This window comes from Paraburkholderia caffeinilytica (assembly GCF_046030355.1).
Lineage (GTDB): Bacteria > Pseudomonadota > Gammaproteobacteria > Burkholderiales > Burkholderiaceae > Paraburkholderia > Paraburkholderia caffeinilytica_B.
The window spans coordinates 55,880-171,222 of the sequence record NZ_JAQQCQ010000004.1 but is presented as its reverse complement, the minus strand read 5'-3'; the positions used below and the strand labels follow the sequence as shown (position 1 = coordinate 171,222).

The following is a 115,343-nucleotide window of genomic DNA, read 5'->3' as shown; positions in this document are numbered from 1 at the left end:
GTTTGTCGGTTCAAGATCGCTCCCTGCGGCATAGGTTGCCACCCAGCGAAAAAAATCCTCTTGCAGTTGGTCCTCGTGAGGCAGTGAACCATCGTCGCGCTCGAAGAGGTAAGCGCCGGTTGGATCATTGCCCTTAGTTAATTCCAGGCGATTGAAAATGAAACGGACCAACCAGAGAAGCACTGTGTCGAAAAGGCGTGCCCCGTTCATGTTTGCGCTGTAGTCGGTGTGTCCTCGCGCCTCCTTGTTGCAGCGTTCAATGACATCGACTTCAGCGCCGGTCAGGTTGGCAAGTTGCAAAGACATGGCGTTCGCGACTACGCCGAAGAGGACAGTTCTCTGTTCCTCCGGGATGTTGGACCGGGCGATGATGGCGGCGAGCGAGGTCCGTTCGCTCGCCGCCTCAAAAGGGTTTTCCTGACGACCTGACTCCTCAACGAAAACATCAATCTTTGCAATCAGATCGCGCGCGTCCGTGGCCCATTCATGGGTTGCGTTTTGTTGTAGCCATGTGCGCACTTGATGCGCCTGTCCGGCCTGTGTGGCGAGACTTGCGTGTACTCGAGGTCTGACCATTGCTTCGACACCGCCGTGCTGATCTCGACGCAAGATCGATCGGCCTGCGCTGTACACAGACAGAAGCCCCACTTCAATGACAGCTGCCGGTTCCCACCAGCTAGGTTCGTCAAGTGAGTTGGCCAATCCCGCAACGGCACTGGCCAGCGCGCTCCAGCACGCCGCCTCGGCCTGTCTCGCCCCCAGCCACGGGGGGCCGGAGCCTCCGGACCAAGCGTGCAGTTCGAATGCGTGCTGCTGAACGCGGGCGCTCACGGTACCGAGCGATGCGCTTGCGGCACCGCTGTGGAAGCTGAGGAGCAAGTCAAGGCCATCGAGGTACAAGCTAGCTTCCGGGCGGTGCTCAGACGTTCCGGCGGACTCATCAAACCAGTCTCTGGCTTCCCGGAATGCGGGGGCTGCCGTATTGCTGTCCGCTCTGTCCATGGCTTCAGCAAGAGCCGCCATCCCCAACTCGAACGCTGCTTCTGATCGGACCGCTTCGAGTTGGGCGAGTTTACGCAGAACCTCGACCAGTTCTTTGTCGCGCCAGTGCGAAAAAGCGACGCCGACAATCTTGGCGGCCCGTCGCAGAAATTCCGCATCGTCACCTGGTGCAAGACCAAGGAAGAAGTCCAGTAAGCGAAGCTGCCAGCGCCTGTTGTTGCCGGCCCAGCGAAATGCGCCATCAAGTGCCGCGCTACGCGCCAGGCCAGACAGCGAATGGTCGCCGGTTGCTGCCTTTGCCAGGAAGAGCGTAAAGCAAAGCTCATCTCCATCGTCCGGCAGCGGCCGATGATGTTCGAGGATATCGACCGTCTCAAGGAGTATGAAATCAGTTGTCGCTTCCTCCAATAGATCATGCAGGACGCCTTTGTGTGCATCTCGATCAGCCGCGCTGGCATTGCTCCATCCCAACACAAGCGGCTGGAGCAATTCGGGCATCATGGGCGTACGGCCGAGCGATCGTGCTGCCGGCGCGAGCTTCGTGATTCCGCCAAGATCTTCCAAATGCCAGTTTCGCCCGCTCTTTACGACCTCTACGAGTTCAGCTTCGATCGGATGCATGTCAGTCACCATAGAGAGGCGTTGCCGGCAACCTCACGGCGATTCGCTTCCGGTATGTGATCGGTTATCGCCTTAGATGAGATACCGGCAACAAAAACCTGAAAATGCGGTAGCTTGGTGAAAACGGCCTGAAGCCCTGCAACAAGATGGTCCACGTCGACGGGCGACACCTCCTGGGCAGCGGGCGAATCGATCATGAGCAATCCCGGGTGCCGGCCGATACCCCGCGCTTCAGCAATTTCGATCATCGCGAGAACGGTAGCTACCTTCAATCGCAACTTCTCGCCCTCCGTTACCTTGCCGTAGCTTGTGGGTACTCCGCCTTTGATCAGCGACAGCGTTGCGTTTCCCTTCAGCGATGCTTCCGACAAGTTCTCCATTCCGAAGGCCTTGGCATACTCAACCAAGCGTGCAGAAACATCGGTGAGCAACCCATCACGCACCGCTTTAACCCGAGCCTCCGTTTCTGCCACGACAGCAGACAGAATCTTCAGTTCGCCGCTTCGGTCGTCAGCTTGCGAAGCTGGGCTGATCGAAGCTTCTTCCAGCCGGCCTTCCAGGACCGCCACGGCAACTGCAGCCGCCTGCCGCCGTACTGCGGAATCTAGCTCCTTGGAAGCGGACTCAAGGCGACCTTGTAGGAGATCAATCTTCCTCCTGAGGGCGGTCAATTCACTCTCTGCCTCTTCCTTCTTGGCCGAAGCACGTGTTACTGCAGCTTCGGATGCCGCAACACGTTCCTGCAGATCAACCTTGATCGCCTCGCCGTCTTCGGAGTTTGTGATCGACTCACCGCAAACAGAGCATGAGTGCGTGGAACTCTCAAGCGCCTTCTTCGCCTTGGAAATCGTGTGATCGCACCGAGGACAGCACTTCGGTTCCAGGCGACGGAACACTGCTGTCGCGGACACGGCATCCATGTGCGTCTGGAGGTCTCGCCGTTCCTCCTGGTAGACAGCGGTTAGGTCTCGAAGTGCTGCAACGGCACGTTCCGCATGTTCGGCCATGCCCCGTTCTTGGCGACGAACATCAGCGAGTTCTGTCGTATCAGCACTGATGGCGTTGCGCACTGCCTCATCGCTTGGAATCTTCGCTAGTTCAGCACGCTTTTCTGACAGTTGGGCGCTAATGTCTGCAATGCGCGCGTTAATTGCCTTTTGTCCCTGTTCATTTTTTCGCGCAGAAACTTGAGCAGCTTGCTCAACGAGTTGATGCGCAGTTTTCGCGGCAGCGAGTGTTGAAACCCATGGGACGCCGAGGTACATCTGCATTAGACGCGATGTGAGACCAGTGGCGACGGGCATGTCGCCAAGAAGTACGTCGTAGTTGGTGCCGATGAACATGGCGCCCGAGAAGGCCACCCAACTGTGTGTTACGGACTGCCCCTCGTCTTCTTTCCCCTGTCGCCAGCTCGATATTGGGTCCATCGCGAACGTGCGCATGAAGAAATCCGCCATGACTGCTTCGAACTCGCCATCGGTGGAAAAATCGGCAAGAACAGTTCTTTCGGGCTCGCCTTCGGTAGCAATGGGTGCACGGATACGGCACAGACTTCCGATAGGCTCTCCCTGAGTCTTGGCAACGATCTCGTATTGGTCTGAATCAAGGAGGAAACCCAGCCGCACGGCATGGACCCATCGCCGCACATCGTCTTGCAGGTTGTTTGACGGTCTTCCTCTTATCATCCATCGAACAATCTCGATGATGGATGATTTGCCCCGTAGGTTGTGCTCGGAGAGCATGGCCCACAGGCCGTGATCAAGGGCCGACCATGAAAACGTGAAAGCACCGGCGTTCGCGACGCCGTCCTTCTCACCAGAAAACTCGATCTCTCGCAGGACAAGCCTGCGCGGCTGGGCGAGTACAGGCGATGGTTGAATTCGGTGAGCGGAAAGGGCTCCCTCAACTGCAAAAATCTCCGCTTCTGCCCTCGTGGCGATCGCTTGTAGCCATTCTTCTTTGGGCTGCGCCATTATTTTCCCCATCGCTAGTTGGATTGCAGCTGCGTTAGGCGAAGTCGCACATCTTCGGTGATGGCCGGAATGATCCCGCCTAGCTTGGTCTCCGCGTAGCTCGCGCGCTGATACTGTTTTTGCTTCAAAGCGGTCCCGCCCATGGTGCCGGCAACCTTCGCTACCAACTCGGCCCTGTCCGCGTACCACTGAAGGATTGGTTCTTGCAACACCGCGGCAGAGCAAGTGTCATAGCCGGTCTTCGTGAGAACGAAGTCTGTCTCCAGGACCTTGTTGTTAGTCCCCTTGATGCCGGTGATGAGGATGAGATCGCGGGACCTTAGCAGCGATAAAGCATCGTCCAAGCGCTCGTAGGCGCCAAAGAAGTACCGCACCATGGGAACGCGGCGAAGGTCGGGTTCGTCGTTGTGCAATATTGCGTGCGCTGCGTCGTAGTAGCTCTTGTCCTTTGTATCTACGAACAAATCAAGCAACTCAGCCGCAAGATAGTCTGGGTTTCTCATCCAGAAGTCGAACGCTTGTAGGCGTGCTTCTCCTTTGAAGACGAGAGCATGCTCAGCCGTCGGCGGTTCGACAGGACTACCTCCTGCTCTCAAGACGAACAGAATGCGTAAGGCGTCGCGATGGGGTGACCGAACCGTCATGCCGTTTTGCCTTTTCTCGAAATCGGTGTTGTTGCCGGCCAAAGCCCATGAGCCCGCAGCAGACGTGCTGTGGTGATGCCATCCATGAAAACGATCTGGCAGGGGGCGACAAAACTGCGTGCGAGCGCAAACGCCTCTGCCTGCTTACGGACGGCAGCGCCGATAGCATGGCAATGCTGCACGACGTAGATATGAGCCGGAATGTTGAACAGGCGATAGAGTTGGTCGCCATTCTTTCCGAGATCGGTTGGCTTCATTGGGTGAAAGCGCGACGGTCCGTTGAGCAAGAATGCCCCTGTGTGGCGGCGGCCATCAACAATCAAGTTGGCCGATAGCACATCGCTTTCCTCTCCACCCCAATCGCTGGGCACCGAATGCTCGCGAAGCAGGCTACATATCAGTTCCTTTATAGCCTGTTCTGGGATCATGGTCATGCGCTTGAACTCGGCATCGGAGGGGAACCAGGCTTCATCCATTCCGGCGAACTGCTTGATTTCTTCAGGGCGCAGTTCGAGTGTTGGTACGAATGGAGAGGGCATCGCGTGACTGCTTGCGACCAGGTCCCCCACGACGTAAGGCACGGCGCGGATGGTGGTGTCGTCGATCTCGGCGATGTAGCCGAACGCGAACAGGCGCGTTGAGCCAGACATGCGGGTGTACGCAGTGTCATTCACCAGCCCGTTTTTGGAAAACTCAAACACCAGCTTCCGGCCGGAAAGCGGTTCATCGAGCTTTTCTGTGAGACTCAAAGCAGGGGTCTTGTTGGCAGCCGCGAAGCCCTTGCCGGTGACGTGGCCGTTATAGATGAACGAAACTCCTTCCTTCAATTTGCCTTCGAAGGCCAACTGCGGCAACGTCGTTACCCGACCTGCAGTGATCGTTTGTAGCAGATAGGAGCCGACAACATTCGAGAGGATTGCTGCCGACATCTGAATGTCGTGGCCCTGAAGCGCTGCCATTACATGCGCGGGAAGGTGCTGGGGGTTCATTAGCCCCAGCACGCGATCACGACTTAGGTAGAACGCCGTTAGCTTCGCTGCAATCGGTATCGTCTCCATTCCTTCTCGCGCCGCAATGTTGTTCATTTCTGGAGGGCTTTTGTTTCTACTGCGTGCGGGCAGTCACATGAAGGATGAGCCCTGCATGGCGCTGCAAATGGCTGATGACGGCGAACAAGTTGCGCGCCTGTGGGTTACCGGTCGGGCCGAACATGCGGATCAAGCTCTTGGGCGACGCCCCGGTCTCCGCGCCAAGCCGTTCGAAGCCTACCGTTGCCTTGATGTAGTCGCGCAAAATCGCCTTGCCGCTATCTACGTCGCCGGCCAGCATGGTCTCGATGCCTTCCTTGAGCAGTGCATCCCTGAACTTCGGATCGGCCTGGACACGCGCCAGAATCGTTTCCTTGAAATATCGCGTCAGTGCCATAGTGTTGCCGACTGGATCTGCATCAGAAATGTATTGCCATACTAGGTAGCATTTATGTTACCACCATGCGAATGAGGAATGGCTCAAGTCTGCGACTCAGCGCAATTTTCAATTCCCATCAGTGCCGTCAGCGCTGCTACGTCGCTTGGAATTCTGCATTTTCCGGGGCTGTCACTCAGTTGCTTCTTATTCTGGCGGTCAGCACAATAGATGGTGGAGGAACAAGCTAGGGCACTCCCAGCGAGAGGAAATCAGCGCAGCCTCCGGTACAGATGCGCCGAATTTCTCTGCGTGTTCAGACAATCCGGACGGCGCGAATTCGGTGAGGCAGACACATCGCATGCAAGATGCGTGTTACTCGCGGCCATGAACCGTCTGCACGGGGGGTGCTTTCAGTCGATTTGCTCAGAGACCATGAGAAGTCCCAGATCACGTATCGCGGTCCAGAGCTGGCAGCCCATTTCAATTACCATCGGCTCGGCTACGCATGCTCAAGTTCTAGCAGATATGACCGGTACGCATACTCAATCAAATCACGTATCAGTTCGAGCAGACCACTCCATGGTAGTCCGTCGAAGGGATCGCCGTGCGCAAGTGAATTGCGAAATCCGGCCAGTGTGATGGGTTTGGCCATGCCGTTCTTCTTTGCCGCGTTGCGCGAGGCTTTGCTTTCATAAAGCAGAGAAACAACGGAACCGCCATATAACTTCGTGAAGGCAAGCGACTCGTCCGTGAGTCCATCCTTTTCGACCATGTGTTCGAGCAATTTAGCAAGCGATGGGGCACGGTCGCCGTGGTTTTGCTTATTAGGTTTCCGCATGTCCTGCTGGGTGAAGAACCCTCCATAGCGATCCTTCAGCGCCAGCTCCAGCGCCGTCAGGGCAACCAGTTCCCCCGCTTTCACGAGGCCAGAGTCGATCCACGCGAGGAGATAGAGTTTTTGGGCGCGATGAAACTTACTCTCCACGATTTCCGGTATAGCGGGATGTAGCTGGCGCGCTTCGAGAAATGTCTGCCATTCGTCAAAATGGCAGAAAGGGAGGAGGGCGCCGGGGTTGCCCGGTACGGGCCAGGGCATGAGAAAAGCGTTATCCTGCCGATCGGCGTCGAACAGTGAGATGTTGAGCGAGGCTGATCTATCCATCGAAGTGGTGCAGCCTGATGGTTTTGGTTCGCATCTCGTTTCCCGAAGATCTAACGATATGAATCTCCAACTGGTACTTCATTGCCCTTGCTAGAGATCGCCCCACAACACCGTCAAAGCTCGCGGAGCATCCACGCCTAACGCGATGAGTCGATCATGTTTAGTGAGCCGCTCGCTCTCCGAACGGCAGGCGACATGCCAACGGGCGGCGGTAATGCTGGGGACATTCAGTAGTGTCTGGATGTAGGGGCGATCCACTTCGGACAAGGAGTGCCCCAGCACATGCACGGTTTCGATTGCGTTGAGCTGATCGAAAAAAGCTTGATGCTCGCAGATCAATTTCTCGGAAGGCTTGAACGTTTGGGCGAAGTAGTCGTCCAGGATGTCATGTGCCTCCATCAGCCGTGTGTCGATGTCCTCGATATCGGGCCGTTCATTGAGGGATCGGCGTTGTGCCGGATTCCACGCATGCCCGAGGATCAACTCGCTGTCCGACAGCTTGGCTTCGCCGTGAATGTGCAACACACGTATGTCGGGCACAGCGTAGAGGTCTTCAAGCGTTGATGTGTAGTTGAAGGTCAGGAAAGCCCCATTTGCGTCGATGCTTTTCAGGCGTTTTGATGCTGTGCTGGGCGTTGGGATCGTCAAGGTGCGTATCCACTCGCCGAACCGCGTTCTGAGCTCGATCGAAAGACGTTGCACGACCTGGTCGACCTCGTATTGGAAATCGTGGTGGCCGGAGTCACTCCAGTCCTCATCGCCATAGGACGACATGAAATGGCCAAGATCATCGATGATGCTGTCAACATCGATGTCGGCCAATGCGGATTCAAGATCGCTCCAGTCTTCATTGGCCGGAAGATAGCTGACAACGGCATCGAAAATATGTCGGTCGCGGCGTTTCACGTACTCCTTGAACTGCGAGTAGCTTGAAGGAATCCCGTGCCATAGGTCGAAGCCGTTGCCAATGACATAGAGTTTGGTCGGGTGCATTGGCTGGCTACTTCTTTTTGTTTTTTTTGCTCTTCTTGACGATTCGCTGGAACTGAATGGCAGCGAGCGCCGCGGACACTTTTAGCGAATCCTCATATTCCGGGAAGTTGGAAACCGTGTCGCAGAAGTAGTTGTGGTATGCGGCGAGCCACGAGAACTTGGAAAAGACCGCAGGGGCCGCGGCATAGGCGTTCAGTGCCGACTCAATCTGTTGCTTATGCACGCGAAGAGCGTCTGCATCAAGGTAGTCTTGATCGTCTCCTTCAATAATGCATTCCGTCAGATAATTCAGGAAATAGCGGCCGTCCGGGCCTTTCAAAACATCCCGGACTTGGGGAGCCGCTTCCCCGGAGTAGTAGCCGATGTGCATGTCCACCAGCTTCATGGTGTTGTCGCACAGCACGACGATGGGATTAACGGCGACTTTGCTTTCAAGGTCATGAGCCTTCAGCAACGCCATGCCATACACGCTGTTCTCATCCATGAACAACTGGTCAACTGCCAGTCCACCGCGGATGAAGAAGCCTTTCAGCGCCATCTGGAACTGGTATTCGTTGATGGACCAAAGGATGAATCCGAACTCGGATTCCATGTCGGTGCTGAACCGAGGGTGGGCCAGCACTACGTTATCGGTGAACGATTTGAAATAGAGCATCGACGCGTCGGTGCTCTCCTTGAGCTGCGCAATGCTCGCGGCGAGAATTTGATGAAAGCTCTCCAGCAGCGCGTCTGCGCTGCCGTCCTTGAAGCTTTCTCGAATCCGCTCCGAGAATCCTAGGACATCAAGAAAAGCGCAGTAAGACAAACGGTGTGCCGGCTTGCCCGCCGAGAAGTAGTCGGACTTCTCGGTCTGCTTATGAGTGGCTTTCGTCATCGAAAGAAAGAGTCTCTGTGAAGTTTGCGGATCGCTGCGAATTTATGTTGTCTTTTACCACGGAACTCCGGCATGGCTCTCGGCATGCCAGAGCATTTCTGCGGATAGGTGGCGGTCCGTGGATCTCAGGACGTCAACGCCACGCGCGCTCTTCCTGTAAAACGAGTTCTCGCATCGATGGCACATCGATTGACCTGGCCGACGAACGGCGCGCCGCCACTTTCTCGGGACTGCGCTGGGTCTGAATTATCGTGCTTGCATTGGCGTTGCACGCCAGTTGAAAATCGAGTTCGTTCGCCCGTGCAAACAACACCCCTTTTCGAGAGTCATCGATCAGCATAAAGCGTATGGGATTCAAGCGAAGAAGCTCACGCCAGCGTCTATCTATCGAAATGAAATGGGGAACGAAAAACGATCCCAAGCGGGACAAGGTCGCCGTTTGCTCCAACAACCGGAGATGCGTCATATCCCACGCCATTCCTTGAATATCCTGCAGCATCGTCTTGGCGCGGCCCGTGATCGGCCCAAAGAACGGTGCAACCACTTTGCTGTTGATGCCGCTCCAGATGAGGCTCAGCTCAGTGACGGGAAGGAAACCCAGGTGGGATAGGCTGAAATCAAGCAGTTCGCCAAGAATGCGCTGCGGAACGGGTTTGCGCTCATGCCATAGCGTGGCGAAGCGAAGCAGGAGTGCTTGGATGCCGAGGCTCTTTGCCTCGTGGTGCATCACTAATGCGTTGGTCATCGCCTCGGCAAGAAAGGCCTCGGCATCCGGGCGAAGATGCGCTTTAAGGGACTCTGCGGAACGGCCGAAGTCGAAGTGGTCCGGGTCTTCGCGGAAGGCGGCCCAGTTCAGATGATCAAGCATACGGAACGCGATCAACGTGTTCAGCGGCCGCCTGTTTTCCTCGTTGTCGCGGGCCAACCGAAGGTTTTCATGCAGAAAGGGCAGGACATCGAACTGCACCCTGGCATTGTTTGCCTTAAGCATGAGGACTTCAAGCACTCGGGCGCGGTCGATCGGCTGGATGCTCTCGCCACTGAGCGTCGCTCTTAGCTTTTCCGCGAAATTGGAGTCAAAGCTCAACGAGTAATCAAGTGGCACTGTCGTCTGACCGCCAGTCAGGCGTGCCTGAACGCTGACGTGTCGAGACATGAAAAATGCGCGGGGTCCCTCGAAGACCGGCGTGACATAGATGCTCGATGCCAGCCCGAGCCCAAGGTCGAGCGGCACGGCGCCGGGATGCTCCGTGCTGATGAGGGCGCGAAGATCCACGCATTCATGGGCACGGTGAGTCTGGATATCACGCAGGGCGTCCTGGTCGGCGGTAATCAGGGCTTGGAACAGTGCGTCGAGTACCGGTGGTGTGGTCATAGGGAGTCTTCGAGACGGTTCACGATAATCGCCACCAGCTCAGCGGCTTCGGGTGCGCGGATCGTATGGGGTGTATGAGAGCGAGGGCGAATGATGCCGGCCAGTTCATTCGGGCTGACGAAGGCGTAGCTATCCCTCGGGCGGTGGCCAATCAATTCCGAGATCTCTGTCTTCAGGCTCATCAGCGTGGAATTGCAGTGATTACAGATCTGGGGGGCGCCTGTCCAGGCGCCACGCCCGTGATTGGTGCTGATGTGAAAGCTGACCTTGCCCTCGTCGCCCATATAGAGAACTTCCTGCTTGGTGCGGCGGCACACCGGACATGTCCAATCGTCGGCGAGCTGCTCCCAGCGGCGGGCACGATCTTCGTCCGATAGCAGCATGGCAAGAAAGTTTGCCGGAAGTGGGCGACCCTGTTTGGGTTCAGTCGTGCGCCAGCGGGTGAGATTTCGCGGTGCCGCCTTTTGCTGCGGACCGAGTGCCTTGTATAGGGATTCGGTCGATATCCATCGCAAAATGGTGGTATCACCCGTTCGGTGTCCGTTACCGAGGGTGGGGACGGGCTGCATCTTGCGATCGTAGGGCTCGTACCAATGGTTGTCGGTGGCGGCGGCGCGCGCAACGGTACGAATCAGTTTCATACGCAGCTCATAGGCGGGCCTGGCTTCCTCCCATCGCTGGTGCGCTGCGCTGGCGTCAACATCGTGAGGACGATGCGCCGAGCTTTGGATGAACGAGCGGATCTGCCCGATCGAGAAGGAGAAGAATGACGGTGCTTCAACCAGCTTCTTGGCCTCCGTGTCGGCGTTGTTACAGTCTTCGCAGATCAGGACTTCCTCATAGGCAGCAAAAGCACTGCCGATACGTTCCACCAGTCGCTTGCCCTCGATCTGCGCATCCAGGGTGCCGGCTTCGGCAAAGGCTGCGTGGAAAGCCGCTTTGAGTGCTTCGCCCATGTGGTCATGGTGGACGACGAGCTTGGCCAGAATCTGGCTCTTCTTGCCCACCCGTGAGATATGGAATTTCGAGCGCCCACAGCATGGGCATATCCATGCCTGGGACGAGCCTATCCAATGCGCATTCATCTCGAAGTCGGTGAGTCGATGGTGCGCTTTGATGGCCGTTGACAATGGCGAATCGACGCCATCGATGCTGGTGATTTCGCCTTCGCTGACTGATTTGGCCAGCATGACGATGGCCTCTTCTCTCAACGTCAGCATCGTCTGATAGTCAATGGGTTCGTGCTGGGCGGACCATTGTGCGAATCCGCTCGAATAGAAGAATGAATCGTCACTCATGTTTTTTGTTTGCGTTAGTCAGCTATCGGCACCGGTTGTCGAACACTGCCGTGATCCGCGGCGATCGTCGAGCGGCGCCAAGTGGTTCGAGAGTATCCGACTATGGGCGATCTGTTCGGCTACTACAGCGGTCAGGCCTGAATGCGGGCCACGACCTGATCGCAGGTCAAGGCGAAGGCAATGGCATAGGCATGCAAGCTTATGGGGAGTACGAGGCCGTCAGAGCGAATTCGCGCCAGTGCGAAGACGAGGCCAAGCGCGAATAGCGCCAGGAAGGTGGTCATGAACTGATAGCTCGTGTGGTGTTGGTAGGAGAAGAAGGTTGCCGTAGCCACGACCGCAACTGCTGCCACCCACCGATTGCTCTTGAATGGAAGTATCGATAGCAGAAAGTGCCGGAAGGCAAGTTCTTCCACCACGGGCGGCAGAAGCAGCAGACAGGCGACCATGACGGCGATCTGTGTCGGCGTTTTGTGATCGTAGAGGGTCGCCATGGTGACTTCACGTGGTTGCCCGAGCCACAGCGTCGTGGCATAGGCAGCCAGATAGATCGCTGATACCGCGGCAATGCCTTGCACGACATGCTGGCGCCGGATGTCACCTATGAAGCGAATGTCCGGGAAACACCAGCGCCTATGTGCAGCGAATAAAGCAAGAAGCAATAAGGCAGACGGCCCGTAGAACACGGCAATCGTGTAGGACACCATGTCTTGAAGGCTGAACTGGCCGACGATCCAGGGCAGCGTCAACCTATAGATACGGAAGGCCAGCCATCCGAGCAGTAAGGCCAGGCTCCATCGAGTGGCAAAGGGTTGCCCCAGGCCAAAGATACTCCGGATTCGTTCTCCATCCAGTCGCATTTCCATTTCGTTTTCACGTCCTGATTTCCGTATGTCCGATCAAGAATAATCGAGTCGGACGTCTCCCGGCGGTGCCGGGCCGCGCTGTCGTACTTCGCATCGAGCCTCGCGCCGCGAGTCTCGCCCCTTCGGGCTTCCATCGCTGACGCCTACGGCCCGGATTCTCCGATCCGGGCCCGCGCGCTTCGCTTGCGTGCGGTCGGCACATCGAAGCGACCGTTGCCTGTCCAGCCATCTTCCCTGACTTCATCCCCTTGTCCGCGACTGTAGCTCACGACCGTGTGCCGTCAAGGCGCGCCGGGCCGTGTCCTCGGCTGCGCCTGCGGGCCGCACCAACCCTGCGCTTTTCTCCTTGACGCCCCCCGTCCGCACGCTCCTGAGCGTCGCGGGCGATGAACTCAGGAAAGACGGTGGCAACGAGGCCAACCGGGTTCTTCGTGCCGACCGCACCGAAAGTCCAAGGCGGGCTCCGAATCTTGGAATCCGGTTGCGGGTGAACAGCCAACCATTTCTTTGTCAGGAGAAGTGCCATGCAACTCGCCTCGCGTTTCGCTTCCCGTTCGCCGGTGCTGCGTTCTGCCTATCCGCTGTCGGATGACCAGATTCGCGCCGTTGCGCCGTCCATCTTCGCGGATGCCCCACACGAAAGCCGTTCCGAGCGGTACAGCTATATCCCCACTGCAACCGTGCTGCAGGAGCTGCGCGGCGAAGGCTTCGAGCCTTTTATGGTGTGCCAGACCCGTGTACGTCACGACGGCCGCCGCGACTACACCAAGCACATGATTCGGCTGCGTCACGCCAGCCAGATCAACGGACGCGAAGCCAACGAAATCATCCTGCTGAACTCGCATGACGGCACGAGCAGCTATCAGATGCTGGCCGGGATGTTCCGCTTCGTATGCAGCAATGGGCTTGTATGTGGCGATACCGTGGCGGACGTGCGCGTACCGCACAAGGGCAACGTAGCCGAGCAGGTCATCGAAGGCGCCTACGAAGTCCTGCACGGATTCGACCGGGCGCAGGCATCCCGCGATGCCATGCAGTCCATCGCGCTCGACAACGGCGAAGCCGAAGTGTTTGCCCGTGCTGCGCTGGCGTTGAAGTACGACGAGGACAAGCCTGCGCCCCTCACGGAATCGCAAATCCTGACGCCGCGCCGTCACGACGACGACCGCCGCGACCTGTGGAGCGTGTTCAACCGCACGCAGGAAAACCTCATCAAAGGCGGCCTGTCTGCCCGCACCGCGAACGGTCGCAACCAGACCACGCGCCCGGTGCAGGGCATCGACAACGGCATCCGCCTCAATCGCGCCCTATGGATGCTGGCCGATGGCCTGCGCCAGTTGAAAGCCTGATTCCCCACGCGGCAGGGGCGGGCAGCAGCCCTTGCCGCTTCTCTCGCGGCTGCATTCCCAATCGCAAGGAGTTGTCACCATGAACGCCATTACCAAAACCGAAGCCATCGCCCTCGAAACCGCCGCGCCGCTGGAAGTGGCCGACCCGAGCAAGAACCTCATCCTTGTTCCGCTGTCGCAGTTGCTGCCGCGCCGCTCCAGGCGAAACGTCCGCACGACGCCGCGTCAATCCATTCCCGAACTGGCCGCGAGCATCGCCCGCATCGGCCTGCTGCAAAACCTCGTTGTCATTGCCGCTGCCGATGGCGAGCATTACGAAGTTGTGGCGGGTGACCGCCGCCTGACCGCGTTGAAGTTGCTGGCGAAGAAAAAGCGCATCGCTGCCGATTACGATGTGCCGTGCCTGCTGGTGGCCGATGCGTCCGCCCGTACCGTGAGCCTGGCCGAAAACGTGCAACGCGAGGCCATGCACCCGGCTGACCAGTTCGCGGCGTTCGCCGCGCTGGTCAAGGAAGGCCGTCCGGTGGAAGACATTGCCGCCGATTTTGGCGTGTCCCCGTTGGTGGTGCAGCGCCGCTTGAAACTCGCCAATGTCTCGCCGCGTCTGATGGCCGACTACCGGGCCGGTGGCGTGACGCTCGAACAGTTGATGGCCTTGACCATCACCGACGACCACACTGCGCAGGAGGCCGCGTTCTATGCAGCGCCGGAATGGCAGCGTAGCGCGTCCGCGTTGCGCGACCGCCTGACCGAGCGTGAAATCACCGCTATGCATCCGCTGGTGCGTTTCGTCGGGCTGGACGCCTATGCCGAAGCAGGCGGCGGCATCCGCTGTGACTTGTTTGCCGAAGGCGATGCGGGCGTGTATCTGACCGACGCGGCGCTGCTGGAAAAGCTGGTACGCGGCAAGCTGCATGCGCTGGCCGAGAACGTGCGCACCGAGGGCTGGGCGTGGGTGGATGCCACGCCGCACATCAGTTCCGCCGACCGGCAGGTGTTCCGGAACGCGCCGCGTCAGCGCCGCGAACCGACTGCCCGCGAAGCTCGCCGTATCGCCTCGCTGCAAACCCGCCTCGACAAGATCGACGCCGAACTGGAAGATGCCTACGACGCCGAGAACGTGGACGAGAACAAGACCGGGGCGCTGGGATCGCGCCGCGAGCCGGTGGCCGAGGAACTGCAAGCCATCGAAGAAACCTTGCAGGGCTACGCGCCGGATATACGCGCTGTGGCCGGTGCCATCGTTACGCTCGACCGCGAAGGCGAAGCCGTGATTCATCGCGGGTTGCTGCGCGAGGCTGAAGCAAAGGCGCTGCGGACGCTGGAAAAGCTGCGGCATGGTTTCATCGCAGGGGAGGGCGCGAACGACGAGGCAGGCGACGAAGACACCGAAGCGCCCAAGATTACGAGCCTGTCTGATCGGCTGGCGCAGCGGCTGAGCGCCCACCGCACCGCCGCGCTGCAAATCGAAGTGGCCCGGCATCCTCAGGTGGCGCTCGCCGCGCTCGTGCATGGCATGGTGCAGACTGTCTTGCAGCCGCATAACTACGGCGATGGATTGCCGCTTATCGTGAGCCTGAAAGTGCGGGACCGGTTGGAAGCCATGGCTCCGGACGTGCCGGAATTTCCCGCCGCCGCCGCGCTGCGCGAATTGCAGGAAGCTGCGGGCGAAGCGTTGCCGCAGGACAGTGCCGAGCTGTTCGCTGCGTTGCAGGCAAAGTCGCAAGACGAGTTGGTGCACCTGCTGGCCGTGTGCGTGGCGTCAACGGTGGACGTGGTGACGCTTCGCGCGACTCAGCAGCAACCCGGCGCGGAACTGGCGCAGGCCGTGGGGCTGGACATGGCCGCATGGTGGAAGCCGACCGCAGAGGGCTATTTCCGCCACATCGCCAAGCCTGCGATTCTGGAAGCCGTGGGGCAGTACGCCCCGGCGCACTGCACCGGGGTTTTCTTTCATCCAGAACTGGGCGCGGCAGGTCTGCCGCGCCCAGCTTCAACGTCCACAGCAAAATCGCCACGTCGCCGCCTTCGGTCAGGCGGCGACGTGGCGAGCGCGCAAGTACCTTGCACGCGGTACGGCAATCGGTGCCCGCTGGCGCGAGCAAGATTTCGATCGCGCCCCGCCGCAATGGGCGGGGCTTGTGGGGCTACGCCCCGGCTTGCTGCGGCAGGTTGTGCCAAAGCGTGCCGTCCTCGACGCTGACGGTTCACCGTCACGAAGGATGGTTCACCGACACGCCGCCCGGCCTCTCTATGGAGCTTCCACGTCACACCTCAACCACGAATGTTGCCTGCGGGCGGCGAGGGACGTTCTTGCCTTGTCGCTGGCGGTTAGTCTTGCCCGCGTCAGGGCACGAGCCGGTACAGCCGTCATGCGGAGACACCGAGTTGGCCACGTCTCCTTTCGACAGACGGCGGCCAATGCGTCCTTGGCTTGTCGTGAATCCTGGCGGGGGTGCGGCTGCGCCTTGGGCTTCATGGCCGCAATCTTCTAGCGAAAACAATTTCCCCGCCGCTACGCGGCTTCCTCGCGGGACAAATTCTTTTCGCTTCCAGGTTCTCCACGCTGTTGCGACCGCTGCGCGATGCGACCCGCCCATCCCCCGCCGGCCGGTTCACAACAAGGACGCACTGGCGCGACCTTGGTTCACCGAAAGGAGAAAACATCATGGCTAACATCGGCACCTTCGCCGCAGAGAAAGACGGCTTTACCGGCACACTCCGCACCCTGACGCTCAACGTCAAGGTCAAGCTAGTTCCCAACGACAAGGGCGACAGCGAGAACGCCCCCGACTTCCGCGTGCAGGCGGCGGGCCACGACATCGGTGCGGCGTGGAATAAAGTCAGCAAGGCCGAACGGCCCTACGTGTCCGTGACCCTCGACGATCCTTCGTTCCCGGCAACGATCTATGCCCGCCTGATCGAGAACGAGAGCGGCACGCACGACCTGATTTGGTCGCGCAGCAAGCCACAGGCGGCGGACTGATGGCCGCCCACTGCGCCCCGCCCATCGAGGTGGGGCGCTTCTAAGACGCGGCTCCCGGCGACTTTGATTCGCCCTGAACGACCTCAACCGTCATGGACATTGAGATTTGTGCCACGCCTCCTGATGATGCGGGCGACTGAGTGTCGTGCGCGGGGAAGAAGGTCGCCACATCGCGATAGGTAGCATCAATCAGCCGGAACAGGGCAGGGAACGACATCGTGAGATCGCGAAGTTTCATGCCGTCACCGTCGTCTGCCAGCGCCACGAGAATCGGGCCATCGCCAGTTTGGCCAGCAGCGATTTGCGAATGCATGTGTTCCTGCTGTCTGCGAAATGCATTTAGGGACAGCCTTTCATCGTTCATTGTGAGAACGCATGCCGACGGCATTTCCCCCTTGTTTTCCAAGGCCCGGATGCACGCTACCGCCTTCTCAAGCGATGTGATGCAATCTTCCATTGCGAATGCGAAGTCGAACACGGGCAACAGTCGGCCTTTTGCCATTTCGGCAGAAGAACGCTTGCCTTCATTTATCTGCGCAAGGATTAACGACCGTGCTTCGTTGTAGTGGCGGGCCGTTTTTACAAGGCAATGCACCAACCAAGAGCGCCACTTTCTTTTTTCGGCCGAAACATCTGGCTCGGGAACGAAGATGCTCACAAGCATTGCATGCGAGCGAAGGCCTTCAATATTTAGATTGAGCGGCGGCATGCCGCAATGTGTCGGTATGGCCATTGGACGCTACCAGCAGCCAGCTAGGCCGCGATCATTAGTTCTCGATTTTCGATGCTGCAACTATTTCCTTCAGTTCCCGCTGGACTTGAGCCAGGAGCTGATCGGCATTGAGCGGGTTACGTCCTGCATATGCCAATGTCAATAGCGTAAGTGGATGCACTTCCATGACCTCGCACAGCTCGGTCAGCTTGTGCATGGTCGGGCTTTTCAGGTCGCGCTCCAGCAAACTCAAATAGGTACGGCTGGACACGTCGGAGAACGCTTCCTGGCTCAAGCCGCGCGCTTTCCTGACCGTCCGTATTGCTGTCGCCAATGACTCTTTCGCCGCCACCTATGATTTCCCTTAGAAAATCAAGATGACATCCGATTGCGCACTATAGGGCTACAAACTATAGTGCGCATTTGGCGTTGTTGATTTCCGTATTCGCGCCTTTACGGAAATCCGCATGGACGGATTTCACCAGAACCGGGGAGCCGCCTCCGTGTCTTTCCTGACCTGCACAATTCCGCTTTCGCATTTCCGTGCATGTACGGATTCGATGGTTTTCGCCTTCGTGCTTCCGCACGAAAGCGCGCATCCGCTTCGACGCTTCGGCGTCTTGGCGGCAAAGCGACTCCGTGCATCGTTGGTTTCGTGGGATTTCCGGCCATGACCCAGCCGCTCATCACCGTAGAACAGCGTGCGCAACTGCTCGCCATCGGCACGGCACTCGCCGCCGGCCACGGTATCGATCCTTTGCCGGTGGTGCGACTGTTCACGCCGGACGCGCACGCGACCTGGTTGCTGGCCGCGCTCGACCCTGCCGATGGCGATACCGCGTGGGGATTGATTGACCTCGGCATCGGGATGCCGGCGTTGGGGACGGTCAAGCTGTCCGACCTGGCCGGCATCGTCGGGCCGCAGCAACGGCCCGTCCTGCGCGACCTGTATTTCCATGCCGCGCGGCCGCTATCGGAGTATGTCAGGCTGGCGCAGCGTGATGGCTCCATTCCCGACTAAGCGGGACGCATTGTGTCTTTCTCGGTCTAACTCAAGACGGCTGCGGTCCGGATCGGCGTTCTTGCACCAGTCGGGTGCGACCCTGACCGAAAAAGACATGGTGCATGGCGCGGCTTGCGGCAGGGTGTCCGATGCTGCGCGGCGCTTCCGTGCTGCGCAGTCGTCGCACTCGGACAACCCATGTAAGGCTTTGGAGCGAATCGGTCTTGCCCCCCTCGTTACAGCTTGAGTTTATGCCATTCCCGATGGCGCTTTGATGTCGCTGATGCCGTAGCTCCCGCGTTCAATGCCCGTGGCGACGTTCCTGTTGAACAGGAGGTTGCGTCATGGCTGATCGAAGCACCGAAGCCTGGTATCCCACCGCCGCGTACCTGTACGTACTGCATCTGGATGGTCCCGCACTGGCCTGGGAGTACCTGCGCCGCCATCCCGACTACCGGCGCGACTGGCTGCGCCGTCGCCGCCAACCGGAGGTGGCGCAGGTCTGGGGTCTGCGCCTGTTGGAAGATCCGGAACTGGATGCGCGCGACGCGCATCCAGTCTGGTTTCCCGACCATGACGGCACGCTCCAGCTCTATCCGGACACTGACCCACCGCCGGATGCGGCGATATTCGAGTTCTGGCACATCCCCGGCCACAAACACTTGACCCACGACGGCAAGCGCCTGGTGCTGGCGTCGCGTTGGCCCGGCTGCTGCGTGCGGCTCGCACTGGCGCAGGGGCTGGTCGATGGCATGGCCTACCTCTACGCCGTCCGCGCGTGCGCTTCACCCTGCGCGAGCTACCACACGATCACCGCCGAGCTGGACAAGCTGGCGAGAGTGGGCGGCGCCACGCCTACGGCGACGGCCCGTTCCCGCCCCACGCCGGCCGCGCTGCTGGAACTGCACACCTTGCAGGCGCTCGACGCGACCCTCGCGGGCGCGTCCTTGCGTGAAACGGCCGAAGGGCTGTTCGGCACCGAGGCCGTGGCCGCCGGCTGGTACGCCGACAGCGGCTTGCGCTCGCGCGTGCGCCGCCTGGTGCGGCGAGGCCAATCGTTGATGCGCGGCGGTTACCGCCGCCTTGCACAGTTCGATTGACCTGCACAGGGTCGTTTTGTCTGCACTGCAAAACGACCCTCCGCGCAACGCATCGCTTTTTCGAGACTGCCTCCATCCGGCTGCGCTGGTGCTGCCGGCGTTTCTGACTGATGGAGGTTCATCCGATGCGTCCCGCTCCCTTGCGGCCTGCCGCTGCACCCGCCGCTACGCCTGCACAACCCCAACGCTATCTGACGAACGACGAAGCTGCCGAGTACCTGCGACTGTCGCCGCGCACGCTCGAAAAACAGCGTGTGATCGGCAACGGGCCGAAGTTTCGCAAATTCGGCCGCCGCGTCATGTACGCGGTAGCCGACCTCGATGCCTGGGCTGACCAGCGCAGCTACGAAACCACGTCCGATCCCGAGTATGCCGAGCATCACTCGGCCGACAGCCGTGCGCGCTGATTGGCGGCTCGCCGGTGGCCGTCGCCATGTCCAACCCATCGCGGGAGCGGGAACAGCTCGACCTGTTCCGCGCACTGCCGGGCGACATGGTGCCGCGCGACGCCCAGGACTTGATGGCGTACCCGTTCTTCTCACTGGCGAAATCGCGGCGCACCGTGCCGATCGACTTCCGCAGCGGCAACGTCACGATCCGCGTGGAAGGCACGCAAGAGCATGGCATAGCGACCATCTGGGACGCGGACGTGCTGATCTGGGCGGCCTCGCAGATCGTGGAAGCGCGCGACGCGGGCCTGCGCCCGTCGCGGCTCATGCACGCCACACCCTACGAGATCCTGCGCTTCATCGGGCGCGGCGTGTCGCTACGCGACTACCAGCGTCTCAAGGCCGCGCTCGACCGGCTGCAATCGACCACCGTGGCCACGTCCATCCGCGAGACGACCGGGCGGCGTCTGCATCGCTTCTCGTGGATCAACGAGTGGAAGGAGCTGGCCGACGCCCGTGGCACGCCGCTGGGCATCGAACTGATCCTGCCGGACTGGTTCTATGCCGGCGTACTCGACGCCGCCTTGGTGCTGACCATCGACCCGGCGTATTTCCGGTTGACCGGCGGCATCGAGCGGTGGCTGTACCGGCTGGTGCGCAAGCACGGCGGCAAACAGCCTGGCGGCTGGCAATTCGATTTCCGGCACCTGCACAAGAAATCAGGCAGCACGGCGAAGCCCTACGACTTCGCCTGCGACCTGCGCGCGCTGGTCGCGCGGCAGTCGCTGCCCGGCTACGTGCTCGGCATCGAGCGGATGCCGGACGACGGAACCGAATTGCTGACCTTCCGGCCCGTGCCGTTCACGGCACGGGGATAACTCGGGGACAACGTGTGGACGGCCTCGTGCTATCAGGCGTGCCGGGTATCGTGCTATCAGGCGTGGGACTATCGTGCTATCAGGCGTGCGAAATCGCCGGAAAGCCAATAACGGCGCGAGTTTCGGCGTCCTCTAACTTATCTAACTTAAAGACTCTAACTGGTAGTAAGAGCACGCCGCTTCGGTGGACAACCGCCCGACGGCACGCAGCGCAGCAGCGACAGCCTGGCTTTCCAACGCGGAGGGCCGCGCCATGATCGTTGCCTTCCTCAACCAGAAAGGCGGCGTCGGCAAGACCACGCTCGCCACGCATATCGCCGGCGAACTGGCGATGCGCGGGCAGTCGGTCATCCTGCTGGATGCCGACCCGCAAGGCTCGGCGCTGGACTGGACGCAGCGCCGAAGCCAGCAGGGCCTGCCACGGCTGTTTAGCGCCGTGGGCCTCGCCCGCGAGACGCTGCACCAGGAAGCGCCGGAGCTGGCCCGCCGCGCCGATCACATCGTCATCGACGGCCCGCCGCGCATCGCCGCCCTGGCACGCTCCGCGCTGCTGGCGGCCGAGCGCGTGCTGATTCCCGTACAGCCCAGCCCCTACGACTTGTGGGCTTCGTCGGAGATGGTCGCGCTGATCCGTGAGGCGCAGGTGTTTCGGCCTGCGCTGCGCGCGGCCTTCGTCGTCAACCGGCGCATCAGCACCACCATCATTGGCCGCGAGGCGCGCAGCGCACTCGCCGAGCAGCCGCTGCCGGCGCTGCGCTCGGAAGTGCATCAGCGCATCGTGTTCGCCGACAGCGTGGCCGCTGGCCGGCTTGCACGCGAGACGGCGCCCGACAGCGCCGCCGCGCGCGAGATCACTGCGCTCACCGACGAGTTGCTGCGGTGGCCGACATGACGACTGCGCGCGGCAAACGCATCGGCATCGGCGCACGTCCGCCGGCGAATCCGCATGCCGAGGCGTGGATTCGTCAGGGCGACGTCGATCCGCTCAACAAGGGCGACCTCTACACCGCGCGCCTGACTCTCGACATCACACCCGCGATGCGGGCGCGCATCAAGGTGTCGGCGTTCACGCAGGGCGTGACGGTGGCCGAACTGCTGCGCGCACTGCTCGAACGCGAGTTCCCGGAGAAGACCCCATGAACGCATCTGCTCTGGCGGCCACGACTGCGCCGCCGCCGTCGCTTGCGGCGCTCGCCGGCTATGCCGGCATCGCACCGCTGACCCGCGTTTCGCTCGCCTACATCGAGCAGCGCATCGACGTGTATCTGCGCTTCGGCGAGCCGGCGCGCATCATCCGGCTCGACCGCTGGCGGCGCGTCGCCGTGTTCTTGCCCGGCGCCATGTTCTGCCGCATCCGCTGGCACGCCAACGACTACGGCACGATCCGCTGGCAACTCATGGTGATGCAGGCTTGCACGCTGCTGGACGCGGCGCAGCGCATCCCCGGCGTACTGCCGGGCGCGCGCCTGCTGTTGCACGCCGAAGGCGAACCCGCCGTGCGCGCCGTGCTGGCGCAGCTCGACGCCATCGAAGCGCAAGGCATCGCGCCCGCCGACGTGTCGCCCGCGTACTGGCGCACACTCGGCAACCGGCTCGCTGTGCGCTTGCCGTTGCCGCTGTACACTGCCGAGCGGCACGCTGCCTGGTTGGCCGGGAAGGTGTTGCCATGACGACCATTTCCCCGTCCGGCATCGCGCCGCACCCTCGCTCGCGCCTGCGCGCTCGCCTCGTGCTGGCGGGCCTGTCCGCCTGCGGCTTCGCTGCGCTGGCCTGGGCGTCCTTCGTGTCGCCGCTGCCGCGTCTGACCTACAACCCGTCCGACAGCGTGGCGGTCGGCTGGTATCGCGTCGAACCGCTTGACCACCGGGCCGGCTCGCTGCCACGTCCGTTGTCCGTGGACAGCATCGTGCTCGTCCCGTTGCCCGCCGAGGCCGCCGCACTGGCGGCGCAGCGCGGCTACCTGCCGACGCGCGTGCCGCTGCTCAAGCGCGTGGGTGCGGTTGCGCCGCAGGTGGTGTGCATCGTAGGCGGCATCGTCCGCATCGACGGCGTGCCTTCGGCCGCCGTGCTGCCCGCTGATCGCATGGGCCGGCCGCTGCCATCGTGGCCGCAGTGTCGCCGCCTCGAACCGGGCGAGCTGTTCCTGTTGAGTACGACCAATCCGGCATCGTTCGACAGTCGCTATTTCGGCCCGGTCAGCACATCCACCGTGCTCGGTGTTGCGCATCCGGTCTGGCTGGAGACACGTCGATGATGGCCGCCGATTCGCTGTGCTTCATCGTGCCATCCGGCGTGTCGTTCTTCTGGCCGTCGCCGTGTCGTCGCGCGTGTCGTGCGAGCGCATCCGCGCCGCACGTCACGCAAAATTCGGGATCGCTTTCCCCCGTGCAGGCATCTTGCGTTGAACGCGCCCGGCCGATGGCCGTGGCCGCGTTCCCCGGCGCGCGGGCTGCAAGCAGCACCGCGCCGCCGGGCCGCCGATGCCCGGAGCGACAGCGCAGGGCAAAGGCGGAAGGCAAGATAAAAGGTCGCGGCACTTCGCCGCTTGAAAAACCTGTCTGCACATGTGGGTGGCGCGGCACGCGCCAGAGGGTGGCTGCGTGCTGCGAAGGTGCGCAATGCCGCACCGGCATTGGCGAAGCTGCGTGCTTCGTCCGCTGGACTGCGACTGTGCTGGATGGAGCCGCGCCATGAACCAGCGCGACGATGACCGATTCCGCGTCCGGCCTGGTGCGCCGAAGCGGCGCGGCGATGCCTACATCAACAAGGTGCTGCGGCAGGCCAACAAGGCTGGCGCGAAGCTCGGCAAGGCAGCCAGCAAGGTCGGCCAGCGGCCCGGTTCTCGGCTGGGTCGCGGCCATGTCGCGGCGCGCTTCGCTGGGCGGGGACTTGGGGCAAATACGCGGCGCGTGACGATCAAGGCCCGGCTGGTGAATCTGGCGCAGGCTGGGCCGCGTTCGACCGCCGCGCACCTTCGCTACATCGAGCGCGAAGGCGTCGATCGCCAGGGCGGGCCGGGCCATGCCTACGGGCCGACGACCGACGATGCCAACCTCGAAGCGTTCAAGGAACGCGGCGCCGACGATCGTCACCAGTTCCGGTTCATCGTCTCGCCGGAAGATGCCGAACAGTTCGATGACCTGCGCACCTATACGGGGCATTTGATGGCGCGCATGGAGGCCGACCTAGGCACGCGGCTGGAATGGGTGGCCGTCGATCACTGGAACACCGACAACCCGCACACGCACGTCATCCTGCGCGGCAAGGACGACACCGGCAAAGACCTCATCATTTCCCGCGACTATATCGCCGAGGGGATGCGCCACCGGGCATCTGAACTGGCGACGGAGTGGATGGGGCCGCGCACCGAGCTGGAGATGCAGCGCTCCACGCAGCGGGAAGTCGAGCAGGAGCGGTGGACGGGCTTGGATCGCACCCTGCAACGCGAGGCCGGCGACGATGGCCTGGTGCGTATCGAACGCTTCGCCGAACCCCGATTGCAACGCCAGCGGCAAATGCTGATCGGCCGCTTGCAACACTTGCAGCGCATGGGGCTGGCGACCGAACCGCAGCCGGGTACGTGGGCCGTCCATGCCGAGGCCGAGCCGACTCTGCGCGCGATGGGCGAGCGCGGCGACATCATCCGCACCATGCAACGCGCGATGAGCGGCAAGCAGCGTGAGCTGGCCGTGTTCCAACCCGGCGAGGATGGCCGCGTCGTCGGTCGCGTCGCTGGTAAGGGGCTGGCCGACGAGTTATACGACAAGGGCTATCTGATCGTCGATGGCACGGACGGCAAGGCGCACTACGTCGAGCTCCCGCCGCGCTCGGAGCTGGAGCAGTACCCGACCGGCGCCGTAGTGGAGGTGAAAGGCACGGCCGACGTGCGCGCCGCCGACCGGAACATCGCCGCGCTCGCCGTCGATGGCGTATACCGCACCGATCATCACCTGGCCGTCGCGCAAGGCCAGGCCACGCCCGACCGCGACCCGCGTGAGGTGGTGGCCGCACACGTGCGCCGACTCGAAGCCCTGCGCCGTGCCGGCATCGTGGAACGCGAGGCCGAAGGCGTCTGGCGCGTCCCCGACAACCTAGCCGAACGGGGCCGCCAGTATGACGCGCAGCGGCTTGGCGGCGGCGTGGTGGTGGAGCTGAAATCGCATCTACCCATCGAGCGACAGGCCCGCGTGATCGGCGCAACCTGGCTCGACCAGCAGTTGATCGTTGGCAGCAAGGGGCTGGGCGACCTAGGCTTTGGTGCCGAGGTCAAGGACGCGCTACGCGACCGTGTCGACTTCCTGGCCGAACAGGGACTAGCCGAGCAACGCGGGCAGCACATCGTCCTTGCGCGCAATCTGCTGGCGACGCTGCGCGAGCGTGAGCTGGTAAAGGCGGCGAAGGATATTGCTGCCGAAACCGGCCTGGCGCATCGGCCCGTGGCCGACGGGCAGCGCGTGGTCGGTATCTACCGGCGTTCCGTCATGCTCGCCAGCGGTCGCTACGCGATGCTCGATGACGGTATGGGCTTCTCGCTGGTGCCGTGGAAGCCTGTGATAGAGCAGCGGTTTGGGCAGCAGCTCGCCGCGAAGGTGCGCAATGGTAGCGTGTCTTGGGAGATTGGACGACAACGAGATCCAACAATTGGCTGACTGAACGCGGTAGATCGTTGATCTGCGATGTGCATTGCGTAGGTTTCGCATTGGACCTGAAGGCGAGACCTGTCCAATGCGTCATTCGACGGATTGCTCGCTTCCTTGTCTTACGGGCGTTTCCACGATCCCGTGGCGCACATTACTCAGTCGTTGCAAAATCAGCAAGCCGACAACGGTAAGGCCTCCGCCCGCCAGAAAATCCACGTTCATTCCCGCGTGATCCGCGATTACACCGCCGACCGCAGAACCTACGGCAATCGCCACCTGGATCACACTGACAAACATTGCCGAGCCTGCTTCGAGAAGGTCCGCGGTGGTGCGTTGAATCCACATACTGAACAAGAGCGGCAACGCACCAAGCGCAATGCCCCAAATTAACATCGCTACACTTTCACCAATCCGTGAGTGTTCGAAAAGCATCATCATTATGATCGCGCACAGCAATAGCGCGGACAGTCCCGCAATGGAAGCCGTGAGTCTTTTTGTTGCGACTACCGACAGAATCGCGTTCGAAAAAAATCCAATGACACCAAATGCAAGGAGCAGCAGCGTCATCTCATTGATCGTGAAGTCCTGAAGCAGGAGTGGTGCGATATAGGTGAACGTCACAAAATGTGCGCCGAAAATCAGGGCGATCATGAGCATAGACAACTGGATTTGCCGACGGCGCGCCAATGAAATGAAGTCGGTCACATTCACGGCCGCTACCGACGGCAGCGATGGCACAAGAAACGCCTGTGCGACCAGCGCGATTGCGACAAGCCCCCCGGTCGCCAAGAACGACGCTCGCCACGAAACAAGAGCTGCGACAAACGTGCCAAAAGGGACTCCCACTACCGTCGCGAAGGCGATTCCGGTGAGAATGATTGCGGTGGCTCTCGCAGAATCGCGCGGCTGAACGAGCCGCGCAGCGGCAGCAATGGCGAGCGTCCAGAAACCACCAAGCGCAGCGCCGAGCATCGCACGCCCGACGAGCATCGTCGCAAGATTTTGAGACGCAGCCGACACGGCGTTCGACGCGAGCAAAACGGCGGTGAGTAGCAGGAGCACGTTGCGTCGATCAACTCGACCGGCAAGGATCATCAGAGTGGGCGCAGAAAAGGCTGCCATTACGCCAGGCACCGTGACCATGAGGCCTGCCACGCCCGACTTGACACCCAGCGCGGCCGCGATCTGTGGGAGCAGGCCTACCGGTAGAACTTCCGCAGTTACGAAGGCAAAAGCGCTGATAGCGACCGCGATAGCGGAAAGCCACTGACGCAGACTTGTAGCGACCACGGCCTGTGGGGAGTGGTTAGATGGCATAAGAAGTTGTGCGGGGGAGGAGTTTCGCGTTAGATCGCCGTGATCGGCTTTCAGCAGTTCCGATAGCGTGATGGCTGGATCTGCAGATCAACCCGGCCGAGGCACGCCGACGGTAATAACGGAGACTAACTCATGCGGAAAATTCGTAGTAGCATGAAGAATTGAGTATATTAAATTCAATTTCTGAATGAACGACCGATTCTATTCCTTGCAGTTGTTTGCCCGCGTCGCGCGGACCGGCAGCTTTTCCATCGCCGGGCGCGAGCTGGGCATCTCCCAGCCGACCGCCTCGCGGATCGTGGCGGCACTCGAAAAGCAGGTCGGTGCAGCGCTGCTCGTGCGAACAACGCGTGCTGTCACCCTGACGGAGGCCGGGACAGACTATCTGGCGCGTGTGGAGGCGATTCTCGCCGCACTGGACGAGGCCGACCACGCGGCTCGCGGTACGGGGGAACTGCGCGGTGTACTTCGGATCGCGCTGTCCACGTCTTTAGCGCTTAGATGCGTACTGCCTCGGCTACCGCGCTTTACCGAGCAGCATCCTAATCTTCGAGTCGAGTTCCTTCTGAACGATGAAAAACAGGATCTCGTAAGCGATGCCGTTGATGTTGCACTGCGTGTCGGCAGTCTGGCCGACTCGTCGGCCGTCGCCAGAAAAGTTGGTGTCGTGCATAGAGTGCTGGCGGCTTCACCTGACTACCTCGCCAAGGCAGGCGTACCACGCACCCCCTCCGATCTGACTGACTTCTCGATCATTGTCGGGCCGGCTGGCCGAGGGATGGAGGGATGGGTTTTCAAGAAGAATGGTAAGACCACATCAGTCCGTGTAGATGGACGGTTCATCCTGAATGGCGGTGAAGGTGCAACCGCGGCGGCGGTTGCAGGTCTAGGCATTATTTCGGCGGGCGCTCTCGGTATGCTCAAAGAGCTGCGAAGCGGACTCCTGGTTCGAGTGCTCCCGGAATGGGAAATGGGTTCGGCCGACGTTCATGTGATCCTGCCAGCGGGACGAGCCGCCAAACCTTCTGCCAGAGCCTTCTCGGATTTCATCAGTGCGGAATTTGGGGAACTGGACGTGCTATGGAACGAACATCAAGCGTCATGCCGCGCGCGCGACATGGAATCGCAGCCCGCTTGATGCCGCGGTAGCAACGGCGAACGTTAGTCAAATATATTCATAAATTGAATATATGAAAGTCACCTTTCTCATCTACCGCGCATTGGCCGAATAAAAGATTATCTCCGTCGTGGGCAGGGAGTTTGCATTCCTGCATTCCGACAGGAGATACAACGTGACATTGCAAGCCAAGCTCGACGCATTCACCGATGACCTGATACGCAGCGGCAAAATTCCCACGCCGCTCGTCACTGCGCTGAAAGACGGTATCGCAGAACAAATTGCCAGTGGCCAGGCCGATCATGCGCTCAAGGCCGGCGATGACGCACCGTCGTTCGTGCTGCCGAACGAAAGCGGCACGTCGGTCAGCTCCGCCAAGCTGCTCGCCAAAGGGCCGCTGGTCGTCAGCTTCTATCGCGGCGTCTGGTGTCCCTACTGCAACATCGAACTTCAGGCGCTCGAAGAAGTCCGCGCCGAGATAGAGGCGCGCGGCGCATCACTCGTCGCGGTGTCGATGCAGAACGCTGCGAATAGCCGTAAGTCCGCGCGTGAGAACAAGCTCGGCTTTCCGATCCTGATCGACGCCGGCGGCAAGGTCGCCGACGCCTTCGGTCTTCGATACGCGCTCTCACCCAAGACAGTCGAACTCTACCGCACCCTCGGCAACGATCTGGAGGCGATCAACGGAGAAGCGAGCTGGTCGCTGCCGATGCCCGCTCGCTTCGTGATCGGCCAGGGCGGCGTCATTGCCTACGCCGAGATCAATCCCGACTACACGCGCCGTCCTGAACCCGATCACCTTTTTCCGATCCTCGATCAACTCGCCCGTGCCAAGGGCGGTTGATACGCCGGGAATGTCCCAACCTCAACTGAAAATGGATGGCTTTATGTCTGAATATCTTCTCGATCTCACCAAAGAGTTTGCCGGTCGTCGTGTCCTTGTCACGGGCGGAACGCGCGGCATCGGCGCGGCCACCGCGCAGCGCTTCATCGACGGCGGCGCGAAGGTCGTTGTCACCGCCCGGAACACACATGCCGAAACGCCGAAGAGCGCGACGTTCATCGCTGGCGACACGCGCACGCTGGAAGGCGCGCAAAAGGTTGCTAGGGAGGCAATCGCCGCGCTCGGCGGTCTCGACATTCTGATCAACAATGCCGGCGCCGCCCGACTCCATCTGCCGGCCTCGACTGCGATCTCGGACGAGGAATGGGTCGATAGCCTGAACATCAACTTCCTGGCCGCTCTACGCATCACCTACGCATCGCTGGACGAACTGGTTAAGACGAAGGGTTCGATCGTCAATGTCACTGCCGGCGGCCGCATTGCATTCGGTGGCCCGATGGCGCACTACGGCGCCGCCAAGGCCGCGCTGAACAACTGGTCGGAATCGCTCGCCAAGGAGGTGGCGCCGAAGGGTGTGCGCGTCAACATCGTGTCGCCCGGACCGATCATCACCCCCGGCGGTGACGAGGTTCGCAACACCATCACTCAGGCAATGGGTATCACCGACGCGCAGTTCTTCGCCACGGTGCCGCTCGAAGGCCGTGCCGGCAAGGCCCAAGATTTGGCGGAAGCCATCGTCTTCCTGGCGTCGCAGCGGGCCTCCTACATCACCGGCGATACGCTCTTTGTCGGTGGTGGTTGGGGCACCTTGGCCGGTATCTGACCACAGCGCCCGCCGCCGGATCTGCTGACACTCCGTATCAACACCGGGCGGCGGGCCTCCCGGCTTCCCAGCGAGAAAGCGAAATATGATCGACCTGCATTATTGGACCACGCCGAACGGCCACAAGATCACGATGTTGTTGGAAGAGACCGGGCTTCCCTACAACATCGTGCCCATCAACCTCGTCAAGAACGAACAGTTCGAGCCGAAATTTCTGGAAATCGCGCCCAATAACAAGATGCCCGCGATCATGGATCACGATCCAATCGGCGGCGGTGCTCCGATCAGCATCTTCGAGTCCGGCGCCATTCTTCAATATCTCGCCGAAAAGACCGGCAAGCTGATGCCACAGGACATCCGCGCCCGCGTCGAAGTCAATCAGTGGCTGTTCTGGCAAGTGGCTGGCCTCGGTCCGATGGCGGGGCAGCTCATTTTCTTTCTGCGTAGCTCGGAGAAGTATCCCTTCGGCATCGAGCGTTTCACGAAAGAAACTCAACGCCTCTATGGTGTGCTCAATAAGCGCCTCGAAGAACGGGACTGGCTCGCCGGCGATGCTTATTCGATCGCAGACATCGCCGTCTATACCTGGGCGGCACCCTACAGCCTGTTCGGTTTGGATCTCGATGAATATCCGGCCATCGAGCGCTGGCTCGAAGCGATCGCCTCGCGACCGGCGACCGAGCGCGCCTATGCCATCGCCAAAGACCTCAATCCGCTGGCGCCCCAGCCCGTCAGACGCGCGGAGCGCGAAGCGGCCAGGCTTGCGAGCTGACCCTCATCAACCATTGTCACTGACGAAATTGGAGAAAAGATTATGAGCAAAATTCTTGTCACGGGTGCGAGCGGCGATATCGGCCGGAAGACCATCCTGCATCTGCTGAAAAAGCGGCCCGCGAGCGATCTGATCGGGCTGGTCCGTGATCCGGCGAAGGCGAAGGATTTGGCGGCGCTCGGCGTCGAGCTTCGCCAGGGCGACTATCTGGATCGTGAATCCCTGAAGCGCGCTTTCGTCGGCGTCGAGAAGTTGATGTTGGTTTCGGCACACGCCTTCACCGATCGCAAGACGGCTCACGCCAACGTGATCGACGTAGCGGTCGAGGCGGGCGTCCGGTTCCTCGTCTACATGCCGATTTATCGTAAAGCTGGCTCGACCTTCGTCATGAAAGAAATCACCGAAGAGGATATCTTCACGGTCGAGAAGCTGCGGTCATCGGGTCTAACCTATACGCTTGTTCAGCACCCGCCGTTCATGGAGCCCGCCATCATGTATGCCGGGCCGAATGCTGTAGAGACGGGTGTTCGGGTGCCGGCGGGTAACGGCAAGTTCACTGCGGCGACTCGCGACGATCTGGCTGCGGCTCATGCGACAGTCTTGGCCGAACCGGGGCACGAAGGCAAAACCTACTACCTGTCGGGCTCACCGGCAGTCTCGTGGGCCGATATTGCCCGGATTCTGTCAGAGGTCCACGGCAAGGATGTGCCCTACATCGCGATCTCGGATGAGGAATACATCAAGTCGATGCAAGGGCTCGGCTTCCCCGATTTTGTCGCCCCGTTCATTCTGAAGTGGGTTCAGGGCATGAACCAGGGCGAGTGGGAGGAGGTCACCGACGATCTCGAAACGCTTATCGGCCACAAGCCCACGACGCCCGCCGAGTATTTGCGTTCGGTCGCGGAGGCGGCCAAAGCCCAAGGGAGCGCGTCATGAAGATAGGCTTCATCGGTGCGAGCACGGTCGCCCAAACGATCGCGAAGCATGTCCTACCTCTCGGGCATCAGGTCATGCTCAGCAACTCGCGCGGGCCGGATTCCCTCGCTGACGTGGTGAAGGAGCTTGGCGCCGGCGCGACGGCCGGAACACCCCAGCAAGTTGCGGAGCAGGATATTGTCGTGCTCGCGGTCAGGTGGTCCAGCGTGCAGCCGGCACTGTTCGGTGTTCCGGACTGGAAGGGGCGCATCCTCGTCGATGCCACGAACCGGGTCGCCAGCTACACGCCGCTGTCCCTGGGCGATATATCGGGGCGAACGTCCAGCGAGATCGTCGCGGACCTCGCTCCTGGAGCGAAGGTCGTCAAGGCGTTCAACTCCGTGCCGATGTCGTGGATTTCCGACTTCTCGGCCACGAAGCCGCGCACCGTCCTGTTCATTTCTGGGGACGCCGCCGATGCCAAGCAGCCGGTCAGCAGCCTCGTTGAGGAAGTCGGCTTTAGCTGCATCGATCTCGGCTCTCTCGCGGTCGGTGGGCGACTCCAACAGCTCGGCGGCCCGCTCGCGGGTGTCCGGCTCACTTTCGGCGAAAGGTTCGTGCTATGAAGGCTCTCGTTTATGAAAAGGCGCACAGCCTTGCTGACTTCGCGATCCATCTTGCGGATGTCGAAGAACCGGCGCTGCGTGACCAAGACGTATTGGTCGAGGTGCGAGCCATCGGCGTCAATCCCGGCGAAGCGGCCATCCGCAGCATGAAGAGCGCCGAACCTGGTGGCCGTGTTCTGCTGGGTTGGGAGTTCGCCGGTATCGTGGTGGGCGCAGGCCCCGCAGTCGAGCGCTTCAAGGTCGGTGATCGGGTTTTCGGCACCGGCGATATGACACGCGACGGGGCTTGGGCGGAGCGCGTGGCCGTCGATCATCGGATCGTCGCCCACGTACCTGACCAGCTCTCGTTCACCGATGCGGCAAGCTTGCCGATCGGCGCCGTGACGGCATGGGAGGCAGTTTTCCGCGACCAGGACGTGCTGCCGTCCGGCGTGGATCGCGTGCTCGTGCTGGGCGGCGCGGGCGCTGTCGGTTCACTTGCGACGCAACTTCTGAAGGCCAGGACCACGGCGTTCGTCATCAGTACCGGCTCACGTCCGGACTCGAAGAAGTGGTGCAAGCGGATGGGTGCCGATCTGGTGCTCGACCACAGCGCCGACATCGCCGAACAGCTTGGCGCGGCAGGCATCCCGCATGTCGATTGGGTACTCTCCACGGCGAAGTCTGCCGATAACATCGGCTGGATCGCGAACGTACTACGCCCTTTCGGCCATCTCTCCGTCGTGGATGGCGGCCCACCGCTCGATGTCCGCCCGCTCGCGCCGAAAGCAGCCTCGCTCCATCTGGAGATGGTATTCAGCAGGATCATCTACGGCAGCGAGCCGGAACGGCAGGGAAGAATCCTGGCAACCGTTGCCGCGCTCGTCGTCGAGGGTCGCGTGAAGCCGATTATGACGACGCTGCTGGAGGGCCTCACGGCCGAAACGATGAAAGCTGCCCACGAACTCGTCGCATCCGGCAGGACGGTCGGAAAGGTCGTGATCGCAATCTGACTAATAGTAACGAAGAGTATTTCGTCCGAACGAGGGCTTGAAAAAACGACTGCCTCTGATCGACGGCGCGACGGTGTGACTGGAAACTGGATGGAAATACGCCGTCTACACTGTTTCATTGCGGTCGCCGAGGAATTGCATTTCCCGCGCGGCGGAACGACTGCACATTGAGCAGTCGCCGCAGTCTCGGGCGATCTACTTAGATTCGAGGACGCCAATTCATTGCTGCGAGCATTTAAGTGGATATCCCCTACATCCCCGATGTTGCATCAGAGGGCGATCCGGTGAAGTCTCGCCAGTGCCCGCTAGGTAGGCTCACCGGCATCGCCGGACCGATAGCCTTTCTCATCAGCGACGGTGTCCGCTTCGCTACCGGCCGAGTACTCGTGGTCGATGGCAGTCTGGTGCGACTCTGATCGACAGCATCAACATATTCTGAGTTCGGCTTTGCCGGACGCTACTCAAGAGGAGTCTTCGATGGCAACCGTCTTGTGCGTACTTTACCCCGATCCGATCGACGGCTATCCGCCGCGCTATGTTCGGGACGCTATCCCGGTCATCACCCATTACGCCGACGGCCAGACCGCGCCGACGCCGAAAGAGCCTCTCGGGTTCAAGCCGGGCGAACTCGTTGGGTGCGTGTCCGGCGCGCTCGGGCTGCATCAGTACATGGAGGCGAGCGGGCATAGATTCATCGTGACGAGCGACAAGGATGGCCCTGACTCGGAATTCGAGAAATGGTTGCCCGAGGCCGATGTGGTGATCTCACAGCCGTTCTGGCCCGCCTACCTGAGCGCCGAGCGGATCGCGAAGGCGAAGAAGCTGAAGCTCGCGCTAACGGCTGGCATCGGCTCCGATCACGTTGATCTCGCGGCCGCCGCCCGTGCGAACATCGTCGTCGCCGAAGTAACCGGCTCGAACAGCATTGGCGTCGCCGAGCACGTCGTGATGAGCACGCTTGCGCTGGTCCGTAATTTCCTGCCGTCACATCGGTTCGCGGAGCAAGGCGGCTGGAACATCGCCGATTGCATATCGCGCAGCTATGACATCGAGGGGATGCATTTCGGCACGGTAGGCGCTGGCCGCATTGGCCTCGCGGTCCTACGCCGGCTGAAACCGTTTGGCCTAACCCTGCACTACACGCAGCGCCATCGCCTCGGCGCGGACGTCGAGCGAGAGCTGGATCTGATCTACCATCCGGACGCGGCATCGCTCGCAAGCGCCGTTGACATTGTTAACTTGCAGATTCCACTGTATCCGTCGACGGAAAACCTATTCGACGCGGCAATGCTCGCGCGCATGAGACGCGGCGCCTATCTAATCAACACTGCGCGCGCACAACTCGTCGATCGCGACGCGGTCGTGGACGCGGTCACGTCCGGTCATCTGGCAGGCTATGCGGGCGACGTGTGGTTTCCGGAACCGGCACCCGCCAACCATCCGTGGCGCACGATGCCGTTCAACGGGATGACGCCACACATTTCCGGTACGTCGCTATCTGGGCAGGCGCGCTATGCGGCCGGCACGCTGGAGATCCTGCAATGCTTTTTCGATGGCAAGCCGATCCGGCCAGAATATCTGATCGTCGATAACGGCACTTTGGCAGGTACGGGTGCAAAGTCCTACGAAATGAAGTGAACCCGGCTGCTATCGCTGACCTCGTTGCCTTCGGCGCCGGTACGGATGCGCGCTATGCGATAGGGCAGACGCTAAAGGTTGGCGGTGGCTCGATGCGATTGTGAAAAAGAAAAGCTGGCCGCTTAAACAACGCAATTCGCGACTTGGGCTGGCTGGGGCGAGCGATGACTTATGGAATTGCGCCACTTACGATGCTTTATTGCAGTCGCCGAAGAACTACATTTCGCTCGGGCAGCGGAGCGACTGCACATTGAACAGTCGCCGCTGTCGCGGGCGATCAAGGAACTGGAAGAAGATCTGGGCGCCCAACTCTTTGTGCGCACTACGCGCAGCACTCGCCTAACCCGCGCAGGAAAGCTGTTTCTTGAGTACGTGCCGCGTGTCTTTACGGCGTTGCAGCAGGCACGCGATAGCGTGAAGGCCGCTGCCAATGGCTTCCATAGCCAGTTGAGGGTCGCGCTCTCGGATGGCATCCCAACGGCGCGCTTCTCGACCTTTCTGGCGTTGTGCCGCGAAGAAGAACCGGAAATAGAAATACGTCTATTCGAGGTTCCGCTGGCGCAGCAGATCAAAGGGCTGCACGACGATTTGTACGACGTAGGGTTCTCGCGGTCGGATGAGGTCGGCGACGGCATCATAGCTGAGGCCGTTTGGAATGATCCCCTGGTGGTAGCGGTACCAGCTCGCCATCCTCTGCTAGCGCACAAACACATCCCTCTGGAAGAAGTGCTGCGCCATCCGCTGGTACTTGGTGATCCCCATACCTGCGAAGGTTATACCCGACAGCTCGAACGTGTGCTGCGCCGGGTCGATCAAGAACCTTTAATTGCCGAACGGGTGGCATCCATTGACCTGATGATGGCGTTGGTGGCGGCCGGTTTCGCCTTGGGTCTGGCTGGTGCTTCTCAGATCGCTGCCTGCCGCGAGCCGGGCGTGGTAGCTCGGCTGCTTGACGGACCGCCGGCCACGTTAACCACTTATTTGCTATATCTGGATAGCGAGCCTTCAGAGGCACTGGCTCGTTTCATTGAGAGAGCCAGTACGCTTGAATCATCCGCTACAAAGAAACCCGTCGCTTTATCTGACTCCACCGCTTCTGAGGACGTCGAGCCATGAACAAGATCACGTTGCTGATGCTCGTTTTGGCACTGACGGGCTGTGGCAAATCAGAACCCAATGATACGGTGGACTCGCTAATTTCTCATCCAGATCGACTCCGTGAAGTCGAAAGACAGTGTACGGACAGTGACGCCAAAATGCCTGCTGCTGAATGCAGCGCTGCATCTGAAGCAAGGCATCGGCTGTTCATCGGCAGGGGTCCGCAATACACGCCGTCTAAAGATGCTCCAAAGTTCTGATTCTTTGGTTGCGCAACACATTGGCTGACTTCGTTGGCGCTTGCGCTGTCACACGCAGAAATGTGCTGTGACGCGCAGCGCATTTTCCCAGCTAGAAATCTTGCATTTTCGATCTTTTTTATCGCCATAACGGTCTTTGACCAGCACTGACCCGGCACCGATGCTCCTGGCTATGCGGCACGTCTTCGCCGCATGACGCAGGTGGAAGTCGGAGGCCGGCATGAACGGGACCAGTGTGTTGTTCGGCCAGATGCTGACGGTGTTCGGCATCGTGGTGGCGGGAACTTGGGGTGCTACCCAATGGACCGCCGCACATCTGGGCTACCAGCTACGCCTTGGTTCGCCCTGGTTCGACTACCTTGGCATTCCGTTCTATCACCCGTGGCGGCTGTTCGAGTGGTGGTACTGGTATGACGCCTATGCGCCGCGCCTGTTCCTCACGGGCGGTGCTATCGCGGCGACCAGCGGAGTTGCCGCAGCCTTCGTCGCCATCGGCATGTCGGTGTGGCGCGCGCGGCAATCGCGCCTCGTCACCACCTACGGTTCGGCGCGATGGGCCGATGCCCGCGACATTCGCAAGGCTAGCCTGACGCAACCGGCAGGTGTCTTTCTCGGCCTGCATGACGGCCACTACCTGCGCCACGAAGGCCCGGAGCACGTCCTGACCTTCGCGCCGACACGATCGGGCAAAGGCGTGGGTTTGGTGATTCCCACGCTGTTGAGCTGGCCAGCATCCGCTGTCATCCATGACATCAAGGGTGAGAACTGGACCATCACCGCGGGCTGGCGCTCGCGCTTCTCGCATTGCCTGCTGTTTAACCCGACCGATGCGAAGTCGGCCGCGTATAACCCGCTGCTCGAAGTCCGGCGCGGCGCGCATGAAGTACGCGACGTGCAGAACATCGCCGACATCCTGGTCGACCCCGAGGGTGCGCTCGAACGCCGCAATCATTGGGAAAAGACTTCGCACGCGCTGCTGGTCGGAGCCATCCTGCACGTGCTCTATGCAGGCGAAGACAAGACGCTGCGCGGGGTCGCCAACTTCCTGTCCGATCCGGCATGCCCGTTCGAGCTGACGCTGCACCGGATGATGACGACGAAGCACCTCGGCGACACGCCGCATCCCGTCGTCGCGTCCGCTGCGCGCGAAGTGCTCAACAAGTCGGACAATGAGCGGTCGGGCGTGCTGTCCACGGCCATGTCGTTCCTCGGCCTGTACCGTGATCCCACGGTAGCCGAAGTCACCTCGCGCTGTGACTGGCGCATCGCCGACCTGATCGCGTCAGAGCATCCCGTCTCGCTGTATCTGGTTGTGCCGCCTTCGGACATCAGCCGCACGAAACCGCTGATACGTCTGATCCTCAACCAGATTGGCCGGCGTCTGACCGAATCGCTCGACGGTAGCGACGGTATCGCACGCCGCTACAAGCTGCTGCTGATGCTCGACGAATTTCCGGCACTCGGCAGGCTTGATTTCTTCGAGACGGCACTCGCGTTCATGGCCGGCTACGGCATTCGCAGCTTCCTCATCGCGCAATCGCTCAACCAGATTGATAAAGCCTACGGCCAAAATCACTCGATTCTCGATAACTGCCATGTGCGCGTGACGTTCGCCACGAATGACGAACGCACCGCCAAGCGCATTTCCGAAACGCTTGGCACGGCCACCGAACTGCGAGCGCAACGCAACTATGCCGGCCACCGGCTCGCGCCGTGGCTGGGTCATCTCATGGTGTCGCGGCAGGAGACCGCACGTCCGCTGTTGACGCCCGGCGAAGTAATGCAGCTCCCGCCCGACGAGGCCGTGGTGATGGTGTCCAGTGTCGCGCCGATCAGGGCGAAGAAGCTGCGCTACTACAGCGACGGCAATTTCAAACGCCGCGTGCTGCCGCCGCCCGTACTCGCCGTCGGGCACTACGCCGATGTGCCGACCGTTCGTCCCGACGACTGGAGCGGGTTGGCTATTCCCACTGTACCGGCTGCGCCGGTCGCCGCTGGCCTGGTCGACGAGGATGACGGCACCGCTGACGACGGTGGACTGCGCCGGCAACCGGAGCTATCGGAAATCTCCGAATACAGCCCCGAACAGCAGGCCGCCGACAGCGACCTCGCGCTGCTCGACGACGACCTGCCGCTGCCGCTCCCTCGCCAGTTCGACCCGGCCATGCAGCGCACGGCCCGGCTGGCATCCTTCGATCACGACGATGGACTCCAGCTATGAGCCAGTACCGCCTCAACCTGTTCATTCCGCCCGAGCACGCCAGGCGTCTCGACGAGCTGGCGACGAAGAAAGGCGTGTCGAAGTCGTCGATCGTTGCGGCGGCGCTCGCGTCCTGGCTCTCGCCCGACGCGGGCGACCAGCGCGAGGCGGCCATTGCCAAACGACTCGACCGACTCTCGCGCCAGTTCGAGAAGCTGGAGCGCGACCAGAACATCGAGATCGAGACGTTGGCGCTATTCGTCCGCTACTTCCTCACGGTCAGCACGCCCGTTCCCGAAGCTCATCAGGATGCCGCTCGTGCGCAGGGCAAAGCGCGTTTCGAGCAGTTCGTCGAACAGCTCGGCCGCCACCTGATGCGCGGGCGCAGCCTCGTGCGCGAGGTGGTGGAGGAGCTGAACCCCGACGCCGCACGGCTGAACGATGCGGCGGCGCAGGCCGAAGCGCAGGAGCGTGCCTCATGAGCGCGCAGCCCCAATCTTTCGCTACCACGTCGCTCGACCGGCGCATCCGCATGTTGCGCACGGCAATGGGGCCGCTGATCGCTGCCGCGCTCGAAGACCCGGACGTGGTGGAAATCATGCTCAATCCCGACCACACGCTCTGGGTCGATCGCCTGTCATCGGGCCGCGCGCCGATGGGTGCCGAGCTGTCCGAGGCGGACGGCGAGCGCATCATCCGTCTGGTTGCCGCGCACGTCGGCGCGGAAGTCCATCGCGGTCAGCCGCTGCTGACCGCCGAATTGCCCGAAACCGGCGAGCGCTTCGAGGGCATTTTGCCGCCCGCTGCGCCAGGGCCGGCCTTCGCACTGCGCAAGCGCGCGGTCGGTGTCATTCCGCTGGATCGGTACATCGCTGACGGCATGATAACCGCCGAGCAGGCTGCGTTCCTGCGCGACGCGGTGCGCGAGCGCCAGAACATCCTGATCGCCGGCGGCACCAGTACCGGCAAGACCACGCTCGCCAATGCTCTGCTCGCGGAAATCGCCGCCACCGGCGACCGCGTGCTGGTGCTCGAAGACACCATCGAACTGCAATGCACGGCACGCGACCACGTACCGCTGCGCACGCGCGCCGGCGTCGTGTCCATGACCGAGCTGGTGCGCGCCACGATGCGCCTGCGTCCCGACCGCGTGATCGTCGGCGAGGTACGCGGTGGCGAGGCGCTGGATCTCATCAAGGTGTGGGGCACCGGCCACCCAGGCGGCATTGCCACGATCCACGCCGGTTCCGCGCTGGGCGCGCTGCTGCGCCTCGAACAACTAATTCTCGAAGTTGCCGTGAATCCGCCGCGCGCGCTGATCGCCGAGGCGGTGAATGTCGTCATCCACATCGCTGGGCGTGGCCGTCGCCGCCGCATCGAACGCATCGCCCGTGTGACCGGCTTCGATGCCACTAGCTACCAGCTCTGCGACGCCATGCCGTCGCCATCCGATCCAGCCCCGTCTTCGCTTCCCACCGGAGAACTCTGATGAGCCATGTCCATGTTCTGCGCTTTTCCGTAAATCCGCTTCCACGTCTTCGTCGCCTGGTCCAGCCCGCACGGCAGGGTTTGATGCTGGCCGTCGTGATGCTCGCGCTGACCAGCACGGCGAAAGCCAGCGGCTCGAACATGCCGTGGGAAGCGCCGCTGCAATCCATCCTCGACTCGATCCAGGGGCCAGTTGCCAAGATCGTCGCCGTCATCATCATCATCGTGACGGGCCTCACGCTCGCGTTTGGCGACACCAGCGGCGGCTTCCGGCGCCTGATCCAGATCGTGTTCGGACTCTCGATCGCCTTCGCCGCATCGTCTTTCTTCTTGTCGTTCTTCAGTTTCTCCGGCGGCGCGGTGGTGGCATGAACGAGCCAGCCACCATCACCCTCGGCTTCGAGGTGCCGCTGCATCGGTCGCTCACCGAGCCGATCCTGATGGGCGGTGCGCCGCGCACCGTGGCGATCGCCAACGGCACGCTCGCCGCTGCCGTCGGGCTTGGCCTGCAACTGTGGATTCCAGGCATGGCGCTGTGGCTGATCGGCCATTCGCTCGCTGTGTGGGGCGCAAAAGTCGATCCGCAGTTCATGCAGGTCTTCGCGCGGCATCTGAAGCACAAATCGCTGCTGGACGTGTGAGGACGATGCCATGCTGCATCTTGCCGAATACCGCCAGCGTCCCGCATTGCTTGCCGACTGGTTGCCGTGGGCCGGACTCATCGCGCCCGGTGTGGCGCTCAACAAGGATGGTTCGTTCCAGCGCACCGCACGCTTTCGCGGGCCGGACCTCGACAGCGCCACGCAGGGCGAACTGATCGCCACGACCGCGCGCCTGAATAACGCATTGCGCCGCCTGGGATCGGGCTGGGCCTTGTTCATCGACGCCGATCGACGACCGGCCGCCGACTATCCGCGCTCGGATTTTCCCGAGGCGTTGTCGTGGCTGGTGGACGAAGAACGCCGCGCTGCATTCGAGCAAGCCGGTAGTCACTACGAAAGCGGCTATCACCTGACAATGGTGTACCTGCCGCCGGAGGAGTCGCGTGCACGCGCCGCGAAGCTCCTGTACGAGAACACGCCCACGTCCGGCGTGGATTGGCGCGAACGGCTCGCGGCCTTCGTCGCCGAAACCGACCGCGTATTCGACCTGCTCGACGGCGTGATGCCTGAAATTGCGTGGCTGGACAGCAGCGAAACGCTCACGTACCTGCACGCGACCATCTCGACGCGGCGCTACCGCATCGGTGTGCCGGAGGTGCCGTTTCATCTCGATGCGTTGTTGGCCGACTCGGCATTGATCGGTGGCCTCGCGCCCATGCTCGGCGACCAGCACCTGCGCGTCGTAACGGTGCGCGGCTTTCCGACCTCGACCTGGCCGGGCCTGCTCGATGACCTCAACCGGCTCGGTTTCGCCTATCGCTGGTCCACGCGCTTCCTCTGTCTGGACAAGGCCGAAGCCGAGAAGGAATTGACGCGGCTGCGCCGGCAGTGGTTCGCCAAGCGCAAGAACGTTATTGCGCTGCTGCGCGAAACGATCTTCCAGCAGGAATCACCGCTCGTCGATACCGACGCAAGCAACAAGGCAATGGATGCCGATGCCGCCCTGCAGGAACTCGGTGGCGATCAGGTGGCCTTCGGCTACGTGACCGCAACCGTCACGGTCATGGATGCGGACGCAGCGGCGGCCGATGAAAAACTGCGGAGGGTGGAGCGCACGATCCAGAGCCGGGGCTTCGTCACGATTCCCGAAACGCTCAATGCGGTCGAAGCGTGGTTGTCGTCGATTCCAGGGCACGCCTACGCGAACGTGCGTCAGCCGAGCATTTCGACACTGAATCTCGCGCACCTGATGCCGCTCTCGGCGGTATGGGCCGGACCGGAGAAGAACAAGCACCTCGAGGGCCCGCCGCTGATAGTCACGCGCACCGACGGAGACACGCTGTTTCGCCTCGTGACGCATATCGGTGACGTGGGCCATACGCTGGTGGTCGGTCCGACCGGCATGGGCAAGTCGGTATTGCTCGCCACGCTGGCGATGCAGTTCCGTCGGTATCGCGGCTCGCGCATCTTTGTGTTCGACATGGGCCGCTCGATGCGCGCCACGATCCTCGGCCTCGGTGGCGAGCACTACGACCTTGGCTCCGATGGCGCGATCGCGTTCCAGCCGCTCGCGCGCATCGACCGCGAAAGCTATCGCACTTGGGCCGCCGAATGGGTTGAAGGCCGCCTGCTGCACGAAGGTATTGCGATCGGCCCCGACGAAAAGGCCGCAGTGTGGTCGGCTCTCGGCAGCCTTGCCGGTGCGCCGGTCGAACAGCGCACGCTCACCGGCCTGTCGGTATTGCTCCAGTCCAATGCACTTCGTCAGGCGCTCGCGCCTTATGTGCTCGGCGGCGCGCACGGTCGGCTGCTCGATGCCGACCATGACCGGCTCGGTAGCGCCGGCGTGCAGGGCTTCGAGATGGAGGAACTGATGCCGAGCAAGGCGGCGGTGCTCGCCGTGCTCGGCTACCTGTTCGCGCGCTTCGACGAGCGGTTCGATGGGGCGCCGACGCTGCTGATCCTCGACGAGTCCTGGCTGTTCCTCGACGACCCGGTATTTGCCGCACGCATCCGCCAGTGGCTCAAGACGCTACGCAAGAAGAACGTCAGCGTGATCTTCGCCACGCAGTCGCTCGCCGACATCAAGGATTCGAGCATCGCGCCCGCGATCATCGAGAGCTGCGCAAGCCGCATCTTCCTGCCGAACCCGCAGGCCACCGAGCCACAGATTCGCACGATCTACGAAGGCTTTGGCCTCAACAGCCGGCAGATCGAGATCGTCGCTACCGCCGAACCCAAGCGCGACTACTACTACCAGTCGCGCCTCGGCAATCGCCTGTTCGACCTCGACCTGGGACCGGCCACCCTCGCATTCGTCGGCGCGTCCACGCCACAGGACCAGCGCGACATGGACCGCGTGTTGCTGAACGCCGGCACGCCCGGTTTCGCGGGTGCCTGGCTGCGTCATAGCGGCCTCGACTGGGCTGCCGACCTCATGCCTTCGTTCCTAACGTCACCGGAGATTCAGCCATGAAGAAGAAAGGGCTGGCCGTCGTCACGGCCGTGTTGCTGTCGGTGTCATCCACGAGCTTTGCACAGTGGGCGGTATTCGACGCGGCCAACTACTCGCAGAACCTGCTGGCCGCCGCGCGCGAGCTGCAACAGATCGACAACCAGATCCAGCAGTTGCAGAACGAGGCGACGATGCTGGTGAACCAGGGTCGCAATCTGACGAGCCTGAACTTCAACTCGCTGTCGCAGTTGTTGTCCACGCTGGCGACGACGAACCAGTTGATCTCACAGGCGCAGGGCTTGACCTTCAACGTCACGCAGTCGCAGGCAACGTTCAACCGGCTGTACCCGTCGTCCTACGGCGCCGCCACCAGCAACGCGCAGATGGTGCAGGACGCGCAGACGCGGTGGCAGACCTCGGTACAGGCATTGCAGACCTCGACGCAGATGCAGTCGCAGGCCGCGCAGAACCTGCTGTCCGACCAAGGCGTATTGAGCAGTCTGGTGACACAGAGCCAGGGCGCGGTCGGTGCCTTGCAGGCGAGCCAGGCGACGAACCAGTTGCTCGCGCTGATCGCACGTCAGGCGATTCAGTCGCAGCAACTCACCGTATCCCAGCAGCGCGCCACAGCACTGGACCAGGCGCGTGCTGCGGCCGATGAGGCGCAGGCCCAGCAGGTCCGTACCCGCTTCATTGGCAGCGGTCCGCAATACACGCCGCAGTCGGTGAGCTTCTACGGGAACTGACGGCCATGCGCCGCGCACTGGTCCTGCCCATCATCGCCATGCTGACCGCTTGCGGTCGGCATGAGCCGGCGTTGACGGCCGATGCACTCGCACATGATCCGCAGCGGCTTTACGCACTGCGCCATCGCTGTGCCGTTGCACACCCCCACATGGACAACGCCACATGCGGCCTGGTGGACGCGGCGTATGCGCGGCGTTTCTTCCTCGGACTGGGCGGCGCCAACGAATACCAGACGCTCGCCGAGTTGCCGCCGATTCCGGCGAGCTTCGAGGCGTCGCAAGGAGATCGGCCATGAATGATCTTTCCGTCATCGACCAGTTCCTGGCCGTCTTCTCGCAGTACATCGACTCAGGCTTTGGTCTGCTGCACGGCGAAGTCGCCTATCTCTCGGCCACGCTGATCGTGATCGACATGACGCTCGCCGGCCTGTTCTGGGCGATGGGTGGCGAGGAAGTGCTGGCGAAGCTGATCCGCAAGACGCTCTACGTCGGCGCGTTCGCCTACATCATCGGCAACTTCAACACGCTCGCGGGCATCGTCTTCCGCTCGTTCGTGGGCCTCGGCCTGCTCGCGTCCGGCTCGTCGATCAGCATCGGCAATTTCCTGCAACCCGGACGCCTGGGCGCGATTGGCGTCCAGGCCGGACAGCCGATTCTGCAACAGGTCGGCACGATGTCCAATGGCATCACCGCGGTCTTCAGCAACATCGACATGATCGTGATCCTGCTGCTCGCCTGGGTCGTCGTGGTCATCAGCTTCTTCATCCTGGCCGTGCAGCTTTTTGTGACGCTGATCGAGTTCAAGCTAACCACACTCGCGGGCTTCGTACTGGTCCCGTTCGCGCTCTGGAACAAGACCGCGTTTCTTGCCGAGAAGGTGCTGGGCAACGTGGTGTCGTCGGGCGTGAAGGTACTGGTGCTCGCCGTCATCGTCGGCATTGGCTCGACGATCTTCAGTCAGTTCCAGACGCCGGCCGGTGCCGATCCGTCGCTGAACCACGCGCTCGCCATCATGCTGGCCTCGCTGACGATGCTGGGACTTGGCATCTTCGGGCCGGGCATTGCGACCGGCCTGGTATCCGGTGCACCGCAGCTCGGCGCCGGAGCGGCCGCCGGTACGGCGCTAGGTGTCGCGGGCCTTGCCGTTGCCGGTGGTGCGGCCGTGGCGACGGGTGGCGCGGCAGTCGCCGCCGGCGCACGACTTGCGGCGCGCGGCGCAGTCGGCACCGCACGCGCGGCCAGCGGCGCCGCGTCGGCTTATCGCGCCGGTGCGACTGCATCGGGCGCGACTGGCGCGCGTGCTTTCGGTGCCGGTGTGGCCAACGTCGCGCACAGCGGCGCACAGGCCGCCGGCGGGCGGGTCGCAGCCGGTGCTCGCGCTGCGCGTGATCGCGCGGTATCGACCGTCGGCGCGAGCGCGCCATCTGCCTCGCACGGAAACGCCGGCGAAACATCCATACCATCGGCGACCACCGATAACGCATCGCAAGCATCCACCGACAAACCGCCCGACTGGGCGCAACGCGTGCAACGCCGCCAGCGCGCCGCGCATGGCGCTTCGACGGCCGCGCATGTCGTGCGCTCGGCCGACCACGGCGGCGGCGGGGCCGCGCCGGATCTCAACGATTCCTCGAACGAGTAAGGGAGGCAAGCCATGCGCTTCACACGACCCGGCGTGCGCTACAGCGAATCACCTGCGCCCGCCACGCCTTATCAGGCCGCCGCGCAGGTATGGGATGAACGCCTCGGCAGCGCGCGCGTGCAGGCGAAGAACTGGCGGTTGATGGCCTTCGGCTGCCTGGGCCTTGCGCTGCTGATGGCTGCGGGCCTTGTCTGGCAGTCCGGCCAGTCGCGCGTCACGCCCTACGTGGTCGAGGTCGATCACGCCGGGCAGGTCCGCGCGGTCGGGGCCGCTACGACACCGTACCGGCCAACCGATGCACAGATCGCGTACCACCTGGTGCGCTTCGTGACCGACGTGCGTTCGCTGTCGATCGACCCGGTGGTGGTACGGCAGAACTGGCTTGAAGCCTACGGCTACACCACCGACCGAGGCGCGGCGACGCTGAACGATTACGCGCGTGCCCACGATCCGTTCGCTCATGTTGGGCAGGACTCCATATCGGTGGAAGTGACGAGCGTGGTGCGCGTCAGCGACACCTCGTTCCAGGTGCGCTGGACCGAACAGCACTTCAACGACGGCACGCCGACCGGCACCGAGCAATGGACGGCGATGCTCACTCTCGTCATGCAGACGCCGCGCACCGAACAGCAGGTGCGCCGTAATCCCCTCGGTATCTATATCAACGGGCTGTCCTGGAGTCGTGACCTGGACGCGCCGGAAGGAGCGAAGAAGCCATGAAACCGTCGATCACTGCCATTGCCTTCCTCGTCTTGCTGGGCAGCGTTGCCGGCTGCGCCACGCAAGGCAAACCACCGCCGGCGATCTCGCTGGACGAATCGGTCAAGGCGCAGCCATTGCCTGAGCCGCCCAAGCCGGTTGCGGTCGTGGAAGTGCCGAAGCCCTTGCCATTGCCGGATCAGATGAAGCCGCTGCCTCCCGCAGATGCAAAGCCAGCCCCTGAGCCGGCCGATGCGAAAGCGCGCGTCGAGCAGGCCAATGCCGACGCGAGCGTGGTGCCGACCCGCGACGGTTACATCAACGCGATCCAGGTCTGGCCGTTCTCCGATGGCGCGTTGTATCAGGTCTATACCAGCCCCGGCCGCGTGACGGTCATCAGTTTGCAGTCGGGGGAAGAGCTGGTGACCGTCGCCGCCGGCGATACCGTGCAGTGGATCGTGGGCGATACCGCGAGTGGCAGCGGCACAAGCCGGCGTGTGGCTGTCATGGTCAAGCCGGTGCGCGCGGGGATCAGAACGAACCTCGTCATCACCACGAGCCGGCGCACCTATCTGCTCGAACTCACGTCCACCGAGAAGGCATGGATGGCGTCGGTATCGTGGGAGTATCCGAAGGACCAGATGCTGGCCTTGCAGGCCCAGGCACAGGCCGCCGATGCGGTCGCGCCTGCGGCCGATGGCCTGTCACTCGACCAGTTGCATTTCCGCTATGCGATCACGGGCGACAGTCCGCCGTGGAAGCCCGTGCGTGCGTTCGACGACGGGCAGCATGTCTATATCCAGTTTCCGACCGGCATCGCGCAGGGCGAATTGCCGCCGCTGTTCGTGGTCGGGCCGGATGGCAAGGGCGAGCTGGTGAATTACCGTTTCCATGCGCCTTACGACATCGTGGATCGGCTGTTCGGTGCGGCCGAGCTGCGCCTGGGCGGTAACAAGGCTGCCGTGGTGCGCATCGTGCGTACCGACGGTGTGGCTGCGGGAGCTGGTCATGGACACGACTGACCAAGCTCAGCCCGCTCCCAAGGTCGCCCCCGAAGGTGTTGCGCTGCGCGCCGCACCGCGCGCGGTAACGCGGCTCAACCGCCGCACGCTGGCCGTCTCCGCCACGCTGCTTGCGGTGGCCGTGGCCGGCGCGTCGATGTGGGCGCTGCAATCGAAGGGGCGGCGCGGTTCTGGCGATCAGACCAACCTCTACAACGTCGATCGGGTCGCCAAAGCCGACGACCTCGACCAGTTGCCATCTGACTACTCGAAGCTGCCGGCGGAACCCGCCTCGGCGGCGCCGGCTAGCGTGCCGCAGCTCGGGCCGCCGCTTCCCGGCGACTGGGGTGCGGCGTCGGCGATGCCACCGCTGCCGGGTGGCAACGTAAATGCGGGACCATCGGCCGAGAACATCGACCGGCAGCGCCAGGCTGACGAGATTGCCCGCTCTGCGGTGTTCTTCCACACCGGCAGCGATGTCGGCAAGCCTGATGCAACTGCCGCGTCTGCGGGCACCCTGTCGGGGGCCAATGCGGCGGCCAGCGCGTTCAATCCGATGGGTGCCGGGCCGGCGTCCTCGGCCGCGCAACCCAACGATCCGACGGCCATCCAGAACCGGCAGGACCAGAAGGAAGCGTTCATGGCGAAGGGCGGCGACGCTGCGACCAGTAACACCGGCAGCTTGCAAGCACCGGCCTCGCCGTACACGGTGATGGCGGGCACGATCATTCCGGCCGCGCTGGTGACGGGCATCAATTCCGACCTGCCGGGGCAGATCATTGCCGAGGTCACGCAGCCCGTGTACGACACCGCAACCGGGCACTATTTGCTGATTCCGCAGGGTTCGCGCCTGATCGGCCGCTACGACAGCCAGGTGGCGTTCGGACAGCAGCGCGTGCTGCTGGTATGGCTGCGCCTGGTGCTACCCGATACCTCGTCGATCGCCCTCGATAAGCTCCCCGGTATCGACCCGGCCGGCTATGCAGGCCTGGAGGATGGCGTGGACTGGCATTGGGGCCGCATTCTGGCGGGTGCTGTGCTGTCCACGATGCTTGGCGTCGGCTCCGAGCTGGCCGTCTCGAATCAGGGCAGTGCCAACGGCAATACGGTCATCGCGTTGCGGGATAGCTCGCAGGACACCGCCAATCAGGTCGGACAGGAAATCACGCGCCGCGACCTGAGCATCCAACCGACGCTGACCGTGCGGCCGGGGTTTCAGGTCAACGTGATGGTGAACAAGGATATGGTGCTGCGGCCGTATCAGCCGCTCTTTGTCCAGAGAGGACCGATTCAATGAGCACGACGCACAAACTGCGGCTGGGGCCGCTGCCTGATACACAGACAGTCAAACTGACTTTTACGTGCTCGGCCAGCCTCAGGGCTGACCTCGACCGTTACGCTGCGCTGCATGGACAAACCTACAGCGAAACGGTCGACGCCGTTACGTTGATTCCTCACATGCTGGAGGCATTCATGGCCGGAGACCGCGGTTTTCGGAGGGCGCCCAAATTGCCAGTTGCCAAAGCCCATACTAGGGATACGTGATAAAGATTCAACGTACCCGTTCGTTGTTCACCAGGTAGATCGACTTGAGGCAACGCCGATTCGACGTAAGGCCGACGGGCTCGCACGCTATCAAAGTCAAACGGCGACAGAGATAATCACTGCCATCACCGATGACCGCAGAAGCAGGCCGGGGTAGTACAATTTGTGCGCAGAAAAGATGGTGATTTGGCCGAATGTAAACTGATGCCCATTGGGCCTAACAATAGACGCGAAGCTCAGTGACCCTTCCCAACCTTGCCGACCGATTTGCGTTCCATCGCGCTACACCGCAGATTACGATCGACGAGTACGAGCGACGACGCGTTATCGAACTCGGCGAGTGGGTGGTGGCGCGGGATCGTATCTACCTCGATAAGTGCTTCTGGATTCACCTGCGTGCCGCACGCTCCCTCGCGCCGACTCCACCTGGCGCATCGGATTTGTTAGATGCGCTGGTAGCTGGAGTCTCTAGTGGGCAGCTAGTGTGTCCTATCAGCGACGTCCTGTTTCTTGAGCTAATGAAGCAGTCTGACCCGGCCACCCGGGGCGCAACAGCAGAATTGATTGATGAGTTGAGCTGCGGCATCACGCTTAGCTCTGAGCCCACACGCGTGGCGACGGAGGTGGCGCACTTCCTTCACGCGAACGCTGGGCACAGAGTTCATCCGCTGGAACACCTGGTCTGGACGAAAGTCCCATATATCCTGGGCGTCCAGCACCCGGTTGCCACGGCCTTCCCGGAACATGAGCAGGTCGTCATTCAGAAGGCGTTCTTTGACCACCTCTGGGAGATTCCTCTATCGACGATGGTCAGGACTATCGGAAATTCCTGGCCTCTACCTTCACAATTCGTCGATATTGCCGATCGGTTGAACCGCGACAACGCCGCACATGCCTCTGAGATGAAGAGCTTCTCGCAGGTCTATCGTGACGAGATCAATGGTGTCCTTGAACTCGCCGCGCCGATCGCCGCTGACGTGCTGCATGACATGGCTGTGAAGGCCCTTGGCCCTGACATTCAACCGTCAGAAGAGGAGAGGGAAGGTGTGAGGAGGCAGTGTCTCGGCCTGCTGCGCGCAGCGGTTCGGAAACCCGCAGGTCGGCGGGCTCTGCGCACGCTGCAAGTCGGGGCATTGCTGCATGCAGCGCTTCGCTGGAACCGAACACAGAAATTGAACGCTAACGACATGTTCGATTTCCATCATGCCGGAGCCGGGCTAGGCTACTGCGATGCGCTTCTGACGGACGGGCCCATGCACGCGCTTCTGATGCAGCGAAATCTGGCCGTCGAGCGCGATTTTCCGTGCCGGGTTATGTCTTCCGTTGAAGAGGCTGCCACTTGGGTTCAGCATCGCATCGCGTGAAGAGCCAGAAGCAAATGACCTAAGTCGAGCCGACCAGGGGGCGTATCGTGAATCATCATCTTTTGCAGGACGCCGCATGGCGGGGGCCTCTCATGCTCGCCATGCAGCGTGCCATAGTGGCTGAGTTCAATGCTACTGATTGGCACGAACTGGGGTACCTCACGGGATTTCATGACTATATCCAGGGGCACTCGCGGTTACTCAGAAGTCTTGGCTTCGGCGACGATGACTATGGCGCGTGTGTATTTCAGGTGCTCCAGTATTTTTCAAATCACGACACGCGGGCACTGGTAGCGGTCATCGAACATCAAAAGATCTATCCGCACCTACAGCAGGCGCTGGCCGACAAGCTTATTGAACTCGGTTACCAGGTAGGACAAGTGCCGGCGGTGCTCCCGTCGGCTTCCGCCTCTGATGTTGTGCATCGTGCGTTGATGGACGCGGACAACCTGCTCGCCACATCAGGGGCACCGAGTGCCATCGATCGGCTTCATACTGCCATGCACGGGTACCTGAAGTCGGCATGTCGAGATAGCGCGATTGCGATTGCGGGCGATGCAACCCTTACGCAGGCCTATAAGGCGCTTCGCACGCACCATCCTTCGTTGCAGTCGTTTGGTGCTCACGAAAGCGAGGTCGGAAAAATACTGACTTCTTTTGCCTCCGTTCTCGATGCGCTAAACACTCTTCGCAATCACGGCAGTGTGGCCCACCCCAACGATAACTTGGTCGAGATGGCTGAGGGGGCGTTGGTTGTTAACGCCGTCCGCACGATCTTTCACTACTTGAATCAGAAGCTCGCTATATAGGTGTCGATACGCAACGTTTTGACGGCAGGATGGATTGTGCTTGACCGTTTGAAATAGAGATGAAGCTGGCACGTGTCATCCCAATTGGACGTGCCCATGCTGGAAAGTGCTGATGCCAGTACCTCTTCCCTCAAGCAAGTGGGCTCAGGCATGCCAACTTTCATTCCATAGGCGCCAAGGACCTCATGTACTTCACGCAAATCAGGCTTAGAAACTTTGGGCCGTTTTCCGATGCGCAGTTCGATTTTGAGCCGAACGCGATAAATTGGGTCATCGGAAATAACGCTTCAGGCAAGACGCAGATGGCGGGGGCGATGCTGGCTGCCATTGTCGGGAAGCCTGCATTGTCGTTGACTGCGGGCGGCGTGGGACCTTCTACTGTGGCGCTCACCTTAGGGGAGGGGGATGCCAGAGAAACGGTCAGTCTTCAGGTCACAGAGTCCTCCCGGGGCAAGCCGGAGGTGTCGAAAACGACAGGAGCATTAGCACTCCAGACGCTGGCGGCGATGGCCGATTCCGAGGGCCAGCGCCTCATGATCGGCCATGTGCGCGAGACCGATCTTGAGACGCTTGATTTCGACGAAGTGGGGGCCTTACTTCCAAGAGAGCTTACGAGTCATCCAGGATGGGCAGAGCTGAAGCGGGGAGGGAGCGGTGCGAGCTACATCGGGTCTGGGGTTCAACGTTCGGCAGTGGAGCTGATCGGCCAGATCGTAGCGCGTCGACGTGCCCGCTTTAAGCTCCCCCTTATAGTTGACGAGGTGTTCTGGCGTTGGCCACAAGACGAACATCAGTTTCTTCTTAGGCTGCTTGGCGAGATTGCGCAAGATTCGCAAGTGTTCTTGCTTGGTCCGCATCGCGATGCCGCTGAGACGGGCCGAGGGTCCGTGCTGCAGATGTCCACGACACGGAGCGGTATGTCTCTCGCGGCATTCAATTCGTGGTACGAAACGCGAGAGCCAAACTTTCAGCGGTCTCGCCGGTTGAAATGGATCAGGGGAGCGCAATACCCGGCTCAGGAAAATCGAACCTGTGAATTTAAAGAGGTCAAGGGTGGCAATGCCGTTGGCGCGATCAAGGGAGTCGTGGATCAGTACGCCGTAGCCTTCCTGAATGCTGGGCTGCCTCAAGAGGGAGCGATTTTCTGGGGCATTCGTGATGCGGACCGAGCCATCGTCGGTGTTGAACTTCGCCCGCAGGAGTGCGATGAGCTTCGGCGTATTGTCACGGAGCGGCTGCACCAGATTGTTCCTCCCATTGCCCCGACCGCCTACCGGATCGATCTTCACCCAGTGAGTGACGGTTCCAACATGATAGATAATTTGTATGTCGTGGAGGTCCGCGTGCCGTCGATCAGGCGCACATTGCTTTTTGCCACGGGCGGGCAGGAGGTTTACGTCAAAACCGATGCGGGCAAGCGGAAGCTTTCTGCTTTGGAGCTGCAACAGGAACTGATTCAACGGTTAGGCGTAGATCCGGGTCTTTGAACCAGTATGCTGCTGAGGCGTGCATTGATCTGGTATGGAGAAGTTAATAGTGCTGTAACGAACGATGAAACAAGATCATTCTGATTTTTTGGGGCACGAAACTACCATTTGCGAAAATAATAATCACCATGATAGATCCGGAACTGATGAAGACCATTGACGACTATATGCAGGAGCAAGAGCCGGAGCTGATGAAGGCCGTTGACAACTATATGCATAAGCTCCAAAGCGATGCGGTGGAGAAGGCAAAATCACAGGAGGAGTTAAGAGCGTCAAAGGAATACCAAGATCAGTTGGAATTTCTTCATAAGACAATGCATGACTTTAGTGAGACGCTAACGGACTGCGCGTTCACGGCGTCTCGATGGGAGCAATATTACGGCGCCTTTTTGTTCCAGAGACATCTGGATGACATCCTCGAGGCCGCAAACATGGTTCAACTTGCGGTGGAATTGGGGTCACTAAACTCTGCACGACGCGAGCTTCGATTTATCTTGGAGGTCGCTGTCAATACTGCGTATGTTGATGAGGAAAGATCGGCAGACTCTTTCGAGGAGCGGGTTAAGTTCTATCGAGGGAAAAGTGTGAGCAAACAGAATGTCGACCAAGTAAAGAAAATCTCACTCGATTTTTTGGGGAACGGCAGGCAAAAATTTGCAGAGCATGTGGTTGAAGCGTGGGTCCAGGCGTCGAACTACGTCCACCTAACAAAGCGACAAGTTGATGAGAAGCTAGCACTTCGAGGGCAAGGCGTGGAAAAGGGATTCGAGACATTGGACATGCTGAAGAATGTTGTCGATGAAGTTCACGAGGTATGTTCGATTGTGATCGTTTTAGCCTTTAACAGCATCGGGCAGCGCGCGACAGGGAGTTTGCTGGTTGATCACCTCGACGACATCGATGATTGGGCATTTCATGCGAGCGGATATGTTGCCCTAGTTGATGCGTACTACGACCAAAAAAATGAAAGGCAGCATAAGCTCTTGCAGCACCAAGAAAGGCGCAAGTTGCGTGTTCGTTATCATGCAGTAGCGCTGAGTTGCTGAGCTTTGACGCTCGCGATCAAGAATTACTTCTCTTGCGGGCGGCAGACCACCCCGAAGCGAACGCGGTGCTCATCCCGTCGTTTACGGCGGTAATATGGGTTAGGCCAACGCACGGGTTGCACGATGGCTCTGTGCAGACAGACAGCGCGTGCACCGTCGCCCCGGTGGGTTGGGAATGGAGCCGATCATGAATGACAACGATACTGGCGCAGCGCCGATAGAAATCGACAAAGTTCGCGCATCCAAGGCGGGCCATGCCTTTCATGAAGCTTGGGCCGCGCGTACCGCGCTTGAGCTCCTGCCGCCGTCGACCGACCTGACCGCGATCACGCTTGAGGGGTTCGATGAACGAGACGAGCAGAGTTTGGGAACCGGTGCGGTCGAAATTGCCGATCTCGTTCGGTACCACGGTGCCACCGATGTTGCCCGAGCGCATCGAGTCACGGTCGTTCAGTTCAAGTACTCGATCGCAAGCGCCGACACTGCCGTTCGAGCGGCGGACCTGGCATCCACGCTTGCCAAGTTTGCCGCGACCGATGCCGAACTTCGGGCGACGTATGACGACGATCATGTTCTCGCCGTGGTGCGCTATGAATTTGCGACGAACAGGCCCATCCACGAGAATCTAGGGAAGGCGATCACCGCGGTTATCGCGGGCACGCGAGATGCCGGTGATGTAGCCCGTCAAGCCGGCCAGATCGCAGAAGCGCTGAAAGACTATCCCCATCCCTTTTCTGATCTGCTGCGGCGATTGGAATTGGTCGGCAACAAGGGGAGCTTGACCGAGGCAGAGCGAGCGATTTCAACCATTCTCGCCGCATGGAGCGAACCTGGGGATCCGGATGCGGAGAAACGCCTGCTCAAGTTGCGGAATCTCATCAGGATCAAGGCCGGTCCCGGTAGCGAGACGGACAAACGTATTGATCGCGTAGCGGTTTTGGCTGAGCTGGAGGTGGAGCACGAGGACCGCCTGTATCCCACGCCGGACGCGTTCCCCGAGGTTGAGGTCGTCATTCAGCGCGACGCGCTCGACAACCTTGCAATCCTCGCCCGTGAAGCGGGTTTTCCTCTTGTCGTCCACGCCGCAGGAGGCATGGGCAAGACCGTTTTGATGCAAGGCCTTGCGGATCGATTGCGAGCCGATGGACCTGTGGTGCTCTTCGATGGCTTCGGTGCCGGTCGCTGGCGGGATCCCGCCGACGGTCGGCACCTCCCGGAAAGGACACTTGTCCACCTTGCCAATCTCTTGGCCGGGCAAGGCCTGTGCGACATTCTGTTGCCTCTGGCGGATGTCACGGGCTTGCTGAGAGCGTTCCGCCGACGGCTCGTGCAGTCGGTGGAAACGGCTCGGCGAACTCGCGGCGATGCCTGTGTTTCACTGGTGCTCGATGCGATCGACCACGCCGGACTCGCCGCGCGGGAGACTGCGACATCATCGTTCGCACACCTGCTCATGCGCAGCCTCAGCGTCGATCCCATCGATGGCGTTCGCATCGTTGTGTCGTGCCGGACTGAACGGCTCGCGCTGGCGACCGGCGATGCCTCACACCGTTCTTTTACGGTTCCACTGTTCACTGACGCGGAAGTACGTTCCCTCGTTGAACGACGCGTGCCGGATGCGTCGGCCGACGAGATTGCCGCGCTGCTGACGCGGTCCGGTCGCAATCCACGCTGTCTCGACAACCTGGTTGCGACTGGACGGCCGTTTGATCCCGTGTCTTTCCCGGACGCCCCGGAAGAGCCGCACGATCTGCTCGACGCGTTGCTTCGCAAGCGTCTTGCCGACGCGCGCGAAACGGCACGCGCGCGGGGCGCTAGCGATGCGGACATTGACCTCCTGCTCACGGGCATCGCCTTGCTGGCGCCGCCCGTTCCCATTGAAGAGCTTGCTGCGGCTCACGGCTTGATCGCAGAGCAGGTGGAGAGCTTCGCGGCTGACCTCGCTCCCTTGCTTGAGCGAACGTCGCACGGCTTGATGTTCCGCGATGAACCGACCGAGACCCTGATCCGATCGACCTACGGCGCGAGTCAGATCGGTCGAGATCGAGTTATCGCCGCGCTCCAAGAACGTCAGCTCACCTCAAACTATGCCGCCAGGGCACTGCCCGCGTTGCTCACCTCGTTACGCGATGCCGACCAACTCATCCAACTGGCCTACGATCTGCGCGTTCCCCGAGGCGCTTCACAGGTAAGCGCACGCGACATCCGGCTATCGCGGATCACGGCCGCGATAGCCCTGGTGGGCGAGCTGAACCGGCGCGACGATCTTCTGCGACTGCTGCTGGAAGCGTCAATCGTTGCCGCAGGTCATGAGCGATCCGATCGCTTCCTATACGAGCATCCTGATCTCGCCGCCGTGGCTGGGGATCCCGAGGCCTTGCGACGGCTTTCCGCAACCACGGTCGGCTGGCCTGGGGGAAAACACGCTGCGCTAGCACTGGCCAACGCCTTCGCAGGCGACCGAGATGAGGCCCGTCGTCACGCTCGGCGCTCAATCGATTGGCACAATTGGGCCGCGCATACCAAACGCGGCGCGCGCTTTAGCGAATCGAGCACCTCAAGGCAGTGGGACGATATTGGCTTCGCCTATGTCGAAATGCTGGCGGGCAATGACGTGCGCGTTGCGGAGTTTTTCGCCCGTCGAGACGAAGGTGTGGCCTTCGCCAAGTTTCGGGACTTGTTCGAGCTTCTGGATCGACACCAGCGTTCGGCCCATCCGCCCCAAACGCGCATCGCAACGCGGCTTTTGCGCTGCCGACTGCCATCTCGCGCACTCTATGCCGCCGCGCTTCCATTTGTCGGCCGTGACCCAGCCCACGCCAGAGGACTCGTCGCAGCACTTGCTGTGGCATCTTCTGCCAATGGCAAAAGCGAAGGCTTGGCGATGGCCAGCGTGCTAGCATCGGCACGGGCGATAGAGCTCGGCATGGAGAGCGAGTCAGCAAGCATCCTCGCTGGAGCAGCACTTACGCCGCCTAGCGTTTACGACTATTCAAGTCAGTTTCCGAGCGACTACGCGATCCAGGTGACTGTACTGGCTGCCGGCGTTCGAGCCGCCTTGAGCCGGAAGCGCGCCGCCTTGATGGACATGGCGCCGGCGGAATTCATCGGGTTGGTGCCTGCCAGCGCGCGATCGCGGGGCGCAGCGACGTTCAGTCGGGTGCTTACGCAGAAGCTGGCGGCTCCTAAGTTCGATGGAACGCGGCGCCGACGCAAGAGGCGCGGCGACCTCGACGAGGACAGACGATCGGACTACGAGCGCGCGCTCAACGGCCGGATCCTGCCGATGCTGAACTATGCGCAGGATGTCGCCGACATCATTCGTCCGCCGAGTGGAAAGACACGGGACGAGATGGTGGCCGCCACCTTTGACCGACTGGTCCGTGATGTCGAGCAGGCATCCAACTATCCGTATCGGGATGAGAAGGCTTATCTCGCGCGAACCGGATTCCGGGTGATTTTTGACCTTACCGACGCGCTAGGTGCGATCAATGCCGAGCTTGCGAAGCGCATGGCCGAGTGGGCAGCGAATGCGCCGGGACTGTTCACGCCGGAACTTACCCACGCGGTTGCACGACTATCGTGTCTCCCCCCGTGCCATGATGCTGCGCTCCTCCTTGCTGACCAGATCGAGCGCAAGATCCAACTCGATACCGATGTCGGATCCCGAATTTCATCCTACGGTGATCTCGCTCGCGCAGCTTGGCGAGTGAGCACCGAAGAGGCGGCGGCCTATTTTCGCCGTGCGCTCGATCTTGCCGAGGCCATTGGATCGGATGACTTCGATCGTACCAATCACTTGCTGGAGCTGACCGGCCACTATTCGGGTCCCGAACTTTCGCCGGCGGCGGCGCACACTCTGGCACGTATCCTCGAACTGAATCAGAACGAGGACGGCAAATTCCCCTGGACGGAATACGCGGAATCGATGGTGCCGATTGCTGGTCGGGCGACATTGGCGACGCTGGCACGGCTGGACGATCGCGACGCGGCGCGCCTCGGACTGTCCCTGGGTCCCGCGTTAACAGTCCTCGTTCGCGATTCGAAGCTTTCTGTTGAAGCGGCCGTCGCCCTGTTTGGCTTGGCTGCTCCAATCGAAACGTGGACGTGGCGTATCGCGGGTTTCGCGTCGGAGGTCATAGATCGGTTACCTCAAGAGCGACGGGAATGGCTCTTCGATCTCCTTCTGGTCGAGATGGATCGCGAGGATCAACTGTCGCCCGCGCGGGAGACAATCGAAAGGCTACATAACCTCGCTGAGCGCAGCCTGCCTGCCGCCTCTCGTGCCCGAACGCGCATCGAGGGTCTGCTCGCTCGCCTTGGGCCCAAATCTGAATCGCGAGCGGTCATGTTTCCTTCCTCGGCGACAGAGCCACCTCCCGTCTTCCCGGTGGACCTGACGGACTCAGACAACATCGACCGTCAAATACTCGACCAGGAGATCGACCAGTCGGGGCGGCGCTGGCCAGTTCGGACACTGACCGACTTGGCCAAGCAAGCCAACTCCCCGGCCGAGCGTCTTGGATTCGTCCGTGCCGTCGTGGAAGCAACGGCTGCCACGCTTGCCGACAAGATCCACGCGTTGGACGACTACTTGGAGGAGTGGGGTAAGTCATCGGCGGCTATGCGTGATGCGCTGCCTGCCTTGGGACTGCGCCTGGCGACCAAGCATGCCGCCGAACTCGCCAGTTCAAGCACCGACGCGTGGGGCGGCTGGCGGGGGCTGGAGCAGCATTTTCATGCCGATCGCGCAACCCTTGTCGAGCACGTTGTCGCAGCGCTCCGGAGCACGGCGGATAGCTTTGGTGGTAATGCCTGGCTCGCCCTCGCCGCGAGACTGGCGCCTGACGTCAGTGCCAGCGCCCTGGCGGAAGGCCTCGAACGGTTTCTGGCCAATACCGGTGAGAAGCTGCCGTCCGAAGTTGGGGATGGACCGTGGGACGCGTGTTTTGTCGTTCCAGTTGACGAGGCGACATTCGTAGCGGGACTCGTGTGGGCGAGGCTTGGCCATCCCATCGCCGCCATGCGCTGGCGCGCAGCCCATGCGGTGAGGCGCCTGGTGGTGGCTGGACGCTCCGATGTGGTTGAGCGACTGATGCAGCGCTTTGGGTCTGCATCGAGCGTGCCGTTCGGCGATGCGAAGCTGCCTTTCTATGCGATGCACGCGCAGCTCTGGCTGCTGATTGCGCTCGCTCGCGTAGCGAAAGACGCTGCTCCCGCATTGGCCCCACATCGTGCCTTCTTCGAGCGAATCGCCTTTTCCGCGGAGTTTCCGCACGTCGTCATGCGTGCGTTCGCGGTAGACATATTACGCGAGCTTGCGCATGCATTGGCACCCGAGGAGCGCGAAGCGCTTATCGCCAAGCTCGGTCTCGCCAATCAGTCGCCCTTTCCGGTGGCCCCCCGAGCCGATTATCACGAGTTCCGGTATGCCTCCAGGCCAGACGCCTCGCCGCGACCAGAGGATGGCTTCCATCTCGACTACGACTTCAACAAATATCAGACCGAACGCTTGTGTCGCGTCTTCGCTTGTCCAGGGTGGGAGGTGGAAGACCGTATCAGCGCATGGGTGCGGCGGTGGGACACCACCGTTCGCGGAATGCACGATTGCCCACGTAGCGGGAGCCATGACGAGTCGTGGTCGTCGGGCTATGTTCCGGACCGAGATCGATATGGGGGATACCTCGGATGGCACGCGCTCATGCTGGTGGCGGGTGAGTTGCTCGCGACACGGGCGGTGGTCGGCGAGGATTGGAACGGCGATGCTTGGGCCGCGTTCCTGAGGGAATACACCCTGTCAAGAAACGATGGTCTCTGGCTGGCCGATCTCACCGATCCGTTTCCGCTCGACCTTACCCCGGAGGCGGACATGCCTATGCCGGAGAGCGGTGGGCGAAGCACCGTCCGCGAAGACAGTATGCTGCTCGCACCGTTGCTCGGCTTGCTGGACGGCAAGGCGGCGGATTGGCTTCCGGTCGCAGGACGTTGGTCGATCGGGCGAGACATAACGGTCACGCTGCAAAGCGTGTTGGCGAACCCCGGTGATGCGCGAGCGGCGACTATGGCCGTGCTGTCAGCGGAAGCCTTCTTTCGATGGTTGCCTGACGATGAAGATGAGATTGCTCGTCACTTCGGCGATGACGGTCACACGGTTCAGCCGTGGGTCGCAAAGACACCGAACACCGAGCGCCAACTCGATCGGTATGATCCTTATGGCGCTGCCACCGCACTCGATAGGCCTTTCCCAGCGGATTGGACGCGAGACCTATTAGGGACGATCGCAGATGATGAGGCGGTTCGCCGCTGGTCAGTCGACGGCAGAACCGCCTATCGTGCCGAAGCCTGGGGTGCGGAAGGCGGGCGGGGTGAGTACGCGTGGAGCGAGACTGGATACCGCTTGCTCGTTAGTCGTGGCACATTGTTTGCCCTGCTCAAGGGTTCCGAGCGTAGTCTTGTCGTCGCACTGACGCTCCAGAAATACCATCGAGGGAAGTCGAGCGGACGTGCCGGGGACACCAGCGGTTTTACCCATCGATCGCTGGTGATCGTCATCGATGAACGTGGCCAGGTTTGGTCGCCGCGAGGTCTCTCTCGACAAGCCAAGGAAGCGCTTGCGACGCTCGACTCCGATCGGCGGCGCGATTTCTATCCGCGGTTCCGCGCGATCGCTGGCCTGCCCGATGAATGGCTATCCCGGCGCAACGATGCACCGATGAGCGAGGAGCTGTATCGAATAGTCATCGAGAGTTTATCGTCGGAATGAAGCGGAGCTCACTCCTCACATGAGCTCGACCTTAACCTATTGGTCCAGGCGCTTTAGTGTGCGTCGGAGTTAGGTGATTACCTGAACCTTTCGAGTAGAACTATGCCGTTTGACTACCTGGCAGCATTTCCCATCCAGGCTCACGTCCTGCCACAACGACTGCGCAGCTTGTTGGAGCCTGTCGGCCTGTCGGCAGGCCAAGTGGTGGAGGTGGCCTCCATGTATGAATCTGATCCACATGGGGAGCAGGCTGAGCACTTACATTTGCTCATGGCGGTGGTTCCTGGCACGGACGACGGGGCCATCGAGGTTGTTTCTGAAGCCGGCGGTGGCGTGGTTGAGTATTCCGTACCTGCCGGTGACGAGCGCGGCTGCTCCGCCAATTTTTCTCCATCAATATCGGGGTACGACTATATTGTTGCGGCATGGGGTAATGGCTCGTTCTACACCTTCAATCTAGCCGAGAAAGTCTGGATGACGCTTGGGCTGACGCCTCGTTGTGTCGGGAACGATCAGCAGCGTTTGGTCTACGACGACTTGGGTCTCCCTGAAATTGGTGTGGCAGAGGGGGAGGTTTCCAGTGACTATCACTGGAACTTGAAGAGATCGGTTAGTTGGCGCATGTCGAACGAGTACCTCCGTCGCTACCTTTGGTTGCGCGGAGCCCGGGGCGTGCGCGTCTTCTATTACTCTGCCTTGCTACCAGATGACCCGGAAGTCCGCGCAATCATGGGAGGAGAGTCCCATGTCGTCCGTAAGCCTGCCGAGGGGGTTGCCTGGTATGAGTTGGACATTCGTGAGCATAAGGGCGGACTTCTGCTCCAGCTATGGGCTTCAGTCGAAGCGGTGATGCCCGATCTCTGTCCTGAGCAAACCGCTGAAGGAATTCGGTGGCCTGGTGATGCCGAACCTATGACTCACGCACGTGCGAACGCCTTGCTGGGGCATGATCCGGTCTATCTGGATGATCGATTCTTGGAGAAGTACGAACAGAGCGTTTTCTACGATTCGACGCCCGTTTATGTTTGGGGTAAATGGTCATGTAGCCCATCTTATAGGGGGCAGTGGAGTTTTACCGAGTGTCAGCGAGTCGGTAGAAATCTGATCAAGGTGCCGATGCGTGAGTTGTATAAGCCAAAGCCGGATCGCGAAATTGTGCACGCTAGAACATTTGCGATTGATCCGGCCGACTTGGCACACGTGGATCTAGAAGAAGAGCATGTGGTCGCCAAGATACAGCAGTTGCTTGAGGTACTTCTACGATTGGGTGATGGGCTTGCTGCACTGGGTGCAACCGTAGGATTGAACAAGTCGGCTGTCGAGCTGACCGGCTTCGATCGTGCAGAGGTGGCAGCCAATGGTTGGCTAGCCTATCCGGCGCTCAGACGGTTGGCTCAGGTTGCACCGTTGAATATGACTCAGCAGATGTTCCTCGCCCGCTGCAAAGGCTTGCACGAGGTGTGGCAGCGCATTCCAAACGGATACCTCAAGTTATTGTTGGAGCGGGCCGGATGTCCGAAGGGGGCCGTTAGGGACCTGGGAAGCCTTCGGTTATTACAAGCACTCTTGAACGTCCTCGAAGGGCTGAATGCTCAGGAGGAGGCAAGCGATGCCTTCGCCTCCGCCAGGGAGCCAGAGCGTTGGAGCGACCGCAATGAATCTATGGCCCCCTTGTTCTTGAATAACGATCTCAGAATCGCCGATGCGCACGAGGCCGTTGATCGTTGCTTGACGACCCTGCAGCAGCTTGGCTTCGACACAGCAAACGTCAATGCAGGCTATGGACGGGCACTCGATTTCGTCTTAGATGGCGTTATCAATGCTCTGGAGGTGGTGGTCGCAGCTATTGAGAAGCTGTTAAGGACAACGGAGGCGGTCTGATGGAAAGGGGGCGCAGGACAAGGTCAAGCTGTCTCCTGTATCCTCGTGAGGTGATCGACGATGTCGTCCGTAGCGTCGTCGCCCCTTAGATCTCACTATCTTCCGCGCCAGAGTGAGCTCCTGTCGGATGACGGTAAAAGCGACGGTAAAGGTTCATGTCGATCACTGCCAATCCCTTTAACTACGCGGGTTTAGGCGATCTGTTGATGATCGAGTGGGAGTGAAATCAGGTCCTTCGAGGACTATCGCCAGCTATCGAGAAATCGTCGTAACGTGTTGATTGATAAAAAATACGTCGCGGCATCTGTCGGTAGCTATCGCCGGCCAGCAAAACAGGTTGACGGTAGAACTAACGGTAAGAATCGAGTCCGAATTAAGACCCTCCCGTTCACTATTCAGCCTTTTACCGTCTTTGACGGTAAAAGGCTTCTCGGGAAAGCTTGTTTTATGCGGCTTTCCGGGCATCAACAGGTCTCCTGATCCCTGACGGTAAAAGCCGTCAAAAAACAGGAGGAAAACCTCGATGCTTACCGACGCTGCACTGCGTAATCTGAAGCCTAAGTCCAAGGTTTATAAGGCTTCTGATCGGGACGGGACGTACGTGAAGGTATCGCCCAGTGGTGAACGCGGGGCGCTGGCGACCGCGGTGCAGATTCGGGACATCGTGAAGCAGGTCTACGTCTACGCCATCGCCCACGGTGAAAAGGTGCACAACCCCGCTGGCCCCAGCATCACTTCACGCACGATGTCGCCGCTGTGGCCTGCCGTCGTGGCCGCCCAGCTCATCGCCTCGCGGTCGCAGCACGCCAGAGCGAACGTTACGCGCAGCGGCTCGCCAGACCAAAGGCAACATCACGACTGAACCCGGTTGCGGCGCTGGTGATGAGGACCGTCTTACTCACCTCGTTTCTCCCGACTGTGATGTCCTCACGCAACGATCTCGCCAGTTCGGATCGCTACCCGGACTGCCTGCGCAGTTGTTGTGACACCCAAACGCTTGCGTATGCGGCGCAGATGATTTTCGACCGTGCGTTCGGAGAGACCGAGCGTCGCGGCGATGTCGGCCTGCCGTCGACCAGCGGCTGTCCAGGCCAATACCTCGCGCTCCCGGTCAGAAAGCGCTCCGATCCCGTCACCCACGGGCGCCTCCAACAGCGTGCGCGCCGCGAGAAACGCCGCTTCGGCGATGAGTTTCAAAGCCAGCCGGGCCTGCGGAGATGCATCGATCCGTTCCCCGCCGAGGCTCATTGCGCCTTCCAGTCCCAACGGGCCGAACACAGGAACCTGGAGGCCGTGAATACCGTGGCCTTGGGGTACATGGACGACTCGGTAGAGTTCGCCTTCCGCTCCTGTTGTTTTGGTCCAGAAGAATGGCTCGTGCGTTTCCAGAATGTGGCGCGTCACCGGACAGTGCCGCACATAGGTCTCAGCATCAACCGGCTCACCTGTACTAAACCAGTCGCCTTCTAGCCAATAAATGCTCTCGACCACTTCGTCCCGAGCGGCAGATGCCGAAAACAGCACGAAGCGGTCGTAACCGAGCGGGGCACTGAACGCGCGAACCTCCTTTTCGATTGCGGCAACGGTTCTGGCACCCTCGATGACGATGGCGCTCCGGAATGCCGCTTCCACCGCGACCGAATTCGACATCAGGCCCTGACTTCCTTGAGCAACGTCTCGGCCGCAAGCTTGCCGAGTGCATTGCCGGCCAGTGGACTGTCTCCGGTGATCAGCTTGCGATCCCTGTGCACAGCGCCCGAGATGCCATGGTTGATGATCTCAAAGCCGAGAGCCGTCAGCTTCTCGCCAAATTTCCAGGTCAGGTGACCGGGCATGTAGCCGATATCGGGCGTCTTGGCGTCGAGCGCGTCGGGGAAGGCGCAAATTTTTTGACCGCGATAGATGTCGCTGTCGCCGACCGCGAGGAAGGCCGCAGGGCCATGGCACAGGGAGATGACGAATCTGTCGTTCGCCGCCGCCCATTCCAGGACTGCGCCGACATCCTTGCTCTCGGGAATGCCGATCAGCGCTCCATGGCCGCCGGGGATGAAGATCGCTGCATAGTCGTCGAGACCTTGCGCGATGACATCGGACAAGGTCAGCGGCTGCTTGAATTGCGGATGATATTTGGCGAAGAAGCCTTTCACTTCCTCGTCTTCGGAAGGCATAGCCCAATATTCGAATTTGACCGGATTTCCCGATACGGTCGCCACGTCGAATGCAAAACCCGCTTTATCGAGATGGTACATGGGCAACAGCGTCTCCACCGGGTGGTTGCCGGTCGAGAAAAAGCTGCCGTTGTCGGTCAGAAGGTAGCGCTCGTCGGCCCCGATCATCAGGATCTTTTTCCCGCCCTTATAAAGATTTGGGTAATCGGCACCGCTCAGATCGGACTTTGGCGAGGTGAACTGACTTAGGGAATAGCTTGAGGGAAAGAACGCATCCTTCTCTGCCGGATCAGGTTGCGGTTTCTTGTCGGAAGTATTTTGAGCGGACATATAAAGCCTCATTGGTTTTTCGTAGAGTGTCCAAAGATGCCGTGTCAATAGGCTTGGCGCAATGAGGGATTTCCGTCAACGAAATGACAGAGTTCGAGCTGCTTAGCCACGCTACCGCAAGCACGGTTTAAGTGAGCTGAGCTAAGCGTGGCGGCATCTCAAGCGGCCGCGATGGTCTTGCGGCGCGGTTCGTTACATACAGCATGCTTGTACCTGATTGATGGCGGTGTCGCTGGAGTCGCTTTCCAGCAAATCGCCCCATCTCCGGCGCCAGCAAAGGCCCTACGCGGTTGACGGTAAAAGCGATGGTAACGGCCTATTTCGATCACAGCCAAATCCTTTAACCACGCGGGTTTGGGCTGTCTGTTGATGATCGAGTGAAAGTGATCTAGGCGACGCTCTCACGTTGCAGAGAGCGTCGAGCAAGATCGGGTGATGAAGCGATGCAAAATCGCTTCACCACGGTCATCGCATAGCACCACGGCACCATGCCGTCTTCCAGGCGCCGACCCGCGCGAATCAGACCTCAAGGATACGGAAACGCCGCAACGTATCGATCTGAAACTGCAGGCAGCGCGCGCGGTACTCGCGGCAAAGGCGCTCGGCCGTGGCGCTGTCGCCGGCACGTATCGCTTCGACGATGGCCCGATGTCCGGCCGCCGGCATGTCGGCCAACGCTGTTAGCCTCAACGTAAGATCGCGTACGCGCCGAATTTGATCCCAGCATTCATTGACGATCTGAGCGAGCCGCGGATTGCCGCCGAGTTTCAGCAGGTGCGAGTGAAAGGCATCGTCGGCGGCGACCCAGGCATCCGGGTCGTTTTTCTCGCGCGCGCGATCCATTGCGTTGCACGCCTGGTTGAAGATCGTCAGGTCCTTTGCGCGCAGCTTCGCCGCTGCGACGATGCCGGCCGCAGTGGCCTCGAGACTGGTCTGCACCTGGTGGATTTCCTCGATATCGGCGAGCGACACCTGGCGCACACGGATGCCGTGACGCGGCACGATCTGCAGCAGATTTTCCTTTTGCAGACGGACCAGCGCCTCGCGCACGGGCGTGCGACTGACGCCGAACAGACTGACCAGATCGCGTTCGAGCAATTGCATGCCCGGGCGAAATTCATTGCTGAGGATTTTCGCGCGGAGTTGTTGATACACCGAATCGGTGGATTTTTCGCGCGGCGTGGTCATGGGGCGTTTCTGTCTCGCCGATGGAGTGGGCCGTTTGAGCCACAGGGTTGGGTCGATTGGGCTCTTATTATAGTGCGGACCCTGCCTCCTTCCTGTCCCCGCATCGTTTGGCAAATCCGCAAAAGAAAATGGCGCGAATGCTCGCGCCATTTTCTCCTTCCCCGAGGCCGGGGACTGCCGTCGTTATCCGCAGACGCTCACCGGTCCCAGACCTCGTCCGGCAACGGCAATCCCGCCAGATCATGCGCGGTGAGCGGCCGGTCAACCTGTATCCCTTCGCTTTCGAGCATCAACATGACCTGCCGCGTGTGCTGTGCACTGTGCCAGGCCGTGCGCTCGAGCACCTCATGCATGGGACGCCTTCCATAGTAGGTCGGTACGTCAAATGCAAGAGACGGGTCAGCCTCGCTGTCCCACCACGCCCGCAAGCGCGTCCTCACGGTTTCACCCCACGCCGCAATGTCCTCCGGCCCCCACTGCGCGGGCGGCACATCATCGAATCCCTCAAAGCGCAATTCGATCTGCTGCGCCGCCTCGATCCCCATTTCCGCGACACGAAACACATGAAACGTCAGCCCCGCAGGCGTGCGGTTGCGATTTCTGAACGGTTCACGAAACGCCGCGCCGCTGAATTGCCGCGTATATCTCGCATTCGATTCAAGTACCCGTTCGAGGCGGCTCACCAGTTCGGTTGGGGGCAGCGGTTCTATCGCCGTGGTTTTTAGATCCAGGAACTTGATCACGTCATTGATCGACTGACAAAACGTGTATTTGCCGCCAAGCGCGACCACCGGCACGCTACGTGCGCCCAATGCGGCCAGTTGCTCGCGCCCGGCGGGGTCGTTGTGCACGTCGATGGATTCGAACTCGATGCCGTGTTTCGTCAGAAATTCCTTGGTGCGCAGACAGGACGAACAGCCGGGTTGCCAGAACACCTTGATTTTTGCAGGGGCCGCGGTTTGCATCACTCACTCCTTTCGGGCGGGTCAACGTCAGGCACAGCCGCCTGGGACGCGACCGCCGGTTGCTACATTGTTGCCAGGTGGTGCGCGTGCGCAAAGCAATGCTTGAGCATGCCGTCATCGCGAACCACGATGACAACGAATGGCCGTGGGCTATTTAGGTACACTGGCCAGACCCGATGCCGGGTCCGCGGCGTATGCTTAAGCCCGTAGCCGGGCTGGGCGGCACTGGGCAAACCGGTCATTTCACTGCGGGACGTCATGTCGACACTCGATCCGCTTTCGCTCAGGCTGTTTGTCAGCGTCGCAGAAGCCGGCACCATCGCGGCCGCTGCGGAACGCGAACACATCGCGGCGGCGGCCGTCAGCAAACGAATCAGCGAAATCGAAGCGGTACTGGGCGTCACGCTTCTGCGGCGGACCAACAAAGGCGTCGCGCTAACCGCTGCGGGTGAGCGGCTCGTCGCGCTGGCGCATCGCGCATTGCATGAACTCGACGAGGTCGCGGTGCAGATGCGCGATTGCGCGGGTGGGGTCAGCGGTCTGATACGGATTGCGGCGAACGTTTCGTCGGTCGTGCAGTTTCTGCCGGGCGAAATTCAGGCATTCGCCGCGCAACATCCCCGGATTCAGATCCAGCTCGAGGAAAAGCCCAGCATCGGTGTGGTGAAGGCTGTCGCGGACAATGCGGTCGATATTGGCGTGTTTACGTCGGTGCCGCACGGCTATGACGTGCAGACATTCCCGTATCACCAGGACCGTCTGATACTTGTCATGCCGGCTGGCCACCCGCTGGCGCAGCGCAAGGCGGTCGCTTTCGCGGATACGCTCGCCTTCGAGTACGTCGGTCTGCCGTCTGATACGGCGATCAGTCAGCAACTCACGCGCGCGGCTCACGCGCATGCCCGGCCGGTCAACCTGCGCATTCAGGTAACGGGCTACGACGCGCAATGCCTGATGATCGCCGCGGGACTCGGCCTCGGTGTCATGCCCTGTGCCGTCGCCCGGCAGCAGGCGGCTAAACTCGGGCTGTCGCTGGTCGAGCTGACCGATGCCTGGGCTGAGCGCGATCTGCTGCTGGCGGTCCGCTCGCTGGACGCATTGCCGGTTGCCTGCCGCATGCTCGTCGCCCATCTGTGCGGCGTGTAAGCGAGCTTGCGGCGCGGCAATAAGCGTTTCCCTTCCTCCCGTCGCCCGGTTCCTGGTGCTAGCATCCAAGCGTCGGCGCATCGCGCCCGGTTTTGGCGCGACGGTGCGCTTGCCATGCCGGGTTGCCGCGTCCGCTGGGCGCCGCGAGGAGAGACGTCGTGCCAGAACGCAAATCGGCCAAGCCAGCGCAGCCAGTCAGGCGTGCCGCTCCCGACCATCAGGCTTCGCCACCGCTCAGCAAGGCACGCGCGGCACGTAGCGGGAAAACTCCGGTAGCCGAAACGCAGCAGGAATCCCGGCCCGTTGCGCAGCCAGGGCCGCGCAACGGTAACTCGTCGCAACACGCCTACGACCGCCTCAGGCAGATGATCATTGAAAGCGAGCTGACGCCAGGCTCCTATCTGCTTGAACAGGACCTCGCGCTTATGTTCGGCGTGAGCCGTACACCGATCCGCGAAGCCGCGATCCGGCTGCAGGGTGAGGGCCTCGTGGAGATCGTGCCGCGTCATGGCATCCGCATCGTGCCGACGTCGGTCTCCGACATCAGCTACATCTATCAGGTCTTGATCAGTCTCGAGTCGACCGCTGCGGCTTTGGTGGCAGCGCGCAGCGACGTCGATCTGAGTCCGCTCGAAAAGGCATGTCAGCAGATGACGGACGCCCTCGACGCGCAGGATATGCACGCGTGGGCCGCTGCCGACGAGGCCTTTCACGAAGCGCTAGTACATCTCGGCGGCAACGCACGGCTCGCGCAGGTCGTGATGAATTGTCGTGACCAGGTGCATCGGGTGCGCCGTTTTACGCAGCAACTCAGACCGCACCCGCAACCGAAAAAATCCATCGCCGAGCATTACGAAATTATCGAGGCCATGCGTCGCGGCGATGCAGCGCGCGCGACCCGTCTATACCGCGCGCATCGTGAGCGCGGCTGGCGCGAACAGACTGCGGTGCTGCAGCAATATGGCATCCATCAGGCCTGAAAGCGGATGAGCCGGCGTCGGCAGGACGGGTAAACCTAGCCGCGAAATACCGCATCCGTACTGTACTTTGCGCGATTTAATGCATACATTAACTTACACGGTGATGGGGTTTCGTCGACTGGATCGACCCTGTTGCTGACCGGCCGCCGGCGTCGGACGCGCGGCGGCATAACGAATATGACGGCCAGTCGACCGTCAATCGTGGAAGGAGACAAAGCACATGGATGCGGTTCGCAATGTCGTGCGGGGTATCTGTCTGAGCGCGGTGCTGGCGCTGGTGAGCGCCGGTTCCCACGCCAGTTCGTTGACGGTCACGCACTGGGGCGACGGCATGTATGGCGTGCCGTTCGCCGTCGCGCTTGATAAGGGTTTCTTCAAGGAAGAGAAAGTCGACGTAACCGGTTTCATCACGTCGGAAGGGGGCGGAACGAGTATCCGCAATGCGATGGCCTCCGATATTCCCTATGGTGAAGTCGCGTTGCCGGCAGCCATCGCCGCGGTGAAGCAGGGTGTCGATTTGACGATCGTGCACGGCGGCGTGCAAAGTCTCGGCGATCTGGTGTGGGTCGAAATGAAGAACGGTTCGATCACCGGCATCAAGCAGATGAAAGGCAAGACGATTGGCTACAGCAGCCCGAAATCGACGACCGACATGATTTCCACAATCGCGCTCGAGCGTGTTGGTCTTCTTGGCCAGGTGCAACGAAAACCGGTCGGCAGTTCGAGCGGGATGCTCACTTCGCTGCAGCAGGGTGCGGTCGATGTCGGCTATATGACCGAGCCGTCATATAGCGCGAAGAAAGAAGGATTGCGTATTGCGTTCCGCTCGAACGACGTGGTGCCGAATGAAACGCAGACCGTCGGCATTGTGCGCACCGACTATCTGAAGGCGCATCCCGACGTCATCCGCGGCATCATCGCCGCGCGCCGCAAGGCGGTCGTCTACATGGCGACGCATCGTGCGGAGGCTGCCCAGATACTCGCCAGGGAGTACAAGATGGATCCGGCGGTCGCGGCCTCGGCGATCAACAACGTGCTCGATAGCGACCCGAAGTACTGGAGCGAAGGCAGCTTCGACTACAAGGGTATGGACGAAGTATTGAAAGGCCTCGTGCTGGTCAAGGCCATTCCGGAAGGTCCGTTCGACTGGACGAAGATCGTCGATGAATCGATGTTGCCAGCCGATCTGCGCAGCAGGAAGTGAGGTCTCGATGAGCGCGCTATCCCGTCGCAACGCCAATATCTCGATGGTCGCCCCGAGCACGCTGTCCGCCGACGGCAAGAGCATCGAGGCCACCCTCACCGATGTCACCCGCATTTATCAGGGCAGCGACGGTAAGCCGCCGTTTCACGCACTTGGACCAGTAAGCCTCGAACTGCGCGCGGGCGAGTTCTTCTCCGTGGTCGGGCCGTCCGGCTGCGGCAAATCCACGCTGCTCGATGTGCTTGCAGGCTTGAATCCGCCGAGTGGCGGGGCGGTGACGTTCGAAGGCAAGCCGGTAGGCGCGCAAGTGCCAGACGGTGTGGCAGTCGTGTTTCAGGAAGACGCAAGCTTCCCCTGGCTCGACGTGTTCGACAACGCGGCATTCGCGGCGCGACAGGCCGGCGTCGCCGAGGCGGAAGTGCGCGCGCGAGTCGATCACGCGCTCGCGTTCATGGGACTCAGATCGTTCGCGCATGCCTACCCTGCGCAATTGTCGGGTGGCATGCGTCAGCGGGTCTGCATCGCGCGCGCGATGGTGGTCCGGCCGCGCCTGATGCTGCTCGACGAACCGTTCGGCGCGCTCGACCAGCAGACGCGCCTTCTGATGGGTGACGAAACGCTCAAGCTGTGGCGCGACACCGGCGCCACGGTGCTGTTGATTACTCATTCGATCGATGAGGCGGTGTTGCTCTCGGATCGCATTGGCGTGATGTCTGCATGTCCCGGCCGCTTCATCGCGACCATTGAAACCGGCTGGCCGCGCATGCGCGATAGCACGACTGCGCTCGATGCGCGCTTCGGCCAACTGACTGCGCAAGTGTGGGGCCTTCTGCGAGAAGAAGCGCTCAAAGCGCTCGGGAGCCAGCAATGAGCACCGCCGCGCGCTGGCGACTCGGACTGGTTGTCGGACTGATCGTGCTGCTGGAAATCGCGAGCCGCGCTGCGTGGATCAATCCGATCTCCTTTATTCCGCCATCGCGGATGATGGTCAGTGCGGTGCAGTTATTGCTATCCGGCCAGTACACCACGGACATTCTGCAAACGATCGGCAGCGCGTTGCTTGCGGTGGTATTCGCCGTGGTCGTCGGGTTCGCCGGCGGCGTATTGCTGTTCCGGTTGCCGCGTGTGCGCCGCGTGCTGGACCCGCTGCTGCTGTCGTACTACGCGGTGCCCATATTCGTGCTTTACCCGATCCTGATCGTCGTGCTCGGATTGAATCGCTGGCCGCTGGTGGGCATCGGCTTTCTGTTCGCGGTCGTGGCGATGGCGGTCAATACGCTCAACGGTCTTGAGCGCGTGCCTCGCGTGCTGATGCGTACGGCCCGCGTGTGCCGCCTGAATACCTTCGACGAAATCCGTCTGATCACGTTGCCGTCGAGTTTGCCGTTTGTGTTTACCGGCATCAAGCTGACCGTCGTCTACGCAATTATCGCGGTGGTGGCCGGCGAATTCGTGCTGTCGGGATCGGGATTCGGTTATCAGATCGCCTTCGCCTACAACAACTTCGACAATCCGACCATGTACGGCCTGATGGTGCTGATGCTGTTGTTCGTCGGTACGATCAACGCCTTGCTGCGTGCTGCCGAAGCGCGCCTTTACCGGCGCATTCGCCGGGAGGCCGTATGAGCACCACCGTCGTGGTACATGTCGCTAGGCCGCGTCATGCAAGGCGTTGGCTCGACAGCGTCGCGCTGGTCGTCGCGCTGGCGGTACTGTGGCAGTTACTCAGCGAATGGCTCGGCCCGGATGCGGTCACTACGCCCTGGCGCACGATAGCGCGGGCGGTTCATATCGTCAGCGATCCGGATTTTCCGGCGAGTCTCTCCGTGACGGCCTTTGCATTCGGTTCGGCCTTTCTTATCTCGGCAGCGGGCGGTGTCTGTCTGGGCATGGTGCTCGGTGCGCGCAAGCTTCCGGGCGACGTCATGGAGCCGCTCATGATGGGCTTCTATTCGATCCCCAAGGTCACGCTATATCCGGTCGTATTGCTCGCGTTCGGCCTCGGCTTATGGGCCAAGATCGTGTTCGGCGTGATGCACGGCATCGTGCCGATCACCATTTTCACCATGAATGCGGTGCGCAACCTGCCGCCCATCTATACACGGGCGGCGCGCACCTATCACATGAGTCCGTTCGCGTTCGCGCGCCACGTGTTGTTGCCCGCGTGCGTGCCCGAGGTGGTCGCCGGTTTGCGCATCGGTTTCTCCCTGACCTTGCTCGGCACGCTGATCGGCGAAATGTTCGCGTCGCAAAGCGGCATCGGCCACATGCTGATGATCGCGATGAACCGCAGCGAGACCAGCACGATCATGGCGCTCGCGCTGATGCTGTTCGTCTTTGCGACCCTCGTCAATCTGCTGTTGCTTGCGTGGCAGCGGCATCTCACCCATAGCAACTGAGCAGGAGCGGTCGATGAGCACGTCCCGGAAGCTGAAGGAGATTCTCAAGAGCGGACGCTTTGTCGTCGCGCCTGGTGTATTCGACATGTTTTCCGCGCGTGTCGCTGACCGGCTGCCGTTCGAGGCGCTGTACATGACAGGATATGGCGTATCCGGTTCGTATCTCGGCGTGGCGGATGCAGGCCTCGCCAGCTATGCGGACATGGTGGGGCGCGCCCGGCAGATTGCCGAGGGCATCGACAAGCCCTTGATCGCGGACGCCGATACGGGCTTCGGCGGCCTGATCAACGTGCGGCATACGGTGCGCGGCTACGAAGCCGCCGGGGTGCAGGCGATCCAGATGGAAGACCAGGTGATGCCGAAGAAATGCGGCCATACCCAGGGCCGCCAGGTTGTGCCGCTCAACGAGATGCTGAAGAAGATCGAAGTCGCGCTGGAAGCACGCCGCAGCGACGATATGCTGATCATTGCCCGCACCGATTCGCGTACCACGCTCGGTCTCGACGAAGCGATCCGGCGCGGCAAGGCTTTCGCTAGCGCGGGCGCGGACATCGTGTTCGTCGAATCGCCGGAAAGCGCGGAGGAGTTTCAGCGAATCGGTGGCGAACTGGGGGGAAGCGGCGCATGGCTGTTCGCCAACATGGTGCCCACCGGCCGTTCGCCGGTCGTGGCGAGCAGCACGCTCAAGGAGTGGGGCTTCAGTATTGCAATCTATCCGTCAATCGGCATGGCTGCGGCCACGGCGGCGCTGGATAGCGCGTACCGTCACCTGCTCGATCACGGCGACTCGCTCGATCTGCAGGTGCCTTCGTTCACGATGGACCAGTTGCACGAACTGGTAGGCTTCCCCGAGGTGTGGGAATTCGAGAAGCGTCACGCGCAAAACAGCGAGGCCACGTCATGAACGCGCCGCGCACGCTGTTCGACAAGTTGTGGGACAGCCACACCATTGCGCATTTGCCGGGCGGCGTCGATCTGTTGCAGGTGGATCGCAACCTGATGCATGAGTTGACCGGCGTCGAAGCGATGCGCGTACTCGAAGCCCGCAATCTGCCGGTGAGCAACCCCGAGCTGACCTTTGCCACGCTCGATCACGTCATCTCCACGCAACCCGGACGCCGCGCCGGGGATGCGGCCTGGAGCACGACGATGGTCGACGCGTTGCGCGGGCAGATGAAACAGCACGCTATCCCCTTGTTCGATATTGGCCCGGAAGGCAAACAGGGCATCGTCCACGTGATCGGACCGGAACTGGGTTTGTCGCTGCCCGGGACGCTGATCGTGTGCGCCGATAGCCATACCTGCACGCATGGGGCGTTGGGCGCGCTCGCGTTCGGCATCGGCTCGACTGAACTGGTGCATGTGCTGGCCACGCAGACCGTGCGCCAGAAGAAGCCGCACACGATGCGCATACGCTTCAAAGGGGCCGTTGCCGAAGGCGTCACGGCCAAGGACATGATCCTGTTCGTGATCGGTGCGCTGGGCGCGGGCGCCGGCACCGGCTACGCCGTGGAGTTCGCCGGCGAGGCAGTCGAAGCGCTGTCCATGGAGGCGCGTCTTACGCTGTGCAATCTGACGATCGAACTCGGCGCCAAGTTCGGCTTCGTCGCACCGGATGAGACGACCTTCGCCTACCTGCGTGGCCGTCCGTATGCGCCGCAGGGCGCGGATTTCGACGCGGCGCTGCAGGATTGGCGAAACTTGCCGACCGACCACGGCGCGCAATTCGACCGCGAAGTCGAGATCGACGCCGCGGCAATCCCGCTGCAAGTCACATGGGGCACGAGCCCCGAGCATGTCATCGCGATCGACGCAGCCGTTCCCGATCCGCGCAACGAATCCGATCCCGCGCGCCGCGATGCGCTGCAACGCGCACTCGACTACATGGGCTTGCAGGTCGGGCAGCATCTGGACGAGTTGGCGGTCAATCGCGTGTTCATCGGCTCGTGCACGAACAGCCGCCTCGAAGATCTGCAGGCGGCGGCGCGCGTAGTGGCGGGCCATCATATCGCCGATGGCGTGACCGCGTGGGTCGTACCCGGCTCGTTGAGCGTGGCGCGCGAGGCGGAAGCGCAAGGTCTTGCGCAGATCTTCCGCGCGGCGGGTTTCGATTGGCGCGAGCCTGGCTGCTCGATGTGCGTTGGTGCGAACGGCGATGTGGTAGGGCGCGGCGAGCGTTGCGTATCCACGTCGAATCGCAACTTTGTCGGCCGCCAGGGACCGGGTGCGCGCACGCATCTGGCGAGTCCGGCCGTGGCCGCGGCCAGCGCGCTGGCTGGTCACATTGCTGCACCAGCCAGCGTACAGACGGGAACTGCATCATGAAACCGTTCACGGTAGTCAAAGGTGCGGCTGCCCCGCTGCTGCGCAATAACGTCGATACCGATCTGATCATTCGTATCGAACGGATCTCGCAACTGGTGCGCGGACAACTCGGTCCATGGCTCTTCGAGACCTTGCGTTATCAGGAAGGCGGTCCGGAGCAGGGCGAGCGCGAGGCGTTCGTGCTCAATCAGCCCGCGTTCCGGCATACCGTCTTTCTGCTGGGTGGCGCGAACTTCGGTTGCGGCAGTTCACGCGAAATGGCTGTGTGGGCGCTTGAAGAATTCGGCATTCGCTGCGTGATCGCACCTTCGTTCGGCGACATCTTCTACAACAACTGTCTGCAAAACGGGCTGTTGCCAATCGTTCTGGATGCCACCGCGATCGAGCAACTTGCGGCGGCCGCCGCCGGCGGCGCGCCGCTCGAAGTCGATCTGCGCGCGCTGGAGATTCGCGCCAGCGGGCTCGTGCCGATGTCGTTCGAATTTGATGCCGCGCGCCAGCGGGTCCTGCTCGAAGGTCTCGACGAAGTCGATCAGACGCTGCGTCTGGCCGACGCGATCGACGCGTTTCGCAGCGCCGATCGCATCAAACGCAACTGGGCTTACATGCCGCGTTAATTTGCCCGCTTGCATTGACAGCAGCAGTTGCGCTGACGCAACCCGCAAGCATCGCTTGATCCGACCTTACCGGGAGAAGCACCGTGAGCCGCTCAGCACGTTTCAGGGAATTGTTGAGGTCACCGCCGTTCGTATGCCTCGGCGCGCATGATGCCGTGACCGCGAAGCTCGCCGAACAGGCGGGCGCCAAAGCGATCTATGTCAGCGGCTTCGCCGCGTCCGCGATCGTGGCCGGGCAGCCGGATGTGGGGCTGTTGACGCAGACGGAGATGTTCGATCATATCCGCCGTATTTGCCGGGTGACATCGCTGCCGGTCTTCGCCGATGCGGATACCGGTTACGGCGGCATCCTCGACGTGCAGCGCACCATCCGGCTCTGGGAAGAAGCGGGCGCGTCGGTCCTGCATCTGGAAGATCAGGCCGTACCGAAGAAATGCGGCCACTTTGCCGGCAAGCAGGTGATACCTACGGAAGAGATGCAGGCGAAGTTGCGGGCGATGCTGGCCGCGCGAACCGATCCTGATTTTTTCGTGGTCGCGCGAACCGATGCGATTGCCGTGACGGGATTGAACGATGCGATCGAGCGCCTCACGGCCTATGCCGAGGCGGGCGCCGATGGTCTGTACGCCGACGCGCCGGAAAGCATCGAACAGATGCAGGAGCTCGTGCGGCGGCTCAAACCGCTAGGCAAGCCGATCCTGTTCAACATGGCGCGCTCCGGCAAAAGCCCCTACCTGACGTTAGACCAGGTCTACACGCTTGGATTCGACTACGCGCTGTGTCCGATCGAGCCGATGTTTGCCATGCATAAGGCGGTCAAGGAGATGATGGAGATCTTTATGCGGGAAGGCTCGACCGATGCGGTCGCGGACCGCATGACCTCGTTCGAGGACTTCAATCGTTTTGTCGGTCTTGACGACGCGGTGGCCGAAGAAGCATCGTTTAACCTGGTGAGTGGCGAGCTCGAGCGTAAAGCCGGCGCGACCTGAAGCGCGCAGCATGCCAAGGTTTGCCTGCCAGCGCATTCTCCCGCAATTTGTTACTCTCGCTGCAAAAACCTAACCCGTCCTATACGGACGCAAGGAGTTTGCAGCATGAGTGATTCAGCCGATTACACGCCGCCGAAAGTCTGGACCTGGAACAAAGATAACGGTGGCCGATTCGCCAACATCAATCGCCCTATTGCAGGGGCTACGCACGACAAGGATCTGCCGGTCGGCATTCATCCGCTGCAACTGTATTCGCTCGCCACGCCCAATGGCGTGAAGGTCACCGTTATGCTCGAAGAGCTGCTCGCTCTCGGTCACGGTGGCGCGGAGTACGACGCCTGGCCGGTCAGGATCGGCGATGGCGAACAGTTCGGCAGTGGCTTCGTAGCGGCGAACCCGAACTCGAAAATTCCCGCGCTGGTGGATCGCAGCGGCACGAAGCCAATCAGAGTGTTCGAGTCCGGTGCGATTCTTCTTTATCTCGCGGAAAAATTCGGAGCGTTTCTGCCTGCCGCGCCCGATGCTCGCGCCGAGTGCCTGTCGTGGCTCTTCTGGCAAATGGGAAGCGCACCGTACCTCGGTGGTGGCTTCGGCCATTTCTACGCGTATGCGCCAACAAAAATCCAATATGCGATCGACCGCTTCTCCATGGAAGTGAAACGTCAGCTCGACGTACTCGACAAGCAACTCGCAGCCAACCAGTACGTCGCAGGCAGCGAGTACACCATCGCCGATATGGCTATCTGGCCCTGGTACGGCGGCCTTGTGGAAGGGCGGCTCTACGAGGCCGGCGAATTCCTGTCGGTGCAAGACTATCAGCACGTCCAGCGCTGGGCGAATTCGATTGGCGAGCGCCCCGCGGTGCAGCGGGGGCGCAAGGTCAACCGGCTCTTTGGCGAGCTCGCGGATCAACTCCATGAGCGGCATGCCGCGAGCGATTTCGAGTTCAATACGCAAGACAAGCTCACGCAAGACAAGCTCACTGAGCAGAAATAGCGGTGACCCGAAATAGGCGTACCGACTTATCTGCCATTGAAGGTAATCCGCATTGGCCGTTGCGCAAAACGCCAGTAATAGACGGTGTCCATGCCGGACGTAAATTATGGTAATAAAAAAATAGATTCGCTCCGGCAAGCTTGTTATGGCGTTTCCGGAGGCGCATCGGTGCGGGTGTTTAATCGAAAAACCACGTCGGATGCGGGCAGAAGCGTGTCCGGCGGGTTTGCGGACAGAGCCGGCGCGCGCTAGCGAGCGCATCGGCAGATACACGAAACCGCGCGAGGTGCTCTGCAAGTTTATTTCCGGTTGTGTACATTTTCGCTTCAGCCGTCTTTGGAACAAAGATCATGTGGCGTGTCATGCAGCAACACCTAGCCGGCAACGACGGTCGTGATATCGGCCCGGGCTTTCCACGAACCCCGTGGCCAGCCGATGCATTCCCGGGGCAGCTCACGTGCGATGGGTTGTCAGGAGACCCATCAACTCAACACCGAGTCCTGGAATTGCTATGCTTGCGCTAGTACGTATTGCCCTCCGGCGGCCCTACACGTTCGTTGTCCTCGCGATCCTTATCCTGATCATAGGGCCGCTATCCGCGCTCAAGACGCCGACCGACATCTTTCCCGACATTCGCATTCCCGTGATCAGTGTGGTCTGGCAATACACCGGCTTGCCGCCCGACCAGATGGTGGGACGCATCACGTCGCCATTCGAACGTTCGCTGACCACCACCGTCAACGACATTCAGCACATCGAGGCTGAGTCGGTGAACGGCTTTGGGATCATCAAGATTTTCTTCCAGCCAGGCGTGAACATCAGCAACGCGAACGCGCAGGTCACGGCGGTGGCGCAAACGCAGTTGCGGCAGTTGCCGCCAGGCACCACGCCGCCCCTGATCCTGAACTACAACGCGTCGACGGTGCCGATCATCCAGCTCGCGTTATCGGGCAAAGGGTTGTCCGAGCAGAACCTCGGCGACCTCGGGTTGAACCAGTTGCGCCCGGCGCTCGTCACCGTGGCCGGCGCGTCGATTCCTTATCCGTTCGGCGGCAAATCGCGTCAGGTACAGATCGACGTCAATCCGGCCGCGATGCAGGCGCGCGGGCTGTCGGCGCAGGACGTCGCGAACGCGCTAGCCAGTCAGAATCTGCTCACACCGATCGGTACGGAAAAGATCGGCGATCACGAATACACATTGCAACTGAACAACGCACCGTCCGCGCTCAAGGCGCTCGGCGATCTGCCGATCAAAGCGGTCAACGGCACCACCGTGTATATCCACGACGTTGCCAATGTGCGCGACGGCAGTCCGCCGCAAACGAATATCGTGCACGTGGACGGCAAGCGTTCCGTGCTGATGTCAGTGCTGAAGAACGGTTCGGTGTCGACGCTCGGCATTATCTCGGGCATCAAGCAGCACGTCATCGACGCGAAACCGTCGTTGCCCGACGCGCTGCAGATCGCGCCGATCGGCGACCAGTCGCTGTTCGTGCGCGCGGCGATCAGCGGCGTGGCGCGCGAAGGCGTCATCGCGGCCGCGCTGACCAGTCTGATGATCCTGCTGTTCCTAGGCAGCTGGCGCTCGACGGTCATCATCGCGACCTCGATTCCGCTCGCCATTCTCGGATCGATCGCGGCGTTATCGGCGCTCGGCGAAACGCTCAATATCATGACGCTCGGCGGCCTCGCGCTCGCGGTGGGGATTCTCGTCGACGATGCAACCGTCACGATCGAAAACATCAACTGGCATCTGGAGCAGGGCAAGCAGGTTGAAGAAGCCATTCTCGACGGCGGTGCGCAAATCGTCACGCCGGCGTTCGTCGCGCTGCTGTGTATCTGCATCGTGTTCGTGCCGATGTTTTTCCTCGAAGGCGTGGCGCGTTTTCTATTCGTGCCGATGGCCGAAGCCGTGATCTTCGCGATGATCTCGTCGTTCATCCTGTCCCGCACGCTCGTGCCGACGATGGCGAAGTACCTGCTGCATCCTCACAAGCTGGACGAAGCAGAGCATGAAAAGAAACGCCCCGGACCACTTGGACGCTTCCAGCAGGGCTTCGAACGGCGCTTCGAAAAGGTCCGCGCCGGCTATCACGGCATTCTCGAAGTGGCGCTGAATCATCGCGCGCCTTTCGTGATCTGTTTCCTCGCCTTCGTGCTCGTGTCGTTCGCGCTGGTGCCATTGCTCGGACGCAACTTTTTTCCTGCTGTGGACGCGGGTCAGATTCTGCTTCACGTTCGCGCGCCGGTGGGGGTGCGTGTCGAGAAAACCGCGCAGATCTTCTCCGACGTGGAGAACTCGATCCGCCAGATCATCCCGCCCGACGAACTCGGCACGATGGTGGACAACATCGGCTTGCCCGTCAGCGGTATCAATCTCGCGTACAACAACACGGGCACCATCGGCTCGCAGGACGGCGACATCCAGATCGCGCTGAACGAAGATCACCACCCCACGGCGGACTACGTGCGGCAAATGCGCGAGAAGCTGCCGCGGCTTTTCCCGGGTATCACCTTTTCGTTTCCACCCGCGGACATCATCAGCCAGATTCTGAACTTCGGCTCGCCAGCACCCGTCGATCTGCAGGTCCGCGGTAACAATCTGCCCGGCAATTTCGTCTATGCAAACCGTCTGTTGCGCGAGATCCGCCAGATCCCGGGCGTGGTCGACGCGCGCATCCAGCAGGCGCAAAATTCGCCGACCTTCAACGTCGACGTGGATCGCACCCGCGCGCAATTGCTCGGCATCAACGAGCGGGACGTAACGAACAGTCTGGTGGTGAACCTCGCCGGTTCGAGTCAGGTCGCGCCGACGTTCTGGCTGAACAATGCGAACGGTGTGTCGTATCCGATCGTGATGCAGACACCGCAATACAGTCTCGATTCACTCGCTTCGCTGCAGAATCTACCCATTACGTCCAGTTTGCAGAACAGCGGCCAGATTCTCGGCGGCCTCGCGACTGTCGAGCGGACCAACACGAACGCGGTCGTCAGCCAGTACAACATCCAGCCAATGGTCGAGATCTTCGCGACCACCCAGGACCGCGACCTCGGCGCGGTTGCGGCCGACATTCAGCGCGTGGTGCAGAACAACGCCGCCACGCTGCCGAAAGGCTCCACGGTTGCGCTGCTCGGTCAGGTCCAGACCATGAACAGCGCGTTCGCCGGCATGCTGTTCGGCCTGCTCGGCGCGGTCGTGCTGATCTATCTGGTCGTGGTCGTCAACTTCCAGTCCTGGGCCGATCCGTTCGTGATCGTGATGGCCTTGCCTGCGGCGCTTGCCGGCATCATCTGGATGTTGTTCGCCACGCACACCACGCTATCGGTTCCCGCGCTGACCGGGGCGATCATGTGCATGGGCGTGGCAACCGCCAATTCCATTCTGGTGGTCAGTTTTTGCCGCGAGCGGCTCGCCGAGCACGGCGATCCAATGAAGGCCGCGCTGGAAGCCGGCTTCACCCGTTTCCGTCCGGTGCTGATGACCGCTCTGTCGATGATCATCGGCATGGCGCCGATGGCGCTCGCGCTGGGCGAGGGCGGTGAGCAGAACGCACCGCTTGGCCGCGCCGTGATCGGCGGTCTGATTTTCGCCACCACCGCGTCGCTGCTTCTGGTCCCGGTGATTTTCTGCATCATCCACTCGCGCCCTGGCCGCGCCATTGCCCCGACACCTGCTACGGGAGGTCCCGCTCATGTCGTCTGAACCTGTTGTCGCCAACCAGCCGGTACCGCGGCGCCGGCTCGTCACCATCGGCGTGACCGGTATCGTCATCGCAGTCATCGTCGTCGTCGCCGGTGTGACATTGCGCGTCGTCGATGCCCGCAACCTGAAGTCGTGGACCAGCGCGCAAACGATCCCGACGGTCAATGTGATTCATCCGGTGAGCGCCGCGAACGGACCGACGCTCGATCTGCCTTCGCACCTTGAAGCGTATTCACGGGCGCCGATTTTCGCGCGCGTAAGCGGCTACCTGAAGTCGTGGAGCGCCGAGATCGGCACACCGGTGAAGGCCGGGCAATTGCTCGCGGTGATCGAGTCGCCCGAACTCGATCAGCAGTTGCTGCAGGCACGTGCCGACCTCGCGAGCGCGCAGGCTAATGCGGCGCTGGCGGGAACCACCGCGAAGCGCTGGCAGGCGTTGCTCGGCACCGACTCGGTCGCGCAGCAGGAAGTCGACGAACGCACGGGCGACTACACCGCCAAGAAAGCGGCCGTGGCGGCCGCGCAGGCCAACGTCGACCGTCTCGTCGCCACCAAAGGCTTCGAGCGCATCGTCGCGCCCTTCGATGGCGTCGTGACCGCCCGCGACACGGACGTGGGCGCGCTCATCAATGCGGGCAGCGGAGGCGTGGGCCAGGAACTCTTCGTGGTCTCCGATGTGAAACGCCTTCGCGTGTACGTGCAAGTGCCGCAGGCTTACGCGCCGGATGTGCGCAGCGGCACGACCGCGACGTTGACCGTACCGGAATATCGGGGGCAGCATTTCACCGCCCGTGTGGTCGCCGCGGCGGATTCGGTCAACGTGGCGTCAGGAACGACGCTCGTGCAGCTATTGGTCGATAACACGGATGGCAAGCTGCTGCCGGGTGGCTTTGCGAGTCTGCAATTCAGACTGCCGGTTCAGCAGAATGCGGTGCGGGTTCCGGCCAGCGCGCTCGTCTTCGATGCTCACGGCTTGCGGGTTGCGACGCTCGGCGCAAATGGCCAGGTCGTGTTCAAGACGGTGACGATCAACCGCGATTTCGGCGACTCGGTCGAAATCGGCTCGGGACTCGCCGCAACCGACCGCGTGATCGATACGCCGCCCGACGGCCTCGCCGAAGGTGATCGTGTGCAGGTTGCCACAGCGGCTCGAAGCCCCAGCGCCCCGAACAAGGAGGGCGCCAATGGCTAAGGCCGCAATGCTCAGGATTCCGGCGCTTCTTGCCGGCATCGGCACGCTTGCGGCGTGCTCGCTTGCCCCGGACTACCATGTGCCGCCGACGCCGGTCGCGGCGCAGTACCGCACGCTCGGCCCGTGGGTTAGCGCGCAGCCCGCGGATCGGCTGAGCCGCACCGGCTGGTGGAAGATTTATAACGACCCGCAACTCGACGACCTCGAACAACGGCTGCTCGCTAACAATACCGATCTTGCGGCGGCTTACGCGCATTACCAGCAGGCCAAGGCTTTCGTCGATCAGGTTTCGGCCGGGCTGTACCCGAAAGTCACTGCCAGCGCAGTCCCGCAGCGCGACCGTCAGTCGGATAACCGGCCGTTGCGCGCCGGTGGTCCGGACTATTACAACTCGGCCACGCTCGGGGGCGAGATCGATTACGACCTCGATCTGTGGGGGCGGGTGCGCGATTCCGTGGCGGCAGGCAAGGACGAAGCGCTGGCCACCCAGGCTGATCTGGCCTCCGTGCAGTTGAGCCTGCAGGTTCAGCTTGCCGACAGCTTCATGCGCCTGCGCGGACTCGATCAGCAGACCCAGCTATTGACCGACACCGTCGCGGCTTACGCACGTGCGCTGGAATTGACGCAGACGCTGCATGGCGGCGGGATCGTGTCCGGTCTCGACGTATCGCGCGCGAAGACGCAATTGTCTTCGGCGAAATCACAGTTATCGCAGAACCTCGCGCAGCGCGCCCTGATCGAGCATGCGATCGCCGAATTGACGGGCGCGTCCGCATCGGAGTTCAGTCTGCCGCAGAAAACCGCGGCGATTGCGTTGCCGGTCATTCCGGTCGACCTGCCGTCCACCCTGTTGCAGCGGCGTCCCGACATTGCAGCGGCCGAGCGTCGCGTCGCCGAAGCGAATGCGAAAATCGGCGTAGCACGTGCGGCCTTTTTCCCGTCGATCACGCTGAGCTTGCAAGGCGGCGTCCAGAGTTCGATGTATGCCGGGCTGGTCAGCGCGCCGAACATCTTCTGGGCGATCGGTCCGCAACTGGTTCAATACGTGTTTGACGGCGGCCTGCGCCGCGCACAACTCGATTCCGCAAAGGCGGCAACCGATGAAGCAGGCGCGCGCTATCGCGGCGTCGTATTGTCGGCGTTCCAGCAAATCGAAGACAATCTTTCGCTGCTGCAGGATCTCAGCACGGCGCTCGAACAGCAGCGTGACGCTGTCGATTCAGCGCAGCACTCCCTGGATCTGGCGCTGAACCGATACCGCCAGGGAGCGGTCGGCTATCTCGACGTGGTACAGGCTCAGACTGCGGCGCTCGATGCGCAGCGCGGCGCCCTTGATATTCAGACGCGCTTGCTGAGCGCGAATGTGGAACTCGTCAAGGCGCTTGGCGGCGGCTGGTCGAGCGAAGAACTGGCCACCGCCGCGCAGGCGCCGGCGCTAGTCGCTGTCAGCGGTGTCAAAGGGTGACGTTCGATGCCCGCGGCGGTACTCGTCCTGGCAGTGCGGCACATGGCTGAGACGCGATCCGTCAGCGGCTCACGATTGGCCGGTGGTGTCACATCACGGAAGCACAACAGTCGCTTCTCCACCGGCTCGGCGGCATGCCGAATTCTGCGCTGAACCAGCGCGAGAACGCGCTGATTTCCGAAAAGCCCACGAGATCAGCAACATCCGAAATCGAATAGTGACGATGGCTGAGGTAGCGCAGCGCGACTGAGGCGCGTACCTCGTTCACGAGCGAAGAGAAACTGCTGCCCGTTTGTTCGAGTTGGCGTTGCAGCGTTCGCGGCGCGAGCCCAAGCCGCCGGCTCACCGGCACGATCGTGCCTTGTCCATGGGGCAGGAGGATATGGAGCGCCCGCCGGACGTCGTCGGCGATCGATCCATGCCCGGGGCGCGGATGCAGGGCGAGCAGTTCCTGCGCGTAGCGCGCAAGACAGGAATCGGCGAGTGGGTTAGGGCGGTCGAGATCCTGCCTGCTCATCACGATGCCGTCGAAGCCGCTGTCGAAATCGACCTTCTGCCCGAAAAATCGTCGGTGCACCTGGAGACTATCCGGCGCCGAGTGGGCGAAATGGATGCCGCGCGGCTCATATTGCGAGCCGAGCATCGCACGCACGAGACTGAATAGCACGCTGACCGTGAGCTCAACGATTTCGCGGCCTGGATGCGGCCGTCCGGTGACGAGCACTACGTGCAGCACCACGACATCCTGCGATTCATCGACGCGGATGGCCACGGAATCGCTCAACAGATGCCGGTATCGCTCGATCTGCGCGATCACCTGGCGCAGCGTCGCCTGATGTTGCAGGAACAGGCTGACCGGACCGAAGTCGGACAGCCGCCAGACCTCCCCGATACGCACGCCGAGTGACCCGCATCTGGAGCGTTTCTCTGACGCTTCGAACACCCGGGCGAGGCTCGATTCGGGAATCCGAAGATCCGGGCTATGCAGGCAGGCAGGGTCGAGTCCGACCTCGCGCACCGTACGGATCGCATCGATGCCCGCGGCGCTGGCGATTTCAGAATACTTGGTGAGGGACGCGCTTCGAACGAGGATGGCCATGTCTTCACCGCAAAAAATCAATTTTTCGACGTTATCGTACCCACAACCGGGTGTCTGTGCGGAATAACCAGAATCTGGCCCTTGTCGCCAAGCGTCAGGTTCTGACGTGCATTGTCAAGCGCCCGGGCGGCGGCGCTCTCACAATCGTTTTCCTGGCGCGCCGTTGTCGAGGCCGTTCACTGGATTGTCCGCCGAAGTCGGTTTGCGCGACGAGGGAAGCGTTGCATGTTGCGCGCGTGGCCTCGATGAAGCGAACCAAATGGGAAAGCGATCCAGGCGAGCGTCCACGCAGGCCCGTCCACCAGAATTTCACTCTCAAAGGAGAATCGTGATGCGGGTCGAACGATTGACTTGTTCCATTGGCGCCGAGGTGTCGGGCGTCCACCTCGGCGACGCAGCGCGCGACGCGACGTTGTTCGACGAACTCAAGGCATTGCTGCTCGTGCACAAGGTTTTGTTCCTGCGTGACCAGAACATCACGCGCGCCGAACACGTCGCATTCGCGCGGCGGTTCGGCGAGCTGGAGGACCATCCGGTCGCGGGCAGCGATCCGGATCATCCGGGTCTCGTACAGATCTACCACCGTAGTGATTCCAAGCAAAGCTACGAGAACAACTACCACACTGACGGCTCATGGCGCCCGCGCCCGCCGATGGGCGCGGTGCTGCGTTGTATCGAATGCCCTGAAGTCGGGGGCGACACCATCTGGGTCAATATGGTCGCCGCTTACGACAACCTGCCCGAGGACATGAAGCAACGGATCGCGGGGTTACGTGCGAAGCACAGCATCGAGCATTCGTTCGGAGCCGGCATGACGCCGGAGGCGAGAGCGAAGCTCGCGGCGGACAACCCCATGGTCGAGCATCCGGTCGTGCGCACGCATCCCGAGACCGGGGAGAAGGCGCTTTACCTGAACAGCTTCTCGACCCATTTTGCGAACTACCACACGCCCGAGAATGTTCGCGTCGGGCAAGACAAGACGCCGGGGGCGAGCCTTCTGTTTAACTACCTGATCAGCCAGGCCTATATCCCCGAGTATCAGGTCCGCTTCCGCTGGAAGCCTGACAGCGTCGCGATCTGGGACAACCGCTCGACGCAGCACTACGCTGTGCACGACTACTGGCCCGCGCCGCGCCGCATGGAGCGGACTGCGATCATCGGCGACCGGCCGTTCTGATCATGTCAAACCTGAATTCCTCGCTGCCGCTCGCAGGCGTACGCGTACTCGATTTTTCCCGCGTGCTGGCGGGGCCATGGTGCGGCATGGTGCTGGGCGACCTCGGCGCAGAAGTCATCAAGGTCGAACATCCGAAGCGCGGCGACGACACGCGCGATTGGGGCTTGCGTGTGGGATCGACCGGGACGGCCTATTTCAATAGCGTCAACCGCAACAAGCGCTCCGTAAGTCTCGACCTGCAAACAGCAGAGGGTCGGCAGATCGCGCGCGATCTGGCTCAGAAGAGCGACGTGGTAATCCAGAACTTCAAATTCGGCGGCATGGAGAAGCTGGGTCTCGGATACGAGCAACTGAAGCAGGACCACGAGGACCTGATCTACTGCTCGATTTCCGGCTACGACCGAACCGGACCGGAAGCCGCGCGTCCCGGCTACGATCTGGTCGTTCAGGGCGAGGCCGGGTTGATGGCGCTTAACGGCGAGGCCAACCAGCCCCCGTTGAAGTTCGGGATCGCCGCAGTCGACATGTTTACCGGCATGTATTCGGCCCAGGCCATTCTGGCGGCACTCTTCGAGCGTCAACGAACCGGCAAGGGGCACCATGTCGAAATGGCGCTGTTCGATTGTGGACTGATGATCACCTCGTATTGCGGGATGGAAGCACTGATTTTAGGTAAGGACACGCCGCGTTACGGCAACGCGCATCCGTCAATCGTGCCTTACGGTGTGTTCGATGCCGCGGACGGGCCGCTTGTCATCACCGTCGGCAACAACAATCAGTTTGTGCGTTTCTGCCGCGAGGTGATCGAACGGTCCGATCTTGCCGAGGACGATCGCTTCCGGACCAATATCGGCCGCGCAGCGAACCGGGCGGCGCTGCTGCCCGAAATCGACCGCGAGATCGGTCGCAGAGCGCGCCGTCATCTGCTCGATCGTTTGACGCAGGCCGGCATTCCATGCGGTGAAGTCCTCGGGCTCCACGAAGCGATGACCTCAACGCGCGCGAGGGACGCCGGACTCGTGATGACGCATCCGCATCCGGAAGTTGGCAGCACGCAAGTCCTCGCGCCACCCTATCGCTTCGACGGTGCGCGCTTGCCGGTACGAAGCGCACCGCCTCGGCTGGGAGAAGGTACGGACGACGTGCTCCAGACGTTGCTCGGGATGTCCGGTGAGCAACTCTCCCGGCTGAAGACAGACGGGGTCATTTGACGTCGCGCCCGGACGCGGCGTCCTCCCTGGCTACGTGGTCCGATGCCGGGATCTCGTGGACCTCTCGTGGACCTTTCGCGGACCAGGCCTTGGGCCGCCATCATGCTGTCGCCACGTTTCAGCGTTGCATCGGATTTTCCCGAAATGTATTTCTTGTTTCCGGTATTTTTCCGTTGAATTTGTTTGCCTAGACTTCGTTTCCTGACGCATTGCTGGCCGCCATCAATGGCGACGCCTCTGCGCCGCACCTATCTGAATCCATAACAGGACGGAGGCAACATGGCTGAAAACAGCTACGAAACCGGTCGGCTCAATTTGCCGTTTGTGGGAATCTGCACGTTTGCGAAGTCTCCGCTGTGCCTTGACTGGGACAAGATCGACGCAGACGTCGCGGTGATGGGTGCTCCGTTCGACTGCGGCACACAGTGGCGGGCTGGCGCAAGGTTCGGCCCTCGCTCGATTCGTGATGCGTCGACACTATTCTCGTTCGGACACGGCGGTGCATACGATTTCGAAGACGACGTCGTTTATCTGCCGAGCGACGAAGTCCGCATTGTCGATATCGGCGACGCGGACATGGTTCACACCAACACGGAGAAGAGCCACGCCAACATCGAATACGGTGTGCGCAAGATCCTGGCGGCGGGCGCATTGCCGATAGTGATGGGGGGCGATCATTCGATCAACATTCCGTGCATCAATGCGTTCGAAGGTCAGGAACCGTTTCATATCGTCCATATCGACGCTCACCTTGATTTCGTCGACGAACGCCACGGCGTGCGTCATGGCCACGGCAATCCGCTACGGCGTGCGGCGGAAAAGAGCGTCGTGTCCGGCATGACGCAGATCGGTATCCGCAACGTGTCGTCTACCGCGCGCGAAGGTTACGCTCAGGCGCGCGAGATGGGCTCGGACATTATCTCCGTGCGCGATCTGCGGCGACTCGGTATTCAGGGTGTGCTGGATCGTATTCCGAAGGGCGTGCGCTACTACCTGACGATCGATATCGACGGCTTCGATCCGTCGATCGCGCCGGGCACCGGCACGCCAAGTCACGGCGGCCTGTTGTATTACGAAGGACTCGAACTGTTCGCCGGCCTGGCTGAACAGGGTGACGTGATCGGCATCGATCTGGTTGAAGTCGCGCCCGACTACGACCATTCGGGTTCGACGTCTATCCTGGCGGCGCAATTGCTGCTGAATACAATTGGCCGGGTGATGCATCAACGCAAAGTCAAACGAAACCTTCGCCGGTGAACGGGACGTCGTTGTTCCGCGTCCGGAGGCGCTATTTGCTGCTTCGCGTGGCGCGGCTCACCTGGCCGGCCGCTGCCCGTAGCTGATTGCAAAATACCTGTACGACCCGTGCCGGCTCGCCGGCTTTGCGCGTGATGATCTGAAAGTCCAGATGCGTCACGTAGTGCTCAGGATCGATACGGGCCAACAGACCGCTGTCTACCCAGGGCTGCGCGTAATGTGGCGGCAGAAAGCCGATGTAATTGCCCGACAGGATCAGCATGGCGCGGCCTTCGACGTTGTCGACCGAGGCCGCAGCCTGCGGCATGTGCAGGAGTTTGAGTTCCTTGCTGCCAAGATACGCGCGGGCGGCGAGCCGCTGTTTGCTGAGTACCGAAACCGGCACACGGCTGTTCGCCCGCTTGTATAGCGGATGCGTCGACGCGCAGTAGAGTCCCTGTTCCTCGCGATAGAGCGGCATATAGTCGAGACCGGGAATCTGCGCGGGGAATGGCCCGACCGCCAGATGCAGACGGCCGTCCAATACGTGCTGCTCCATGCTGCCCGGGGTTTCGATCTGCACATGCAACCGGACATCGGGCGCCATCTGGCCAAACTCACGGATGGCGGGCGGCAGCGGAGAGTATTTGTCGGTCAACGTTGCTTCGATCATGCCAAAGCGCAACACGCCGGAAAGCTCATTGCGCATGGCGCCGGCTTCCATCTGAAACGTGTCGACCGCACCGAGCAGCCGCTGGGCGGCGGCGTGCAGTTCGGTGCCTTCCTCCGTGAGCCGGAAGCCGGCGCGTCCGCGTTCACATAGCCGCAGTCCGAGTCGCGTTTCCAGTTGCGACATGTATTCGCTAATGCTCGATGCGCCGATGTTGAGAATGGGCTGCGCAGCGGCGAAGCCACCGCATCGCACGATGGTTTCGAAAATCCGCAATAGCTTGAGATCCGTGTCCTGAACTTGCATCGTGCCGCCTCTCGATTACTTCGGGAATTTCCGAAATGTATTTCATCAATGGTGCATTTTATTGGGGAATTTGGCTACGGAGAATTGCTGCCAACCCGACTGTCCAGACATTGGAAGAACCGTCGTGACGGAAGGGTCTGCGCGATGTTATCTATGCCCACACCGGTGAGATTGCCCCCGCGGCGACGACACGGTTTGGCGCATCACACGACGTGAGGAAAGCATGATGAAGAAGCCATACGCAGGTGCGGGCTGGTTGACGGCAGTCGCTTTGAGCATGATCTCCCTGAGCGCGACAGCGGGCGAGCAGGTCGTCAAGATCGGTTTGACGGGGCCCTTGACCGGCCCGCAGGCCGCCATTGGCAAGGACGACGAAAACGGTGTGAGACTGGCGATCGAGCGCCTGAATGCCAAAGGTCTCGTGATCGGTGGCCAGAAAACGAGCTTCGAACTGGTCTCTCAAGACGACGCCGGTGATCCGCGTACCGGCATGACGGTGGCACAAAGCCTGGTGGACGCGAACGTCAAGGTTATTTTCGGGCCTTTCAATTCCGGCGTCGCGATCCCGATCTCGAACCTCGTGAATGTGTCGGGCATCGTGATGGCGACCGTCGCATCGAACCCGTCGATCACGCAGCATGGCTACCCGTTCGTGTTTCGCATCTCCGCCAGTGATACGCAGCTTGGCAGCCGGATGGGGGAGTTTGCGGCCAGGGACCTGAAGGTCAAGCGTATTGCCGTGATCGACGATCGCACCGCGTACGGCCAGGGCGTCGCCGATGAGTTCATCAAGGCGGCCACCGCCAACGGCATCGACATTGTCGACCGCGAATATACGACCGACAAGGCAACCGACTTCGTCTCGATCCTGACGCACGTCAAGGGCGCTAACGCCGAAGGGATTTTCTACGGAGGGTACTACGCTCAGGCTGGCGCGCTGCGCAAGCAGATGAAGCGCCTCGCGATGAATGGCTATCTGCTGGGCGGCGACGCCATGTGCAATGCGGAACTGGCGAAACTTGGCGGCGATGCAGTCGATACGCACGTGTATTGTCCGCAAGGCGGCCCTGTTCTCGATCAGACGCCGCAAGGCCGTCAGTTCAAGGCGGACTACAGGCAACGCTTTAATACCGACCCGCTGACTTACAGCGCAGCGCTATATGATGGCGTGAATATCGTGGCGCAGGCAATGCAGAAAGCCAATTCGATCGAGCCGGCCCAGTATCGCGCCGCGCTCGCGAACATTGATTCTCACGGGGTGTCCGGCCACTACCGGTTCGACGGGAATCGCGACCTCACGGATTCTCCCATCACGATCTACAACTATCGAAATGGCGAGCCGACGCCGCTTGCGTCTGCACAACCCTAGGCTTACGCCCCATTCGTTGCTTGCGCGACCATACGGTAGCTTTCCATCAGGTCGATCATGAATACCTGCAGGATGGTTGGCGGTACAGCGGTCCGCCGTATGATCGCGCAAAACGGCCACTGTGAGCCGAACTGGTTCGGGCATATCTGATGCATTTCACCGCGTGCGACCCATCGGGCCGCGTAGTGAATCGGCAGGAATCCGATGTACGCTCCCGATAGAATGAGGATGGCCTGCGCTTCGATATTGTCGACGGTTGCGGCGGCTTTACTGACCTTGAGCATCTGAAGGTCGTGCTGCTGCAGATAGCCCCGCGCTACAACCCGGCTGGACGCGACGGCCTGTTCGAGCATAACCTCGGCGTCGGCGTCGGCGTCGGCGTCGGCGTGCGAGCTGCCGGCGAGTGGGTGACTCTTTCCGCAATAGAGGCCGTCGGGTTCGCAATAGAGATCGGTGTAGGTCAAACCCGGCACATGTAGCGGGAAATGCCCGACAGCAATGTGCAACCGGCCGTCCAGCACACGCTCCTCCAGTTCGGCAGGCGCGCCGACATAGACATCCAGATGCACGTCATGCCCTCTCGACACGAATGCCTGAAGTGCCTGTGGCAGCGGCGAGGCCGAGTCGGTTACCGTGTTGTCGATGATGCCGAGGTACAGCTTGCCCGAGATGTGCTTTTTTAGTGCATCGGTATCCACACAGAAGCTTTCTACGGCCACCTGCAGTCGCTGCGCAGCCTCGTAAGTCGCCACACCGTGTTCGGTGAGGCGAAATCCGCTGCGCCCGCGCTCGCAAAGCTTGAGCCCCAGGCGTGTTTCCAGCGTCGTCATCTGCTCGCTGATCGTCGACTGGCTGACGTTCAGCGTCGCCTGGGCCGCGGAAAATCCACCGCACCGCACCACCGTCATGAAGACCCTTAGTAGTTTGAGGTCCACGTCCTGCAACTGGATCACCGTCGTCGCTCCTCTTGTACCGTTTGCTTCGGTATTCCCGATATGAATATCTGATTCACGTGATTTTTACCTTCGGACAGGTCGTCCATAGTCTCTCTAAACGCCACGTTGCCACAAGCCACGTTTATATCGATGGCACTTCGATTTTTTGTGAGCGATCGACCCTTGCCACGATCCCGCGAGGTCTTCGCCATGGGTTGCAGGAAGAGGTGGACACGCGTGCGTGAAACGGGCCCCTGAGAGGCCGGGTAGCACTCAATCTGTAAATCAGGAGACAAAGATGGATACCGTCGTACAAAAGTATCTGGAGAGGTTCGGCGTTCAGGAAGAGACACGACGTTTTCTCGTTAAGCCTCAGAGAATGTTTATTGGCGGTGCCTGGGTGCCGCAAGGCGAACGCGAATCCTGTGCCGTGATCGAGCCGTCCACCACCGGCGTGATTACACACATTCCCTTGGGCACGCGCACCGATCTGGACCGCGCGGTTGAAGCCGCCCGCAAACAGTTTGACGGTGGAGCGTGGCGAAAGCTCAAGCCGCTTGAGCGTGAACGGCTGCTTCATCGGCTCGCTGATCTCATCGAGGCGAACGCAACCGAGCTTGCCGAGATCGAATCGATCGACGTAGGCAAGTCCGTCGCCAATGCACGTGACGTCGACGTTCAGGGCACGATCGACACCTTCCGTTATTTTGCCGGTTGGGCATCCAAGCTTCACGGCCGCACGGTTGAGCCCTCGCTGCCTGGCGAGTATGTTGCCTATACGCGCAAGGAACCCATTGGCGTGATCGGCGTCATTGTGCCGTGGAACTTCCCGTTACAAACCATGGCGTGGAAGGTGGCGGCAGCGCTTGCCGCCGGTTGCACCACCGTGATCAAACCCGCCGAACTGACTTCCCTGTCGACCCTGCGCTTCGCGGAGCTGGTGCAGGAGGCCGGGATTCCCGATGGCGTCGTCAATGTCATAACGGGGCGAGGGCGCGAAATTGGCGCGGCCATGGCTGCCCATCCAGGTATCGACAAGATCACGTTCACCGGTTCCACGGAGGTGGGGCGCACGGTCGGGCACACGGCTGTGGACGGTATCAAACGCATCACGCTTGAACTGGGTGGTAAATCGCCGGTGCTGGTGCTGGAAGACGCCGACATCGATGCGGCGGCCCAAGCCGTCGCAAACGGCATCTTCTTCAATTCCGGACAGGTTTGCGATGCGGGCACACGGGTTTACGTCCAGCGCGGCATTCACGACAAGTTCATCGACGCGCTAATCAAACACACGCGCACGATGAAGATTGCGCCCGGCCTCGATCGGGATTGTTTTATCAGCCCGCTTGTGTCCGCGCTCCAGAAGGAGCGTGTCGAATCCTATATTGAAGCCGGGCGGCGCGAAGGTGCGGAAGTTGTTCATGGCGGCCATGTCATGGATAGGCCAGGCTACTTCGTTGAGCCGACCATCTTTGCGAATTGCCGCAGCGAAATGAAAATAGTCCGCGAAGAAATCTTCGGTCCGGTACTGGTTACCGCGCCGTTTGACGATATAGACGATGCATTGTCACTCGCGAATGACTCGCCGTACGGTCTCGCCGCCGCGATTTACTCCAACGACCTGAATCGCGTGCATAAGCTGATTCCGCAATTGCGTGCCGGCACGGTCTATGTCAATGCCCATAGCACCATTGATCCGTCAATGCCGTTCGGCGGATTCAAGGAGTCCGGCTTCGGCAAGGATCTCGGCCCCGAACAACTTGATCATCTGATGGAGAGCAAGGCGGTTTGGATCACGCTGCGCTGAAGTACCGGTGCGCTGACGACGCCTGCAGCACAAACCTGAGCAGGGTGCCGCGTGACGAGCGGGTGTCGCGGCCGGCATGCCTGCCGGGTCCATTTCTATTCCATCAACCTCTCATTCCAGCCAGGGGTACATGATGCAAGCAACAGACGAAACAGTTAAACGCACGGTAGTCGGGGTCGAGCACGGCGTCATCGAAGGCCATTCGATTGATTTTATTCCGGATAGCGAACGAACGGACAGTCTGTCCAGACAGGGGCCATTCTGGTTTCTGGGTAATTTCACGTTCTTCACCATGACCATTGGTTTTGTCGGTCCCAGCATTGGTCTGAATGCGCTGTGGACGACGATAGCCGGCACGCTGGGGATCATGTTCGGCACCTTGTTCATGGCCTTTCACGGATCGCAAGGCCCGCATCTTGGCTTGCCGCAGATGATTCAGTCGAGAGCGCAATTCGGTTATCGCGGCGTCATTGTCGTCTTGCTGGCGACACTCTTCGTGTTCGCGGGATTCAACATCGTCAACCTGGTGTTGATGATGCAAGGCCTTAAAGCCTTGTTCAACTGGGACCCAATCAAGATCGCGCTGGCAGTCACCGTGCCGGCTTCGGTTCTGGCGATTCTCGGCCACGACTGGATGCACCGCAGTTTCAAATGGGCGTTGTATCTGTCGCTTCCGCTTTACGGCCTGGTAACCGTGGCCGTCCTGATGCACTGGGTGCATGATGTGCCGCTTTCCGCTGCCGCACCGGACGCGGCGACGACGCCAACGTCAGGCTTCAACTGGATTGCGTTCATTGCGCAATTCGCAGCTGCCGCCAGCTACAACATCGCGTACGCACCCTATGTATCCGACTATTCGCGCTATCTGCCGAAGAACACGCCGAGCGGCAAACTGATTGCGGCAGTGTTTCTGGGCGCCTCGCTGTCGGGCGCGTGGATGATCGCGATTGGAGGCTGGCTTGCGGACCATCTGCATGCAACCGATGTACTGGTCGCGTTGAATCAGGTGGGTAACGACCTGGCGCCGGGGTTGGGAAGCGTGGTGGTTGCGGTCACGATCCTGGCGTTTCTGCCGGTGATCGCGATGAACATCTATAGCGCCAAATTGACGACTATTACCGCAGTCGATTCATTCCGCAAAGTGCAGCCGACTTCCCGGACTCGCATTCTGGCCATTATCTTCGTGGTGATCCTTCAGCTCGGTGTGGCGCTGAGCATCTATACCTCGGGTAAGGGGCTCTCTGTCCTGAACATTTATCTCGTTGTCATGCTGTATTTTCTGGTGCCCTGGACCTCGGTTAATTTGACGGATTACTTTTTCGTCCGCAAGGGGCGCTATGCGATTCCGCACTTCTTCATGCCTGACAACAACCTCTACGGCAAATGGGGGGCGTGCGGTTTGCTGGCCTACGCGATCGGCTTTGTCTCGATGATCCCGTTCTTCTGCGTTCTCGACGGTTCAAACGAAGTGTATGTCGGTCCGTTTGCCCGTGCCATGGGCAGCGTCGATCTGGCCTGGCTGGTCGGTCTGCTCGTCTCGGGCATGGCCTATTACGTGTTGTCGCGCTCGCTCGATCTGAAATACGAAGCAAAGGTCATCGCCCAGATCGAGAAGACGTCGCCGCAATACACCACCGGCGACAAGGGTCGCTACTGATCCACAGACGAATTCGTCAAGATCCAGAAAACAGGCAAATATCATGGTTACCGAGCAATTCGATTACATCATAGTAGGTGCGGGATCGGCCGGATGTGTATTGGCCAACCGGCTTACCGAGGACCCGGCGGTCCGCGTTCTGGTGCTGGAATACGGCGGCAGCGATCGCAGTGTCATCATTCAGATGCCGAGCGCGTTTTCGATGCCGATGAATACGAGCAAATACAACTGGCGTTATCAGACCGCTCCCGAAGCCCACCTGAATGGCCGCCAGTTGCATTGCCCGCGCGGAAAGGTGCTGGGCGGATCATCGTCGATCAACGGCCTCGTCTATATTCGCGGCCACGCATGCGACTTCGACGAATGGGAGGAACTCGGTGCGCGAGGCTGGGGTTATCGCAACTGTTTGCCTTACTTCCGGCGCGCGGAGAGCTACAAGTTCGGCGGCGACGCGTACCGGGGCGCGGACGGGCCGCTGTCCACCAACAACGGCAATAACATGGCGAATCCGCTGTACGGTGCGTGGATCGAGGCGGGGGCAGAGGCCGGATACATCAAGACGGACGACTGCAATGGCCACATGCAGGAGGGCTTCGGCGCGATGCATATGACGGTCAAGGATGGTGTGCGATGGTCTACGGCAAACGCTTATTTGCGCCCTGCGATGAAGCGGCCCAACCTGACCGTCGTCACCAATGCGATGACACGTCACGTGATTTTCGAGGGCAAGCGCGCTGTCGGGGTGGCGTACGATCGAGGCGGGGTCACGTATACCGCGCGATGCCGTGCGGAAGTATTGATCGCCTCGGGCCCGATCGGCTCGCCCCGCTTGCTGCAACGCTCCGGCATCGGGCCTGCCGACGTATTGCGCCAGGCGGGGATCGAGGTTCGGCATGACCTGCCGGGCGTGGGCGAGAACCTGCAGGATCACGCGGAGATCTATATCCAGTACGCGTGCAAGGAACCCGTCACACTCAACGCGAAAATGGACCCATTCAGCAAGTTCATGATCGGCCTGCGCTGGCTTTTATTCAAGGATGGGCTCGGCGCCAGCAACCATTTCGAGGCGGGCGGATTTATCCGCTCGGAAGCCGGTTTGCGCTGGCCGGACATTCAATTTCATTTCTTGCCGGCCGCCATGCGCTATGACGGCGACAAGCCGTTTAAGGGACACGGTTTCATGGTGCTGACCGGACCGAACAAGCCGAAAAGTCGAGGTCACGTGCGAGCGGTCTCGGCCGATCCATATACGCACCCGGAGATCCGTTTCAACTACCTGGATCGCGAAGAAGACCGTGAAGGATTTCGACGTTGCGTACGCCTGACCCGGGAGATCGTCGGGCAGCCGGCAATGGACCGCTTCCGCGACGTCGAACTCGCTCCGGGCCCGGACGTTCAAACGGACGAACAGATCGATGCCTTTGTCAGAGCGAACCTGGAAAGCACGATGCATCCATGCGGGTCGTGCCGCATGGGTGAAGACGACATGGCTGTGGTCGATTCGGAGTTGCGGGTGCACGGCATTGCGGGTTTGCGGGTGATCGATTCATCGGTATTCCCGACCGAGCCCAATGGCAACCTGAACGCACCGACTATCATGCTCGCCGAGCGGGCATCGGACCTGATTCGCGCGGTTTCCATGTTGCCGTCGTCCGATGCGGACGTGGGCCTAGCCGAGGGATGGGAGACACGGCAGCGTACCCATGCGCCGAAGCGTAATCTGCCTGTCGGGTAGGTGATGGCCGGCGGGGTGGGGGTGCCGGGAATGCAGTGTGGACAAGTAACGACCAGGGAGCGCTGAATAGAAGACTGGCACAAAATGGTAAATCGCTGTCATGTATTGTCAAGCGAGGGAAACCCGTCGCCCCCACACTACGAAGAATGCTTGGCATACCGATGCAGGCTGGTAAAAACACCTCTGCCAGCTTGCGTGCTGCGAATTCCGCCGGCTAGGTTATCCCCGTGGCTGCGGGCGGTAATTCACAAATATCAGGAGACAGGCATGAACGTGATACCGGACAGTCCCGGGGCCGGCGACGACTACCTGACGAGCAGGCGGCAAGCGTGGTTTGCCTTTGCGATGACCTTCGCGCTCATGTTGTTCGATTTTATCGACCGGCAGGTGATCGTCTCGCTTTTTCCCCACATCAGGAGCGAATGGAATCTGAGCGACAAACAACTGGGTTCCCTGGTGTCGATCGTTTCCATCGTCGTAGGGGCGGGCGGACTACCGGTAGCGCTGGTGGCGGACCGCATGGGCCGGGTGAAGAGCATCGTTGTAATGGCTATCGCATGGAGCCTCGCCACTGTCTCGTGCATGTTCACGGCAAATTACAGTCAATTGTTCGTGGCGCGCGCGGTGGTCGGTGTGGGTGAAACCGGCTATGGATCGGTAGGCGCAGCGCTCATCTCGACACTGTTTCCCAAGCGCTTGCGGAGCGCCGTACTCGGCGCCTTTTTCGCCGCACCGTCGCTGGGTTCGGTGCTAGGTGTGATGTTGGGAGGCATGATCGCGGCGAGGTGGGGATGGAAGGCCGCCTTTGGCGTGGTCGGTGTGCCTGGGCTCGTGCTGGCATTGCTTTATCTGTTCGTGCGCGACTACAAGACTGTCGCCTTGACGCCAAATCTGAACCCGACGAACCCGTCTCTGGGTAGGACGTTCAAACACATCTTTGGCACGCTGGCGCGCACGCGCACGCTGCTGTGGGTCTGCGCCGGAGCGGCGACACAACTGATTACGGTGTCGGCCATCTGGTCGTGGCTGCCCAGCTATCTCAACCGTTTCCACGGCATGACCCCGGAGGCGGCAGCCAAAGCTGCAGCGGGGGTGGTCCTGGTCGGCGCCTTTAGCTGCACCTTCTGGGGCATCGTGGTGGGCCGTCTGGCGCTTCGCAAGCCGCGCAACAAGCTGCCCGCGTTGTCTGTGCTATGCCTGATCACATCGGCGATCTTCATGGTGGCGTTCGGCGGCACATACACGGGGGATGCCCAGTTCAAGCTGATCCTTCTCGGCAGTTTTTTCATGAACTGCACCGTGGGGGTGGTGGCCGGCGTTGCCATGGACGTCATTCACCCAGCCGTGCGTTCTACCGGCGCGGCGGTACTTTCCCTGTTTCAAAACCTGTTTGGCATGGCCGTGGGGCCGTTCCTGGCAGGTGTCCTATCCGATCAATGGGGTCTGCAGCGGGCACTGACCGTCATTCCCCTGTGCAGCATATTGGCCGCCGTGCTTTTTGTCATCGCAATGCGCAGTTACGACGCGGATGCGGCCCAGATCTCTGACGTGAAGCTGGATGTGACGCCAGCTCTCGCTGGCACCTTGAGCCCAGGCACCGCAGCCTGAGCGGGGCGTCGTGGGTCAAGTCGCGGCGCCGTATGTCAAGCGCCTTTAAATACGGCACCAGAAAATTCTCGTCACGCCTGGTCCCGCGCCGGACTCGCCAATTCCATCCGCCTGTTTCTTTCTTTGCTTCCAGCCTGTCTTTGGAGACATGACATGAACTTTCTCGACGGTTCGCTTTACCCCGAGAACCAGCAACCCCTGATCATCACGGCCGCACCCTATGCCCCGGGGTGGCTGCCTTCCGACTTTCCCGAGGATATTCCCGTCACGATGGAGCAGCAGATCCAGAAGGCCGTGGATTGCTACAACGCTGGTGCGACCGTGCTGCATCTGCACGTGCGCGAACTCGACGGCAAGGGCAGCAAGCGTCTGTCGAAGTTCAACGAGCTGATCGCCGGCGTGCGCAATGCGGTACCGGAGATGGTCATCCAGGTGGGCGGCTCGATCAGCTTCGCACCGGAAACCGAAGGGGCCGCGGCCAAGTGGCTATCCGACGACACGCGCCACATGCTGGCCGAACTCGATCCCAAACCCGACCAGGTCACGGTGACGATCAATACCTCGCAGATGAACGTTACCGAGCACGCGGAGCTAGCGGATTTCAAGGGCACTTCCAGGGAAATTCCCGCGATCTACAACGCCTACAAGGAGATGACGGTGCCGGCTCAACCCGGCTGGGCCGAGGAACACATCCGGCGCCTGAGCGAAGCGGGCATCCAGAGCGCCTTCCAGTGCTACAACATCAACAGCTTCGAATCGGTGGAGCGGCTGATCCGGCGCGGCGTCTACAAGGGTCCGCTGGTCATGAACTGGGTGGCGATCAGCGGCGGTATGGACGCACCGAATATCTACAACCTCGCCAACTTTGTGCGCGCCACGCCGGATGGCGCGGTGCTGACGGTGGAGAGTTCCGTGCGCAACGTGCTGCCAGTCAACATGATGGGCATTGCATTGGGGCTGCACGTGCGTTGTGGCACGGAGGACTGCCTCTGGAACCAGACGCGCACGAAGAAGATGAGTTCAGTCGAGCAGATCGAGCAACTGGTGCGCATCTCGCGCGAGTTCGGCCGGGAGGTGGCCACGGCCCAGCAGGCGCGCGCGATCAGCAAGATCGGGGTGTTCTACGACACGGTGGAAGAGACTTTGCTGGCCAACGGTTTCGCTCCCAACCGTAACGGTGGCAATCAGGGCTTTCTGCGCAAGGCCGTCTGACTTGTTGAATGCAAATTGGTCTGACGCCAATGCGCGCCCCAAACTACGAGTGCAGTCGCTGCGCGTCGTTGGCGTCAGTCTGGTGGCCGGACACGTTCCTCGCATCACGTGCACCGGCCAGCACCACCGCGAAATCATGCGCCGCCAGCGGAATGCGGTGGCTCATCGGCGCTTCCGCTATCAAACGCTCGTGCCAGTGCGTTCCAGTCCGCGTCACTCAAATAGCGCCGCGCGGCAGGCAACACGACCCCTTCCTTGCGCCCCATATTCTCCCAGGTGAATTGCGCGCACGCCCGCAGACTCTCTTCGAGCCGCAGGCCGGTCGCGGCGGATTCATCGTGGCGAGCGATCAGTGGGGTCAATTCATCGAGTATCTGGGTGGCACGTTGATGCCGTCGGCCCAGTTCATCAAGTTCCGCATCGACTGCGGAGGTGTGTGCGCGCAGTCGCGCAAAAAGGGCTTCTGTCATCGAATGATGCTTCGACCTCTGCAACTCACGCAGATGGCTCGCGATCTCCTGCAGCGATGCCGCTCCGCAATGCCGGTCCAGTCCATTGGCCATCCGCGCAGCGCGCAGCGCGGCATGCAGGTGCGCGGCGATAGTGCGTTGCCCGGCCAGCAGAATACCGATCGCCTGTATGACCGTCGGGCGGGAATCGACTGCGCACGTCAGCACCGCGATGTTGCCGCCGTCGATCGTTGTCGCGCCGTGCGCCGATGTTCCGTTCGACGACACCAGCCGCCGCGGGGCGACACAGATCAGATCGCAGCCGTGCGCCCGCGCGGTCGAGGCGACCGGAGTCGGCGCACCCACGTCGGGCAAGGCAAGCGAGCACGGTACGCCTTGCGCGCGTGCCGCTGCTTCGGCGCGGGCGAGCAGTTCCCACGTAACGTCGCCATCGGTCCGCTGCGCGAGTCCGTCGGCTTCTGCTTCCGGGCACGACGCATCGGGTCCGGCCGGCAGCGGGCAGAAGGTGATGCGCGCGCCAATCGATTGGGCGAATTCGACCGCCTGGCCGAGCGCTTCGACAGACGCATCAGTGCCGTCGACCGGGACGAGGAGATGGCAGTACATGAGATATATTGTTCACCGATAGGCTTTGCAGGTCAGGCGCATCGGCGTGTGAGAATTAAACCCTTTCCCATGCTGGATGCCCGTTGAACCATAGCGTAGTGCGTCGGCGCGCTGTGTGCCCCTCTCGCAGAGAGAGGGGCTTGACGCACGCAAACAATCCGCTTCATTCTGTAACCGTACTGTCGGCACAAGCATCCCGCACCTGCCGCCCCGGAACGCAATCTAACCTCGCCAGATGTCCTCCACTTCCTTCGGCAGTGAATCCGCTACGACAGAAGTCGCCCTGAAGACGATCGCGCCGCACGCACCGCTTCATCTGCTGACGCGTTCGCGCCTGAGTGCGGTGGGGCCGTCGTTTAATGGTCAGCCGATTGTGCTCGTGCAAGCGCCCGCCGGATACGGCAAGACCTCGCTGCTCACACAGTGGCGGCGCGAGCATCTGGCGGCCGGCGCCGCAGTTGCATGGCTGCTTGCCGACGAGCGCGACGACGCCGAACACATACTGCCCGGCCTCGTCCACGCAATGCGCACTGCTTGCGCGCGGCCCGCCTTCGGTCGTCTGCTGATCGAGAGCGCGACGGCTGTCGCGGGTGACCTGGATGGCGCCACCGCGTGGCTTGCCGAAGTGGCGCGGCTGTCACTCGAGGTCGTGCTATTCATCGACGACGCCGACCGGATGCCGGCAGACGGTGCCGAGGTGCTGGCGTACGTGTTGCACAATGCGCCGCCGAACCTGTGGGTCGTCGTTGCGGCGCGGGGCGGTCTCGAAGTGCCATTCCGCGATCTGCTCGCATATGGACAGGCGACGCTGGTGGGGCCTGAGGCGCTGCGTTTTCGCTTCGACGAGACAATTGCGCTGATCGGCGACCGCTTCGGCCCGCGCATCGACGCGGATGCCTGTGCGCGGCTTTTCGAAGCGACGGATGGCTGGCCGCTCGGCCTGCAACTCGCGCTCGCGGCGATGGCGCGCGCGGCCGACCCGCGCCAGACCGTCGAATCGCTGGCGACCGGTCCGGGCAGGGCGCGCGATCAGCTCGTGGGCACCTTGCTCGCCAGGCTATCGCCCGAAGACGAGGCCTTTCTTACGCGTATCAGTGTCGTCGACATGCTGCATCCCGACTTGTGCGTGGCATTGACCGGTGAGGCCGGCGCATCTGAGCGGCTGCTGAGTCTCGTGCGGCAAACCCCGGTGTTCATCACGTCCGAGGACGGTCCGTGGTGCCGGCTGCATATGCTCGTGCGCGACGTGCTGCGCGAACGACTGCTGGCGCTCGATGCCGACGCGCGGACCACGCTTCATACGCGAGCGATGACGTGGCTCGCCGGTCAGGGGATGTTGCAGGAGGCCGCACATCACGCGCTGGCGGCAGGACAGCACCAGACGGCCTACGAGCTGGCGGACCGTTGGCTGCACGATGCCGTTAAGCAGGGTCGTCTCGGCACCGTGCTCGACTGGCTCGACCGGCTGCCGGAATCGGAGCTGGAGCGGCGGCCGCGCTTGCGGCTTGCGGCGGCCTGGGCACTTGCGCTCGGACAGCGGCATGAGGAGGCGCGATGCCAGGTCGAGCGCGTTCTCGCGGCACCGGGTGTCGACACGGAATTGCGCTACGAATGCGCGCTGATTCTGAGCGCGGCCGCCTACTACGCAGATGAACCCGACCGCTTTGTCGAACTGTTCGAGCCGTGGGCGAATCATTCGCCCGACGGCGCGTCCTGGCTTGCGCAGATCCACGCAAATCGTCTGTCGGCTCGCTCGGTACTGTTCGGCGAACCGGCGCAGGCGAGACGTTTCCAGCAACGCGTGTCGCGTACAGAAGCGGGCAGCGGGCACGGCTACGTGGCGCGCTGGGGCGATCACATCGTTGGTTTGAGCTATTTGCGGGAAGGGCAGTTGCGCCTCGCCGAAGAGGTCGTGATGCCGGCGCTGACGAGCGCCGAAGCTGATCTGGGCCGGCGGCATCCGCTGACCTGCATGTTCGCGGTGGTCTGCGCGGCGCTAAGCTATGAGGCCGATCGGGTAGACGAAGCCGCGGCACTGCTGGCAAACCGGCTGGATGTGCTGGAACGCGGCGGGACACCCGAAACCGTCATGCTCGCCTATTGCACTGCCGCACGCATTGCCGGCGTGCGCGGCAGCGAGCATCGCGCGCTCGACCTGCTCGAGGCGCTGCACGCAATGGGCGTCGCCCGGCGGCTCCCGCGCCTGCGCATCGCGAGCATCGCCGAACAGGTGCGCATCCACGCGAGCCGTTATCGCGCGCAGACGTGCGATGCACTGGTACGCAACATCGACGAGATCATGGCTGACGAAGCGACACCGCAGGGACCGTTGTGGCAGAGCTCGGTCGCGCTGCTACCGGTGCTCGCGCGTGCGCGCGCCGATCTGGCGGCCCGGCGCGACGACAGCGCGTTGCGCACATTGGCTGACGCCGCTGAACTCGCGCAGGCGCAACGGTTCGGGGTGCCCCGGATCGAATTGATGGCGTTGCACGCGTTCGCTCTCGAGCAGACGGGCGGGAACGGCCGGCCGCTGTTGCGCGAGGCGATGAACCTCGCGCAGACTTACAACCTGACGCGTACGCTGGCTGATGCACATCCGGCATTGGCTGACTGGGCGAGACGCGTGAGCGCCGAGCAGGCCGATTCCGCCGACACGGCTCACGCGATAGCCGTGCCGCGCATTGCACGCCCGCCTACCTTGCGCGGCATCGGCAATCCACGCGCGGTGCCGAGCGTCGTGCTGACGCCAAAGGAGCGCGAAATCCTCGAACTGCTTGCGCGCAATCTGTCGAATAAGGAAATCGCCGTGGCCGCCACGGTCGGCGAGGGCACGGTGAAGTGGCACCTGAAGAACCTGTTCGGTAAGCTCGATGCCAGCTCGCGCAAGCATGCGGTGCGTCGCGCGCTCGTACTCGGGCTGCTCGAAGAAGGCTAGCAGGCGCTCATGCGGCGCATGATGCGCGTCAGGTCAGTGCGCCCCTGCCGCACCGCAGGGCTCTACCTGCAATAAGGCGATCCGCTATGTCGTGCGGAACACTATGAACGGGGTCCGGCTGCGATCAGTCGTCCGCGTCGGCAGCGATGCGGTTAATCGCATCGCGCACATGCCGAACGTGCGATATCCCTGCGCGCTCGGCATCCTTGCTGTTACCGTCGAGTATGGCCGCGGCGATTTTCGAATAGTCCGTGATCCGCATGCTGACCAGATTGGGCGTGCGATATTGAGCATGCACGATATTCATCTGCACAGTGGGAAAGAGCCGGTTCAGCTCACGATTGTCGGCGATGTCGAGGAGCGAGCGATAGAAGTTGCGCCGGATTTTGCCGAACGCCTCCTGGTCAGCCTGGAGGTCGAAAGCGGCTAGCTCGTCCACAACTTCGCGGAGTTTCGCGGTGTGCACCGAACGGTTCGCGTTGCGCGCCGCCGCCCGCGCAAGAAGGCCCGTCAGCAACTCAGCCACCTCCAGCACGTCTTGCGTCTCCTGCTGGGTAAACGAACGTATGGTGGCGCCCCGATGGCGGCTCAAATCGACGATTCCCTCCGCCGCGAGCCTTTGCAACGCTTCGCGCACCGAGTTTCTCCCCACCTGGAAAAAATCGGCCAGATCGGCCTCCACCAGCCGTTGTGCCGGCACGAAGGCGCGCCGCTCGAGCCCCCGGATGATGCCGTGGAACACGATGTTGGCCGCGCTGACGGGCGGCTCGGGCGCGTCTTTGCGCTTGTCGGCCGAGGCGGTCACCTGATTTTTTCTGGGCATGGGAAAGGGGCGGTTCGAAGGGGACGCGGCAAATGCCTGGTGGGCGGACGCCACGCCGAATAAGTCGTCGACGAACGATTGTAAACTATTGCAACCTGCAAAATTGTCCTACAATAAAATCCTACAATGGATATCGAGGAGACGTTTTTGGCCCTTTCATTCAATCTCGAAGGCAAGACGGCCCTGGTCACCGGCGCATCGAGCGGGCTCGGCGCTTTTTTTGCCCGGGTGCTCGGCGAAGCGGGCGCGCACGTCGTGCTCGCGGCGCGTCGGGCGGAGCCCCTGGAGGTCGTGGCGCAAGACATTCGCGCCGGCGGCGGCAAGGCGTCGACGGTGGTGCTCGACGTATGCGATACGGCGTCGCGTGAGCACGCGCTGGCAAGCTGCGGGCGTCTCGATGTTCTCGTCAACAATGCCGGCATCGTTCGTGAAGGCCCGGCTTCGACCCATGCCGAAGCGGACTGGGACGACGTGATCGATACCAACCTGCGTGGCGTCTTTTTCACCGCGCAAAGCGCCGCCAGATTGATGCGCGAGAACGGCGGCGGGTCGATCATCAATATCGCGTCGATTCTCGGTTTTCGCCAGGCGGGTGGCGTGCTGTCCTATGCGGTGTCGAAGGCCGGCGTCATTCAGATGACCCAATCGCTCGCGCTCGAATGGGCACGCTACGGAATCCGCGTGAACGCGCTCGCACCGGGTTACTTCGATACCGAACTGAACAGCGAATTCTGGCAATCCCGCGCGGGCGAAGCGATGATCGGCCGCATCCCGCAGCGCCGGCTCGGGCAGTTGCCGGAACTCGCCGGACCGCTGCTGCTGCTCGCGTCCGACGCATCGAGTTACATGACCGGCTCGACGCTCGTCGTCGACGGCGGTCATCTCGTCAGCACGCTCTAGCCGTGGGTTTCGTGAACCTGCAACCGGACTTACCTGTAAGGAGCCTGTCATGACAGGAATCACCCTCGTGAAAACCGCACGTAGCGCCGAAATCGCGGCCCGCGTCGAAGCCTTTGTGCGAAACGTCGTCGTTCCCTACGAGCGCGACCCGCGCCGCGATGCCCACGGGCCGACGGACGAACTCGTCGCTGAATTGCGGGCGAAGGCGCGTGAGGCGGGCGTATTGACACCGCACATCCTGCCCGACGGCAGCCATCTGACCCAGCTTGAAACCGCCGCTGTCTTGAAGCGCGCCGGGTTGTCACCGCTCGGGCCTGTCGCCGTCAATGTCGCGGCCCCGGACGAGGGCAACATGTACCTGCTCGGCGCGATCGGCACGCCGCCCCAGAAGGACCGCTTTCTTGCGCCGCTGGTCGCCGGCAAAGCGCGGTCAGCGTTCTTCATGACCGAGCCCGCGGCGGACAACGGCGCCGGCTCCGATCCGTCGATGCTTCAAACCACGGCGATTCGCGATGGCGACGACTGGGTCATCAACGGCAGAAAGGCGTTCATCACCGGCGCGGACGGTGCGTCGGTCGGCATCGTGATGGCGCGCACCGGCTTGCCCGATGCGGTCAAGTCGACGATGTTCCTGTTCGACCTGCCGAATCCGGCCGTGCGCATCGAGCGAGTGCTCGACACGATCGACAGTTCGATGCCGGGCGGCCATTCAATCGTGCGGATCGACGGCCTGCGCGTACCCGCCGGCCAGGTACTCGGTGAAGTCGACGAAGGTTTCCGTTATGCGCAGGTGCGTCTTTCGCCGGCTCGGCTTTCGCACTGCATGCGCTGGCACGGTGCGGCAACCCGCGCGCAAGAGATCGCCGTTAGCTACGCTTGCCGTCGCAAGGCTTTCGGCAAACTGCTGATCGACCACGAGGGTGTCGGCTTCATGCTGGCTGACAACCAGATCGACTTGCAGCAGGCGGATCTGATGATCGATTGGTGCGCGGCGGTGCTCGACAGCGGGTCTCTCGGCACGCTGGAAAGCTCGATGGCGAAGTCAGCCGTGTCGGAGGCGCTTTTCCGGGTTGCCGACCGTTGCGTACAGGTCATGGGCGGCACGGGCGTATCGGGCGATACGGTGGTCGAGCAGATCTTTCGGGAATTGCGCGCGTTCCGCATCTATGACGGCCCGACCGAGGTGCACAAGTGGTCCATTGCGAAGCGCATCAAGCGCGCACACATGGATGCGGAACAGGGAGACAGGTCATGAGCGATGCCTCGAATGTCGCGGACACGATGGCGGTGCCGGAGCGTCATCGGTTCGACGAAGCGAAGCTGGCTGCGTGGATGACCGAACATATCGACGGTTTCGCAGGACCCATGCTGGTGGAGCAATTCAAGGGTGGCCAGTCGAATCCTACCTATCGGCTGCAAACCCCGTCTCGCCAATATGTGCTTCGCCGCAAACCAACCGGCCAGTTACTGAAAGGCGCCCACGCGATCGAACGTGAAGCGCGCGTCGTGTCGGCGCTGCAGGCGACCGGGTTTCCCGTGCCGCGGGTCTACGGATTGTGCGAAGACCCGGCGGTGATCGGCAGCAGCTTTTACGTGATGGATAGGGTTGAAGGTCGCATCTTCTGGGATGCGAGCTTCGCGAGCCTGCCCGTCGAATCGCGCGCGCCGATGCTCGATGCAATGAACGACACGCTTGCGCGCCTTCATCGTGTCGACCCCGAATCGATCGGCCTTGGCGATTACGGCCCCACGGGCCATTACGTCGAGCGGCAGATCGCACGCTGGTCGAAGCAGTATCTGCAAGAAGAGTTCGCAGGACGTAACGCGGACATGGACCGGCTTGTCGAGTGGTTGCCGCAGCATATACCGGCGGGTGACGAGACGTCGATCGTGCACGGAGACTTCCGTGTCGACAACATGATCTTTCATCCGACCGAGGCACGTGTGATTGCCGTGCTCGATTGGGAACTCTCCACACTCGGCCATCCGCTTGCCGACTTCGCGTATCACGCGATGATGTTCAGGATGCCGCCCGACATTCTCGGCGGCCTTGCCGGCGTGGATCTGAAGGCGAACGGCTTGCCGGACGAGGCGGAATACGTCAGCGTCTATTGCCGGCGCACGGGACGCGCGGAATTACCTGGGCTCGACTTTTACATCGCATTCAATCTGTTCCGCTTTGCGGCAATCCTGCATGGCATTCGCGGACGCGTTGCTCGTGGCACGGCAGCGAGCGCGGATGCGCAAACCATGTCCGGCAAGCTCGAACGGGTGGCCGCACTCGCCTGGCAACAGGCACGCGTCGCAGAGCGCTAACGCCATGGTGATGTGCGGCAGGTGTGCACCGCATTCATGCGGTGCACACTTTGTTCATGGCACCAGCACCGTCGAGCCGACCGTCTTGCGCGATTCGAGCGCACGATGCGCGTCGGCCGCTTCAGCGAGCGCGAACGTCCGGCCCGGTTCGCTCCTGATCTTGCCGGCCAGCACGAGATCGAACAGTTCCGTGGCCATCTCCAGCATGTGCGAGCGTGGCGTCGCGTAGTGCACCATCGCCGGACGCGTCACCCAGAGCGATCCTCTGGCGGCAAGCATACGCGTGTCGATCTGCACCGGCCCGGAGGTCGTGCCGTTGCTCACGAGCGTGCCGCGAACCTGCAGACTGTTCAGCGACGCTTCCAGCGTATCCTTACCCACCGAGTCGAACACCACTTCCACGCCCTTGCCGCCGGTGAGTTCGCGCACGCGCTCGGCGATGTTCTCGCGCGAAGTCACGATGACGTGCGTGCAGCCATGCGCCTTCGCTACTTCGGCCTTCTCGTCGGTGCTGACCGTGCCTATCATCGTGACGCCCAATGCGCGCGCCCACTGGCAGGCGATCAGCCCGACGCCGCCTGCGGCGGCGTGGTACAGAATCGTCTCGCCGCCATTGAGCGGATAGACCTGGCGAAACAGGTACTGCGCCGTCATGCCCTTCATGATCAGCGTCGCCGCGGTCTTGTCGGTCACGCCGTCAGGCAGTGGGATCAGCACGTCGGCGGGCATCACGCGCACTTCCGAATAGGCACCCTGAGGCCCGAGTAGATAGCCGACCCGGTCACCCGCCTTGATGTCAGTGACGCCTTCGCCCACGGCTTCGACCACGCCTACCGCATCTGAGCCCAGGCCATTGGGCAGGGCGAGCGGGTATTGTCCGGTACGAAAGTAGATGTCGATGAAGTTCACGGCCACATAGGTGTGCCGCACGCGGGCCTGACCCGGACCGGGCTCGCCCACTTCGACCGTCTCCAGCCGCAATACCTCTGGGCCGCCCGTTTCATAAAAGCGAATCGCCTGTGACATCTTCGAAAGTCTCCTTGGTAAGATCAGAAATCGCTGCGGTTCGCGTTGACGGCGCGATGGCGATCGAGCGTGCCGCGACCGCCATCGGCTGGCTCAGCCGCGGCGGGGCGCTTCACTATGCAAAGCGCCGGTAAGTTCGGCGATAAAGTCCTGTGCGCGCGGCCATTCGCCGTAACCTGCCGCCGGGTTCAGATGACCGACTGCGCCGAGGTTGACCAGTTGGCTTCCCCAGTCATTGGCGAGTTCGGTAACGCGGTCGAGTCTCGCTAACGGGTCGTTCGTGCTGGCGGCGACAATGCTCGGGAAGGGCAACTTCGCACGCGGTGTCGGGAGCCAGCCGTTTTGCTGCAACGTTTCCCGGGTGGGATAGCCGTCCGGCATCGGCGCTTCGAAATCCGGCGGCGTCGCCAGCAACGCTCCAGCGATCTCGCGTCGATGGCATTGAGCCCAGTGAACGACGATCATGACGCCGGCGCTGTGCGCGACGAGCACGACGGGACCTTCGATACGGGCAAGTGCGGAATCGAGCGCTGCGACCCGCGCTGCGCAGCTCAACTTGTCGCGTTCGAGAGGCGCTACCGAGCGCGAACCAGGCAGCGCGTTTTCAAGCCGCGTTTGCCAATGGTCGGCGACGTGGTCGCGCAGCCCGGGCACGATCAGAATTGTCGGTGTTGCAACGGTCATCAGTTTGACTCCGTGAAAATAGCGGTCAGGTCGCGGCTTGCGGCTTGCCCGCGCTGTGTATTCAACCGCAGCAGGCCGTCCGCATAGTTTCGCTTGCCGGGCAGGAATGCCAGAGCGGCGGCGAAGATGGCGAACGGAATGATCTGCAACGCGCCGAGCAGGCCGATCCTGTCCGCAATGAGCCCGTTGAGGATGGCAGCGGACGCGAGGCCGGGCAGTTTATCGGCGAGCGTCAGTCAGTACGGCGTGTCGCCGACGATTCCCGCGCGTTCCATCTTGCGGTGGCAAGGCGGGTAGTCCATGACTGCGTAGTGCTGCGTGCTGCGGTTATCCCAGATCGCGATGCTGTTTTTCTTCCAGCGCCAGCGCACCTGATACTCGGGAATCTGCGCCTGGCTGATCAGATACTGAAGCAGGCCCGCACTGCCTTGCGTGTGGTCCTGGCCATAGCGCACCCGCTCAGGCGTGTGATAGTTCGTAAAGTGCGTCGTGAAGCCGTTGACGAACAGCACCTTCTCGCCGGTCTCCGGGTGTGTGCGAACCACAGGATGTTCGGCATCCGGATATTGCGCTTTCAGGGCCAGCCGTTTTTCGATCGGCATGGCTGCGCCGAAGCTTGCCTCGATGCTGTGGCGCGCGCGCAATTCGGCGATCTGCATCTTGATGTGCTCGGGCAGCTTCTCGTAAGCGAGCACCATGTTTGCCCACATCGTGTCGCCGCCCACTGGCGGGCATTCCACGCAGCGTAGTACCGCGCCGAACTGCGGCGCCACGCGCCAGGTGGCGTCGGAGTGCCATGCGTTTTCGTAGCGGTCGTTCGGCTGGTCGGGCGTCTTGTAGATGCGCACGAGTCCCGGATGATCGGGATCGCTGCCGGCGACTGGATGGTCTTCGAGTTCGCCGAAGCGCCGGGCAAAGGCTACATGCTCATCGCGGGTGATGTCCTGATTGCGCAGGAACACCACGCGGTGCTTCAGCAGTGCAGTCCGGATCTCGGCGAACAGGCCGTCGTCGTGGATCGCATCGGCCAGATTCACGTTGATCAATTCAGCGCCGATAGCGCATGTCAGCGGTTCCACGTTCATTTTGTTTTCCTGTCTCCTGTAACCCAGTCAGTCTTTCATTCCGAAGAGCCGGCGCCGTTTCCGCATTGCCGCAAGGCGGAGCAAGGGCGCATGGACTGGGCGCATGCGCGCATACGGCGGCGTGCCCTGTCGCACGCGAAATTGTCCAGTCTGGCCGGGCAATTCGAATGCTATGCGCGACTCCTCAGAGGGAATGGCTCGAGAGATATAGTAGTGCGGGAAATCATTGTTGGCCCCTCCCGCGGCAGGAGGGGCGTCCACCCGCACTCGAATCATCGTTGCGCCGAATGCGCGGCTTGTAAGGCAAGGCGTGCCTTTGCCGATAGTCCAATACCGCACGCGCGGCTGAGTTCCTCAGACCATACTTTGACCCTGCCGCGTAGGTGGCACAGCAGGCCCAAATGCTCGGTAACCCTCCCCCTCGGCGAGAGAGGGGAATCGATCGGCCGTGTTCAGTATGCTTTGCACAATGACGCGGCACGTTGCTGCGCCGGTTTCGATACGAGGGAGTTCCCCGTGCCAGCGACTGATACGCACGACAACTTGATTGTCCCGACCCCGTCTTCCTATGCTTATCCGCTGCTCATCAAGCAACTGCTGCTGAATTCGCAAAGCTTGAGCGCCGGTCAGGAGATCACTTACCGCGGCAAGCTGCGCTATACGTTCGCCGACCTGCGCGGGCGCATCGGACAACTCGCATCCGTGCTCGAGTCACTGGACGTGCTGCATGGCGACACCGTTGCCGTGATGGACTGGTGCAGTCACCGGTACCTCGAAAGCTACTTCGCGATCCCAATGATGGGTGCGACGCTATTTACCGTCAATGTACGCACGTCGCCTCAGCAGATCGCCTATGCGCTGAACGACTCGAAGGCCGAAGTGGTGCTCGTGCACGCGGATTTCCTGCCGGTTCTCGAACAGATCCAGGCGGAGCTGGAATACGTACGCCAGGTGGTGGTGCTGTCCGACGGCAACCCGTTGACATCGACTACCTTGCCTGTCGCTGGCGAGTACGAGGCGCTCCTCGCACAGGCATCGCCGGAATTCGCCTTTCCCGAGTTCGACGAGAATACGCGCGCGGCGCTGTTCTATACCACCGGTACCACGGGCGACCCGAAAGGCGTTTTCTACAGCCACCGGCAAATCGTGCTGCACGCGTTGACGAGCGCGACGAGCTTGTGTTCGCCGCGGGATGGACAGCGACTGCACCGCGAAGACGTTTACATGCCGATCACGCCCATGTTTCATGTGCTCGCATGGGGTGTGCCGTATGTCGCCGTGCTGCTTGGGCTGCGTATCGTGTTGCCTGGACGCTATGTACCTGAGGTATTGCTGGAACTCAAAAAGAACGAGAAGGTGACGTTCTCGCATTGCGTCCCCACCATCCTGCAGATGATGCTCGATGCCGCCGACCGCGAAGGCCACGATCTGCGTGGCTGGAAGATCGTCACGGGGGGCGCTGCGCTGCCGCCCGGGTTGTGCCGGGCTGCTGTCGAGCATGGTATCGACGTATTCACGGGCTATGGAATGTCGGAGACGGGGCCGATGGTGGCGCTCTCGCAGTTTCCTCCAGATGGCGCCCCGGCCGATCAGGATGAGGCCATAAACAAGCGTTGCATGACGGGGCGACCGTTGCCGATGGTGGAACTCCGCGTAGTCGATGCCGACATGCGGGACGTGCCGCGCGATGGCAAGACGGCCGGAGAAATCGTGCTGCGCGCTCCGTTCCTCACGCTCGGTTATCACAATCAGCCCGAGGCCTCCGAGGCGCTCTGGAGCGGCGGCTACCTGCATACGCAGGACGTGGCGGTCATGATGGCGGACGGTTATGTGCAGATTGTGGATCGCATCAAGGACGTGATCAAGACCGGTGGGGAATGGATTTCGTCGATCGAGATCGAGGGGTTGATCGGGGAACTGCCGGGCGTACAGGAATGTGCGGTGGTCGGTGTCAGGGACGACAAATGGGGGGAACGTCCAATGGCCGTGCTCGTGCGCAAGGAAGGCAAAGCGCTCAGCGCCGACGACGTTCGCCAGCACCTGCTTCGGCATGTCACGGCTAAACGTATCAGCCGGTATGCGGTGCCGGAAGAAAGCCGGATTTCGTTTGTGACCGAAATACCGAAGACGAGTGTCGGCAAGATCGACAAGAAGGCAATACGCCGATGGGCGGGTTGATCCTTTGGGGCGCAGTGCGGCGCGTGCCTGCAGGCCCGCACGCCTGACGAGGTGGTCGCGGCGATGCCAATGCTGTGTGCGAAGGAGAATGCCTGCTTGACGGAAAGGCGGTCGCCGTTGGCGGTGGCGTGTTCGCCTTGTGTGCGGAACCCGACTCGGGCAGGTATGCGCTAGTCGCAGTGAAACCGCGTAATTAACAAAGTAGTACTACAGAAGTGATGTGTGACCAGTGCGACGGTGCTCGAAACTAACGCCGCTGGCGCCGCCATCGGGTGGCGCATGCGGCACCTGATACGAGTGCAACCGCCTCGCGATAAAAATCAAGGAGACGAAAGTGGGAATGCAAGCGACCGCGGCCATGGGAAGTACCCTCATGCCCGCACCAACCGTATCCCGTGGTTATGCATGGGGTGTCTTCGCGCTGACCTTTGGTTTGCTGCTCGCGGACTACATGTCGAGGCAGGTGCTCAATGCGGTTTTCCCGTTGCTGAAGGCGCAATGGCTGCTGAGCGATACGCGGCTCGGCTCGCTGAGCAGCATCGTCTCGGTGATGGTGGGCGTGCTGACGTTCCCGCTGTCGTTGCTTGCCGACCGCTGGGGGCGCGTACGCAGCCTGATTCTGATGGCGGTGCTCTGGAGTGTCGCGACGCTCGGTTGCGCGGTATCCGCGAACTACGGTGAGATGTTCGTCGCCCGCTTTTTCGTCGGCGTCGGCGAGGCCGCGTACGGCAGCGTTGGGCTCGCCGTCGTGTTGAGCGTGTTTCCTGCGCATCTGCGCGCGACGCTGTCCGGCTCGTTCCTCGCCGGCGGCGCGTTCGGCTCGATGCTCGGGATGGCGCTGAGCGGGATCGTCGCCGCGCACTTTGGCTGGCGCTGGTCGTTCGCGACGATGGCGATCTTCGGGCTCGTGCTCGCCGGCCTTTATCGGATCGTTGTAACCGAGCGGCGCCTCGCGCCCGGTGGCGACGTCGCCGCGCTCGCGGCGTTGCGCAACGCGCGGCCGAGAATCACGCTGAAGAGCCTCGGGCCGGCACTGTTCGCATCGAAGTCGATCGTCTACGCCTACGTCGGCTGTGGCCTGCAACTGATCATCCCGGGCGCGCTCTATGCGTGGCTGCCAAGCTTTCTCGGTCGCTACTACGGGCTGCACGTCGATCGCGCGAGCGTGCTCGCCGCGGTGTTCGTATTGACGACAGGCGTCGGGATGATCGTCTGCGGAATTCTGACCGATCGCATGAGCCGGCGCCGCGCGTCGCGCAAATGGACGGTCGCGATCGCGTACTGCCTGGGTTCGTTCGTGTCGCTCGCGGTCGCATTCCGACTGCCGCCGGGGCAGTTGCAACTCGTGCTGATCGGCGTCGGCATGTTCCTCGCGGCGGGCGCTGTCGGGCCGTCGGGTGCGATGGTCGCCGATTTGACGCCGCCGTCCATTCACGCGACCGCGATGGCGGTCTGGTCGCTCGCGAACAATCTGCTTGGCCTGGCTTCGGGTCCGATCGTCACGGGTTTGATCGCGGACCGGATTGGCCTGCACGCGGCGCTGCAATTGATTCCGTTCGCGGCGGTCGGCGCGGCGCTGCTGTTCATGATCGGCCAGCGGTACTACCCGGGCGATCTGCTCCGGGCCGCGTCGCCGCGCGATAAAGGCTGATTGATTCCGATATGTGCAGGTATCCGGCCGGGCTCGCCCGGTCACCATAAAAAACGGAGGAGACGTCAATGAAGCTGAAGTGGAGTGGTGTAGCGGTACTCGCGGTATTCGCCGGCGCGGCCCATGCGCAGTCGTCGGTCACGTTGTACGGCGCGATCGATTCGGGCCTCATCTATCAGAGCACATCGGCGTCGTCGTTCTCGCCGACCGCGCGTAACAACGGGCACCTGTTCGGCTACAAGGACGCCGGTATCTATTCGAGCTTCTGGGGTATCAAGGGGACCGAGGACATCGGCGGCGGCTACCGGGTCAACTTCAGGCTGCAGGGGGTGTTCAACAGCGGCAGCGGCAAGCTCGGGCTCGCTAATACGACGGGCGGTACCGCCGTGTTCAACCAGCAGGCGACGGTCGGCCTTTCCGGGCCGTTCGGCTCGTTCGACGCCGGGCAACAGTTCACGCCGATGATCTACGCGATGGCCGATACGGACGTGCGCGGGGCGCAGTACTTCGGCAGCATCCTGAGCGCATGGCTCGGGCTGAATCAGGTCGCCGGCTGGCCCGGGACGAACACGAACGTGCCGCTTGGCGCGCTGTACGACGGCAACGCGCTCGTCTATCAGTCGCCGAAGTTTTACGGTGTGTCGGCGGCGCTCGAGTACGCGCCGGGCGGCGTGCCGGGCCAGATTCAGGGCGGCACGCGCGAATCGGCGGTGCTCAAGTATTCGAACTACGGCCTCAATCTGTCCGCGGTCTACTACAACGCTCACGACACGAACCTCGCGGCGGCCGCACCGACCGGTCTCGACAATAACCGGCTCTACTATTTCGGCGCGAAGTACACGTTCCGCGGCATATCGGTGTCGGCGTCGTACGGGATCGGCAGGAATCCGTCGAATACAAAACTCGCGGACTACGAAATGATTTCCGGCGGTCTCGGCTACCAGTTCAGCCCTTTTTTCCGGATCACGTCCGGCTTCTACTACCTGAAGGACCGCAACAATTCGGCGAACCATTCGAGTGAATACGCGGTGGGCGCGGAATACAGCCTGTCGAAGCGCACGACGGTCTACGCGCAGGTTGGTTATGTCGCGAACCGCGGAACGATGAACCAGACGATCACCTACGGCGAGCCGGTCGCGCCGGGCGTGTCGACTACGGCCGCGATGCTCGGGCTGCGTCACAGCTTCTGATGAATGGCAATCGAAACGGAGAACAACGATGAAAACGATAGATGGACTCAGGGTGGCACTGGGTGTTGCGATCGCGGTGGCGTCGATCGGCGCGTGGTCGCAGGACGGTGCGTCGACAGCGGCTTCGGCCGGCGCGGCGGTCACGGCGTCCGGCGGCACGACGGCCAAAGCTGCGCGGCAGGCGAATCGGGCGCTGCGGCGCAAGGTGTACGCGGCGCTGGCGAAGCACAAGGAGATCGACGCGGGCAACATCGGCATCGCGGCGAAAGGCGGCGCGGTGATGCTCAGCGGCACGGTTCCGGACGCGTCGCAGATCAATACCGTGGCCGAGGTCGCGAAGAGCGTCGAGGGCGTGACCTCGGTGACCAGCAGGATCACGGTGCAGAAG

At 61.6% G+C, this 115,343-nt stretch carries 98 protein-coding genes and 3 pseudogenes (2 of these 101 running past the window's edge); 74 read left to right on the top strand and 27 right to left on the bottom strand.

Annotated elements, in window-relative coordinates; genetic code table 11:
* From PQQ95_RS07735 to PQQ95_RS07685, 11 genes are all read right to left on the bottom strand, one after another.
* Positions 1-1,623: the 5' portion of a hypothetical protein gene (locus PQQ95_RS07735; RefSeq protein WP_408436555.1), read on the bottom strand. The gene continues 345 nt to the left of window position 1, outside the view; the window shows 1,623 of its 1,968 coding nt (coding positions 1-1,623); the start codon lies at positions 1,621-1,623; its stop codon lies beyond the left edge, outside the window.
* Between the two features lie 5 nt (positions 1,624-1,628).
* Positions 1,629-3,596 carry a large ATP-binding protein gene (locus PQQ95_RS07730; protein WP_408436552.1) on the bottom strand — a complete coding sequence of 656 codons (1,968 nt, stop codon included), beginning with the start codon at positions 3,594-3,596 and terminating at the stop codon, positions 1,629-1,631.
* A 14-nt stretch (positions 3,597-3,610) separates the two neighbouring features.
* Positions 3,611-4,240, bottom strand: a complete 630-nt coding sequence (locus tag PQQ95_RS07725; protein WP_408436549.1) for a hypothetical protein — start codon at positions 4,238-4,240, stop codon at positions 3,611-3,613.
* Positions 4,237-5,325 carry a methyltransferase gene (locus PQQ95_RS07720; RefSeq protein ID WP_408436546.1) on the bottom strand — a complete coding sequence of 363 codons (1,089 nt, stop codon included), beginning with the start codon at positions 5,323-5,325 and terminating at the stop codon, positions 4,237-4,239. Before PQQ95_RS07720 ends, PQQ95_RS07725 begins: the two co-directional genes overlap by 4 nt.
* A 19-nt stretch (positions 5,326-5,344) precedes the next feature.
* Positions 5,345-5,665, bottom strand: coding sequence for a helix-turn-helix domain-containing transcriptional regulator (locus PQQ95_RS07715; RefSeq protein ID WP_027806963.1), 321 nt, complete (start codon positions 5,663-5,665; stop codon positions 5,345-5,347).
* A 481-nt stretch (positions 5,666-6,146) separates the two neighbouring features.
* Positions 6,147-6,809 (bottom strand): hypothetical protein, encoded by a 663-nt coding sequence (locus tag PQQ95_RS07710; protein WP_408436543.1) that lies wholly within the window; start codon positions 6,807-6,809, stop codon positions 6,147-6,149.
* A 90-nt stretch (positions 6,810-6,899) separates the two neighbouring features.
* The gene (locus PQQ95_RS07705; RefSeq protein ID WP_408436540.1) at positions 6,900-7,802 is read right to left on the bottom strand and encodes a bacteriophage abortive infection AbiH family protein; all 903 of its coding nucleotides are present in this window, start codon (positions 7,800-7,802) and stop codon (positions 6,900-6,902) included.
* A 7-nt stretch (positions 7,803-7,809) separates the two neighbouring features.
* Complete coding sequence (locus PQQ95_RS07700; protein ID WP_408436537.1) at positions 7,810-8,676, bottom strand: hypothetical protein; 867 nt, start codon at positions 8,674-8,676, stop codon at positions 7,810-7,812.
* Positions 8,677-8,809: 133 nt separating this feature from the next.
* Positions 8,810-10,051, bottom strand: coding sequence for a hypothetical protein (locus PQQ95_RS07695; RefSeq protein WP_408436534.1), 1,242 nt, complete (start codon positions 10,049-10,051; stop codon positions 8,810-8,812).
* Positions 10,048-11,349 carry a hypothetical protein gene (locus PQQ95_RS07690; RefSeq protein WP_408436531.1) on the bottom strand — a complete coding sequence of 434 codons (1,302 nt, stop codon included), beginning with the start codon at positions 11,347-11,349 and terminating at the stop codon, positions 10,048-10,050. The genes PQQ95_RS07695 and PQQ95_RS07690 overlap by 4 nt, the downstream gene beginning before the upstream one ends.
* A gap of 131 nt (positions 11,350-11,480) precedes the next feature.
* Positions 11,481-12,215 carry a CPBP family intramembrane glutamic endopeptidase gene (locus tag PQQ95_RS07685; protein WP_408436528.1) on the bottom strand — a complete coding sequence of 245 codons (735 nt, stop codon included), beginning with the start codon at positions 12,213-12,215 and terminating at the stop codon, positions 11,481-11,483.
* A gap of 524 nt (positions 12,216-12,739) precedes the next feature.
* Here PQQ95_RS07685 and PQQ95_RS07680 point away from each other — a divergent pair.
* The 3 genes and pseudogenes from PQQ95_RS07680 (at position 12,740) to PQQ95_RS07670 (ending at position 16,550) form a co-directional block, all read left to right on the top strand.
* Complete coding sequence (locus PQQ95_RS07680; RefSeq protein ID WP_408436525.1) at positions 12,740-13,564, top strand: DUF932 domain-containing protein; 825 nt, start codon at positions 12,740-12,742, stop codon at positions 13,562-13,564.
* Positions 13,565-13,643: 79 nt separating this feature from the next.
* Positions 13,644-15,506: pseudogene (locus tag PQQ95_RS07675) on the top strand (ParB/RepB/Spo0J family partition protein); the annotation flags it as partial.
* A gap of 726 nt (positions 15,507-16,232) precedes the next feature.
* On the top strand, positions 16,233-16,550 hold the full coding sequence (locus tag PQQ95_RS07670) for a DUF736 domain-containing protein (protein WP_408436523.1): 318 nt from the start codon (positions 16,233-16,235) through the stop codon (positions 16,548-16,550).
* A gap of 40 nt (positions 16,551-16,590) precedes the next feature.
* Here the strand turns inward: PQQ95_RS07670 and PQQ95_RS07665 are convergent, their stop codons facing one another.
* Both PQQ95_RS07665 and PQQ95_RS07660 read right to left on the bottom strand, forming a co-directional pair.
* Positions 16,591-17,283 carry a hypothetical protein gene (locus PQQ95_RS07665; protein ID WP_408436520.1) on the bottom strand — a complete coding sequence of 231 codons (693 nt, stop codon included), beginning with the start codon at positions 17,281-17,283 and terminating at the stop codon, positions 16,591-16,593.
* 34 nt (positions 17,284-17,317) lie between these two features.
* Entirely contained in the window at positions 17,318-17,614 is a 297-nt protein-coding gene (locus PQQ95_RS07660) for a helix-turn-helix domain-containing protein (protein ID WP_408436517.1), read from the bottom strand.
* A 318-nt stretch (positions 17,615-17,932) separates the two neighbouring features.
* On the opposite strand from PQQ95_RS07660, the gene PQQ95_RS07655 reads away from it, so the two are divergent.
* From PQQ95_RS07655 to PQQ95_RS07615, 9 genes are all read left to right on the top strand, one after another.
* Positions 17,933-18,283, top strand: coding sequence for a DUF2958 domain-containing protein (locus PQQ95_RS07655; protein ID WP_408436514.1), 351 nt, complete (start codon positions 17,933-17,935; stop codon positions 18,281-18,283).
* A gap of 326 nt (positions 18,284-18,609) precedes the next feature.
* Positions 18,610-19,365, top strand: coding sequence for a DUF2285 domain-containing protein (locus tag PQQ95_RS07650; protein ID WP_408436511.1), 756 nt, complete (start codon positions 18,610-18,612; stop codon positions 19,363-19,365).
* Between the two features lie 125 nt (positions 19,366-19,490).
* Positions 19,491-19,772, top strand: coding sequence for a helix-turn-helix transcriptional regulator (locus tag PQQ95_RS07645; RefSeq protein WP_408436508.1), 282 nt, complete (start codon positions 19,491-19,493; stop codon positions 19,770-19,772).
* A 26-nt stretch (positions 19,773-19,798) separates the two neighbouring features.
* Positions 19,799-20,632 carry a replication initiator protein A gene (locus PQQ95_RS07640; RefSeq protein WP_408436505.1) on the top strand — a complete coding sequence of 278 codons (834 nt, stop codon included), beginning with the start codon at positions 19,799-19,801 and terminating at the stop codon, positions 20,630-20,632.
* A gap of 253 nt (positions 20,633-20,885) precedes the next feature.
* Positions 20,886-21,524: a ParA family partition ATPase gene (gene parA, locus PQQ95_RS07635; protein ID WP_408436502.1), complete on the top strand. Its 639-nt coding sequence runs from the start codon at positions 20,886-20,888 to the stop codon at positions 21,522-21,524.
* The gene (locus tag PQQ95_RS07630; protein WP_408436499.1) at positions 21,521-21,772 is read left to right on the top strand and encodes a chromosome partitioning protein ParB; all 252 of its coding nucleotides are present in this window, start codon (positions 21,521-21,523) and stop codon (positions 21,770-21,772) included. Before parA ends, PQQ95_RS07630 begins: the two co-directional genes overlap by 4 nt.
* Positions 21,769-22,302 (top strand): DUF2840 domain-containing protein, encoded by a 534-nt coding sequence (locus PQQ95_RS07625; protein WP_408436496.1) that lies wholly within the window; start codon positions 21,769-21,771, stop codon positions 22,300-22,302. The genes PQQ95_RS07630 and PQQ95_RS07625 overlap by 4 nt, the downstream gene beginning before the upstream one ends.
* On the top strand, positions 22,299-22,886 hold the full coding sequence (locus tag PQQ95_RS07620; RefSeq protein ID WP_408436493.1) for a S26 family signal peptidase: 588 nt from the start codon (positions 22,299-22,301) through the stop codon (positions 22,884-22,886). The genes PQQ95_RS07625 and PQQ95_RS07620 overlap by 4 nt, the downstream gene beginning before the upstream one ends.
* 436 nt (positions 22,887-23,322) lie before the next feature.
* Positions 23,323-25,281, top strand: coding sequence for a DUF3363 domain-containing protein (locus PQQ95_RS07615; protein ID WP_408436490.1), 1,959 nt, complete (start codon positions 23,323-23,325; stop codon positions 25,279-25,281).
* An 81-nt stretch (positions 25,282-25,362) separates the two neighbouring features.
* Here PQQ95_RS07615 and PQQ95_RS07610 read toward each other — a convergent pair whose 3' ends face one another.
* A complete protein-coding gene (locus tag PQQ95_RS07610) occupies positions 25,363-26,589 on the bottom strand; it encodes an MFS transporter (protein WP_408436487.1) in 1,227 nt (408 codons plus the stop codon).
* A gap of 187 nt (positions 26,590-26,776) precedes the next feature.
* Between PQQ95_RS07610 and PQQ95_RS07605 the strand changes: the two genes are divergently transcribed.
* From PQQ95_RS07605 to PQQ95_RS07455, 31 genes and pseudogenes are all read left to right on the top strand, one after another.
* Positions 26,777-27,727 (top strand): LysR family transcriptional regulator, encoded by a 951-nt coding sequence (locus PQQ95_RS07605; protein ID WP_408436484.1) that lies wholly within the window; start codon positions 26,777-26,779, stop codon positions 27,725-27,727.
* 154 nt (positions 27,728-27,881) lie between these two features.
* Positions 27,882-28,550 carry a peroxiredoxin-like family protein gene (locus PQQ95_RS07600; protein ID WP_408436481.1) on the top strand — a complete coding sequence of 223 codons (669 nt, stop codon included), beginning with the start codon at positions 27,882-27,884 and terminating at the stop codon, positions 28,548-28,550.
* Positions 28,551-28,581: 31 nt separating this feature from the next.
* Positions 28,582-29,373: an oxidoreductase gene (locus tag PQQ95_RS07595; protein ID WP_408436478.1), complete on the top strand. Its 792-nt coding sequence runs from the start codon at positions 28,582-28,584 to the stop codon at positions 29,371-29,373.
* Between the two features lie 85 nt (positions 29,374-29,458).
* Positions 29,459-30,145, top strand: coding sequence for a glutathione binding-like protein (locus tag PQQ95_RS07590; RefSeq protein WP_408436476.1), 687 nt, complete (start codon positions 29,459-29,461; stop codon positions 30,143-30,145).
* A gap of 42 nt (positions 30,146-30,187) precedes the next feature.
* Positions 30,188-31,081 (top strand): SDR family oxidoreductase, encoded by an 894-nt coding sequence (locus PQQ95_RS07585; protein ID WP_228976445.1) that lies wholly within the window; start codon positions 30,188-30,190, stop codon positions 31,079-31,081.
* Positions 31,078-31,686, top strand: a complete 609-nt coding sequence (locus tag PQQ95_RS07580; protein WP_408436473.1) for an NADPH-dependent F420 reductase — start codon at positions 31,078-31,080, stop codon at positions 31,684-31,686. Before PQQ95_RS07585 ends, PQQ95_RS07580 begins: the two co-directional genes overlap by 4 nt.
* Complete coding sequence (locus PQQ95_RS07575; protein ID WP_228976440.1) at positions 31,683-32,678, top strand: zinc-binding alcohol dehydrogenase family protein; 996 nt, start codon at positions 31,683-31,685, stop codon at positions 32,676-32,678. The genes PQQ95_RS07580 and PQQ95_RS07575 overlap by 4 nt, the downstream gene beginning before the upstream one ends.
* A gap of 90 nt (positions 32,679-32,768) precedes the next feature.
* Positions 32,769-32,874 (top strand): annotated as a pseudogene (locus PQQ95_RS07570) (helix-turn-helix domain-containing protein); the annotation flags it as partial.
* A gap of 281 nt (positions 32,875-33,155) precedes the next feature.
* Complete coding sequence (locus tag PQQ95_RS07565; protein WP_408436470.1) at positions 33,156-34,316, top strand: NAD-dependent formate dehydrogenase; 1,161 nt, start codon at positions 33,156-33,158, stop codon at positions 34,314-34,316.
* Positions 34,317-34,487: 171 nt separating this feature from the next.
* Positions 34,488-35,432 (top strand): LysR family transcriptional regulator, encoded by a 945-nt coding sequence (locus PQQ95_RS07560; protein WP_408436467.1) that lies wholly within the window; start codon positions 34,488-34,490, stop codon positions 35,430-35,432.
* The gene (locus PQQ95_RS07555) at positions 35,429-35,674 is read left to right on the top strand and encodes an EexN family lipoprotein (RefSeq protein WP_228976435.1); all 246 of its coding nucleotides are present in this window, start codon (positions 35,429-35,431) and stop codon (positions 35,672-35,674) included. The genes PQQ95_RS07560 and PQQ95_RS07555 overlap by 4 nt, the downstream gene beginning before the upstream one ends.
* Positions 35,675-35,894: 220 nt before the next feature.
* Positions 35,895-37,895 (top strand): conjugal transfer protein TraG, encoded by a 2,001-nt coding sequence (locus tag PQQ95_RS07550; RefSeq protein ID WP_408436464.1) that lies wholly within the window; start codon positions 35,895-35,897, stop codon positions 37,893-37,895.
* On the top strand, positions 37,892-38,356 hold the full coding sequence (locus PQQ95_RS07545) for a CopG family transcriptional regulator (RefSeq protein ID WP_408436461.1): 465 nt from the start codon (positions 37,892-37,894) through the stop codon (positions 38,354-38,356). Before PQQ95_RS07550 ends, PQQ95_RS07545 begins: the two co-directional genes overlap by 4 nt.
* Positions 38,353-39,363: a P-type conjugative transfer ATPase TrbB gene (gene trbB / locus PQQ95_RS07540; RefSeq protein WP_408436459.1), complete on the top strand. Its 1,011-nt coding sequence runs from the start codon at positions 38,353-38,355 to the stop codon at positions 39,361-39,363. Before PQQ95_RS07545 ends, trbB begins: the two co-directional genes overlap by 4 nt.
* On the top strand, positions 39,363-39,734 hold the full coding sequence (locus PQQ95_RS07535; protein ID WP_228976428.1) for a TrbC/VirB2 family type IV secretion system protein: 372 nt from the start codon (positions 39,363-39,365) through the stop codon (positions 39,732-39,734). Before trbB ends, PQQ95_RS07535 begins: the two co-directional genes overlap by 1 nt.
* Positions 39,731-40,003: a VirB3 family type IV secretion system protein gene (locus tag PQQ95_RS07530; RefSeq protein ID WP_228976427.1), complete on the top strand. Its 273-nt coding sequence runs from the start codon at positions 39,731-39,733 to the stop codon at positions 40,001-40,003. The genes PQQ95_RS07535 and PQQ95_RS07530 overlap by 4 nt, the downstream gene beginning before the upstream one ends.
* A 10-nt stretch (positions 40,004-40,013) precedes the next feature.
* Positions 40,014-42,440, top strand: a complete 2,427-nt coding sequence (gene trbE, locus PQQ95_RS07525; RefSeq protein ID WP_408436454.1) for a conjugal transfer protein TrbE — start codon at positions 40,014-40,016, stop codon at positions 42,438-42,440.
* Positions 42,437-43,165 carry a P-type conjugative transfer protein TrbJ gene (gene trbJ / locus PQQ95_RS07520; RefSeq protein WP_408436451.1) on the top strand — a complete coding sequence of 243 codons (729 nt, stop codon included), beginning with the start codon at positions 42,437-42,439 and terminating at the stop codon, positions 43,163-43,165. The genes trbE and trbJ overlap by 4 nt, the downstream gene beginning before the upstream one ends.
* Before the next feature lie 5 nt (positions 43,166-43,170).
* Positions 43,171-43,461 carry a hypothetical protein gene (locus PQQ95_RS07515; protein WP_408436449.1) on the top strand — a complete coding sequence of 97 codons (291 nt, stop codon included), beginning with the start codon at positions 43,171-43,173 and terminating at the stop codon, positions 43,459-43,461.
* Positions 43,458-44,807, top strand: a complete 1,350-nt coding sequence (gene trbL / locus PQQ95_RS07510) for a P-type conjugative transfer protein TrbL (protein WP_408436446.1) — start codon at positions 43,458-43,460, stop codon at positions 44,805-44,807. Before PQQ95_RS07515 ends, trbL begins: the two co-directional genes overlap by 4 nt.
* Positions 44,808-44,819: 12 nt before the next feature.
* Positions 44,820-45,527 carry a conjugal transfer protein TrbF gene (gene trbF / locus PQQ95_RS07505; protein ID WP_408436444.1) on the top strand — a complete coding sequence of 236 codons (708 nt, stop codon included), beginning with the start codon at positions 44,820-44,822 and terminating at the stop codon, positions 45,525-45,527.
* Positions 45,524-46,528: a P-type conjugative transfer protein TrbG gene (trbG, locus tag PQQ95_RS07500; protein WP_408436442.1), complete on the top strand. Its 1,005-nt coding sequence runs from the start codon at positions 45,524-45,526 to the stop codon at positions 46,526-46,528. The genes trbF and trbG overlap by 4 nt, the downstream gene beginning before the upstream one ends.
* Positions 46,515-47,804 (top strand): TraB/TrbI/VirB10 family type IV secretion system protein, encoded by a 1,290-nt coding sequence (locus PQQ95_RS07495; RefSeq protein ID WP_408436440.1) that lies wholly within the window; start codon positions 46,515-46,517, stop codon positions 47,802-47,804. Before trbG ends, PQQ95_RS07495 begins: the two co-directional genes overlap by 14 nt.
* Positions 47,801-48,052 carry a DUF2274 domain-containing protein gene (locus tag PQQ95_RS07490; protein ID WP_408436437.1) on the top strand — a complete coding sequence of 84 codons (252 nt, stop codon included), beginning with the start codon at positions 47,801-47,803 and terminating at the stop codon, positions 48,050-48,052. The genes PQQ95_RS07495 and PQQ95_RS07490 overlap by 4 nt, the downstream gene beginning before the upstream one ends.
* A 239-nt stretch (positions 48,053-48,291) precedes the next feature.
* On the top strand, positions 48,292-49,416 hold the full coding sequence (locus PQQ95_RS07485; protein WP_408436434.1) for a hypothetical protein: 1,125 nt from the start codon (positions 48,292-48,294) through the stop codon (positions 49,414-49,416).
* 47 nt (positions 49,417-49,463) lie between these two features.
* Positions 49,464-50,225, top strand: a complete 762-nt coding sequence (locus tag PQQ95_RS07480; protein ID WP_408436432.1) for an abortive infection family protein — start codon at positions 49,464-49,466, stop codon at positions 50,223-50,225.
* Positions 50,226-50,410: 185 nt separating this feature from the next.
* Positions 50,411-51,712 (top strand): RNA-binding domain-containing protein, encoded by a 1,302-nt coding sequence (locus PQQ95_RS07475; RefSeq protein WP_408436430.1) that lies wholly within the window; start codon positions 50,411-50,413, stop codon positions 51,710-51,712.
* A 146-nt stretch (positions 51,713-51,858) separates the two neighbouring features.
* Positions 51,859-52,758: a hypothetical protein gene (locus PQQ95_RS07470; protein ID WP_408436427.1), complete on the top strand. Its 900-nt coding sequence runs from the start codon at positions 51,859-51,861 to the stop codon at positions 52,756-52,758.
* Between the two features lie 187 nt (positions 52,759-52,945).
* Positions 52,946-59,521: a hypothetical protein gene (locus tag PQQ95_RS07465; RefSeq protein ID WP_408436424.1), complete on the top strand. Its 6,576-nt coding sequence runs from the start codon at positions 52,946-52,948 to the stop codon at positions 59,519-59,521.
* Positions 59,522-59,740: 219 nt separating this feature from the next.
* Positions 59,741-61,402, top strand: a complete 1,662-nt coding sequence (locus tag PQQ95_RS07460) for a hypothetical protein (RefSeq protein WP_408436421.1) — start codon at positions 59,741-59,743, stop codon at positions 61,400-61,402.
* A gap of 523 nt (positions 61,403-61,925) precedes the next feature.
* A complete protein-coding gene (locus PQQ95_RS07455) occupies positions 61,926-62,264 on the top strand; it encodes a hypothetical protein (RefSeq protein ID WP_408437007.1) in 339 nt (112 codons plus the stop codon).
* 65 nt (positions 62,265-62,329) lie between these two features.
* Here the strand turns inward: PQQ95_RS07455 and PQQ95_RS07450 are convergent, their stop codons facing one another.
* The 4 genes from PQQ95_RS07450 to PQQ95_RS07435 all read right to left on the bottom strand — a co-directional run bounded on the left by PQQ95_RS07450 (position 62,330) and on the right by PQQ95_RS07435 (position 66,053).
* Complete coding sequence (locus PQQ95_RS07450; protein ID WP_408436418.1) at positions 62,330-63,052, bottom strand: PA1136 family autoinducer-binding transcriptional regulator; 723 nt, start codon at positions 63,050-63,052, stop codon at positions 62,330-62,332.
* Positions 63,052-63,900, bottom strand: coding sequence for a glyoxalase III HchA (hchA, locus tag PQQ95_RS07445; protein WP_408436415.1), 849 nt, complete (start codon positions 63,898-63,900; stop codon positions 63,052-63,054). The genes PQQ95_RS07450 and hchA overlap by 1 nt, the downstream gene beginning before the upstream one ends.
* Before the next feature lie 519 nt (positions 63,901-64,419).
* On the bottom strand, positions 64,420-65,088 hold the full coding sequence (locus PQQ95_RS07440) for a GntR family transcriptional regulator (RefSeq protein ID WP_408436412.1): 669 nt from the start codon (positions 65,086-65,088) through the stop codon (positions 64,420-64,422).
* Positions 65,089-65,285: 197 nt separating this feature from the next.
* Entirely contained in the window at positions 65,286-66,053 is a 768-nt protein-coding gene (locus PQQ95_RS07435; protein WP_408436409.1) for a glutaredoxin domain-containing protein, read from the bottom strand.
* Positions 66,054-66,311: 258 nt separating this feature from the next.
* Here PQQ95_RS07435 and PQQ95_RS07430 point away from each other — a divergent pair, with 258 nt between their 5' ends.
* From PQQ95_RS07430 to PQQ95_RS07365, 14 genes are all read left to right on the top strand, one after another.
* Entirely contained in the window at positions 66,312-67,199 is an 888-nt protein-coding gene (locus tag PQQ95_RS07430) for a LysR substrate-binding domain-containing protein (protein WP_408436406.1), read from the top strand.
* Between the two features lie 158 nt (positions 67,200-67,357).
* Complete coding sequence (locus PQQ95_RS07425) at positions 67,358-68,179, top strand: GntR family transcriptional regulator (protein WP_408436403.1); 822 nt, start codon at positions 67,358-67,360, stop codon at positions 68,177-68,179.
* A 220-nt stretch (positions 68,180-68,399) separates the two neighbouring features.
* Positions 68,400-69,383, top strand: a complete 984-nt coding sequence (locus PQQ95_RS07420; protein ID WP_408436400.1) for an ABC transporter substrate-binding protein — start codon at positions 68,400-68,402, stop codon at positions 69,381-69,383.
* A 7-nt stretch (positions 69,384-69,390) separates the two neighbouring features.
* On the top strand, positions 69,391-70,254 hold the full coding sequence (locus PQQ95_RS07415) for an ABC transporter ATP-binding protein (RefSeq protein ID WP_408436397.1): 864 nt from the start codon (positions 69,391-69,393) through the stop codon (positions 70,252-70,254).
* A complete protein-coding gene (locus PQQ95_RS07410) occupies positions 70,251-71,009 on the top strand; it encodes an ABC transporter permease (protein ID WP_408436394.1) in 759 nt (252 codons plus the stop codon). The genes PQQ95_RS07415 and PQQ95_RS07410 overlap by 4 nt, the downstream gene beginning before the upstream one ends.
* Entirely contained in the window at positions 71,006-71,782 is a 777-nt protein-coding gene (locus PQQ95_RS07405; RefSeq protein ID WP_408436391.1) for an ABC transporter permease, read from the top strand. The genes PQQ95_RS07410 and PQQ95_RS07405 overlap by 4 nt, the downstream gene beginning before the upstream one ends.
* 13 nt (positions 71,783-71,795) lie before the next feature.
* Positions 71,796-72,686, top strand: coding sequence for an isocitrate lyase/PEP mutase family protein (locus PQQ95_RS07400; protein ID WP_408436389.1), 891 nt, complete (start codon positions 71,796-71,798; stop codon positions 72,684-72,686).
* Positions 72,683-74,107 carry a 3-isopropylmalate dehydratase large subunit gene (leuC, locus tag PQQ95_RS07395; RefSeq protein ID WP_408436386.1) on the top strand — a complete coding sequence of 475 codons (1,425 nt, stop codon included), beginning with the start codon at positions 72,683-72,685 and terminating at the stop codon, positions 74,105-74,107. Before PQQ95_RS07400 ends, leuC begins: the two co-directional genes overlap by 4 nt.
* Positions 74,104-74,724, top strand: a complete 621-nt coding sequence (gene leuD / locus PQQ95_RS07390; protein ID WP_408436383.1) for a 3-isopropylmalate dehydratase small subunit — start codon at positions 74,104-74,106, stop codon at positions 74,722-74,724. The genes leuC and leuD overlap by 4 nt, the downstream gene beginning before the upstream one ends.
* Positions 74,725-74,807: 83 nt before the next feature.
* Entirely contained in the window at positions 74,808-75,713 is a 906-nt protein-coding gene (locus tag PQQ95_RS07385) for an isocitrate lyase/PEP mutase family protein (RefSeq protein WP_408436380.1), read from the top strand.
* Between the two features lie 105 nt (positions 75,714-75,818).
* On the top strand, positions 75,819-76,709 hold the full coding sequence (gene yghU / locus PQQ95_RS07380) for a glutathione-dependent disulfide-bond oxidoreductase (RefSeq protein WP_408436378.1): 891 nt from the start codon (positions 75,819-75,821) through the stop codon (positions 76,707-76,709).
* Positions 76,710-77,220: 511 nt separating this feature from the next.
* Positions 77,221-80,412, top strand: coding sequence for an efflux RND transporter permease subunit (locus PQQ95_RS07375; RefSeq protein ID WP_408436375.1), 3,192 nt, complete (start codon positions 77,221-77,223; stop codon positions 80,410-80,412).
* The gene (locus PQQ95_RS07370) at positions 80,402-81,604 is read left to right on the top strand and encodes an efflux RND transporter periplasmic adaptor subunit (protein WP_408436372.1); all 1,203 of its coding nucleotides are present in this window, start codon (positions 80,402-80,404) and stop codon (positions 81,602-81,604) included. The genes PQQ95_RS07375 and PQQ95_RS07370 overlap by 11 nt, the downstream gene beginning before the upstream one ends.
* Positions 81,597-83,069 (top strand): efflux transporter outer membrane subunit, encoded by a 1,473-nt coding sequence (locus PQQ95_RS07365; protein ID WP_408436369.1) that lies wholly within the window; start codon positions 81,597-81,599, stop codon positions 83,067-83,069. The genes PQQ95_RS07370 and PQQ95_RS07365 overlap by 8 nt, the downstream gene beginning before the upstream one ends.
* 88 nt (positions 83,070-83,157) lie before the next feature.
* On the opposite strand, the gene PQQ95_RS07360 is transcribed toward PQQ95_RS07365, so the two are convergent.
* Positions 83,158-84,168: an AraC family transcriptional regulator gene (locus PQQ95_RS07360; protein ID WP_408436366.1), complete on the bottom strand. Its 1,011-nt coding sequence runs from the start codon at positions 84,166-84,168 to the stop codon at positions 83,158-83,160.
* A gap of 331 nt (positions 84,169-84,499) precedes the next feature.
* On the opposite strand from PQQ95_RS07360, the gene PQQ95_RS07355 reads away from it, so the two are divergent.
* The 3 genes from PQQ95_RS07355 to speB all read left to right on the top strand — a co-directional run bounded on the left by PQQ95_RS07355 (position 84,500) and on the right by speB (position 87,813).
* The gene (locus PQQ95_RS07355) at positions 84,500-85,345 is read left to right on the top strand and encodes a TauD/TfdA dioxygenase family protein (protein WP_408436363.1); all 846 of its coding nucleotides are present in this window, start codon (positions 84,500-84,502) and stop codon (positions 85,343-85,345) included.
* Positions 85,346-85,347: 2 nt separating this feature from the next.
* Positions 85,348-86,556 carry a CaiB/BaiF CoA transferase family protein gene (locus PQQ95_RS07350; protein ID WP_408436360.1) on the top strand — a complete coding sequence of 403 codons (1,209 nt, stop codon included), beginning with the start codon at positions 85,348-85,350 and terminating at the stop codon, positions 86,554-86,556.
* A gap of 279 nt (positions 86,557-86,835) precedes the next feature.
* On the top strand, positions 86,836-87,813 hold the full coding sequence (gene speB / locus PQQ95_RS07345) for an agmatinase (RefSeq protein WP_408436357.1): 978 nt from the start codon (positions 86,836-86,838) through the stop codon (positions 87,811-87,813).
* A gap of 31 nt (positions 87,814-87,844) precedes the next feature.
* Here the strand turns inward: speB and PQQ95_RS07340 are convergent, their stop codons facing one another.
* On the bottom strand, positions 87,845-88,768 hold the full coding sequence (locus PQQ95_RS07340; protein WP_408436354.1) for a LysR family transcriptional regulator: 924 nt from the start codon (positions 88,766-88,768) through the stop codon (positions 87,845-87,847).
* A 226-nt stretch (positions 88,769-88,994) separates the two neighbouring features.
* Here PQQ95_RS07340 and PQQ95_RS07335 point away from each other — a divergent pair, with 226 nt between their 5' ends.
* Positions 88,995-90,137 (top strand): branched-chain amino acid ABC transporter substrate-binding protein, encoded by a 1,143-nt coding sequence (locus PQQ95_RS07335; protein WP_408436984.1) that lies wholly within the window; start codon positions 88,995-88,997, stop codon positions 90,135-90,137.
* 2 nt (positions 90,138-90,139) lie between these two features.
* On the opposite strand, the gene PQQ95_RS07330 is transcribed toward PQQ95_RS07335, so the two are convergent.
* Positions 90,140-91,090 (bottom strand): LysR family transcriptional regulator, encoded by a 951-nt coding sequence (locus PQQ95_RS07330; RefSeq protein ID WP_408436351.1) that lies wholly within the window; start codon positions 91,088-91,090, stop codon positions 90,140-90,142.
* Positions 91,091-91,370: 280 nt separating this feature from the next.
* Here PQQ95_RS07330 and PQQ95_RS07325 point away from each other — a divergent pair, with 280 nt between their 5' ends.
* The 5 genes from PQQ95_RS07325 to PQQ95_RS07305 all read left to right on the top strand — a co-directional run bounded on the left by PQQ95_RS07325 (position 91,371) and on the right by PQQ95_RS07305 (position 99,091).
* On the top strand, positions 91,371-92,879 hold the full coding sequence (locus PQQ95_RS07325; RefSeq protein ID WP_408436983.1) for an aldehyde dehydrogenase family protein: 1,509 nt from the start codon (positions 91,371-91,373) through the stop codon (positions 92,877-92,879).
* 130 nt (positions 92,880-93,009) lie between these two features.
* Positions 93,010-94,536: a purine-cytosine permease family protein gene (locus tag PQQ95_RS07320; protein ID WP_408436348.1), complete on the top strand. Its 1,527-nt coding sequence runs from the start codon at positions 93,010-93,012 to the stop codon at positions 94,534-94,536.
* A gap of 43 nt (positions 94,537-94,579) precedes the next feature.
* Positions 94,580-96,271, top strand: coding sequence for a choline dehydrogenase (gene betA, locus PQQ95_RS07315; RefSeq protein WP_408436345.1), 1,692 nt, complete (start codon positions 94,580-94,582; stop codon positions 96,269-96,271).
* Positions 96,272-96,538: 267 nt separating this feature from the next.
* The gene (locus PQQ95_RS07310; protein WP_408436342.1) at positions 96,539-97,879 is read left to right on the top strand and encodes an MFS transporter; all 1,341 of its coding nucleotides are present in this window, start codon (positions 96,539-96,541) and stop codon (positions 97,877-97,879) included.
* 153 nt (positions 97,880-98,032) lie between these two features.
* Positions 98,033-99,091, top strand: coding sequence for a beta-keto acid cleavage family enzyme (locus PQQ95_RS07305; protein ID WP_408436339.1), 1,059 nt, complete (start codon positions 98,033-98,035; stop codon positions 99,089-99,091).
* Positions 99,092-99,225: 134 nt separating this feature from the next.
* Here PQQ95_RS07305 and PQQ95_RS07300 read toward each other — a convergent pair whose 3' ends face one another.
* A complete protein-coding gene (locus tag PQQ95_RS07300; RefSeq protein WP_408436337.1) occupies positions 99,226-100,167 on the bottom strand; it encodes a hemerythrin domain-containing protein in 942 nt (313 codons plus the stop codon).
* A gap of 235 nt (positions 100,168-100,402) precedes the next feature.
* Here PQQ95_RS07300 and PQQ95_RS07295 point away from each other — a divergent pair, with 235 nt between their 5' ends.
* The gene (locus PQQ95_RS07295; RefSeq protein ID WP_408436334.1) at positions 100,403-103,102 is read left to right on the top strand and encodes a winged helix-turn-helix domain-containing protein; all 2,700 of its coding nucleotides are present in this window, start codon (positions 100,403-100,405) and stop codon (positions 103,100-103,102) included.
* A gap of 124 nt (positions 103,103-103,226) precedes the next feature.
* On the opposite strand, the gene PQQ95_RS07290 is transcribed toward PQQ95_RS07295, so the two are convergent.
* Positions 103,227-103,907 (bottom strand): GntR family transcriptional regulator, encoded by a 681-nt coding sequence (locus PQQ95_RS07290; protein ID WP_408436331.1) that lies wholly within the window; start codon positions 103,905-103,907, stop codon positions 103,227-103,229.
* Positions 103,908-104,051: 144 nt separating this feature from the next.
* Here PQQ95_RS07290 and PQQ95_RS07285 point away from each other — a divergent pair, with 144 nt between their 5' ends.
* The 3 genes from PQQ95_RS07285 to PQQ95_RS07275 are packed head-to-tail and all read left to right on the top strand — an operon-like array spanning position 104,052 to position 107,141.
* Positions 104,052-104,825: an SDR family NAD(P)-dependent oxidoreductase gene (locus PQQ95_RS07285; protein WP_408436328.1), complete on the top strand. Its 774-nt coding sequence runs from the start codon at positions 104,052-104,054 to the stop codon at positions 104,823-104,825.
* A gap of 49 nt (positions 104,826-104,874) precedes the next feature.
* On the top strand, positions 104,875-106,080 hold the full coding sequence (locus PQQ95_RS07280) for an acyl-CoA dehydrogenase family protein (protein ID WP_408436325.1): 1,206 nt from the start codon (positions 104,875-104,877) through the stop codon (positions 106,078-106,080).
* A complete protein-coding gene (locus tag PQQ95_RS07275; protein ID WP_408436322.1) occupies positions 106,077-107,141 on the top strand; it encodes a phosphotransferase family protein in 1,065 nt (354 codons plus the stop codon). The genes PQQ95_RS07280 and PQQ95_RS07275 overlap by 4 nt, the downstream gene beginning before the upstream one ends.
* 54 nt (positions 107,142-107,195) lie before the next feature.
* On the opposite strand, the gene PQQ95_RS07270 is transcribed toward PQQ95_RS07275, so the two are convergent.
* The 4 genes and pseudogenes from PQQ95_RS07270 to PQQ95_RS07255 all read right to left on the bottom strand — a co-directional run bounded on the left by PQQ95_RS07270 (position 107,196) and on the right by PQQ95_RS07255 (position 109,936).
* On the bottom strand, positions 107,196-108,167 hold the full coding sequence (locus PQQ95_RS07270; protein ID WP_408436319.1) for a quinone oxidoreductase family protein: 972 nt from the start codon (positions 108,165-108,167) through the stop codon (positions 107,196-107,198).
* 93 nt (positions 108,168-108,260) lie between these two features.
* Positions 108,261-108,851 carry an RBBP9/YdeN family alpha/beta hydrolase gene (locus PQQ95_RS07265; RefSeq protein ID WP_408436317.1) on the bottom strand — a complete coding sequence of 197 codons (591 nt, stop codon included), beginning with the start codon at positions 108,849-108,851 and terminating at the stop codon, positions 108,261-108,263.
* Positions 108,851-109,087, bottom strand: a pseudogene (locus PQQ95_RS07260) (hypothetical protein); the annotation flags it as partial. The pseudogene PQQ95_RS07260 and the gene PQQ95_RS07265, both read right to left, overlap by 1 nt.
* Positions 109,088-109,936 (bottom strand): TauD/TfdA dioxygenase family protein, encoded by an 849-nt coding sequence (locus PQQ95_RS07255; protein WP_408436314.1) that lies wholly within the window; start codon positions 109,934-109,936, stop codon positions 109,088-109,090. It abuts the pseudogene before it with no gap.
* Between the two features lie 516 nt (positions 109,937-110,452).
* On the opposite strand from PQQ95_RS07255, the gene PQQ95_RS07250 reads away from it, so the two are divergent.
* From PQQ95_RS07250 to PQQ95_RS07235, 4 genes are all read left to right on the top strand, one after another.
* Entirely contained in the window at positions 110,453-112,114 is a 1,662-nt protein-coding gene (locus PQQ95_RS07250) for a fatty acid--CoA ligase (RefSeq protein WP_408436311.1), read from the top strand.
* Between the two features lie 373 nt (positions 112,115-112,487).
* Entirely contained in the window at positions 112,488-113,765 is a 1,278-nt protein-coding gene (locus PQQ95_RS07245) for an MFS transporter (protein ID WP_408436308.1), read from the top strand.
* Between the two features lie 68 nt (positions 113,766-113,833).
* Complete coding sequence (locus PQQ95_RS07240; RefSeq protein WP_408436305.1) at positions 113,834-114,955, top strand: porin; 1,122 nt, start codon at positions 113,834-113,836, stop codon at positions 114,953-114,955.
* Between the two features lie 28 nt (positions 114,956-114,983).
* On the top strand, positions 114,984-115,343 hold the 5' portion of the coding sequence (locus tag PQQ95_RS07235; RefSeq protein ID WP_408436302.1) for a BON domain-containing protein. 15 nt of this gene lie beyond the right edge of the window; only the first 360 of its 375 coding nucleotides appear in the window; it begins with the start codon at positions 114,984-114,986; its stop codon lies off the right edge, out of view.

What these genes read in the sequence shown, in the direction of transcription:
- PQQ95_RS07730 (WP_408436552.1), bottom strand. Translation starts at nt 3,596, where the DNA reads ATGGCGCAGCCCAAAGAAGAATGGCTACAAGCGATCGCCACGAGGGCA.
- PQQ95_RS07725 (WP_408436549.1), bottom strand. Translation starts at nt 4,240, where the DNA reads ATGACGGTTCGGTCACCCCATCGCGACGCCTTACGCATTCTGTTCGTC.
- PQQ95_RS07720 (WP_408436546.1), bottom strand. Translation starts at nt 5,325, where the DNA reads ATGAACAACATTGCGGCGCGAGAAGGAATGGAGACGATACCGATTGCA.
- PQQ95_RS07715 (WP_027806963.1), bottom strand. Translation starts at nt 5,665, where the DNA reads ATGGCACTGACGCGATATTTCAAGGAAACGATTCTGGCGCGTGTCCAG.
- PQQ95_RS07710 (WP_408436543.1), bottom strand. Translation starts at nt 6,809, where the DNA reads ATGGATAGATCAGCCTCGCTCAACATCTCACTGTTCGACGCCGATCGG.
- PQQ95_RS07705 (WP_408436540.1), bottom strand. Translation starts at nt 7,802, where the DNA reads ATGCACCCGACCAAACTCTATGTCATTGGCAACGGCTTCGACCTATGG.
- PQQ95_RS07700 (WP_408436537.1), bottom strand. Translation starts at nt 8,676, where the DNA reads ATGACGAAAGCCACTCATAAGCAGACCGAGAAGTCCGACTACTTCTCG.
- PQQ95_RS07695 (WP_408436534.1), bottom strand. Translation starts at nt 10,051, where the DNA reads ATGACCACACCACCGGTACTCGACGCACTGTTCCAAGCCCTGATTACC.
- PQQ95_RS07690 (WP_408436531.1), bottom strand. Translation starts at nt 11,349, where the DNA reads ATGAGTGACGATTCATTCTTCTATTCGAGCGGATTCGCACAATGGTCC.
- PQQ95_RS07685 (WP_408436528.1), bottom strand. Translation starts at nt 12,215, where the DNA reads ATGGAAATGCGACTGGATGGAGAACGAATCCGGAGTATCTTTGGCCTG.
- PQQ95_RS07680 (WP_408436525.1), top strand. Translation starts at nt 12,740, where the DNA reads ATGCAACTCGCCTCGCGTTTCGCTTCCCGTTCGCCGGTGCTGCGTTCT.
- PQQ95_RS07670 (WP_408436523.1), top strand. Translation starts at nt 16,233, where the DNA reads ATGGCTAACATCGGCACCTTCGCCGCAGAGAAAGACGGCTTTACCGGC.
- PQQ95_RS07665 (WP_408436520.1), bottom strand. Translation starts at nt 17,283, where the DNA reads ATGGCCATACCGACACATTGCGGCATGCCGCCGCTCAATCTAAATATT.
- PQQ95_RS07655 (WP_408436514.1), top strand. Translation starts at nt 17,933, where the DNA reads ATGACCCAGCCGCTCATCACCGTAGAACAGCGTGCGCAACTGCTCGCC.
- PQQ95_RS07650 (WP_408436511.1), top strand. Translation starts at nt 18,610, where the DNA reads ATGGCTGATCGAAGCACCGAAGCCTGGTATCCCACCGCCGCGTACCTG.
- PQQ95_RS07645 (WP_408436508.1), top strand. Translation starts at nt 19,491, where the DNA reads ATGCGTCCCGCTCCCTTGCGGCCTGCCGCTGCACCCGCCGCTACGCCT.
- PQQ95_RS07640 (WP_408436505.1), top strand. Translation starts at nt 19,799, where the DNA reads ATGTCCAACCCATCGCGGGAGCGGGAACAGCTCGACCTGTTCCGCGCA.
- parA (WP_408436502.1), top strand. Translation starts at nt 20,886, where the DNA reads ATGATCGTTGCCTTCCTCAACCAGAAAGGCGGCGTCGGCAAGACCACG.
- PQQ95_RS07630 (WP_408436499.1), top strand. Translation starts at nt 21,521, where the DNA reads ATGACGACTGCGCGCGGCAAACGCATCGGCATCGGCGCACGTCCGCCG.
- PQQ95_RS07625 (WP_408436496.1), top strand. Translation starts at nt 21,769, where the DNA reads ATGAACGCATCTGCTCTGGCGGCCACGACTGCGCCGCCGCCGTCGCTT.
- PQQ95_RS07620 (WP_408436493.1), top strand. Translation starts at nt 22,299, where the DNA reads ATGACGACCATTTCCCCGTCCGGCATCGCGCCGCACCCTCGCTCGCGC.
- PQQ95_RS07615 (WP_408436490.1), top strand. Translation starts at nt 23,323, where the DNA reads ATGAACCAGCGCGACGATGACCGATTCCGCGTCCGGCCTGGTGCGCCG.
- PQQ95_RS07610 (WP_408436487.1), bottom strand. Translation starts at nt 26,589, where the DNA reads ATGCCATCTAACCACTCCCCACAGGCCGTGGTCGCTACAAGTCTGCGT.
- PQQ95_RS07605 (WP_408436484.1), top strand. Translation starts at nt 26,777, where the DNA reads ATGAACGACCGATTCTATTCCTTGCAGTTGTTTGCCCGCGTCGCGCGG.
- PQQ95_RS07595 (WP_408436478.1), top strand. Translation starts at nt 28,582, where the DNA reads ATGGATGGCTTTATGTCTGAATATCTTCTCGATCTCACCAAAGAGTTT.
- PQQ95_RS07590 (WP_408436476.1), top strand. Translation starts at nt 29,459, where the DNA reads ATGATCGACCTGCATTATTGGACCACGCCGAACGGCCACAAGATCACG.
- PQQ95_RS07585 (WP_228976445.1), top strand. Translation starts at nt 30,188, where the DNA reads ATGAGCAAAATTCTTGTCACGGGTGCGAGCGGCGATATCGGCCGGAAG.
- PQQ95_RS07580 (WP_408436473.1), top strand. Translation starts at nt 31,078, where the DNA reads ATGAAGATAGGCTTCATCGGTGCGAGCACGGTCGCCCAAACGATCGCG.
- PQQ95_RS07575 (WP_228976440.1), top strand. Translation starts at nt 31,683, where the DNA reads ATGAAGGCTCTCGTTTATGAAAAGGCGCACAGCCTTGCTGACTTCGCG.
- PQQ95_RS07565 (WP_408436470.1), top strand. Translation starts at nt 33,156, where the DNA reads ATGGCAACCGTCTTGTGCGTACTTTACCCCGATCCGATCGACGGCTAT.
- PQQ95_RS07560 (WP_408436467.1), top strand. Translation starts at nt 34,488, where the DNA reads ATGGAATTGCGCCACTTACGATGCTTTATTGCAGTCGCCGAAGAACTA.
- PQQ95_RS07555 (WP_228976435.1), top strand. Translation starts at nt 35,429, where the DNA reads ATGAACAAGATCACGTTGCTGATGCTCGTTTTGGCACTGACGGGCTGT.
- PQQ95_RS07550 (WP_408436464.1), top strand. Translation starts at nt 35,895, where the DNA reads ATGAACGGGACCAGTGTGTTGTTCGGCCAGATGCTGACGGTGTTCGGC.
- PQQ95_RS07545 (WP_408436461.1), top strand. Translation starts at nt 37,892, where the DNA reads ATGAGCCAGTACCGCCTCAACCTGTTCATTCCGCCCGAGCACGCCAGG.
- trbB (WP_408436459.1), top strand. Translation starts at nt 38,353, where the DNA reads ATGAGCGCGCAGCCCCAATCTTTCGCTACCACGTCGCTCGACCGGCGC.
- PQQ95_RS07535 (WP_228976428.1), top strand. Translation starts at nt 39,363, where the DNA reads ATGAGCCATGTCCATGTTCTGCGCTTTTCCGTAAATCCGCTTCCACGT.
- PQQ95_RS07530 (WP_228976427.1), top strand. Translation starts at nt 39,731, where the DNA reads ATGAACGAGCCAGCCACCATCACCCTCGGCTTCGAGGTGCCGCTGCAT.
- trbE (WP_408436454.1), top strand. Translation starts at nt 40,014, where the DNA reads ATGCTGCATCTTGCCGAATACCGCCAGCGTCCCGCATTGCTTGCCGAC.
- trbJ (WP_408436451.1), top strand. Translation starts at nt 42,437, where the DNA reads ATGAAGAAGAAAGGGCTGGCCGTCGTCACGGCCGTGTTGCTGTCGGTG.
- PQQ95_RS07515 (WP_408436449.1), top strand. Translation starts at nt 43,171, where the DNA reads ATGCGCCGCGCACTGGTCCTGCCCATCATCGCCATGCTGACCGCTTGC.
- trbL (WP_408436446.1), top strand. Translation starts at nt 43,458, where the DNA reads ATGAATGATCTTTCCGTCATCGACCAGTTCCTGGCCGTCTTCTCGCAG.
- trbF (WP_408436444.1), top strand. Translation starts at nt 44,820, where the DNA reads ATGCGCTTCACACGACCCGGCGTGCGCTACAGCGAATCACCTGCGCCC.
- trbG (WP_408436442.1), top strand. Translation starts at nt 45,524, where the DNA reads ATGAAACCGTCGATCACTGCCATTGCCTTCCTCGTCTTGCTGGGCAGC.
- PQQ95_RS07495 (WP_408436440.1), top strand. Translation starts at nt 46,515, where the DNA reads ATGGACACGACTGACCAAGCTCAGCCCGCTCCCAAGGTCGCCCCCGAA.
- PQQ95_RS07490 (WP_408436437.1), top strand. Translation starts at nt 47,801, where the DNA reads ATGAGCACGACGCACAAACTGCGGCTGGGGCCGCTGCCTGATACACAG.
- PQQ95_RS07475 (WP_408436430.1), top strand. Translation starts at nt 50,411, where the DNA reads ATGTACTTCACGCAAATCAGGCTTAGAAACTTTGGGCCGTTTTCCGAT.
- PQQ95_RS07470 (WP_408436427.1), top strand. Translation starts at nt 51,859, where the DNA reads ATGAAGACCATTGACGACTATATGCAGGAGCAAGAGCCGGAGCTGATG.
- PQQ95_RS07465 (WP_408436424.1), top strand. Translation starts at nt 52,946, where the DNA reads ATGAATGACAACGATACTGGCGCAGCGCCGATAGAAATCGACAAAGTT.
- PQQ95_RS07460 (WP_408436421.1), top strand. Translation starts at nt 59,741, where the DNA reads ATGTATGAATCTGATCCACATGGGGAGCAGGCTGAGCACTTACATTTG.
- PQQ95_RS07455 (WP_408437007.1), top strand. Translation starts at nt 61,926, where the DNA reads ATGCTTACCGACGCTGCACTGCGTAATCTGAAGCCTAAGTCCAAGGTT.
- PQQ95_RS07450 (WP_408436418.1), bottom strand. Translation starts at nt 63,052, where the DNA reads ATGTCGAATTCGGTCGCGGTGGAAGCGGCATTCCGGAGCGCCATCGTC.
- hchA (WP_408436415.1), bottom strand. Translation starts at nt 63,900, where the DNA reads ATGTCCGCTCAAAATACTTCCGACAAGAAACCGCAACCTGATCCGGCA.
- PQQ95_RS07440 (WP_408436412.1), bottom strand. Translation starts at nt 65,088, where the DNA reads ATGACCACGCCGCGCGAAAAATCCACCGATTCGGTGTATCAACAACTC.
- PQQ95_RS07435 (WP_408436409.1), bottom strand. Translation starts at nt 66,053, where the DNA reads ATGCAAACCGCGGCCCCTGCAAAAATCAAGGTGTTCTGGCAACCCGGC.
- PQQ95_RS07430 (WP_408436406.1), top strand. Translation starts at nt 66,312, where the DNA reads ATGTCGACACTCGATCCGCTTTCGCTCAGGCTGTTTGTCAGCGTCGCA.
- PQQ95_RS07420 (WP_408436400.1), top strand. Translation starts at nt 68,400, where the DNA reads ATGGATGCGGTTCGCAATGTCGTGCGGGGTATCTGTCTGAGCGCGGTG.
- PQQ95_RS07415 (WP_408436397.1), top strand. Translation starts at nt 69,391, where the DNA reads ATGAGCGCGCTATCCCGTCGCAACGCCAATATCTCGATGGTCGCCCCG.
- PQQ95_RS07410 (WP_408436394.1), top strand. Translation starts at nt 70,251, where the DNA reads ATGAGCACCGCCGCGCGCTGGCGACTCGGACTGGTTGTCGGACTGATC.
- PQQ95_RS07405 (WP_408436391.1), top strand. Translation starts at nt 71,006, where the DNA reads ATGAGCACCACCGTCGTGGTACATGTCGCTAGGCCGCGTCATGCAAGG.
- PQQ95_RS07400 (WP_408436389.1), top strand. Translation starts at nt 71,796, where the DNA reads ATGAGCACGTCCCGGAAGCTGAAGGAGATTCTCAAGAGCGGACGCTTT.
- leuC (WP_408436386.1), top strand. Translation starts at nt 72,683, where the DNA reads ATGAACGCGCCGCGCACGCTGTTCGACAAGTTGTGGGACAGCCACACC.
- leuD (WP_408436383.1), top strand. Translation starts at nt 74,104, where the DNA reads ATGAAACCGTTCACGGTAGTCAAAGGTGCGGCTGCCCCGCTGCTGCGC.
- yghU (WP_408436378.1), top strand. Translation starts at nt 75,819, where the DNA reads ATGAGTGATTCAGCCGATTACACGCCGCCGAAAGTCTGGACCTGGAAC.
- PQQ95_RS07375 (WP_408436375.1), top strand. Translation starts at nt 77,221, where the DNA reads ATGCTTGCGCTAGTACGTATTGCCCTCCGGCGGCCCTACACGTTCGTT.
- PQQ95_RS07370 (WP_408436372.1), top strand. Translation starts at nt 80,402, where the DNA reads ATGTCGTCTGAACCTGTTGTCGCCAACCAGCCGGTACCGCGGCGCCGG.
- PQQ95_RS07365 (WP_408436369.1), top strand. Translation starts at nt 81,597, where the DNA reads ATGGCTAAGGCCGCAATGCTCAGGATTCCGGCGCTTCTTGCCGGCATC.
- PQQ95_RS07360 (WP_408436366.1), bottom strand. Translation starts at nt 84,168, where the DNA reads ATGGCCATCCTCGTTCGAAGCGCGTCCCTCACCAAGTATTCTGAAATC.
- PQQ95_RS07355 (WP_408436363.1), top strand. Translation starts at nt 84,500, where the DNA reads ATGCGGGTCGAACGATTGACTTGTTCCATTGGCGCCGAGGTGTCGGGC.
- PQQ95_RS07350 (WP_408436360.1), top strand. Translation starts at nt 85,348, where the DNA reads ATGTCAAACCTGAATTCCTCGCTGCCGCTCGCAGGCGTACGCGTACTC.
- speB (WP_408436357.1), top strand. Translation starts at nt 86,836, where the DNA reads ATGGCTGAAAACAGCTACGAAACCGGTCGGCTCAATTTGCCGTTTGTG.
- PQQ95_RS07340 (WP_408436354.1), bottom strand. Translation starts at nt 88,768, where the DNA reads ATGCAAGTTCAGGACACGGATCTCAAGCTATTGCGGATTTTCGAAACC.
- PQQ95_RS07335 (WP_408436984.1), top strand. Translation starts at nt 88,995, where the DNA reads ATGAAGAAGCCATACGCAGGTGCGGGCTGGTTGACGGCAGTCGCTTTG.
- PQQ95_RS07325 (WP_408436983.1), top strand. Translation starts at nt 91,371, where the DNA reads ATGGATACCGTCGTACAAAAGTATCTGGAGAGGTTCGGCGTTCAGGAA.
- PQQ95_RS07320 (WP_408436348.1), top strand. Translation starts at nt 93,010, where the DNA reads ATGATGCAAGCAACAGACGAAACAGTTAAACGCACGGTAGTCGGGGTC.
- betA (WP_408436345.1), top strand. Translation starts at nt 94,580, where the DNA reads ATGGTTACCGAGCAATTCGATTACATCATAGTAGGTGCGGGATCGGCC.
- PQQ95_RS07310 (WP_408436342.1), top strand. Translation starts at nt 96,539, where the DNA reads ATGAACGTGATACCGGACAGTCCCGGGGCCGGCGACGACTACCTGACG.
- PQQ95_RS07305 (WP_408436339.1), top strand. Translation starts at nt 98,033, where the DNA reads ATGAACTTTCTCGACGGTTCGCTTTACCCCGAGAACCAGCAACCCCTG.
- PQQ95_RS07300 (WP_408436337.1), bottom strand. Translation starts at nt 100,167, where the DNA reads ATGTACTGCCATCTCCTCGTCCCGGTCGACGGCACTGATGCGTCTGTC.
- PQQ95_RS07295 (WP_408436334.1), top strand. Translation starts at nt 100,403, where the DNA reads ATGTCCTCCACTTCCTTCGGCAGTGAATCCGCTACGACAGAAGTCGCC.
- PQQ95_RS07285 (WP_408436328.1), top strand. Translation starts at nt 104,052, where the DNA reads ATGGATATCGAGGAGACGTTTTTGGCCCTTTCATTCAATCTCGAAGGC.
- PQQ95_RS07280 (WP_408436325.1), top strand. Translation starts at nt 104,875, where the DNA reads ATGACAGGAATCACCCTCGTGAAAACCGCACGTAGCGCCGAAATCGCG.
- PQQ95_RS07275 (WP_408436322.1), top strand. Translation starts at nt 106,077, where the DNA reads ATGAGCGATGCCTCGAATGTCGCGGACACGATGGCGGTGCCGGAGCGT.
- PQQ95_RS07270 (WP_408436319.1), bottom strand. Translation starts at nt 108,167, where the DNA reads ATGTCACAGGCGATTCGCTTTTATGAAACGGGCGGCCCAGAGGTATTG.
- PQQ95_RS07265 (WP_408436317.1), bottom strand. Translation starts at nt 108,851, where the DNA reads ATGACCGTTGCAACACCGACAATTCTGATCGTGCCCGGGCTGCGCGAC.
- PQQ95_RS07255 (WP_408436314.1), bottom strand. Translation starts at nt 109,936, where the DNA reads ATGAACGTGGAACCGCTGACATGCGCTATCGGCGCTGAATTGATCAAC.
- PQQ95_RS07245 (WP_408436308.1), top strand. Translation starts at nt 112,488, where the DNA reads ATGCCCGCACCAACCGTATCCCGTGGTTATGCATGGGGTGTCTTCGCG.
- PQQ95_RS07240 (WP_408436305.1), top strand. Translation starts at nt 113,834, where the DNA reads ATGAAGCTGAAGTGGAGTGGTGTAGCGGTACTCGCGGTATTCGCCGGC.